The 114,571-nt window shown below is 44.6% G+C and carries 118 protein-coding genes, 7 tRNA genes, 3 rRNA genes, 15 pseudogenes and 1 riboswitch (1 of these 144 cut by a window edge); of the genes and pseudogenes, 76 read left to right on the top strand and 67 right to left on the bottom strand.

What is annotated here, in order from left to right; genetic code table 11:
• The 10 genes and pseudogenes from DXE37_RS00640 to DXE37_RS00590 all read right to left on the bottom strand — a co-directional run.
• A protein-coding gene (locus tag DXE37_RS00640) for an efflux transporter outer membrane subunit (RefSeq protein ID WP_231970865.1) crosses the window boundary here: on the bottom strand, positions 1-1,053 show its 5' portion. The gene continues 480 nt to the left of window position 1, outside the view; the window shows 1,053 of its 1,533 coding nt (coding positions 1-1,053); it begins with the start codon at positions 1,051-1,053; its stop codon lies beyond the left edge, outside the window.
• 396 nt (positions 1,054-1,449) lie between these two features.
• Positions 1,450-2,000: pseudogene (locus tag DXE37_RS13210) on the bottom strand (SGNH hydrolase domain-containing protein).
• Entirely contained in the window at positions 1,972-2,613 is a 642-nt protein-coding gene (locus DXE37_RS13205) for an acyltransferase family protein (RefSeq protein ID WP_162786121.1), read from the bottom strand. Before DXE37_RS13205 ends, DXE37_RS13210 begins: the two are co-directional and overlap by 29 nt.
• A gap of 102 nt (positions 2,614-2,715) precedes the next feature.
• Positions 2,716-3,165, bottom strand: a complete 450-nt coding sequence (locus DXE37_RS00620; RefSeq protein ID WP_114636224.1) for an acyltransferase family protein — start codon at positions 3,163-3,165, stop codon at positions 2,716-2,718.
• A 149-nt stretch (positions 3,166-3,314) separates the two neighbouring features.
• Positions 3,315-3,455 carry a hypothetical protein gene (locus DXE37_RS00615; RefSeq protein ID WP_162786120.1) on the bottom strand — a complete coding sequence of 47 codons (141 nt, stop codon included), beginning with the start codon at positions 3,453-3,455 and terminating at the stop codon, positions 3,315-3,317.
• A gap of 272 nt (positions 3,456-3,727) precedes the next feature.
• Positions 3,728-5,560 carry a glutamine--fructose-6-phosphate transaminase (isomerizing) gene (gene glmS / locus DXE37_RS00610; RefSeq protein ID WP_114636222.1) on the bottom strand — a complete coding sequence of 611 codons (1,833 nt, stop codon included), beginning with the start codon at positions 5,558-5,560 and terminating at the stop codon, positions 3,728-3,730.
• Positions 5,560-7,071: a bifunctional UDP-N-acetylglucosamine diphosphorylase/glucosamine-1-phosphate N-acetyltransferase GlmU gene (glmU, locus tag DXE37_RS00605; protein ID WP_114636221.1), complete on the bottom strand. Its 1,512-nt coding sequence runs from the start codon at positions 7,069-7,071 to the stop codon at positions 5,560-5,562. The genes glmS and glmU overlap by 1 nt, the downstream gene beginning before the upstream one ends.
• Positions 7,068-7,976: a tRNA 2-thiocytidine(32) synthetase TtcA gene (gene ttcA, locus DXE37_RS00600; RefSeq protein ID WP_114636220.1), complete on the bottom strand. Its 909-nt coding sequence runs from the start codon at positions 7,974-7,976 to the stop codon at positions 7,068-7,070. Before ttcA ends, glmU begins: the two co-directional genes overlap by 4 nt.
• A 29-nt stretch (positions 7,977-8,005) precedes the next feature.
• Positions 8,006-8,401 (bottom strand): dihydroneopterin aldolase, encoded by a 396-nt coding sequence (locus DXE37_RS00595; RefSeq protein ID WP_114636219.1) that lies wholly within the window; start codon positions 8,399-8,401, stop codon positions 8,006-8,008.
• Between the two features lie 24 nt (positions 8,402-8,425).
• Positions 8,426-9,232 carry an SDR family oxidoreductase gene (locus DXE37_RS00590; RefSeq protein WP_114636218.1) on the bottom strand — a complete coding sequence of 269 codons (807 nt, stop codon included), beginning with the start codon at positions 9,230-9,232 and terminating at the stop codon, positions 8,426-8,428.
• 37 nt (positions 9,233-9,269) lie between these two features.
• Here DXE37_RS00590 and DXE37_RS00585 point away from each other — a divergent pair, with 37 nt between their 5' ends.
• Positions 9,270-10,448 carry a class I SAM-dependent methyltransferase gene (locus DXE37_RS00585; protein WP_231970864.1) on the top strand — a complete coding sequence of 393 codons (1,179 nt, stop codon included), beginning with the start codon at positions 9,270-9,272 and terminating at the stop codon, positions 10,446-10,448.
• Between the two features lie 17 nt (positions 10,449-10,465).
• Here DXE37_RS00585 and DXE37_RS00580 read toward each other — a convergent pair whose 3' ends face one another.
• From DXE37_RS00580 to DXE37_RS11905, 5 genes are all read right to left on the bottom strand, one after another.
• Positions 10,466-11,590 (bottom strand): polynucleotide adenylyltransferase, encoded by a 1,125-nt coding sequence (locus DXE37_RS00580; protein ID WP_114636216.1) that lies wholly within the window; start codon positions 11,588-11,590, stop codon positions 10,466-10,468.
• A complete protein-coding gene (locus DXE37_RS00575; RefSeq protein WP_114636215.1) occupies positions 11,590-12,498 on the bottom strand; it encodes a complex I NDUFA9 subunit family protein in 909 nt (302 codons plus the stop codon). Before DXE37_RS00575 ends, DXE37_RS00580 begins: the two co-directional genes overlap by 1 nt.
• A 207-nt stretch (positions 12,499-12,705) precedes the next feature.
• Positions 12,706-13,236: a lytic transglycosylase domain-containing protein gene (locus DXE37_RS11915; RefSeq protein ID WP_231970863.1), complete on the bottom strand. Its 531-nt coding sequence runs from the start codon at positions 13,234-13,236 to the stop codon at positions 12,706-12,708.
• 31 nt (positions 13,237-13,267) lie between these two features.
• Positions 13,268-13,663 carry a hypothetical protein gene (locus tag DXE37_RS11910; RefSeq protein WP_231970862.1) on the bottom strand — a complete coding sequence of 132 codons (396 nt, stop codon included), beginning with the start codon at positions 13,661-13,663 and terminating at the stop codon, positions 13,268-13,270.
• Positions 13,660-14,202 carry a hypothetical protein gene (locus DXE37_RS11905; RefSeq protein WP_231970861.1) on the bottom strand — a complete coding sequence of 181 codons (543 nt, stop codon included), beginning with the start codon at positions 14,200-14,202 and terminating at the stop codon, positions 13,660-13,662. The genes DXE37_RS11910 and DXE37_RS11905 overlap by 4 nt, the downstream gene beginning before the upstream one ends.
• Positions 14,203-14,543: 341 nt before the next feature.
• Between DXE37_RS11905 and DXE37_RS00565 the strand changes: the two genes are divergently transcribed.
• The gene (locus DXE37_RS00565; protein ID WP_231970859.1) at positions 14,544-15,203 is read left to right on the top strand and encodes a 5-formyltetrahydrofolate cyclo-ligase; all 660 of its coding nucleotides are present in this window, start codon (positions 14,544-14,546) and stop codon (positions 15,201-15,203) included.
• A 1-nt stretch (position 15,204) separates the two neighbouring features.
• On the opposite strand, the gene metF is transcribed toward DXE37_RS00565, so the two are convergent.
• From metF to metK, 3 genes are all read right to left on the bottom strand, one after another.
• Positions 15,205-16,026: a methylenetetrahydrofolate reductase [NAD(P)H] gene (gene metF / locus DXE37_RS00560; protein ID WP_114636213.1), complete on the bottom strand. Its 822-nt coding sequence runs from the start codon at positions 16,024-16,026 to the stop codon at positions 15,205-15,207.
• Between the two features lie 37 nt (positions 16,027-16,063).
• Positions 16,064-17,509: an adenosylhomocysteinase gene (ahcY, locus tag DXE37_RS00555; protein ID WP_114636212.1), complete on the bottom strand. Its 1,446-nt coding sequence runs from the start codon at positions 17,507-17,509 to the stop codon at positions 16,064-16,066.
• A gap of 61 nt (positions 17,510-17,570) precedes the next feature.
• Positions 17,571-17,676, bottom strand: a riboswitch (S-adenosyl-L-homocysteine riboswitch).
• An 86-nt stretch (positions 17,677-17,762) separates the two neighbouring features.
• Positions 17,763-18,929, bottom strand: a complete 1,167-nt coding sequence (gene metK / locus DXE37_RS00550) for a methionine adenosyltransferase (RefSeq protein ID WP_114636211.1) — start codon at positions 18,927-18,929, stop codon at positions 17,763-17,765.
• Between the two features lie 205 nt (positions 18,930-19,134).
• Here metK and DXE37_RS00545 point away from each other — a divergent pair, with 205 nt between their 5' ends.
• The 6 genes from DXE37_RS00545 to dapF all read left to right on the top strand — a co-directional run bounded on the left by DXE37_RS00545 (position 19,135) and on the right by dapF (position 21,828).
• Positions 19,135-19,614: a lysophospholipid acyltransferase family protein gene (locus tag DXE37_RS00545; protein ID WP_114636210.1), complete on the top strand. Its 480-nt coding sequence runs from the start codon at positions 19,135-19,137 to the stop codon at positions 19,612-19,614.
• Positions 19,615-19,628: 14 nt separating this feature from the next.
• Entirely contained in the window at positions 19,629-19,994 is a 366-nt protein-coding gene (locus tag DXE37_RS00540; protein WP_231970856.1) for an LpxL/LpxP family acyltransferase, read from the top strand.
• Positions 19,995-20,017: 23 nt separating this feature from the next.
• Positions 20,018-20,260, top strand: coding sequence for an LpxL/LpxP family acyltransferase (locus tag DXE37_RS11900; protein WP_231970854.1), 243 nt, complete (start codon positions 20,018-20,020; stop codon positions 20,258-20,260).
• A 194-nt stretch (positions 20,261-20,454) separates the two neighbouring features.
• Complete coding sequence (locus DXE37_RS13200; protein ID WP_269460250.1) at positions 20,455-20,724, top strand: lysophospholipid acyltransferase family protein; 270 nt, start codon at positions 20,455-20,457, stop codon at positions 20,722-20,724.
• Positions 20,717-20,914: an LpxL/LpxP family acyltransferase gene (locus tag DXE37_RS13195; RefSeq protein ID WP_331852156.1), complete on the top strand. Its 198-nt coding sequence runs from the start codon at positions 20,717-20,719 to the stop codon at positions 20,912-20,914. Before DXE37_RS13200 ends, DXE37_RS13195 begins: the two co-directional genes overlap by 8 nt.
• A gap of 59 nt (positions 20,915-20,973) precedes the next feature.
• On the top strand, positions 20,974-21,828 hold the full coding sequence (gene dapF, locus DXE37_RS00530; protein ID WP_114637491.1) for a diaminopimelate epimerase: 855 nt from the start codon (positions 20,974-20,976) through the stop codon (positions 21,826-21,828).
• A 12-nt stretch (positions 21,829-21,840) separates the two neighbouring features.
• Here the strand turns inward: dapF and pyrE are convergent, their stop codons facing one another.
• Entirely contained in the window at positions 21,841-22,509 is a 669-nt protein-coding gene (gene pyrE, locus DXE37_RS00525) for an orotate phosphoribosyltransferase (protein WP_114636208.1), read from the bottom strand.
• A gap of 8 nt (positions 22,510-22,517) precedes the next feature.
• Between pyrE and DXE37_RS00520 the strand changes: the two genes are divergently transcribed.
• Positions 22,518-23,300 carry an exodeoxyribonuclease III gene (locus DXE37_RS00520; protein WP_114636207.1) on the top strand — a complete coding sequence of 261 codons (783 nt, stop codon included), beginning with the start codon at positions 22,518-22,520 and terminating at the stop codon, positions 23,298-23,300.
• Positions 23,301-23,375: 75 nt separating this feature from the next.
• Here DXE37_RS00520 and DXE37_RS00515 read toward each other — a convergent pair.
• From DXE37_RS00515 to gatC, 13 genes and pseudogenes are all read right to left on the bottom strand, one after another.
• A pseudogene (locus DXE37_RS00515) lies at positions 23,376-24,656 on the bottom strand (AmpG family muropeptide MFS transporter); the annotation flags it as partial.
• Entirely contained in the window at positions 24,649-25,245 is a 597-nt protein-coding gene (gene metW / locus DXE37_RS00510; protein ID WP_114636206.1) for a methionine biosynthesis protein MetW, read from the bottom strand. The pseudogene DXE37_RS00515 and the gene metW, both read right to left, overlap by 8 nt.
• Positions 25,242-26,378, bottom strand: a complete 1,137-nt coding sequence (gene metX / locus DXE37_RS00505; protein ID WP_114636205.1) for a homoserine O-succinyltransferase MetX — start codon at positions 26,376-26,378, stop codon at positions 25,242-25,244. Before metX ends, metW begins: the two co-directional genes overlap by 4 nt.
• Complete coding sequence (gene slmA, locus DXE37_RS00500; RefSeq protein WP_114636204.1) at positions 26,375-27,025, bottom strand: nucleoid occlusion factor SlmA; 651 nt, start codon at positions 27,023-27,025, stop codon at positions 26,375-26,377. Before slmA ends, metX begins: the two co-directional genes overlap by 4 nt.
• A gap of 10 nt (positions 27,026-27,035) precedes the next feature.
• The gene (gene argB / locus DXE37_RS00495) at positions 27,036-27,938 is read right to left on the bottom strand and encodes an acetylglutamate kinase (RefSeq protein WP_114637490.1); all 903 of its coding nucleotides are present in this window, start codon (positions 27,936-27,938) and stop codon (positions 27,036-27,038) included.
• 13 nt (positions 27,939-27,951) lie between these two features.
• Positions 27,952-28,329, bottom strand: coding sequence for an RNA polymerase-binding protein DksA (gene dksA, locus DXE37_RS00490; protein ID WP_174221040.1), 378 nt, complete (start codon positions 28,327-28,329; stop codon positions 27,952-27,954).
• A gap of 219 nt (positions 28,330-28,548) precedes the next feature.
• Positions 28,549-29,571 (bottom strand): CobW family GTP-binding protein, encoded by a 1,023-nt coding sequence (locus tag DXE37_RS00485; protein WP_114637489.1) that lies wholly within the window; start codon positions 29,569-29,571, stop codon positions 28,549-28,551.
• A 63-nt stretch (positions 29,572-29,634) separates the two neighbouring features.
• Entirely contained in the window at positions 29,635-30,636 is a 1,002-nt protein-coding gene (locus DXE37_RS00480) for a tyrosine recombinase XerC (protein WP_114636202.1), read from the bottom strand.
• Entirely contained in the window at positions 30,617-30,967 is a 351-nt protein-coding gene (locus tag DXE37_RS11890) for a DUF484 family protein (RefSeq protein WP_231970850.1), read from the bottom strand. The genes DXE37_RS00480 and DXE37_RS11890 overlap by 20 nt, the downstream gene beginning before the upstream one ends.
• Before the next feature lie 148 nt (positions 30,968-31,115).
• Positions 31,116-31,289: a DUF484 family protein gene (locus DXE37_RS11885; protein WP_231970844.1), complete on the bottom strand. Its 174-nt coding sequence runs from the start codon at positions 31,287-31,289 to the stop codon at positions 31,116-31,118.
• A 27-nt stretch (positions 31,290-31,316) separates the two neighbouring features.
• Positions 31,317-32,789: an Asp-tRNA(Asn)/Glu-tRNA(Gln) amidotransferase subunit GatB gene (gene gatB / locus DXE37_RS00470; RefSeq protein ID WP_114636201.1), complete on the bottom strand. Its 1,473-nt coding sequence runs from the start codon at positions 32,787-32,789 to the stop codon at positions 31,317-31,319.
• Positions 32,786-34,303, bottom strand: coding sequence for an Asp-tRNA(Asn)/Glu-tRNA(Gln) amidotransferase subunit GatA (gatA, locus tag DXE37_RS00465; RefSeq protein WP_114636200.1), 1,518 nt, complete (start codon positions 34,301-34,303; stop codon positions 32,786-32,788). The genes gatB and gatA overlap by 4 nt, the downstream gene beginning before the upstream one ends.
• Positions 34,300-34,593 (bottom strand): Asp-tRNA(Asn)/Glu-tRNA(Gln) amidotransferase subunit GatC, encoded by a 294-nt coding sequence (gene gatC / locus DXE37_RS00460; protein WP_114636199.1) that lies wholly within the window; start codon positions 34,591-34,593, stop codon positions 34,300-34,302. Before gatC ends, gatA begins: the two co-directional genes overlap by 4 nt.
• Positions 34,594-34,654: 61 nt before the next feature.
• Here gatC and DXE37_RS00455 point away from each other — a divergent pair, with 61 nt between their 5' ends.
• Genes DXE37_RS00455 through rodA form a run of 5 tightly spaced genes read left to right on the top strand, consistent with a single transcriptional unit; the run spans position 34,655 to position 40,230 of the window.
• On the top strand, positions 34,655-35,698 hold the full coding sequence (locus tag DXE37_RS00455) for a rod shape-determining protein (RefSeq protein WP_114636198.1): 1,044 nt from the start codon (positions 34,655-34,657) through the stop codon (positions 35,696-35,698).
• 26 nt (positions 35,699-35,724) lie between these two features.
• Positions 35,725-36,660, top strand: a complete 936-nt coding sequence (gene mreC, locus DXE37_RS00450; protein ID WP_114636197.1) for a rod shape-determining protein MreC — start codon at positions 35,725-35,727, stop codon at positions 36,658-36,660.
• On the top strand, positions 36,657-37,181 hold the full coding sequence (gene mreD, locus DXE37_RS00445; protein WP_114636196.1) for a rod shape-determining protein MreD: 525 nt from the start codon (positions 36,657-36,659) through the stop codon (positions 37,179-37,181). Before mreC ends, mreD begins: the two co-directional genes overlap by 4 nt.
• Positions 37,182-37,189: 8 nt before the next feature.
• Positions 37,190-39,097, top strand: coding sequence for a penicillin-binding protein 2 (gene mrdA, locus DXE37_RS00440; RefSeq protein ID WP_114636195.1), 1,908 nt, complete (start codon positions 37,190-37,192; stop codon positions 39,095-39,097).
• On the top strand, positions 39,079-40,230 hold the full coding sequence (rodA, locus tag DXE37_RS00435) for a rod shape-determining protein RodA (protein WP_114636194.1): 1,152 nt from the start codon (positions 39,079-39,081) through the stop codon (positions 40,228-40,230). The genes mrdA and rodA overlap by 19 nt, the downstream gene beginning before the upstream one ends.
• Positions 40,231-40,314: 84 nt before the next feature.
• On the opposite strand, the gene DXE37_RS00430 is transcribed toward rodA, so the two are convergent.
• Positions 40,315-40,599: an HU family DNA-binding protein gene (locus DXE37_RS00430; RefSeq protein ID WP_162786118.1), complete on the bottom strand. Its 285-nt coding sequence runs from the start codon at positions 40,597-40,599 to the stop codon at positions 40,315-40,317.
• A gap of 113 nt (positions 40,600-40,712) precedes the next feature.
• Entirely contained in the window at positions 40,713-40,910 is a 198-nt protein-coding gene (locus tag DXE37_RS11025; protein ID WP_197713029.1) for a hypothetical protein, read from the bottom strand.
• A 319-nt stretch (positions 40,911-41,229) separates the two neighbouring features.
• Between DXE37_RS11025 and DXE37_RS13190 the strand changes: the two genes are divergently transcribed.
• Genes DXE37_RS13190 through DXE37_RS11875 form a run of 3 tightly spaced genes read left to right on the top strand, consistent with a single transcriptional unit; the run spans position 41,230 to position 42,054 of the window.
• Positions 41,230-41,541 (top strand): aspartyl/asparaginyl beta-hydroxylase domain-containing protein, encoded by a 312-nt coding sequence (locus DXE37_RS13190; RefSeq protein ID WP_269460249.1) that lies wholly within the window; start codon positions 41,230-41,232, stop codon positions 41,539-41,541.
• 37 nt (positions 41,542-41,578) lie between these two features.
• Positions 41,579-41,839: an aspartyl/asparaginyl beta-hydroxylase domain-containing protein gene (locus DXE37_RS13185; protein WP_269460248.1), complete on the top strand. Its 261-nt coding sequence runs from the start codon at positions 41,579-41,581 to the stop codon at positions 41,837-41,839.
• 35 nt (positions 41,840-41,874) lie between these two features.
• Positions 41,875-42,054 carry an aspartyl/asparaginyl beta-hydroxylase domain-containing protein gene (locus tag DXE37_RS11875; RefSeq protein WP_231970842.1) on the top strand — a complete coding sequence of 60 codons (180 nt, stop codon included), beginning with the start codon at positions 41,875-41,877 and terminating at the stop codon, positions 42,052-42,054.
• Between the two features lie 9 nt (positions 42,055-42,063).
• Here DXE37_RS11875 and DXE37_RS00415 read toward each other — a convergent pair whose 3' ends face one another.
• Positions 42,064-42,366 (bottom strand): DUF167 domain-containing protein, encoded by a 303-nt coding sequence (locus tag DXE37_RS00415; RefSeq protein ID WP_114636191.1) that lies wholly within the window; start codon positions 42,364-42,366, stop codon positions 42,064-42,066.
• A gap of 22 nt (positions 42,367-42,388) precedes the next feature.
• Here DXE37_RS00415 and can point away from each other — a divergent pair.
• From can to DXE37_RS11005, 7 genes and pseudogenes are all read left to right on the top strand, one after another.
• Positions 42,389-43,062 (top strand): annotated as a pseudogene (gene can, locus DXE37_RS00410) (carbonate dehydratase).
• Position 43,063: 1 nt separating this feature from the next.
• Positions 43,064-43,966 (top strand): annotated as a pseudogene (locus DXE37_RS00405) (LpxL/LpxP family acyltransferase).
• Positions 43,967-43,991: 25 nt separating this feature from the next.
• On the top strand, positions 43,992-44,126 hold the full coding sequence (locus DXE37_RS13180) for a hypothetical protein (RefSeq protein ID WP_269460247.1): 135 nt from the start codon (positions 43,992-43,994) through the stop codon (positions 44,124-44,126).
• 10 nt (positions 44,127-44,136) lie between these two features.
• On the top strand, positions 44,137-44,493 hold the full coding sequence (locus DXE37_RS11020) for a metallophosphoesterase family protein (RefSeq protein WP_197713028.1): 357 nt from the start codon (positions 44,137-44,139) through the stop codon (positions 44,491-44,493).
• Entirely contained in the window at positions 44,459-44,743 is a 285-nt protein-coding gene (locus tag DXE37_RS11015) for a hypothetical protein (protein ID WP_197713027.1), read from the top strand. The genes DXE37_RS11020 and DXE37_RS11015 overlap by 35 nt, the downstream gene beginning before the upstream one ends.
• A 104-nt stretch (positions 44,744-44,847) precedes the next feature.
• Positions 44,848-45,666 carry a serine/threonine protein kinase gene (locus tag DXE37_RS11010; RefSeq protein WP_197713026.1) on the top strand — a complete coding sequence of 273 codons (819 nt, stop codon included), beginning with the start codon at positions 44,848-44,850 and terminating at the stop codon, positions 45,664-45,666.
• A 3-nt stretch (positions 45,667-45,669) separates the two neighbouring features.
• Positions 45,670-45,948: a hypothetical protein gene (locus DXE37_RS11005; RefSeq protein ID WP_197713025.1), complete on the top strand. Its 279-nt coding sequence runs from the start codon at positions 45,670-45,672 to the stop codon at positions 45,946-45,948.
• Positions 45,949-46,223: 275 nt separating this feature from the next.
• On the opposite strand, the gene DXE37_RS00390 is transcribed toward DXE37_RS11005, so the two are convergent.
• Positions 46,224-47,495 (bottom strand): dicarboxylate/amino acid:cation symporter, encoded by a 1,272-nt coding sequence (locus tag DXE37_RS00390; protein WP_114636190.1) that lies wholly within the window; start codon positions 47,493-47,495, stop codon positions 46,224-46,226.
• 103 nt (positions 47,496-47,598) lie between these two features.
• Between DXE37_RS00390 and DXE37_RS00385 the strand changes: the two are divergent.
• Both DXE37_RS00385 and DXE37_RS00380 read left to right on the top strand, forming a co-directional pair.
• Positions 47,599-48,337 (top strand): annotated as a pseudogene (locus DXE37_RS00385) (pseudouridine synthase).
• 116 nt (positions 48,338-48,453) lie between these two features.
• Positions 48,454-50,024 (top strand): annotated as a pseudogene (locus DXE37_RS00380) (peptide chain release factor 3).
• A 110-nt stretch (positions 50,025-50,134) separates the two neighbouring features.
• On the opposite strand, the gene DXE37_RS10695 reads toward DXE37_RS00380, so the two are convergent.
• The 4 genes from DXE37_RS10695 to DXE37_RS00365 form a co-directional block, all read right to left on the bottom strand.
• Positions 50,135-50,290 (bottom strand): hypothetical protein, encoded by a 156-nt coding sequence (locus tag DXE37_RS10695; RefSeq protein ID WP_231970841.1) that lies wholly within the window; start codon positions 50,288-50,290, stop codon positions 50,135-50,137.
• Between the two features lie 21 nt (positions 50,291-50,311).
• Complete coding sequence (locus DXE37_RS00375; protein ID WP_114636189.1) at positions 50,312-50,548, bottom strand: DUF2798 domain-containing protein; 237 nt, start codon at positions 50,546-50,548, stop codon at positions 50,312-50,314.
• 422 nt (positions 50,549-50,970) lie between these two features.
• Positions 50,971-51,420: an EamA family transporter gene (locus DXE37_RS00370; RefSeq protein WP_114636188.1), complete on the bottom strand. Its 450-nt coding sequence runs from the start codon at positions 51,418-51,420 to the stop codon at positions 50,971-50,973.
• Positions 51,393-51,770, bottom strand: coding sequence for an EamA family transporter (locus tag DXE37_RS00365; RefSeq protein ID WP_162786114.1), 378 nt, complete (start codon positions 51,768-51,770; stop codon positions 51,393-51,395). Before DXE37_RS00365 ends, DXE37_RS00370 begins: the two co-directional genes overlap by 28 nt.
• A 302-nt stretch (positions 51,771-52,072) precedes the next feature.
• Here DXE37_RS00365 and DXE37_RS13810 point away from each other — a divergent pair, with 302 nt between their 5' ends.
• The 5 genes from DXE37_RS13810 to DXE37_RS00340 all read left to right on the top strand — a co-directional run bounded on the left by DXE37_RS13810 (position 52,073) and on the right by DXE37_RS00340 (position 54,211).
• A complete protein-coding gene (locus tag DXE37_RS13810; RefSeq protein WP_114636186.1) occupies positions 52,073-52,366 on the top strand; it encodes an MOSC domain-containing protein in 294 nt (97 codons plus the stop codon).
• Positions 52,350-52,625 (top strand): hypothetical protein, encoded by a 276-nt coding sequence (locus tag DXE37_RS00355; RefSeq protein WP_231970839.1) that lies wholly within the window; start codon positions 52,350-52,352, stop codon positions 52,623-52,625. Before DXE37_RS13810 ends, DXE37_RS00355 begins: the two co-directional genes overlap by 17 nt.
• Before the next feature lie 140 nt (positions 52,626-52,765).
• Positions 52,766-53,377, top strand: a complete 612-nt coding sequence (locus DXE37_RS00350; protein WP_197713024.1) for a histidine phosphatase family protein — start codon at positions 52,766-52,768, stop codon at positions 53,375-53,377.
• A gap of 64 nt (positions 53,378-53,441) precedes the next feature.
• Positions 53,442-53,858, top strand: coding sequence for a hypothetical protein (locus DXE37_RS00345; protein WP_114636185.1), 417 nt, complete (start codon positions 53,442-53,444; stop codon positions 53,856-53,858).
• The gene (locus DXE37_RS00340; protein ID WP_114636184.1) at positions 53,807-54,211 is read left to right on the top strand and encodes a MipA/OmpV family protein; all 405 of its coding nucleotides are present in this window, start codon (positions 53,807-53,809) and stop codon (positions 54,209-54,211) included. Before DXE37_RS00345 ends, DXE37_RS00340 begins: the two co-directional genes overlap by 52 nt.
• A gap of 54 nt (positions 54,212-54,265) precedes the next feature.
• On the opposite strand, the gene DXE37_RS00335 is transcribed toward DXE37_RS00340, so the two are convergent.
• From DXE37_RS00335 to DXE37_RS00315, 5 genes are all read right to left on the bottom strand, one after another.
• Positions 54,266-54,457, bottom strand: coding sequence for a hypothetical protein (locus DXE37_RS00335; protein WP_114636183.1), 192 nt, complete (start codon positions 54,455-54,457; stop codon positions 54,266-54,268).
• Positions 54,458-54,698: 241 nt separating this feature from the next.
• Positions 54,699-55,193: a bestrophin-like domain gene (locus tag DXE37_RS00330; RefSeq protein WP_114636182.1), complete on the bottom strand. Its 495-nt coding sequence runs from the start codon at positions 55,191-55,193 to the stop codon at positions 54,699-54,701.
• A gap of 12 nt (positions 55,194-55,205) precedes the next feature.
• On the bottom strand, positions 55,206-55,337 hold the full coding sequence (locus tag DXE37_RS13175; RefSeq protein ID WP_269460246.1) for a hypothetical protein: 132 nt from the start codon (positions 55,335-55,337) through the stop codon (positions 55,206-55,208).
• Positions 55,338-55,616: 279 nt separating this feature from the next.
• Entirely contained in the window at positions 55,617-56,246 is a 630-nt protein-coding gene (locus DXE37_RS00320; RefSeq protein ID WP_197713023.1) for a YoaK family protein, read from the bottom strand.
• A gap of 165 nt (positions 56,247-56,411) precedes the next feature.
• Positions 56,412-56,487: transfer RNA gene (locus DXE37_RS00315), tRNA-Phe, on the bottom strand.
• Between the two features lie 485 nt (positions 56,488-56,972).
• Between DXE37_RS00315 and DXE37_RS00310 the strand changes: the two genes are divergently transcribed.
• Both DXE37_RS00310 and DXE37_RS00305 read left to right on the top strand, forming a co-directional pair.
• Positions 56,973-57,293: a carbonic anhydrase gene (locus DXE37_RS00310; protein WP_114636180.1), complete on the top strand. Its 321-nt coding sequence runs from the start codon at positions 56,973-56,975 to the stop codon at positions 57,291-57,293.
• An 8-nt stretch (positions 57,294-57,301) separates the two neighbouring features.
• Complete coding sequence (locus DXE37_RS00305; RefSeq protein WP_231970835.1) at positions 57,302-57,490, top strand: carbonic anhydrase; 189 nt, start codon at positions 57,302-57,304, stop codon at positions 57,488-57,490.
• Between the two features lie 113 nt (positions 57,491-57,603).
• On the opposite strand, the gene DXE37_RS00300 is transcribed toward DXE37_RS00305, so the two are convergent.
• From DXE37_RS00300 to def, 10 genes and pseudogenes are all read right to left on the bottom strand, one after another.
• On the bottom strand, positions 57,604-58,287 hold the full coding sequence (locus tag DXE37_RS00300; protein ID WP_114636178.1) for a response regulator: 684 nt from the start codon (positions 58,285-58,287) through the stop codon (positions 57,604-57,606).
• A gap of 2 nt (positions 58,288-58,289) precedes the next feature.
• A complete protein-coding gene (locus tag DXE37_RS00295) occupies positions 58,290-60,584 on the bottom strand; it encodes a sensor histidine kinase (RefSeq protein ID WP_114636177.1) in 2,295 nt (764 codons plus the stop codon).
• Positions 60,581-61,162, bottom strand: coding sequence for a DUF4390 domain-containing protein (locus DXE37_RS00290; protein WP_114636176.1), 582 nt, complete (start codon positions 61,160-61,162; stop codon positions 60,581-60,583). Before DXE37_RS00290 ends, DXE37_RS00295 begins: the two co-directional genes overlap by 4 nt.
• A gap of 77 nt (positions 61,163-61,239) precedes the next feature.
• Positions 61,240-61,686 (bottom strand): annotated as a pseudogene (locus DXE37_RS14160) (hypothetical protein).
• 54 nt (positions 61,687-61,740) lie between these two features.
• Positions 61,741-62,073, bottom strand: a complete 333-nt coding sequence (locus DXE37_RS11865) for a 16S rRNA (cytosine(967)-C(5))-methyltransferase (RefSeq protein ID WP_231970832.1) — start codon at positions 62,071-62,073, stop codon at positions 61,741-61,743.
• Positions 62,074-62,078: 5 nt separating this feature from the next.
• Positions 62,079-62,237, bottom strand: coding sequence for a hypothetical protein (locus DXE37_RS11860; protein ID WP_231970831.1), 159 nt, complete (start codon positions 62,235-62,237; stop codon positions 62,079-62,081).
• A gap of 36 nt (positions 62,238-62,273) precedes the next feature.
• The gene (locus DXE37_RS11855) at positions 62,274-62,474 is read right to left on the bottom strand and encodes a hypothetical protein (RefSeq protein WP_231970830.1); all 201 of its coding nucleotides are present in this window, start codon (positions 62,472-62,474) and stop codon (positions 62,274-62,276) included.
• Between the two features lie 4 nt (positions 62,475-62,478).
• Positions 62,479-63,342, bottom strand: a complete 864-nt coding sequence (gene htpX / locus DXE37_RS00280) for a zinc metalloprotease HtpX (RefSeq protein ID WP_114636175.1) — start codon at positions 63,340-63,342, stop codon at positions 62,479-62,481.
• 2 nt (positions 63,343-63,344) lie between these two features.
• Complete coding sequence (fmt, locus tag DXE37_RS00275) at positions 63,345-64,343, bottom strand: methionyl-tRNA formyltransferase (RefSeq protein ID WP_114636174.1); 999 nt, start codon at positions 64,341-64,343, stop codon at positions 63,345-63,347.
• Positions 64,344-64,352: 9 nt separating this feature from the next.
• Positions 64,353-64,868 carry a peptide deformylase gene (gene def, locus DXE37_RS00270; protein ID WP_114636173.1) on the bottom strand — a complete coding sequence of 172 codons (516 nt, stop codon included), beginning with the start codon at positions 64,866-64,868 and terminating at the stop codon, positions 64,353-64,355.
• A gap of 71 nt (positions 64,869-64,939) precedes the next feature.
• Between def and DXE37_RS14155 the strand changes: the two genes are divergently transcribed.
• From DXE37_RS14155 to DXE37_RS00260, 3 genes are all read left to right on the top strand, one after another.
• A complete protein-coding gene (locus DXE37_RS14155; protein WP_197713022.1) occupies positions 64,940-65,203 on the top strand; it encodes a DNA-processing protein DprA in 264 nt (87 codons plus the stop codon).
• Between the two features lie 22 nt (positions 65,204-65,225).
• Positions 65,226-65,519, top strand: coding sequence for a DNA-processing protein DprA (locus DXE37_RS14150; RefSeq protein ID WP_197713206.1), 294 nt, complete (start codon positions 65,226-65,228; stop codon positions 65,517-65,519).
• Positions 65,520-65,835: 316 nt separating this feature from the next.
• Positions 65,836-68,505: a DNA topoisomerase III gene (locus DXE37_RS00260; RefSeq protein WP_114636172.1), complete on the top strand. Its 2,670-nt coding sequence runs from the start codon at positions 65,836-65,838 to the stop codon at positions 68,503-68,505.
• Between the two features lie 59 nt (positions 68,506-68,564).
• Here the strand turns inward: DXE37_RS00260 and DXE37_RS00255 are convergent.
• The 7 genes and pseudogenes from DXE37_RS00255 to rpmH all read right to left on the bottom strand — a co-directional run.
• Positions 68,565-69,493: pseudogene (locus tag DXE37_RS00255) on the bottom strand (FAD-dependent oxidoreductase); the annotation flags it as partial.
• 112 nt (positions 69,494-69,605) lie between these two features.
• Complete coding sequence (locus tag DXE37_RS00245) at positions 69,606-71,471, bottom strand: phosphoenolpyruvate carboxykinase (GTP) (RefSeq protein WP_114636169.1); 1,866 nt, start codon at positions 71,469-71,471, stop codon at positions 69,606-69,608.
• Between the two features lie 90 nt (positions 71,472-71,561).
• Positions 71,562-72,923, bottom strand: coding sequence for a tRNA uridine-5-carboxymethylaminomethyl(34) synthesis GTPase MnmE (mnmE, locus tag DXE37_RS00240; RefSeq protein WP_162786266.1), 1,362 nt, complete (start codon positions 72,921-72,923; stop codon positions 71,562-71,564).
• 43 nt (positions 72,924-72,966) lie between these two features.
• A complete protein-coding gene (yidC, locus tag DXE37_RS00235; RefSeq protein WP_114636167.1) occupies positions 72,967-74,640 on the bottom strand; it encodes a membrane protein insertase YidC in 1,674 nt (557 codons plus the stop codon).
• Positions 74,641-74,658: 18 nt separating this feature from the next.
• Complete coding sequence (gene yidD / locus DXE37_RS00230; protein ID WP_269460340.1) at positions 74,659-74,871, bottom strand: membrane protein insertion efficiency factor YidD; 213 nt, start codon at positions 74,869-74,871, stop codon at positions 74,659-74,661.
• Between the two features lie 19 nt (positions 74,872-74,890).
• Complete coding sequence (locus tag DXE37_RS00225) at positions 74,891-75,208, bottom strand: ribonuclease P protein component (RefSeq protein ID WP_114636165.1); 318 nt, start codon at positions 75,206-75,208, stop codon at positions 74,891-74,893.
• 7 nt (positions 75,209-75,215) lie between these two features.
• A complete protein-coding gene (rpmH, locus tag DXE37_RS00220) occupies positions 75,216-75,350 on the bottom strand; it encodes a 50S ribosomal protein L34 (RefSeq protein ID WP_114636164.1) in 135 nt (44 codons plus the stop codon).
• Between the two features lie 222 nt (positions 75,351-75,572).
• Here rpmH and dnaA point away from each other — a divergent pair, with 222 nt between their 5' ends.
• The 27 genes and pseudogenes from dnaA to priA all read left to right on the top strand — a co-directional run bounded on the left by dnaA (position 75,573) and on the right by priA (position 102,279).
• Positions 75,573-76,994, top strand: coding sequence for a chromosomal replication initiator protein DnaA (gene dnaA, locus DXE37_RS00215; protein ID WP_231970827.1), 1,422 nt, complete (start codon positions 75,573-75,575; stop codon positions 76,992-76,994).
• 263 nt (positions 76,995-77,257) lie between these two features.
• The gene (gene dnaN / locus DXE37_RS00210; protein ID WP_114636163.1) at positions 77,258-78,373 is read left to right on the top strand and encodes a DNA polymerase III subunit beta; all 1,116 of its coding nucleotides are present in this window, start codon (positions 77,258-77,260) and stop codon (positions 78,371-78,373) included.
• 11 nt (positions 78,374-78,384) lie between these two features.
• Positions 78,385-80,883 carry a DNA topoisomerase (ATP-hydrolyzing) subunit B gene (gene gyrB, locus DXE37_RS00205; RefSeq protein ID WP_114636162.1) on the top strand — a complete coding sequence of 833 codons (2,499 nt, stop codon included), beginning with the start codon at positions 78,385-78,387 and terminating at the stop codon, positions 80,881-80,883.
• Positions 80,884-80,930: 47 nt separating this feature from the next.
• Positions 80,931-81,380 (top strand): annotated as a pseudogene (locus DXE37_RS00200) (SET domain-containing protein).
• Between the two features lie 14 nt (positions 81,381-81,394).
• Positions 81,395-81,625: a DUF3717 domain-containing protein gene (locus tag DXE37_RS00195; RefSeq protein ID WP_114636161.1), complete on the top strand. Its 231-nt coding sequence runs from the start codon at positions 81,395-81,397 to the stop codon at positions 81,623-81,625.
• Between the two features lie 89 nt (positions 81,626-81,714).
• Positions 81,715-82,008, top strand: a complete 294-nt coding sequence (locus DXE37_RS14145) for an ATP-binding cassette domain-containing protein (RefSeq protein WP_415066457.1) — start codon at positions 81,715-81,717, stop codon at positions 82,006-82,008.
• Positions 81,909-82,283 carry an ATP-binding cassette domain-containing protein gene (locus DXE37_RS14140; protein WP_162786107.1) on the top strand — a complete coding sequence of 125 codons (375 nt, stop codon included), beginning with the start codon at positions 81,909-81,911 and terminating at the stop codon, positions 82,281-82,283. The genes DXE37_RS14145 and DXE37_RS14140 overlap by 100 nt, the downstream gene beginning before the upstream one ends.
• Positions 82,284-82,300: 17 nt before the next feature.
• Positions 82,301-83,158: an ABC transporter ATP-binding protein gene (locus tag DXE37_RS10685; protein WP_415066454.1), complete on the top strand. Its 858-nt coding sequence runs from the start codon at positions 82,301-82,303 to the stop codon at positions 83,156-83,158.
• Positions 83,159-83,222: 64 nt separating this feature from the next.
• Positions 83,223-84,409 (top strand): annotated as a pseudogene (locus tag DXE37_RS14135) (ABC transporter substrate-binding protein).
• 16 nt (positions 84,410-84,425) lie between these two features.
• A pseudogene (locus tag DXE37_RS00180) lies at positions 84,426-85,335 on the top strand (branched-chain amino acid ABC transporter permease).
• Between the two features lie 2 nt (positions 85,336-85,337).
• Positions 85,338-86,275, top strand: a pseudogene (locus tag DXE37_RS00175) (branched-chain amino acid ABC transporter permease).
• 91 nt (positions 86,276-86,366) lie between these two features.
• Positions 86,367-87,140, top strand: a pseudogene (locus DXE37_RS00170) (TSUP family transporter).
• Between the two features lie 107 nt (positions 87,141-87,247).
• A complete protein-coding gene (gene mnmG, locus DXE37_RS00165) occupies positions 87,248-89,170 on the top strand; it encodes a tRNA uridine-5-carboxymethylaminomethyl(34) synthesis enzyme MnmG (RefSeq protein WP_114636160.1) in 1,923 nt (640 codons plus the stop codon).
• Positions 89,171-89,254: 84 nt separating this feature from the next.
• The gene (rsmG, locus tag DXE37_RS11845; RefSeq protein WP_231970825.1) at positions 89,255-89,698 is read left to right on the top strand and encodes a 16S rRNA (guanine(527)-N(7))-methyltransferase RsmG; all 444 of its coding nucleotides are present in this window, start codon (positions 89,255-89,257) and stop codon (positions 89,696-89,698) included.
• 147 nt (positions 89,699-89,845) lie between these two features.
• On the top strand, positions 89,846-90,616 hold the full coding sequence (locus tag DXE37_RS00155; RefSeq protein WP_114636159.1) for a ParA family protein: 771 nt from the start codon (positions 89,846-89,848) through the stop codon (positions 90,614-90,616).
• A 23-nt stretch (positions 90,617-90,639) separates the two neighbouring features.
• Positions 90,640-91,530, top strand: a complete 891-nt coding sequence (locus DXE37_RS00150) for a ParB/RepB/Spo0J family partition protein (protein ID WP_114636158.1) — start codon at positions 90,640-90,642, stop codon at positions 91,528-91,530.
• 69 nt (positions 91,531-91,599) lie between these two features.
• A complete protein-coding gene (locus DXE37_RS00145; protein WP_114636157.1) occupies positions 91,600-92,097 on the top strand; it encodes an ATP synthase subunit I in 498 nt (165 codons plus the stop codon).
• A 40-nt stretch (positions 92,098-92,137) separates the two neighbouring features.
• Positions 92,138-93,013: a F0F1 ATP synthase subunit A gene (gene atpB / locus DXE37_RS00140; protein ID WP_114636156.1), complete on the top strand. Its 876-nt coding sequence runs from the start codon at positions 92,138-92,140 to the stop codon at positions 93,011-93,013.
• A gap of 45 nt (positions 93,014-93,058) precedes the next feature.
• A complete protein-coding gene (gene atpE / locus DXE37_RS00135; RefSeq protein ID WP_114636155.1) occupies positions 93,059-93,325 on the top strand; it encodes a F0F1 ATP synthase subunit C in 267 nt (88 codons plus the stop codon).
• A gap of 63 nt (positions 93,326-93,388) precedes the next feature.
• Positions 93,389-93,859 carry a F0F1 ATP synthase subunit B gene (locus DXE37_RS00130; RefSeq protein WP_114636154.1) on the top strand — a complete coding sequence of 157 codons (471 nt, stop codon included), beginning with the start codon at positions 93,389-93,391 and terminating at the stop codon, positions 93,857-93,859.
• Position 93,860: 1 nt separating this feature from the next.
• The gene (locus DXE37_RS00125; protein WP_114636153.1) at positions 93,861-94,397 is read left to right on the top strand and encodes a F0F1 ATP synthase subunit delta; all 537 of its coding nucleotides are present in this window, start codon (positions 93,861-93,863) and stop codon (positions 94,395-94,397) included.
• 45 nt (positions 94,398-94,442) lie between these two features.
• Complete coding sequence (gene atpA / locus DXE37_RS00120) at positions 94,443-95,984, top strand: F0F1 ATP synthase subunit alpha (RefSeq protein ID WP_114636152.1); 1,542 nt, start codon at positions 94,443-94,445, stop codon at positions 95,982-95,984.
• 17 nt (positions 95,985-96,001) lie between these two features.
• Positions 96,002-96,871, top strand: coding sequence for a F0F1 ATP synthase subunit gamma (atpG, locus tag DXE37_RS00115; RefSeq protein WP_114636151.1), 870 nt, complete (start codon positions 96,002-96,004; stop codon positions 96,869-96,871).
• Positions 96,872-96,926: 55 nt separating this feature from the next.
• A complete protein-coding gene (atpD, locus tag DXE37_RS00110; RefSeq protein WP_114636150.1) occupies positions 96,927-98,327 on the top strand; it encodes a F0F1 ATP synthase subunit beta in 1,401 nt (466 codons plus the stop codon).
• Positions 98,328-98,339: 12 nt separating this feature from the next.
• Positions 98,340-98,756: a F0F1 ATP synthase subunit epsilon gene (locus DXE37_RS00105; RefSeq protein WP_114636149.1), complete on the top strand. Its 417-nt coding sequence runs from the start codon at positions 98,340-98,342 to the stop codon at positions 98,754-98,756.
• Positions 98,757-98,768: 12 nt separating this feature from the next.
• Positions 98,769-99,887 (top strand): uroporphyrinogen decarboxylase, encoded by a 1,119-nt coding sequence (hemE, locus tag DXE37_RS00100; protein ID WP_114636148.1) that lies wholly within the window; start codon positions 98,769-98,771, stop codon positions 99,885-99,887.
• 265 nt (positions 99,888-100,152) lie between these two features.
• Entirely contained in the window at positions 100,153-102,279 is a 2,127-nt protein-coding gene (gene priA, locus DXE37_RS00095; RefSeq protein ID WP_114636147.1) for a replication restart helicase PriA, read from the top strand.
• An 87-nt stretch (positions 102,280-102,366) separates the two neighbouring features.
• Here priA and DXE37_RS00090 read toward each other — a convergent pair.
• Positions 102,367-102,677: pseudogene (locus tag DXE37_RS00090) on the bottom strand (glycine cleavage system protein H).
• Positions 102,678-102,766: 89 nt separating this feature from the next.
• On the opposite strand from DXE37_RS00090, the pseudogene DXE37_RS00085 reads away from it, so the two are divergent.
• Positions 102,767-103,402, top strand: a pseudogene (locus DXE37_RS00085) (MBL fold metallo-hydrolase).
• A gap of 250 nt (positions 103,403-103,652) precedes the next feature.
• Here DXE37_RS00085 and DXE37_RS00080 read toward each other — a convergent pair.
• Together DXE37_RS00080 and DXE37_RS00075 are read right to left on the bottom strand one after the other, a co-directional pair.
• Positions 103,653-104,795 carry a fatty acid desaturase gene (locus DXE37_RS00080; protein WP_174221025.1) on the bottom strand — a complete coding sequence of 381 codons (1,143 nt, stop codon included), beginning with the start codon at positions 104,793-104,795 and terminating at the stop codon, positions 103,653-103,655.
• Between the two features lie 82 nt (positions 104,796-104,877).
• A tRNA-Arg gene (locus DXE37_RS00075) sits at positions 104,878-104,953 on the bottom strand.
• Between the two features lie 104 nt (positions 104,954-105,057).
• Between DXE37_RS00075 and DXE37_RS00070 the strand changes: the two genes are divergently transcribed.
• Complete coding sequence (locus DXE37_RS00070; RefSeq protein WP_231970822.1) at positions 105,058-105,285, top strand: hypothetical protein; 228 nt, start codon at positions 105,058-105,060, stop codon at positions 105,283-105,285.
• Positions 105,286-105,557: 272 nt separating this feature from the next.
• Here DXE37_RS00070 and rsmI read toward each other — a convergent pair whose 3' ends face one another.
• A complete protein-coding gene (gene rsmI, locus DXE37_RS00065; RefSeq protein WP_231970819.1) occupies positions 105,558-106,232 on the bottom strand; it encodes a 16S rRNA (cytidine(1402)-2'-O)-methyltransferase in 675 nt (224 codons plus the stop codon).
• A 104-nt stretch (positions 106,233-106,336) separates the two neighbouring features.
• Here rsmI and DXE37_RS00060 point away from each other — a divergent pair, with 104 nt between their 5' ends.
• The 3 genes from DXE37_RS00060 to DXE37_RS00050 all read left to right on the top strand — a co-directional run bounded on the left by DXE37_RS00060 (position 106,337) and on the right by DXE37_RS00050 (position 107,986).
• The gene (locus DXE37_RS00060) at positions 106,337-106,939 is read left to right on the top strand and encodes a phosphoheptose isomerase (RefSeq protein WP_114637486.1); all 603 of its coding nucleotides are present in this window, start codon (positions 106,337-106,339) and stop codon (positions 106,937-106,939) included.
• A gap of 35 nt (positions 106,940-106,974) precedes the next feature.
• Entirely contained in the window at positions 106,975-107,571 is a 597-nt protein-coding gene (locus DXE37_RS00055) for a BON domain-containing protein (protein WP_231970816.1), read from the top strand.
• A gap of 73 nt (positions 107,572-107,644) precedes the next feature.
• Entirely contained in the window at positions 107,645-107,986 is a 342-nt protein-coding gene (locus DXE37_RS00050) for a c-type cytochrome (RefSeq protein ID WP_114636146.1), read from the top strand.
• Between the two features lie 250 nt (positions 107,987-108,236).
• Here the strand turns inward: DXE37_RS00050 and DXE37_RS11840 are convergent, their stop codons facing one another.
• Positions 108,237-108,539, bottom strand: coding sequence for a GNAT family N-acetyltransferase (locus DXE37_RS11840; RefSeq protein ID WP_231970812.1), 303 nt, complete (start codon positions 108,537-108,539; stop codon positions 108,237-108,239).
• Positions 108,540-109,046: 507 nt separating this feature from the next.
• On the opposite strand from DXE37_RS11840, the gene DXE37_RS00040 reads away from it, so the two are divergent.
• The 8 genes from DXE37_RS00040 (at position 109,047) to DXE37_RS00005 (ending at position 114,549) form a co-directional block, all read left to right on the top strand.
• Positions 109,047-110,579 (top strand): 16S ribosomal RNA (locus DXE37_RS00040).
• Between the two features lie 59 nt (positions 110,580-110,638).
• Positions 110,639-110,715, top strand: a tRNA-Ile gene (locus DXE37_RS00035).
• 30 nt (positions 110,716-110,745) lie between these two features.
• Positions 110,746-110,821, top strand: a tRNA-Ala gene (locus DXE37_RS00030).
• Between the two features lie 267 nt (positions 110,822-111,088).
• Positions 111,089-113,963 (top strand): 23S ribosomal RNA (locus tag DXE37_RS00025).
• A 107-nt stretch (positions 113,964-114,070) separates the two neighbouring features.
• Positions 114,071-114,184: ribosomal RNA gene (gene rrf, locus DXE37_RS00020) — 5S ribosomal RNA — on the top strand.
• The 16S, 23S and 5S rRNA genes sit together here with 5 tRNA genes alongside, the layout of an rRNA operon.
• 105 nt (positions 114,185-114,289) lie before the next feature.
• Positions 114,290-114,374 (top strand) — tRNA-Tyr (locus DXE37_RS00015).
• A 5-nt stretch (positions 114,375-114,379) separates the two neighbouring features.
• Positions 114,380-114,453, top strand: a tRNA-Gly gene (locus tag DXE37_RS00010).
• A gap of 21 nt (positions 114,454-114,474) precedes the next feature.
• Positions 114,475-114,549, top strand: a tRNA-Thr gene (locus tag DXE37_RS00005).
• Positions 114,550-114,571: the final 22 nt, after the last annotated feature.

Below are 114,571 nucleotides of genomic sequence, written 5' to 3'. Positions count from 1 at the left end.
TAAGTTAGCAGACGTCAACGCAGCTGCACCAATTGACCCGGTGATATTAAATTGTGGCAATAAATTGGCTGTTGCTACACCGACAAATGCATTCTGGGCTTTTAGTTGAGCCTCAGCAGCTCGCACATCTGGACGTTGACGTACAAGACTAGATGGAACTGAAAGCGGTAACTTTTCAGGCAAATGTAAATTTGCGAGATCAAACCTAGCAATGTTGGCATTACTAGGAATTTCCCCCACTAATACCGCTAACTGATTTCGTGCAAAAGCTAGATTTCTTTCATAGTTAAACAGATCCACTTGAGAACTTGAAACTAATGTACGCTGTGACGTCACATCCACCTTAGAAACTGTACCAATCGCCAGCTGCTTCTCGGTCACTTCGGCTAGATTGGTCTGGGCCTTAAGAATTTCTTCTGTAGCCTGCATCTGCGCACGAAGGGCTGCCTCCTTAACGGCACTCGTTACTACATTGGCAGTTAAAGAAAAGTAGGCGCCCTCTAATTGAAATTGAGCCACTTCTGCTTGTGCACGAGAACCCTCAACCGCACGTCTTGCTCCACCAAAAACATCTAACTGATAAATCACGTTGACTATAGCGTTATAGAGGTTATATGTATCAGCCCCATAGTTCAAACCATAAACTGCTGATGGTTGCTTTTGCCTTAGAGCATTTGCACCGACTCCAATCGCTGGAAAATATTGACTGCCAATTTGTACATTGACATTTTCTTGTGCAGCACGCAATGCGGCATCTGCAGCGCCTAAATTAGGATTTTGCTCAAGCGCCTTTTTAATAAGAGCATCTAGTTCGGGAGATTTATAAAGTTCCCACCACTGAGCTTCTATGTCAGCTCCCTCAACAAACTCTTGCTCACCACCACCAGGCACTCCGGGCGCAGAGGTCAGCCTCTTGGACAAGGCAGTTTCCGTATAAGAAGAAGTCTTAGGCGCTTCAGGTTCTTTAAAATCTGGGCCAACAGCACATGCAGATAGAGTCCCCGCGCAAATGAGCGAAAGCAAATTTAAACGCGAAAGCTGTGGCGTAGACAAAAGCATAGATTGAAACAGAAATCTTTTTTACAAGAGTTATTTGAACACAAAAATACAATCAGGGCTTCGTAAAGCCCTGATTTTTTTACTAAATTTTTGTTCAAACTTTCATTGACGATCAAGTGCTCACAAAACCCTTTCGTTATGCAGAGCGACTTTTTTCTAACTACCTTACAAACGGCGCCTACGCACCAAGACTTAACAGAAGTTTGAATTCAGAATTGGTTTTGATTTAACTTCAGCAATCACATCTATTGCCACCAATTTCAACAAAGCAAATATAGCTATCCTACTTTTCTTTTGAGTTTAATTTTTAATTAATAGCATACCTACGTTAGCACTCTATCACCTTAACTTAATTTAAGGTTAAATTATTAAAAGTTTAATCTATCGCATTTACTCAAAATGCTTACGAAGAAGTTTTTCAAATTGAAAATTACTACCGGCAACAGAGAGGTGATCATCATCGGCATACAGAAGCTTACCTTCATAATAAGTTAAGCACTTTTCAGCAGGGTAAAAGGCTTCAAGACTATTAATTAATTGCACATTTTGAAGGGTTGATATTGCTTCAAGGTAATCTTTTTGTCGACTTAACACATCTTTTCTTAGCGGTTGACAATCGACACTTGAAAAACGGTATGGCCTTTCAATACATGATTCAACAACATAACTTAACTCAGGATTTTCAGTAATATAAAACACTTTTTTTCGGATTTTTTAAGTTCATCAATAGTTTTTTGCAACCCTCTTTGATAATCTACATAATTATTTCTGGGGCCTTCTAAAATCTTTTCATCACTCAGCAGCTCTGTATGAGTTATGTATATAGGGCCTCGAGAAAAAAATAATACAACTTTGATATCTGCCTTGTTTTTTAATATATTTAACAGCTGACTGGTCTGTTCATCGCATAACTTACGCTCTTCTTGAGTACTTCCTGTCATTGCATATCCTAACAAGGGAGGGCAACCCACTATTTGCAAACAGAACAGTATTTCTATTTTTAAAAAATTCAGCAACGCCTGGATATGCAACATGAGCGTGGCTGTCCCCTATAACAGCAACGGTTTCAGTCGCACCGTTATCCTTAAATTTACAATATGGGAATAGTGGCGCTATAGGAGCAAGGTACTGAATGCATTCATTATTTTTTGCGGGGGTTCTTATAAGCTCATTTTTATTATTGATAAAACCGTTAATTGATTCTCTTTTTTCATATCCCTCTTGGTTGAATATGACTAGACCCATCAGACCAACAATAATTGAAAGAGACACCAGAATAAACGTTTTACTTTTATTATAATTTCCATAACGGAATGGTCTCTCAATATACTTATATGTAATCCATGCTAGGCAGATCGCCAGTCCAACACAAGTGACTCGAATCCCAATACTAGGAGTTTTACTTTCCACAACCCTTACAAATGACAGGAGCAACCAATGCCATAGATACAAAGGAAAACTAATAAGACCAAACCATACAAGAATGCGATTGGATAATATTTTCTTATTAAATCCACGTATCCTGCCCTGCAGCAATGAGAAGAAGGGCTCCAAAGACTGGTATTAGAGCCCATGTTCCTGGAAAGTTGAAGCCTTTGCCAATTCTAAAAAAGCCATATACAAGCAGTACTAACCCCTACCAAGGGGCGCCATTTCTTATGGCTCCAGGACTAAAGACTCTAATCTAATATTCTGAAGTAGGGCAATATTTACCAGTTGTGCAAAACTTGGATACCACTTTGATTTATAAAGAATTCCCCAAGCCAAAATTCTTCCCAACATTAACTCCCAAAATCGCGTCAGTGGAGAATAAAAAGTTCCAATTATATCTGATTTAATGCCCTTAATATTTAATAAAAAGGATATTAGAGCCACAACCAGCAAGGAAAATAGAAGATTAATTTTTTTCCTCCAAGTCAACCATAAAATTAGTGGATAAATGATATAAAACTGCTCTTCAATTCCAAGACTCCATAAATGAAGTAACGGCTTTGTCTCGGATCCATTATTAAAATATCCCGCTTCTTTCCAGAGGATGAGGTTTGATACAAATCCTGCGCCTCCAGCGACATGTTTTCCGAGTTGCTCATATTCATCGGCCAGCAAGGCAAACTATCCTAAAGCACAACTGATCGCCAAAACAAGCAATAGGGATGGGAATATGCGCCTAATACGACGAGAATAAAATTCGCAGAAACTAAAAGCTCCCATCTCCAAATTTCGAAATATAATTGTTGAAATTAGGAAACCAGAGATTACAAAAAAACATCAACCCCTATAAATCCACCTTTAATCCAGCTTGGAAAAGCATGGAATACAACTACCGAGAGTGCTGCAATTGTTCTTAGGCCATCAATGTCTGAGCGGTACTCTGAGTATTTATGTTTATTGCTCATAATAGTTTTCATGTGCCAAGGACACCTCAAATCCTACAAAAATTCTGCTATATATCGAAAATTAATCGTCATTCTTCTACAACTTTAATTCTCAATGGGCGCCTCTAGATTTAGAAATCTTTTTAAGCAATGTCAAACCTTCAATACCGAAAGTCTTTCTAATTGCACTTGGGATACTTGATTAAGAATTTTCTTTGGTCTTTGCGGAAAATACTAAGGTAGAAACATACAAATCATCAAACCCAAGATTTACCGCCCCACTTGGAAGAAATTTACTCAACCGTAACACTCTTTGCTAGGTTTCTGGGTTTATCGACATCAGCGCCGCGAGCACAAGCTGTGTGATATGCAAGCAATTGCAGAGGTACTACATGCAAAATCGGTGAGAGATTGCCATAGTGCTCAGGAAGTTTAACGACATTGATACCTTCGCCACCAGAAATATTGGTATCTTGATCGGTAAAGACATAAAGCTTTCCACCGCGCGCTTTTACTTCTTGCATATTGGACTTGAGTTTTTCCAACAATTCATCTTTAGGCGCAATTGTTACTACCGGCATCTTATCTGTAACCAGTGCAAGTGGTCCATGTTTTAACTCACCAGCCGGATAAGCCTCTGCGTGAATATAAGAAATCTCTTTGAGCTTCAGCGCACCTTCTAATGCGATTGGGTAATGTAAGCCACGCCCTAGGAAGAGTGCATTTTCACATTTGGCAAAAGCATCACTCCAAGAAATGATCTGTGGTTCAAGCGCTAATACAGCATGTAATGCTTTGGGTAAATGACGTAACTCAAAGAGTAATTCCTTTTCTTTTTCCGTAGAAATTCTGCCAGCACGTTTTGCTAATGAAACCGCCAATAGATACAGTGCAAGGAGTTGTGTAGTAAACGCCTTGGTTGAAGCAACCCCAATTTCAGTGCCAGCCTTAGTCAAGAAGTTCCAATCCGTTTCACGAACCATTGCACTACTTGCCACATTACAGATTACTAAGGTGTACTGATGGCCCATGCTCTTGGCATGACGTAAAGCAGCCAAAGTATCAGCCGTCTCACCAGATTGAGAAACCACCACAATTAAAGTTTTCGGATTCGGTACAGTAGTTCGATAACGATATTCGTTCGCGATTTCGACCTGTGTTGGAATGCCAGCAATATCCTCCAACCAATATTTAGCTACACATGCAGAGTAGTAACTGGTACCACAAGCCAAAATCAAGATTTGATCGAAAGCATCCCAATCTTCAGGCTTTGCGTTAAATAATCCCGGACCAAACTCAGCAATATTGGCAAGCGTGTCACCAATAGCTCTAGGCTGCTCAAAAATTTCTTTTTGCATGTAGTGCTGGTATGGGCCTAGATCAACCGAGTCAGCTTGTGCTGGCATCGGCTTTAACTCTCTATGAACAGACTTACCTGCTTGATCAATTACCTCAATGCTGTCTGCCTTGAGAACCGCAACGTCGCCCTCTTCCAAATACATCATAGAGTGTGCACGACCCGCCAAAGCCAAAGCATCTGATGCTAAAAAGTGCTCATGTTCACCAATGGCAACTACTAAAGGTGAGCCTACACGCGCACCAACTAGTGTGCTTGGATTATCTTGAGCAATAACGCCAATAGCATATGCACCATGTAATTTAGGTAGCACTGCCCTCACTGAATCAGTAATATTCTTTTGTCCACTAGCAACATATTGCTGATAAACCAAATGCGCAATAACTTCAGTATCTGTTTCCGATGTGAAATCGTAGCCAGCAGCTTTCAATTCAGAGCGGAGCACTTCGTAGTTTTCAATAATTCCGTTGTGAACAACTGCGATTAAACCATTGGAAATATGTGGGTGGGCATTTTGCGTATCCGGCTTTCCGTGCGTTGCCCAGCGAGTATGAGCAATACCAAGCGTGCCAACAAAATCTTTCCCTTGCTCAGCCAACTCAGAAACACGGGCTGTCGTTCGCGCTCTTTCAATGGGATGAACTGCATCATCGCCATTAATTACTGCAAATCCACAAGAGTCATAACCACGATACTCTAGACGACGCAAGCCTTCGACTAAGACATCAACAATGTTTTTATGGGAAGCTGCGCCAACAATACCGCACATTATTTTTTACCCTTTACAGTTTTCTTAACCGTTTTCTTCGCTGCGCTCTTTACAGCTATTTTTTTAACAACGGCTTTCTTTACTGCCGTCTTTTTTGTAGGCTTCTTTTCTTGCTTTACAGGGCGTTGCCACCGAAAGGAGGCTTGTTTTGCCCGAGATACAGTTAGCTGATTAGCTGGCGCATCTTTAGTCAAGGTAGTGCCAGCGCCCAAGGTAGCGCCGCGACCTACACGGACTGGAGCAACTAATTGTGTATCCGATCCAATAAAAACATCATCCTCAATAATGGTTTGATGTTTATTAACGCCATCATAGTTACAGGTAATAGTCCCTGCACCTATGTTGACTCTTGAACCAACAATCGAATCACCTACATAAGCCAAATGATTGGCTTTACTATTGGCAGCAATTTTGCTGTTCTTTACCTCTACGAAATTACCAATATGCACATCATTGGATAAGTCTGCGCCAGGCCGCAAGCGAGCATAAGGGCCAATGACAGAGTGATTGCCCACCTTTGCACCATCGACATGACTATATGCATGAACTGCTACGCCATTACCAATTTCGCTATTTCGAACCACACAATAAGGTCCAATTTTGACGCCACTACCCAAGGTGACGTGACCCTCAAATACGCAACCAACATCGATCGATACATCGGTACCGCACTTTATGGTACCGCGCACATCAATGTGTGAAGGGTCCGCAAGTGACACGCCTGCATCCATCAATTGATTTGCAATATTGAGTTGGTGAACACGCTCAAGGGCAGCCAGCTGATCGCGACTATTCACTCCCACAGTTTCAAATTCATCATCAGCCTGTGTTGTGCGAATAGGCACACCATCTTTGACAGCCATTGCAATCACATCAGTTAGGTAATACTCACCTTGGGCATTACTAGCGCGCAAAGCCTTAAGCCACTTTTTTAATGAATTTATTGGCAACACCATAATGCCGGTGTTGATTTCTTTTATTGCTTTTTGTGCAGGTGATGCATCCTTCTCTTCGACAATCTCATTTACAGAACCGTCGACATCTCGAATGATGCGGCCATATCCAGTTGGATTGGAAAGTTTTTGTGTCAGCAATGCCAAAGCACAATCTTGTCCTTTTGCCCCGTCAGCTAATTTCGCTAACTTCGCTAGCGTCTTCTTAGTTGTGAGAGGAACATCTCCATATAAAACCAATGTTGGCTCTTGAGTATCTAATTTTGGCAAGGCCTGTAGGAGCGCATGACCCGTTCCTTTTTGCTCAGCTTGCAGCGCAGTTACCACCTTACCAAATCTAGCATCTTCATTGCTTACCGTTGCCAAGAATGATTTTACATCTGCTGCACCATGTCCAATCACCACAACTGGGCTAATTTTTGACTTCTTATCTTGTAGGGAAAGTGCTGTGTCTAGAACGTGCTGAAGTAGGGGCTTGCCTGCCAGAGTTTGCAGGACTTTGGGAAGGGCGGATTTCATCCGCTTTCCTTGCCCAGCGGCTAATATAACGATATTCATAAAATGGGATTATAAGCCCCCTGAATGAGGGTTCCGCAGGCTAATTCGTCCAATTCAGCCTCATCAATTGCCTTATCACCCGCAGATCTAGCGGCGATACCCGATAGCTCAGTGGAAATCTCCAGGTTTTTGAAATCAAAGGCCTCCCCATCCATCAAATGAGAGGGAACAATGTGGTGCATAGAGCGAAACAAGTTCTCTATCCGACCGGGATATTTCTTTTCCCAGTCGCGGAGCATTTCTTTCATAACTTGACGCTGGAGATTTGGCTGACTTCCGCATAAGTCACATGGAATGATAGGGAAATTCATATCTTCAGCATATCGCTCTAACAACTTTTCAGGGACATACGCCAAGGGACGAATCACGATGTGTTTGCCATCATCGGAACGTAATTTTGGTGGCATGCCCTTGAGCTTGCCTGCATAAAACATATTGAGCATTAGAGTTTCTAGAATGTCATCGCGGTGGTGACCTAGAGCAATTTTAGTTGCGCCCAATTCATCGGCAACGCGATACAAAATACCGCGACGCAGACGCGAACACAACCCACAAGTGGTTTTCCATTCGGGGATTACTCGTTTCACAATGCTATAGGTATCTTGTTCTTCGATGTGATACTGAATACCTAAACTCTCCAAATAGTTAGGCAAGATATCAGCCGGAAAATTCAGTTGCTTCTGATCTAAATTAACTGCCACTATTTCAAAATGAATTGGTGCACGCTCACGTAATTTCATCAATATATCAAGCATGGCATAACTATCCTTACCACCAGATACACATACCATTACTTTATCGCCATCTTCAACCATACCAAAATCACCAATGGCTTGACCCATTAAGCGGCAAAGTTTTTTCTCTAGCTTATTTTCTTCAAAAATAACTTTACGAATGTCGCCCATAACAATAGTGTTCTTTTAAATTTTCAATCTCAAGAGTTCTTGATGCGAAATACTTCAACGCCGACTGAATGACAATCGGGATATACGTCTGGCTTAGCCGTACTAACACGCACAGCCAATACTTTAGGATGAGAGAGTATTGCGGTCACGATGTCATCACAAAATGTTTCTTGCAAATGTATATGCCCCTTAGAAGCCCTATCTTTAATGGTTTCACGCATGAAGTCATAATCTACCACCTCATCAAGCTGATCGTTTGTGGGTGTATTCATGGCCAAGGGAATATACAAATCCACATTGAGAATCACACGTTGCTCTGCTTTTTTCTCAAAGTCATGAACCCCAATATTGATAAAAATTTCATAGTCACGCAAAAACAAACGACGACAGTCAATAAGCGCTGGATGAGAAAGAATTGCATGCATGGATATTTGCTTTTTTAAAAATACTTAATTGGTTTTGAACATAACGTCACGTGTTGATGGCAATAAATGCTGTCCACCATCAACATATAAAGTTGTTCCAGTAATTGCACTAGACTCTGCTAAAAAGACGGCGGCTTTTGAAATATCTTCAGGTGTTGAAGATTTTCCTAGCGGCGTCATTTGATGTGCTTTTAAAAAACCTTCACTTGTTTGGTTGCCTGATGGCAATGAAATTCCGGGCGCTAATCCGACCACCCGAAGATGGGGCGCAAAATCTACAGCCAATAACTCAACAGATGTCAAAAGAGCTGCTTTAGATAATGTGTAAGACAAGTAATCCGGATTGAGATTAACTAGCTTTTGATCTAACAACTGAATCACGGATGGAACCCCTAATTTAGTTAGCTTACTTTTTTGGAATTCAAACATCCGTTGAGATAACAAAATGGGTGCAGTCAAATTAATCTGCATATGTTCTTGCAAGCTTTTTCCAGATAAAGGAGTGCTTGAATTTGCGCGGTCATATTCAAATATGGAAGCACTATTGACGAGGCACTCTAAATGGGGGAAGACTTTGCTGACGGAATGAAATAGATCTCTAGTCTGCACCTCGTCAGATAAATCGGCCTGAAAAGCCTCGGCCTTAACCCCCAGCCCCTGAATTTCTTCTACAGTTTTGGCGGCCTCATGAGCAGATCGCCCATAATGAACGGCAACATCCCAGCCTTGTCGAGCAAACTGCAAAGCAATTTCTCGGCCAAGGCGTTTTGCTGCACCAGTCACCAAAACTGCTTTTGATTGCTGGGATGGGTGTTTTGAACTCGGGTTCAATTAAATTCTCTTAGACTAGCGAGCTATGGATATTACCTTGACCAGCCGTGAAATGGAGCATAGCGAGCTTCTAAGGGCCAAAATAGCCTCCCAGATTGCCCTCCAAGGTGGTGGTTGGATACCCTTTTCCCGCTTCATGGAGATGGCTCTATACGAGCCAGGTATGGGTTATTACAGCGCAGGAGCTCACAAATTAGGCGCTGGGGGCGATTTCACTACCGCTCCGGAATTAAGTCCATTATTTGGCGCTGCTATTTGCTCCACCCTTTTGCCAGTACTTGAGGGGCTCAAAGAAAAAGGGCTTCCCACACAAACCCTAGAATTCGGAGCCGGGACTGGGAAGCTGGCTACATCCATCTTGACCCGTCTACATGATCTAGGATTTACTTTAGATCGTTATGACATTATTGAAATCTCACCAGACTTGGCACAGCGTCAACAAGAAAGAATTCGTGCGACAGTTCAGCAACTAAAGCTCAATACACAATGTAATTGGCTTACTCAATTACCTGAAAATTTCAAAGGCGTCATTCTGGCTAATGAAGTGATTGATGCCATTCCTTGTGATGCCATTGTTTATCAAAACGGATTTTGGTATTGGTACGGTGTCGCAATTGATGGGAATAAATTTATCTGGAAAGCAGGATCGCCTGTTGAACAAAAATTACTACCAGAGAGCCTACTTGTTGGCAGTTTCTCTGAGGGATATGTCATCGAACTGCACACACCAGCAAACTCATGGATACAACAAGTTGCTAAGCATTTAGATATCGGCCTTTTTCTAACGTTTGACTATGGCTTTCCCGAGAACGAGTATTACCACCCACAAAGACTTGAGGGCACCTTAATGGCCCATCATCGCCATCATGCAATTCAGGATCCGTTTTATTTTCCTGGGCTATGTGACTTAACTACACATGTTGAGTGGTCTCAAATTGCGCGTAGTGCATTGGCTGAAAAAGTAGACGATGTTTTTCTCACTAACCAAGCGGCTTACTTGCTAGATGCTGGTATTGGGGATATTGCTTTAGAGCTTGGCAATCCAAGTGATCCAGAAACTTTTCTACCCATATCTAACTCATTACAAAAGTTATTGTCCGAAGCAGAGATGGGTGAACTCTTTAAAGCGTTTGCCTTTTCAAAGAACTTACAGGTCTTGCTACCGGGCTACACGCTTGAGGAACTTCCGGGTCTACGCGGCAGGAATAGGCTGTAAATATAACAACTGTAGGCTTATAGTACTGCAGTGATTGCAGCTAATCTAGCAGAATCAAATGCACTGCCAATACGCTCGCCATTAGATCTATCTTCGGCAGGAACCCGAGCAATGATGTCTGCTGTATTAATTGTTTGGGTGCTGCGCATTGCTTTCATTAAAGGCAAAACATTTAGGTCCAACTTTTCTGCAAGAGTCAACAGTGTTTGAGAACGATCTGGCTTGCGCCAAACATCTGCTCGATTAAACCAAGCCAAGACATCTGCTGGCTGATAAGAACTATCGCGATACTTATTGATTAACACTCTTAGATCGCTAAATATTTCACTGAAATCCCGTATATCGATAGGCATACGAACACAATCTGCCCAGGAACGAATTTCACTAGCAGGTAAATCCATCAAGGTAATTGCACAGCGCTCTTCTAGGCTATTTCCAGCCAATGCAAAATGTGCAATTAATTCTTCACGAAATGGCTCTTCAGATAACCTAGCAGTCAAGGTAGGGGGCAAGATGGTTTTAGCGGCACCTGTATTCAGTAAGATCTGAAATAGGTGCATTGGCTTAGCTGCAACAAAACCTCTGGCTAACTCCTGCCAAATACGCTCTGCAGAGATAGCACTTAACTCCCCTGCCTGAACAATGTCTTTTAAGGCGACAAGCGTTTCATCAGCCACACTAAAATCTGGGAAGCGTGCAGCAAAACGGGCGATACGCAATAGACGCAATGGATCTTCTGCAAATGCGTCAGATACATGCCTAAATACTTTGGCAGCTAAATCCTCTTGTCCGTTATAGAGGTCAATAATTGCGCCAATTATTTTTCCATCAGCGCCAACTTCTTGTGCCATTGCATTAATCGTTAAATCACGACGTTCTAAATCTTGCTCTAAGGCAACCGAAGGATCAGCATAAAAATGAAATCCTTTATAGCCCTTGCCAGTCTTGCGCTCAGTACGTGCAAGCGCATACTCAGCTTGCGTCTCTGGGTGCAAAAAAACAGGAAAGCCCTTACCCACTGGGCGATATCCCTTAGCTACCATCTCTTCTACGCTAGAACCCACGACAACATAGTCAATATCATGCACAGGCAAACCCATCAGAGTGTCCCGAATGGCCCCACCTACAACATAGATTTTCATTACTGCATGCCCTCTACGCTACGTCGACTCATCTTGAATGCCTCTGTCAGCGCGTCGACTCCATTTACCGGCAAGGTATTAGGTACTTGCATAGAGGCGATGTTGTCACGCGACATTAAAGTGGGGCCTGGCAAAAACTCAAAAGCTAACGCCTGGAGATAGCCAACAAAAGCAGGTACGGGAACAATTGCGTAGCTAGTTTTTGCTTTACGAGCTGCAAACTTAACAATTTCCTTCATTGTATAAATTGTTGGGCCCACCAAGTCATATGATTGACGCACTGTTTGTGGCATCGATAATGATTTCACAAACGCAGAAGCAACATCATCAACACTTACTGGCTGAAACTGCGCCTGATGATTTGCCAAGGGCATTGCAGGGAACAACGTGGTTAATTTAGAAAACAAGTTGATAAATTGATCTCGCGCACCAAAGATAACGGACGGCCTGAAAATCATCCACTCTAAATCGCTTGCTTTCACTGCAGCCTCACTATCACCCTTACTGCGTTGATACATAGACGGTCCCTGAGAATCTGCGCCTAGAGCACTCATATGTAAGTAGCGCTTAAGACCATGCAACCGCATTGCAGTAATAATATTTTTTGGCAAATCGACATGAGCAGCTTTAAATATTTTTCCGTAAGGTTGGGCAGGCTTATCGTGCAGCACGCCAACCAAATTAATTACAGCGCCATTTGGCCTAATTCGACCACAAAGATCTTGCAGCTCATCAAACTCATGAATATCGGCTTCTTCGAGATGCACTTTAGGCAGCATGCGCAATTCTCGTGCAGTTGCCAAGTGACTTGTTGGAATTAATACCGAATATCCAGCAAGCTGTAGTTGTGCGGCGATCACTCGTCCCACAAATCCATTGCCACCGATCAAAAGAATGTCATATTTCATTAGAAGCTTTCTCTACTTTGCTTATTGAAGGTTATTTAAGGGAGCTCAGATTGAGTTGCGGCCTTAGGAGTAATTACACCTAAACGCTGCTTTAATGATTGCGTTTGACCGTTCATAACAGAAGCATAGTAATTTGCATTAGAGAGAACATTTTTCACGTAAACACGAGTTTCTGTAAATGGAATAGTCTCAGCAAAAATTGCACCCTCAGTTGGGGCCTGAGAGCTTTTCGCGCCAAGCCTTGGATCTGGAGGGGCCAGCATTATAGGCTGCAGAAGCCAATACCCATGATCCATCTAAATCAATGAGGACCATATTTAAATAATTGCTTCCCAATGTCAAATTAGTATTGGTGTCGCTTAATTTGTCATTCGTGTAATTGGTCATGCCAATCTTCTTGGCCACATACTTCGCAGTATTAGGCATTACCTGCATAAGACCGGACGCGCCTACAGAAGATGCAGCATTCATAATGAAACGTGACTCTTGGCGAATCAAGCCATAAGCCCAAGCAAGATTCAAATCAATTTGTCTTGCTATGGGGGACAACTCCTCTTTATAAGGAGTTGGATAGCGCAAGCTAAAGTCATGTTCTTGTTTGGTACGGTCTGCAGTATTTACGACACGATCATACAAATTGATGCGCTTTGCATACTCCGCAGCAGCCAACAACTGCTTGTCCGTCATATTGCGTAGTTCCCAATTCCACTCTCGATTACCCTCAAAGCGAAGATTCATGGCATACAAACGCTCTCCACGAATAAAGCCTTTACGGGCTTGCTATTGCATCAATCTCTTGCTCAGTTACTTTAGTTTTAGCGGGAGCATGATTTGATTTACCCAATTCTTCACGGGCTAGTTGACCATAAAAGTTGTATTGATCTGCAATAAGCTCAAAACTCTCTTTAGCTTTTGCATCTTGACCTTCAGCCTTTAATGCACGCCCGTACCAATAAGTCCATGCAGGATCTTTGGAGCGAACTGCAGGGCTCACACCATCAATCGCATTTTTTACCAAAGCCCAGTCTTTAGCACGCAAGCCTGCGCGCACTTTCCACTCTTGCGACTCCGCAGAAAGTAGATCGTTATAGCCAAGCTCTTGCTGTAAGCGATAAGCATCATTCGCATTGGGATCCAATTTCTTAGCCAAAAATTGTCCGATCACGCCCCATGCAACAGCTTGATTCTCTTTGTGTAACGCGAAGCGCTTTGAGAAAAGTCTCGATAGGCTTTAGCTGGATCAGCTTTAGCAGCCTTCACAATATCTGCAATTGGGTCTTCGCCACCAAGACGACGTGCCATGGTATCAAAACCTCTTTCGCTCGCAGCACGCCCAATTGCTTTTGCTTCGCTCGGAGACATTCCGCCAGCAGCAACTAATGATGGCACCAATTCCTGGCAAGCCTGCCCAAAATAACTTGGATCTAATAGAACAGCACGAGAATCGATTGCCAACTTAGTGGGGTTCTCGCCCTGCGATAACTTTGATAATAGGGAATAACACTTCACTTGCGTATCATCATCCAACACAAACTTGGCGTACTCGGCATCAAATCGTGCCCAGTCTTCGCGTTTACCCAAAACCAACAGCCAATCATTACGCATGCGGTCAGCCAAAGCAGTGCCTTGATATTGGTTTAAAAATGCAACAACCTGAGCGTCAGCGCTGTAATCGCCTCGCGCACCACCAGCGCTGTCAAACAATTGTGGCTTGATACGGAAGTAAGCTACATAGTCATCAAATGGATAGTTCGTTAAATTAGAAGATATTTGCTACGTACGAAATACATCATTCTTTTTGGCGGCCTCACGCAGATCGATAAACATCCGATCGGTATCAGTAACCTCTGCTGGAGCCGATTTACTCTCATAAGATTTAGGCAGGGTGGGGTTTTTAACTTTTCTGCAAATGAATTGGACATGCTAAGTGCTAGTCCCAAAACTAACATCTTGGTCCATTGAAGGTATTTGCTATTAACTGACACAGACTTCATTCTTGCGATCTAACCCTATCTCTATTTGCGCGGCTACAGCCAAGCAACAACTTGATTACTATATCTTCTAATTTTCGCCTGATAATGGTAGATATGCACGGTAATTCAGCAAAAACTCTTCGTCAAAATTTACTAGAGCAGCGGACTGTATTTGCTGCTGAGCAAAACTACGCTCAAATTCAAGCCCGCCTAATCAATCACTTAAATCAACTGTTATCGCAGCAAGGCAAGTCTTGGAAGTCTGTTGCACTGTATTGGCCCACTCAGGATGAGGTTGATTTGCGCTCTACCTTGCTAGCTTGGGTTAAAAATGCCTCCGACAGGGCTATTTCCCTGCCCTTTGCTCGCCCTGATAAACACCTCGATTTTTATGAATGGCGTCAAGGCGATCAATTGCTTCTCAGTAAGTATGGCGTACCTGAGCCCAATCCTGAAAACTCTGCGCGACCCCAACTAACACCAGACTGCATCCTCATTCCCTGCGTAGGTTGGTCAAGTTCAGTTGTTGATGGCAAAACACATTACTGGCGTCTAGGTTATGGCGGGGGCTACTTTGACCGAACGCTAGCGCAACTGCGAAAAAATAATCCAAGCCTTATTTGCATAGGGATTGGATTTGATTGGCAAAAATTAGATGATGCCCAATGGGCGGCTCAAACCCATGATGAGCCCTTGGATATGCTACTAACGGAGTCGAGCGTACTTCGCTAATTTATTTGGTTAGGCCTAAGTTTTCAGCAATAGCTAAAACAGCGTCTGCTTGATTCAGTGAGTAGAAATGAATTCCAGGCGCACCAACAGACAAAAGCTGATCACATAAATCAGTCACCACCTCTTCGCCAAATGTACGAATAGACACAATGTCATCGCCATATGATTGGAGACGCAAACGTATCCAACGCGGAATTTCTGCGCCACATGCGTCTGAGAATCTTAACAACTGACTGCTATTCATGATCGGCATAATGCCAGCAATGATGGGTTGAGTTACACCTTGGTCATAGGCTTCATCCACAAAACGGAAATAAGCATCGCTGTTATAAAAATACTGAGTGACTGCGGAGTTCGCGCCCGCCTTCATTTTTTGCACAAAGAAATCCACATCACTTGCTGGCGACTTCGCCTGTGGATGTGTCTCTGGATATGCAGCTACATCAATATGAAACCAGTCGCCAGTTTCTGAACGGATGAATTCAACCAACTCATTGGCATGATGAAACTCACCATACTGACCCATGCCAGACGGCAAGTCACCACGCAGAGCCACAATGCGCTTCACTCCCAATGCCTGATATTGCTTGAGCATTTCGCGCACGCTTTCACGTGAGCTACCAACACAAGATAAATGTGGCGCAACAGCTGCATGGATGTCACTCACCACCTTTAGTGTGCCAGACTGAGTAGAGCCGCCAGCACCAAAAGTCACGGAATAAAAAGTTGGCTTAAGCGTTTCAGAAAAACGCTCACGCACTAAATGCAACTTACTCTCGCCTTCAGGTGTTTTTGGAGGAAAGAATTCGACGCTTAATTCCATGATTTTGGGCCTAGTTATCAATTGAACAGTGGTTGGATTAGTAACGATAGTAGTCAGCTTTGTATGGACCTTCCTTCGTTACGCCAATGTAAGAAGCTTGCTGGTCTGACAGCACAGTCAACTCTGCATTAAGAGTCTTGAGCTGTAAACGAGCAACTTTCTCATCCAAATGTTTGGGCAATGTGTAAACACCGATTGGGTATTTGTCTGTGCCTACTGCATTCCACAATTCAATTTGAGCAATCACTTGGTTTGCAAATGAAGAGCTCATCACATATGAAGGGTGACCAGTACCGCAACCCAGGTTAACTAAGCGACCTTTAGCCAAGATGATGATGCGCTTTTCAGGCATACCATTGGCAGCCGGGAAAATCACATGGTCTACTTGTGGCTTGATCTCTTCCCACTTGTACTTTTCAATTCCAGCAACATCAATCTCGTTATCAAAGTGGCCAATGTTACAAACAATGGCTTGATTCTTCATCTTCACCATATGGTCATGGGTTATCACGTGGTAGTTACCTGTTGCGGAAACAAAGATATCTGCTTTATCAGCCGCGTAATCCATTGTTACAACACGGTAGCCTTCCATCGCAGCTTGCAATGCACAAATTGGATCCACTTCAGTAACCCAAACTTGAGCAGACAAGGCACGCAATGCTTGAGCTGAACCTTTACCTACGTCGCCATAGCCGCAAACAACTGCAACCTTACCAGCAACCATCACGTCCGTAGCACGCTTAATTGCATCAACCAAAGACTCACGGCAACCATAGAGGTTGTCGAATTTGCTCTTAGTTACAGAGTCATTTGCGTTAATTGCTGGGAACTTCAAATCACCCTTAGCAAACATTTGATATAGGCGATGGACGCCTGTAGTTGTTTCTTCAGTAACGCCTTTTACTTTTTCCAAGCGCGTTGAGTACCAAGTTGGATCTTGTGCCAATTTTTTCTTAATTGCAGCAAACAAAATGGTTTCTTCTTCGCTAGTTGGATGATTCAAGCAAGCTTGATCTTTCTCAGCGCGCGCACCAAGGTGCAACAACAAAGTAGCATCACCACCATCATCCAAAATCATATTAGTGTAGCCGCCATCAGCCCATTCAAAAATGCGGTGTGTAAAGTCCCAATACTGCTCGAGGGTTTCGCCTTTGATAGCAAATACTGGTGTGCCATTGGCAGCGATTGCAGCAGCAGCGTGATCTTGTGTAGAGAAAATATTGCAAGAAGCCCACTGAACCTCAGCGCCGAGTGCTTCAAGGGTCTCGATCAATACTGCAGCTTGAATGGTCATGTGCAACGAACCAGTAATGCGTGCTCCACGCAATAGCTGTTGTGCAGCAAATTCATCACGAATGGCAATCAAGCCAGGCATCTCTGTTTCAGCAATCGCGATTTCTTTACGGCCAAAATCAGCCAAAGTGATATCAGCAATTGCACAACGAGTTGCAACAAAGTTATTTAAATCAGAAACGGTATTCATTAATGCTCCAGCTAAATACGACCCAATGCTGGAGCAGGAACTCGCTAGCCATTGAATCAGGGGTTAGCGAGCGCGGTTGCAATTAGCAAATTCAGTTTAGGAATCCACTCCCTTCAAGCCTGGGAAAGTGCTGGGTTTCAGCAATCCTTGCAACGCTCCTTAAAGGTATGTCGTAATTGTAAACAATTACACGGCATATTTCGCCTCAATACAAATACAAACTGCTTTTTAAGCCTTTAAATGCACTTAATCCTTATAGGCCTGCTGCTGCGCGTAATGCAGCCGCTTTATCTGTTTGCTCCCAAGTAAATTCTGGTTCTTCACGACCAAAGTGGCCATAAGCAGCAGTCTTGCGATAAATCGGACGCAAGAGGTTCAACATCTTCACCATGCCTTTCGGACGCAAGTCAAAGTGCTCAGATACCAATTGAGCAATCTTCTCATCTGAAATCTTGCCTGTACCAAAAGTACTCACCATTACAGAGGTTGGCTTAGCTACACCAATTGCATAAGAAATCTGAATCAAGCACTTGCTTGCCAAACCGGCTGCAACCACATTCTTCGCAACATATCGGCCTGCATAGGCAGCAGAGCGGTCAACCTTAGATGGATCTTTGCCTGAGAATGCGCCACCGCCGTGAGGAGCTGCGCCACCATAGGTATCAACAATAATTTTGCGACCAGTTAAACCGCAATCACCTTGTGGACCGCCAATAACAAAACGACCTGTTGAATTTACTAAGAAGTTAATCGCGCCTTTGATCAAATGCTTAGGCAATACTGGTTTGATGATTTCTTCGATGACTGCTTCACGCAATTTTTCGAGAGCGATATCTTCATCATGCTGAGTAGACAATACAACAGTATCGATAGAGTTAGGCTTGCCATCTACATAACGCAACGTTACTTGTGACTTAGCGTCAGGACGCAACCAATTTAAGCGACCATCGCGACGGAGTTGTGATTGACGCTCTACTAAGCGATGTGACAAGTGGATCGGTAAAGGCATGAGCTCCGCAGTCTCATCACACGCATAACCAAACATAAGGCCTTGATCGCCAGCGCCTTGATCCAAGCCATCATCGTGAGCTTTGTCTACACCGTGAGCAATATCAGGACTTTGCTTGTCATATGCAACCAATACTGCGCAGCCTTTGTAGTCAATACCGTAAGCAGTGTTGTCATAACCAATTTCACGTAGGGTATTACGCGCGACTTGGATATAGTCAACGTTAGCATTAGTAGTGATTTCGCCAGCCAAAACCACTAGCCCAGTGTTGCATAAAGTTTCTGCAGCAACACGTGCTGTTGGATCTTGCGCCAAGATGGCATCTAAGATCGAATCAGAAATTTGGTCTGCTACTTTATCGGGGTGACCTTCAGAAACGGATTCTGAGGTGAAGAAGTAATCATTTGCCATTGCATATTTCCTTTAATAATTAACACGATCAGTGGGACAAACTCGACGTGCCAGGAACTACAACGGCGACGCTTTAGCAGAATTTGTGAATCGCCCTGCAAGTTGCCTTAACTCAGCGATGTGAGGATTCTATCCGAAAAATGGCTAATTCAGCAAGGTAAGGCAAAATTCACACGCTGAGAATGGCATTGAATATCATTAAGGGGTGCGAAAACTCCTACTCAAGCTCTGCCTCAATACGATTGCCGCGCTCCCACTCGCGCTTACACAGCTGATTGGGGCCTTTTTAGGTCTTTTAGCCTATGTTGGCTCTAAACACTATCGATCACTGTTTCACCCCCGATATGAAGCTGTAGTCCATACGCGCAACTTACCGCTGAAGCTTTGGGAAGCTATTAGGGCTTCTGGAATGCTTTATTCAGACAGTTTATGGATTTGGCGCAACCCCGCAAAAGCACTTCAATTAGTTGAAGTGCAAAACTGGGACGTCGTTGAAGCCGCGATCGGCGAAGGACATGGCCTGGTCATGCTCACACCTCATCTTGGGGGCTTTGAAATTATTCCTCGGGTATTGGCGCAACATTTTCCTGCGACCATTCTTTATCGCTCCTCCCGCCAAGAATGGTTCAATGAGGTGGTTGAAGAAGGTCGCGCCCCAATATGCACTTTGTTCCGACAAACTTGAATGGTATTCGCCAAATGACTCGGGCACTAACACGTGGAGAGGCGCCATTGGCATTCTTCCGGATCAAGTTCCTAACGGTGGCAAAGGTGTTTGGGCGCCATTCTTTGGACGTCCTGCATACACCAACTCCACTACCAGCTCGACTCGCTAACCGCAACAACACACCAGTCATTATGTTTACCGCCAAGCGCAAAGGTATAGGTGCCGGATGGCTAATGCAGGCAACTCGTCTCGCACCCCTGTCTGAAGATGCGGAGCTTGCGGCCGCGGAACTAAACGTTGCAATTGAAAACGTCGTACTCGTTGCACCTGAGCAATTCATTTGGCCCTATAACCGCTATAAGCACCCAGCCGGCGCAGAATTACCTCCAAGCAATTAAATAAATTCTTTATCATTTTTGAAATGACCTGGTTACAGAACCTCTTCAACTTTTTAGCGCTGAGTCTTTTGCGCCTCTTTGCTTTTTTACCTTACACCATTACCGTCTATGTAGGATATGGGCTTGGATGGCTAGCAGCCCATATTCCAAATGGTCGTACGCATGTAGTGAAAACCAATTTACGCTTGTGTTTTCCTAATCTCAGCGAAAAAGAAATTGACGAGCTTGCTATAGAGCACTGCAAATTATTTGGTCGCAGTGTATAAGAAGTCATATTTGGCTTGGTAGCGGTAAGCAAATTACCGACATTGTCAACATTGAATCGGCTATCACCTTAGGCGATCGTAAATCGCGACTACTGATTAATCCCCACTTTGTTGGCCTTGAAGGTGGCTTTATGGCGCTTTCAGTGCTTGCTAACCAATATGACTAGCCACGTGGTGTTGGCCTATACCAAAACATGAAGAATCCTTTTTTCAATCAAAAAATGATCGAGTGGCGAAATCGCTTTGGGGGTAAGTCCATTGAAAGACAAAGCCGCTTACGTGATCTCATTCACGAAATTCAGACTGGCAACTTTATTTTTATTGCACCAGATATTGATCTTGGTCCGCGAGACTCCGTCTTTGCCCCATTCTTTGGCATACAAACCAACACCATTACGTCTGTATCCCGCCTAGCAAGACTTAGCGGCGCTGAAGTCTGCCTTATGACCACCCACCCTGAATAAAAACTGGAAGGGATATACCTGCAATATCAGCGAGCCCCTGCTAAACTTTCCTAGCGATGATATTGAAAAAGATACTGCACGCTTAAATCAATACATTGAAGAACTTGTTCGTGAAAGACCAGCAGAGTACTATTGGGTGCATAAGCGCTTTAAACATAGGCCGCCTGGCAAGCCCAATCTTTACGATTAAACGGAACTATTTTGAGTATCAATACTGGTAACCCATTACGCAAGTTACGCTTCACCAAAATGCATGGTGCGGGCAATGATTTCATTGTGCTCAATGGTATTGATCAAGATCTCAGTAATTTTTCTCGTGAACAGTGGCAGGCTTTAGCGCATCGCCAATTTGGCATTGGTGCAGATCAAATTCTGTTGGTTGAAAAAGCAACGCGCCCAGATACTGATTTTCGTTATCGTATTTTTAATGCGGATGGTGGCGAGGTAGAGCAATGCGGCAATGGTTCGCGTTGCTTTGTCCGTTTTGTATTGGACCACGGCTTGTCCAATAAAAACCCCCTTCGAGTAGAAGTAGCGCATACCATCCTCACGCTCAAGTCTCATCCCGATGGCCAAGTCGAAGTAAATATGGGTGCGCCTATTTTTGAACATAGTCATATTCCATTTAATGCAAACGGTTTAGCGAGCGTTCAAGAATTTCATGAAACGCTTTACGCGCTTCCATTGAACCAGCCTGCCATGCACGACAGCTTGGTGGGCATTCTCTCAATGGGTAATCCACATGCTGTTCAAGTAGTTGGCGATGTTGATAGCGCGCCCGTTCTAGAAGAAGGCCCTGAAATTGAAAAATTTGCAGCCTTTCCAAAGAAAGTTAATGTGGGCTACATGCAAGTCATGAATCGCAATGAAATTAAACTACGCGTCTATGAGCGGGGCGCTGGAGAAACTTTGGCCTGCGGTACTGGTGCTTGTGCGGCAGTTGTTTCAGGCGTCCGCAGAGGCTTATTAGACTCACCAGTAAAAGTGAATACGCGTGGTGGCGTCTTACAAATTGCATGGGCTGGAAAAATAAAAGAAATCATTCAGCCCGTCATCATGACAGGCCCAGCAGTTACCGTGTTTGAAGGTGAAACTGAAATCTAAGGGCGATTGCTCTTAGATGCCGTATTTCTCGCGATAAGTTTTGACTGCTGGCAAGTAATTAGTCAATTGAGCGTCGCTCGATGCAGTTAAGAAAGCCATTAGACCAGCTAAGTTAGCAATTGAAATCACTGGCAATCCAAACTCCTGCTCTACCGCTTGAACAGCAGACTTATCGCCAATTTCTACGGCATTGCCAGAGCGCTCCATACGATCCAATGCAATTAACACTGCGGCAGGTTCGCCCCCAGCATTACGAATCAGATCTACCGACTCTCTAACGGAGGTGCCTGCTGATATAACATCATCTACTATGACCACTCTACCCTTCACGGGTGCGCCAACCAATACACCACTTTCTCCATGATTCTTGGCTTCTTTTCGGTTGTAGGCATACGGAACATTAATACCATCATCCGCCAATGCAATTGCAGTAGCAGCGGCTAAAGCGATCCCTTTATATGCCGGCCCATAGAGCATGTCGAACTGTATTTTGGATTCTTGTAAGGCTTTTGCATAAGAACGACCTAATGCGCTTAAGCGAGCACCATCATTAAATTCGCCCGCATTAAAGAAATATGGCGAAAGTCTGCCTGCTTTAGTTTTAAACTCTCCAAAGGACAAAACTTTTGCCCCCAAGGCAAAACGAATAAAGTTATCTTGATTTGAATTATTTGAGCTCATAGACCTACATGTTACGCATCATTTCAGCGAATCTCAATGGTATCCGTTCAGCAATAAAGAAAGGCTTCCTGCCGTGGGCCGTCAAGCAAAAGGCTGACTTCATTTGCATGCAAGAGCTTAAAGCTCAACGTGACGACTTAGAAGATGCGCTTCTCAATCCAGATGGCATGCATGGTTTTTTTCACCATACTGAGAAAAAAGGCTATAGCGGCTGCGGTATTTACACCCCTCACAAGCCTGATGAAGTCTTGTACGGCTATGGGAATGAAGAGTTTGATGCCGAGGGACGATATGTAGAGGCGCGCTTTAAAGGTCTCTCTGTTATTTCTGTTTATATGCCCTCAGGCTCAAGCTCAACCGAACGCCAAGAAGCAAAATATCGTTATCTTGATAGCTTTCTACCTCATCTTGTTTCTCTCAAAAAATCAGGTCGTGAAATCGTACTCTGCGGCGATGTGAATATCGCCCACCAAGAGATTGATCTAAAAAACTGGAAAGGTAATCTCAAAAATTCTGGTTTCTTGCCAGAAGAGCGCGCATGGCTTACCCATCTGTTTAGCAAAGTTGGTTATGTAGATGTCTATCGCCAGCTTGAGCCCGAAGCAACTGAGGCTTGCTATACCTGGTGGAGTAATCGCGGGCAAGCTTATGCTAAGAATATAGGTTGGCGCATTGATTACCACATCACTACGCCGGGTATCGCTGCAAGCGCTAAAAAAACAGCTATATATAAAGATGAGAAATTCTCAGACCATGCTCCACTCACGGTCGATTACGACTGGAAAATTTAAGCAGTAATAAAAAATAGCAAGGGAATTACTCCCCCCTTTTTTGATCTGGACGATCTTGAAATGAATCGTTGCCCAAATGAGGAGCAGGACGGGAGCACCAATAATGGCGGTGCCATAGAAGAATGCTTGGTACCCAAAGTGATCCACAAACACCCCCGAAAAGCCTGCCAACCACTTAGGGAGAAGTAACATCATCGAGCTAAATAGGGCGTACTGAGTTGCAGAGTAACGAATATTGGTAAGCGCAGATAAGAACGCAATAAAGGCTGCACTAGCTATGCCTGAACTCAGGTTATCCGCAGAAATGGCCCAAATCAAACCATGTAAATCATGCCCTTGAGTTGCTAACCAGGCAAAGAGTAAATTGCTTACCGCCGAAAGAATCGCGCCCACAAATAAAATTTTCAAGACACCAAAGCGTAGCGTAAGTACACCGCCAACAAACGCACCTACCAAGGTCATCACCACGCCGAATACTTTACTAACAGCAGCCACTTCGTCTTTGGTGTAGCCCATATCCACATAAAATGGATTTGCCATGATGCCCATCACAACATCACTAATGTGATAGACTGCAATTAAAGCTAAGATCAAAATAGCATGCCAGCGATAGCGCGTGATAAATTCTGCAAAGGGCTCAATCAATGTTTGGTAAAGCCATGCTTTGGCTGTACGAACTTTTGCTAACTTATACTGAGCCGGTTCTTTACTTAATAACGTTGTAATCACCCCAACCCCAATAGAGGCCGCCGTACAGAGGTAGGCAAATTGCCAAGTACTCGCATCATAGCCACTTCCTATTTCTGCTCGAGCAGCCAGCCAGAGCACTCCGGCACCAGCCCAAATTAATGCGAGTCGATAACCTGTTTGATAGGTGGCAGCTAAAGCTGCTTGATGATCGCTAGTGGCTGACTCAATACGAAAAGCATCCAAAGCAATATCTTGGGTAGCAGACCCAAAAACAACTAATAGTGCACACTAAACAAGAGACTCGAGCGCAAGCTTGGGATCTAAATTTGACATCAAAATTAAACCGATGATGATGAGGGCTTGCGCAAAGAGCAGCCAACTACGGCGTCGACCAAATAACTTTGTTAAAAGCGGAATTTGCAGACGATCAACCAGCGGAGCCCATACCCACTTGAATGCATAGATCAAACCAACCCAGGTTAAGTAACCAATCGTACTGCGATCAATATCAGCTTCGCGCAGCCAAAAGCTGAGGGTTCCAAGAATCAACAGCAAAGGAAGGCCTGCAGAAAAGCCCAAGAACAACATGCGCGAACAAGGCCATTCGAGATAAACGCGAAAGTCTTTAAGCCACGACTGCACTACATTGAGCAGCTTGTTAGGCACGTCGAATGCGGAATAAAGCGAGACTGCCAAATAGGTTTGGCATCATGGTAACTTGGCGACCTTCATGCAGGATGCATTGATCGAGCACTTTCAGACCAAGGCTTGAAGCCAATCTCTCAAAATCGGCAACTGTCAAAACACGGACATTTGGCGTGTTATACCACTGGTAAGGCAAGCTCTTAGAAACCGGCATATGACCGAAGCCTACAGCGAGCCGATGTGACCAATGCCCAAAATTTGGAAAAGAAATCACCGACTCTTTTCCTACGCGCACTACCTCACGCAATATCTTTTCAGTTTGATGAATAGTTTGAAGCGTCTGAGACAGCACAACAGTATCAAAACTATTGTCTTCAAATAATGCTAGGCCACCTTCTAAGTCTTGCTGGATAACATTCAGACCTTTTTGTACGCAGGCAAGTACGCGTGAATCATCAATTTCTACACCATAGGAACGCACTGGTTTTTGTTTCTGCAAAAACTCCAGAAAACTCCCATCGCCACAACCAAGATCCAGCACCTGACTATTGGGTGCAATCCAATTCGCTATGGCAGAAAAATCGGCACGCTTATTATGAATACTCATCATTGAGCCTCAAGCATTTGCTTAAAGTAAGCGCGAACTAGATTATGGTAGCGCGCATCATCCAACAAGAATGCATTGTGGCCATGCGGCGCATCAATCTCCGCATAAGTAACTTCACTCTTGTTACTGAGTAAGGACTGAACAATCTCACGACTACGATCTGGTGGAAAGCGCCAATCTGTTGAAAAACTCACCACCAAAAATTTAGCCTGCACCTCTGCTAAAGCTCGATTAAGACTGCCGTCGTAACGACGCGCCGGATCAAAATAATCTAGGGCGCGTGTAATGAGTAGGTAAGTATTGGCATCGAAGTAAGTTGAGAATTTATCGTCCTGATGACGTAAATAACTTTCAACTTCAAACTCAACGTCAAAACTAAAACGATAGTCATCAGATTCGCCATTTGGACGTTGTAATTCACGACCAAATTTCTCGGCCATATCATCATCTGACAAATAGGTAATATGTCCAACTATACGAGCTAAGCGTAAGCCACGTTTTGGCACCACACCATACTCATAATAATTTCCGCCATGAAAATCAGGGTCGGACAAAATGGCATTGCGTGCCACTTCATTAAAGGCAATATTTTGAGCGCTTAATCTCGGAGTAGAAGCTACCACTACGCAATGATCAATTCGCTTGGGGAACCGAATAGCCCAAGCCATTGCCTGCATACCACCCAAACTACCACCCATCACAGCCGCAAATTTACGAATACCTAGCTTGTCAGCCAGGCGAGCTTGGGTATTGACCCAGTCTTCGACCGTAACAACAGGGAAATCAGCGCCATAAGGCTTGCCGGTGGCAGAATTAATGCTCATGGGTCCAGTTGAACCAAAGCAAGAGCCTAAATTATTTACGCCGATAACAAAGAAATGATTGGTGTCCACTGGCTTACCAGGACCAATCATGTTGTCCCACCAGCCAATATCTTCTGGATCGTCGGGACTTGGACCTGCTACGTGATGGGATGCATTGAGTGCATGACAAACCAGTACAGCATTACTTTTATCGGCGTTCAGTTTGCCGTAAGTTTCAATCACTAGATCGTAGCCAGACAGCATGGCGCCACTTTGCAAAGGCAAGGGCTCGGCAAAGTGAATGGTGTTTCTAGAGAGGTGTAACTCGCTCATTCTGACAGGAGAAGGCGCAAACTAACATCGGACGCTTCAGTAGGCAACTTCTTAAATCCGCTACGAGCAAAGCAATGCCAACGGCCCAAAACAAAACTCATCAACATGGCAGCGCGAATACTCACCTCTTCTTGCCCCAGCTGTCCCCAGTTGCCGCCCTGGGTTTGGGCAATTCGCAAAGCTTGTTTAAGAGAAGCTTCAACACAATCTAGCACTTGCGTAATACGCTCTTGCAAACGATCGTCCTCTTGTAATAAAGCATCTCCCAATAAAACACACGTCATGCCGGGATTTTTCTCGGCAAAGAAAAGTAGCATTTGCAAAATGCCACGCGCCTGCGCAAGACCAGACTCTTCTTTCTGATTGATTTGATTAATCAATCCAAAAACAGTTTGCTCAATAAAAGAAATCAGGCCTTCGAACATCTGCGCCTTGCTGGCGAAATGCCGATACAAGGCAGCCTCTGAAACCTCAATCTTGGCAGCTAAAGCGGCTGTAGTCACACGCTCACCTTTAGGGTTTTGCAACATCTCAGCAAGCACCTGCAATATCTGCAAACGACGCTCGCCTGGGCGTGGACGCTTGCGTGTCTTGCCAGCGTCAGCGCTGCTGTCGTTGATATCTGCTGGCTCTAGGGATTCGCGCATCGTGATTTACTTATCTAGACCGGATCATCGTACCGAATGCCTGCTCGGTCAAAATTTCTAACAACAATGAATGTTCAATGCGGCCATCAATAATATGGACTGAATTCACCCCGCTCTTTGCAGCATCTAGTGCAGAAGAGATCTTTGGCAACATACCCCCAGAAATTGTGCCATCGGCAAACAAGCCGTCAATTTCTCGAGCGGTTAAATCCGTTAATAAGGTGCCATTTTTATCCATCACTCCAGGAATATTAGTCATCATGACTAATTTTTCAGCGTGCAGAATTTCGGCCATCTTGCCGGCAACTAGATCAGCGTTGATGTTATAAGCCTGACCTTCTTCGCTAAATCCGATTGGCGAAATCACTGGAATAAATGCATCGTCCTGCAAAGCCTTAACAACCGCAGGGTTGATAGCTTCAATTTCACCGACAAATCCTAGGTCAATCATTCCACCAGCTTGCTTTTCATCAGCAACTAACATTTTCTTGGCACGAATGAGTCCACCGTCTTTGCCGGTTAAGCCAACTGCTTGGCCGCCAAAATGGTTAATGAGCATTACGATATCTTGTTGCACTTCACCGCCAAGAACCCATTCCACAACCTCCATGATTTCTTCATCGGTTACACGCATACCCTGAATAAAGGCGCCTGTCTTACCAATTTTCTTGAGAGCTTCATCAATTTGCGGGCCGCCACCATGAACCACGACCGGATTCATGCCAACCAGTTTCAATAGAATGACATCACGCGCAAAACTTTCCTTGAGGCGCTCTTCAACCATGGCGTTTCCACCATACTTAATCACAATTGTTTTGCCGTGATATGAACGGATATAAGGCAAAGCTTCTGCCAAAATCTCCGCCTTTAACAAAGGAGGAATATCACTAATAGTAGATAAATTCTTAGTCATCGCTGCTTCAAATTTATTCGCCAAATAATTTTTGACAGAGTTCCCGACGCTCTTGTGCTTCAAGAGATAAATTGGCTGTAGGTCTTGCAATTAAGCGGTTTAAGCCAATAGGCTCACCAGTTTCTTCACACCAACCGTAGTCACCGGATTCAATACGCGCCAAAGCTTGCTCTACTTTTTTGAGCAATTTGCGCTCACGATCACGTGTACGCAATTCCAATGCATGCTCTTCTTCAATGGTTGCGCGATCAGCTGGATCAGGAACCAAAATATTTTCACGCAGATGCTCGGTAGTTTCAGAAGCATTTTTCAGAATGTCTTCTTTAAGAGTGAGCAATTTTTGACGGAAAAAATCCAGCTGCGCAGCATTCATATAGTCCTTATCGGACATCTTGAGCAATTCTGCCTCAGCAAGTGATGCGCCTTTTGCAACTTTTGTGCTTGAAGCTTTGCTGCTAGCTTTTGCAAGAGCCGCTGGTTTTGTTGCTGTTTTTGCCATCATCTCATTCTTCCCTGGTTTGAAGCATTATTGCCTCATTCTGCTAAACTTTTACTGCCACAAAATCAATGTTTAGAAATATTGACCGTGGCGGCGGATTGTACCCGAATCCTACTTAACCAAACATCCCTCAAGCCCAGCCAATAGGGTGTCTTTAGGTAAGTCGATCCCTATAAACACCATGCGGGTTTGCTTGGGCTCTACCCCCCATGGACCGGCTAAATCACTGCCCATCATCTGATGAACCCCCTGGAATACCACTTTTCGAGCACTTCCCTTCACATAGAGCACACCTTTATAACGCAGTATCTTCTCACCAAAGACCTCCAAAATGCCTCCTAGGAAGTCTTCCAGTTTTTTATGATCAAAGGGTTTATCACTACGAAAAACAAAGGACTGAATACGGTCTATATGCCCGGCATGACCATGGTGATCATGGTTGTGGTCATGACCGCAATTGGCACGATCATGGTCTTCCTGCTCCAGGAAATGGAGGTCAATATCCAGCTTGGCATTCAGATTAAAGCCCTTAAGGTCCAAAACAGCATTTAATGGCACTATGCCCTTAAAAATGCCTGTTATAGGGGCCCTAGGATTCATATGCAATAAGCGATTGCGCAAGGCCCCCACATCAGCTGGAGAAACAAGATCCGTCTTAGTAATAAAGATTTGATCTGCAAAACCTACCTGGCGCTGAGCCTCTTCATGCTCATTAAGTTGCTGTTGGCCATGCTTAGCATCTACTAAAGTAACTACAGCATCCAAGACGTAATGGTCGGCAACATCATCATCCATAAAAAAGGTCTGGGCAACAGGACCAGGATTAGCAACGCCGGTAGTTTCAATCACCACGCGATCAAAGCTAATTTTCTTATCCTTGCGTTGCTCCCACAGCTCATTCAGGGCCTCTACTAGGTCACCTCGAATGGTGCAGCAAATACAACCATTGCTCATCTGCACAATGTTTTCTTGGTTGTCTTGAACCAAGATATCGTTATCAATATTTTCTTCGCCGAATTCGTTCTCAATCACAGCAATTTTTTTACCGTGCTCTTCCGTCAAAATGTGCTTGAGCAAAGTGGTTTTACCGCTTCCCAGGAAGCCCGTCAAAATGGTTACAGGAATTAGTGCCATGGATAATCCAATCAAAATGCCATCATTTCCCAAAGCGGGAAACCTTCTATATTACCGAGTTCTTCAGCCTTTGCCAGCCTTTGCACGTGGATGCGCTTTATCGTATGCCTGAGCAAGGTGCTGAAAGTCTAAGGAGGTATAAATCTGGGTACTAGCAATACTGGCATGCCCCAACATCTTCTGAACAGCACGTAAATCCTGGGAAGATTGCAGCACATGACTTGCAAAACTATGGCGCATCATATGCGGATGAACATGAGTAGGCAAACCAGCACGCATGGCCAAAGTGCGTAATCGCTCCTGTACCGTGCGAGGTGATAAGCGCTTGCCGGTGGCAGATAAAAATAAAGCGAGCGATTCTTGCACGTAATTACCGGCATCCCGAAGCTCTCTCCATGCAAGCAGTGACTTCATTGCGGGCACACCTACCGGGACAGAGCGCCGTTTGCCGCCCTTACCCAAAACTGTCACCTCGGCAGCATCCCAATCTAACCAGCCAGCAGACTCATGCTGACGATCTTTGCTTTGCATGACATCGATGCCCAGTAACTCTGATAAACGCAAACCTGAGGAATACAACAAATCAATGATTGCAGCATCACGTATTGATTCCAAATCCTTCTTTTCTGCAGCCTCTTTCACCGCCTGATTAACTAGCGAGAGTGCTTGCTCAACTGAAAGAGCTTTGGGTAAAGACTTCAAACGTTTAGGCGCTTTTACATCGTCAACCGGATTGGCGACTAGGTTATTGGCTACCTTCCCTGCGCGTGCATCCCGTCGCGCGTCTTTCTCTGTCAGCCAGTCATACCAACCACGCCATGCAGAAAGTGCTCTAGCAATGCTTCTCGATGACTTGCCTTTGGAATGCAAGCGCCCAGCCCAACAGCGCACATGGCCATTACTAACTTTTAATAACTCGATGGAATCATCAAGTGCAAAATTTTGGAGGTCGCTCAAATCCATACCGTATGCTTTAAGCGTATGCGGCGAAAGTTGGCGCAAAACATGTAGCTCATGCAAATACTCTTGCATGAGAGGATGGAGATCAGTCGCCTTTAGTTTCATAAGCCTGGATACGATCCAAAGCTGCAGCAGTTAATTCAGCGATCTGACGCAAATAAAATGCACCCATATCAGCCGTGAAACGGGATTCGTCTTTACTTGCTAGTAGTAATACTGCTGGTGATTGATTTGCACCAATGCTTTTACCTATTGACAAACCAATGGCCACCATGCTTTGCCAATCAGGGTCAATTGTCGTTTGACTTGCTAAGAGATCTACGCTGGCGGCGGCTAACTCTTTTGCTGAATCACATAAGGGCGTATCCACCCAAGGGCCAAAAGCAGAATTAGGTGATAACAACTGAGCTGAATCCACTTCAAAGACATTCGCCAAACCCAAAGTAATTGCATCCTCAACATCCGACTTATTGTTTGCCTTTTAAGCGCAATAACCAGGCTACCAAACTTTGTTGCGTTTTATCGTTACGACTACCAAAGTGCAATATCTCGCTTAGACGACGATTAAGCTCTTGATTTTGTGTTCACAATACTATCATCTGACGCTCTTGCAAAGAAATAGCGCGATCTTCATGCGGATATCTAATCCGAATCTCATTAAAGAGATCAGCATAGCGTTCAAAAAAACCAGGTGTAGCACGCAACCACTCCGCAACCAACTCTTCTTGCTCGGCTTGCTTTGGATCTATTGCACTCATGAATTTCTTTCTAAAAATATTTTTTGATTAGCCAAGTTTTTTACGCAAGAGTTCATTCACCTGACCAGGGTTAGCTTTACCTTGTGAAGCTTTCATGATCTGACCCACCAGCGCATTGAATGCCTTCTCTTTGCCCGAACGGAACTCTTCAACGGATTTCTGATTGGCTGCCAATACTTGATCAATAATGGCCTCAATCGCTCCGCTATCACTTATTTGTTTCAAACCCTTGGCATCAATCACTTGATCAACAGTGCTGATAGTTTTACCAGCAAGCGCCTCTTCCCAAAGAATGGCGAAGATATCTTTGACAATCTTGTTAGAGATAGTTCCATCTGCCACACGAGAGAGCAGTGGCGCTAAATGCCCTGCTTTTAATGGAGCGTCTGCTGCTGCAATGCCAGCTCGATTTAGGGAAGAAGCAAATTCACCGGCGATCAAATTAGCGGCAGCTTTTGCTAATGGCTTACCGACAATTGCCAATAGTTCCTCGAATACTTTTGCAGTGTCTCGATCTTGTGTAAGCAACTGCGCATCATAGGCGCTTAAACCGAATTCTTTCTGCCACTGCTCACGTAGTTGTGAAGGTAAAGCAGGCATTCTGCTACGCACGTCTGCAACCCAAGCATCATCAATCACTACAGGCAATAAATCGGGATCCGGAAAATAACGATAGTCGTTAGCGTCTTCTTTGCTACGCATACTACGTGTTTCACCGCGGTCAGGATCGTACAAACGCGTTTCTTGAACTACGGTTCCACCATCCTCAATCAACTCAATTTGACGACGTACTTCATATTGAATCGCCTCCTCTAAAAAGCGGAAGGAATTCAAATTCTTAATTTCACAACGAGCGCCAAACTCCGCCTGACCTTTAGGGCGAACAGATACGTTGGCATCGCAACGGAAAGAACCCTCTTGCATATTGCCGTCACATACTCCAAGCCAAACTACTAGGCCATGGAGGGCCCTGGCATAAGCAACCGCCTCAGCTGCGCTGCGCATGACCGGCTCAGTCACAATCTCTAGCAATGGTGTACCCGCTCGATTTAAATCAATCCCGCTAGATGGTTCGCCTTGAGGCCCTGTAAAACCCTCCTCATGAACTGATTTACCCGCATCCTCTTCCATATGAGCACGCGTCAGTTGAACCGCTTTCACCTCCTCACCAACCAAAATTTCTACTTGGCCACCAACCACAACAGGGATGTCCATTTGGCTTATTTGATAACCCTTAGGTAAGTCTGGGTAGAAATAGTTCTTACGAGCAAAAATGCTCGCTGGTGAAATCTTTGCATTTACCGCCAAACCAAAACATATTGCGTGTTCAACAGCCTGACGATTCAATACTGGCAATACACCAGGCAAAGCTAAATCTACTGCACATGCTTGAGTATTTGGTTCAGCACCAAAGCGAGTGCTTGCGCCACTAAAAATCTTCGATTGCGTTTGTAATTGTGCGTGGGTCTCAAGACCAATAACCACTTCCCATTGCATCATGCCACCTCACTTGCTGAACGCAAATGCCAATCGCTGGCTTGCTGATATTGATGGGCAACTTGCAACAGACATGCCTCTGAAAAATAATTCCCAATCAATTGCATACCTATAGGCAAGTTGTTTGTATTAAATCCACATGGAACACTCATTGCTGGCAAGCCTGCTAAGTTTGTAGAGAGCGTGTAAATATCCTCTAAATACATTTGCACCGGATCTTTTGATTTCTCACCTAAGCGCCAAGCTACATCAGGCGCTACGGGCCCTAGAATGACATCGCATTGATTAAATGCAGACTGAAAATCTGCTGCAATAATGCGGCGAATTTTTTGTGCCTGAAGATAATAAGCATCGTAGTAGCCCTGACAAAGAACATACGTTCCAATCATGATGCGACGTCTTGCCTCAGCACCAAAACCCTCGGTACGCGACTTTTGATACATATCACCAAGATCTTTGTATTCGCTAGCTCGATGGCCATAACGCACGCCATCAAAACGACTTAAATTACTAGACGCTTCTGCAGGCGCCAAAACGTAATAGACCGGGATAGAGAGTTTGGTTTTTGGCAAACTCACCTCAATTAATGTTGCGCCTAAGTTTTCTAGTAGCTTGGCCGCCTCATTAACTGAGTTTGCAACATCACCCGCTAAGCCTTCAGCAAAAAATTCTTTCGGCATTCCAACTCGCAAACCCTCTAGTGGCTTTCCTAAATTGGCATTACCTTCTTGCCAAACTTGATTCAAATAACGACTATAGTCTTCGTCAGAATCGGCAAGGGATGTTGAATCACGTGGATCATGCGTAGACATGGCCGAGAGCAGCAATGCGCAATCTTCAGCTGTTTTGCCCATAGGACCAGCTTGATCCAAAGAGGATGCATAAGCAATCATGCCGTAACGGGATACGCGCCCATAGGTTGGCTTAATTCCAGTTAAACCACAGAATGCAGCTGGTTGGCGAATTGAGCCGCCAGTATCAGTACCGGTAGCTATCGGAGCTAAGCCAGCAGCAACTGCAGCAGCAGACCCGCCTGACGAGCCACCAGCTACGTGAGATGCATTCCAAGGGTTTAAGACGGGTCCATAGGCAGAATTTTCATTAGAAGAGCCCATGGCAAACTCATCCATATTGGTTTTTCCCAAACAAACCATGCCTGCTCCGCCTAGGTTATGTTCATCCGGCATTCCCAAATTGGCAACCACCGTAGCATCAAAAGGACTCTGGTATCCGGCCAAGATTTTGGAGGCAGCGGTTGATTTCCAGCCACGCGTTACAAACACATCCTTATGGGCTACGGGGATGCCGGTTAGCTTGCCTGATTTACCTGTGGCAATAAGAGCGTCTGCTTTAGATGCTTGCTCTAAACTTAAGTGAGCATTCACATCAAGATATGCATTCCATTGTTTTCCAGCCTCAATGCGATCTAAAAAGTACTGGGTTAATTCCGTACTGGAGACCTCTTTTGTTGCCAATGCTTTTGCTATTAAGGCAACAGGGGTTTTGTGCCAGCTCATTCAATCACCTTTGGAACCAAAAAGTAGCCATCCTGCTGGGCAGGAGCTGATTGCATGTTTTCGGCACGATGATCAGACTCGGTAACCTGATCAACACGCATTGACTGGGCCAAATCGCGCAAAAAGAGGATTGGATGAGCCAAAGGCTCAAAGCCGGTTGTATCAACAGCTTGCATTTCTTCCACCAGGGAAAAAATAGCCTGTAATTGAGGCAAAACTGCCTCCGCTTCCGTCTGATTTAACTCAAGCCTAGAAAGGTGCGCAATGCGCTGGACATCATCAAGTTTCATGGGGCGCTAGAGTATCATTCCTATATATTTTCATTAACACTTTCTATTTTCCCACTACATCATGTTTGGTTTTTTCCGCAGCTACTTTTCCAATGACCTAGCCATCGACCTAGGAACCGCTAACACCTTAATCTATATGCGTGAGCGGGGTATTGTCCTCGATGAACCCTCCGTAGTAGCTATTCGCCAAGAAGGTGGTCCAAATGGCAAAAAGACCATTTTGGCAGTCGGAAAAGAGGCAAAAGCGATGTTGGGACGCGTTCCAGACAATATTGAGGCCATTCGTCCAATGAAAGATGGTGTTATTGCCGACTTCACGATTACCGAACAAATGCTTAAGCAATTTATCAAGCTTGTTCATGAAAGCAAATTACTAAAGCCAAGTCCACGCATCATCATTTGTGTTCCTTGCGGATCTACGCAAGTGGAGCGTCGCGCGATTCGTGAATCTGCATTAGGCGCTGGTGCATCACAAGTATTTTTAATTGAAGAACCTATGGCTGCTGCTATTGGTTCTGGCTTGCCAGTTTCTGAAGCTGCTGGATCAATGGTCGTTGATATCGGTGGCGGCACAACCGAAGTTGGCGTGATGTCATTAGGCGGCATGGTTTACAAAGGCTCAGTTCGCGTTGGTGGTGATAAGTTTGATGAAGCCATTACGAATTACATCCGTCGTAACTACGGCATGTTGATTGGCGAACAAACTGCTGAGTTAATTAAGAAAACAATTGGCTCTGCATTCCCTGGCGCTGAAATGCGCGAAATGGAAGTAAAAGGGCGCAATCTTTCTGAAGGTATCCCACGTAGTTTTACTGTGACTAGCAACGAAATTTTGGAAGCATTGACTGATCCTTTAAATCAAATTGTGACAGCAGTAAAAGCGGCTCTCGAGCAGATTCCACCTGAGTTGGCGTCCGATATTGCCGAACGCGGAATGATGCTCACAGGCGGTGGCGCCTTGTTGCGCGACCTCGATCGCCTCTTGCTAGAAGAGACTGGTTTACCTATTCATATTGCAGAAGATCCATTAACTTGCGTTGCTCGTGGTTGTGGCATTGCGCTTGAGCGCATGGATAAGTTAGGCGGAGTGTTCTCGCACGAATAAGAGCGACATACACGTCGAACTGGGAATTGCAACATAGCGTTCCACCACTCTTCAGGCAGGGCGTTCCGGCCTTACTTAAACTGATTGTCTGTCTGTCGATCAGCATCGCTCTGATGCTGATCGATTTTCGTTTCAAAGCACTCGACCCCATTCGCAATAATATGAGTTGGGTTTTGCGGCCACTTGAATACATCATGATGGCGCCTAGAAATACATTTGAAGCAACGTCTGAATACTTCACAACACGCGCAGCACTTGACCAAGAAAATCAAGTGATGAAAGTACGGCAAGCGGAACTTGCTTTACTAGCTAATCAATCCGAGTTTTTGATGGTTGAAAACCAAAATTTGCGTGAATTGATGGCCTTGCAAAAGCAGGTCCCTTTCAAAACATTACCAGTTGAAATTCTATTTAATCCACCCAATGCTATCTCTCAACGCATTGTGATTAATCGTGGCAGCAATGATGGGCTAAAGCTTGGCAACCCAATTGCTAATGATTCTGGGATATTGGGTCAAGTAGTCCGCCTCTACGAAAGGTCTGCAGAAGTTTCTCTGCTTGAGGATCGTGATTTTGCGGTTCCTGTACAAGTAGCTCGCAATGGGCTGCGTGCAGCCGTATTTGGTGCTGGGCGCGGTAACCCGCTAGAACTTCGCTATCTACCAGTTGCCAGCGATCTCGAAGTTGGAGATATTTTGCTCACCTCAGGGATTGATGGGGTTTATCCCCCAGGGTTTGCTGTAGCTGTCATTAGCAAAATTGAGCGGAACGTTGATAAAAATTCCTCCAATGAATTTTGCGTACCAGTTGCTGCAGTAAATCGCTATCGCCAGGCGCTTGCACTTTTGTATGATCCGCAGTTTGATGCTAAAGCCCCCTCAGTAAATAATAAATCTACCACAGGAGCGCCTTTAACCAATACGCCCAGTCGCAGGCAAACTCGCGCGCGAGGTATGCAATGATTGATTTTCAGAGTGGCTATATTCTTCGCCCAGTCAATCCTGTCTTTATCTACTTCAGCCTATTTTGTGCTCTGCTGTTAAACCTATTGCCCATTGGTAATTATGGCTGGGTGCCCGATTGGTTGATTCTGTGCGTAGTGTTTTGGAACATCCATCAGCACCGTTATGTGAATGTCATCACCGCCTTCATTCTTGGCTTGATGATGGATGTTCATAACTCAGACCTACTGGGTCTGCATGCCTTTAGTTATTCTTTAGTGGCATACCTTGCAATCTCTTGGCATCGGCGGATTGCTGCCCTCACCGTTTTCTCGCAAGCCTTACACCTACTTCCCATCTTTTTATTAGTTTCCCTATTTCCAGTTTTGGCACATTGGTTGCTCAGTGGGGAATTCTATTGGCGGGCTCTAACGAGCATGATCCAGGCGCTCATTGAAGCAATGCTTTGGCCGTTAGCCACTCGCATACTGCTTGCACCACAACATCGCCCTATAGATGTTGATCACAATCGACCGCTATAAGAAGTAGCATGGTTTCTTTCAAAAAGCCTGATCTCGACTCCTTCCAAGAGCGCATTTATATTGCGACTCTTTTTGTTACCTTCTGCTTTTTGCTTCTGATCACTCGCTTAGTTTGGCTACAGCTTGTTAGTCATGGCAAATATTCTCTTCTAGCAGAAAGCAATCGCATTGCATTGGTGCCCGCCCCCGCTAATCGAGGTCTTTTAATTGACCGCAATGGCATCGTTATTGGACGCAATTATTCAGCCCTCACGCTTGATGTGAACGCCGAAGAGGTTAAAGGTAGTGTAGATCAATTAATTAATGATCTTTCTGAAATTATTGATATTTCTCCTCGGGATAAGCGCAATTTCAAGCGCTCACTAGAAGATTCCCGAAATATGGGTACATTTCCGCTCCGTTCGATGCTCAATGAGACCGAAACAGCCCGTTTTATGGCCAATCGCTACCGCTTTCCAGGGGTGGAAATTCGCGCTAGAAGTTTCCGCGAGTACCCATACAACGAATTGGCCTCCCATTTGATTGGCTATATTGGTCGCGTTTCTCAGAAAGATAAGGAACGCATGCAGGCTGAAATTGAGGGCGCCAAAGCAGATGATCCGGATGCTTTACAAGCTTCATTTTTACCCGGCATTCAGTATGTTGGGAAGATTGGTTTAGAGCAAAGTTACGAAACGGTTTTACGCGGAGTGCCTGGATACGATCAGGTAGAAATTACTGCGGGCGGCAAACCAGTGCGCACACTTTCTAGCTCGCCTTCGGTTCCCGGAAAAAATGTAGTTCTATCGGTTGATGTCAAGTTGCAGTATTTGGTGGAGCAACTCTATGGCAACTTCCGTGGCGCATTTGTAGCAATTGAACCCGAGACAGGCGATGTGCTTGCGTTTGTATCAAAGCCCAACTTCAATCCTAATGATTTTGTCGAGGGTATTGATTCGGTTACTTGGAAAGAGCTTAATGACTCGCCTCAGAAACCGCTGTACAACCGACCACTCAAAGGCATCTATCCACCGGGCTCAACTTATAAACCTTTCATGGCATTGGCGGCTTTAGAAAATAAAAAGCGCACGCCCTCACAAACGATTTCTGATCCAGGTTATTTTGACTTTGGTAATCACACCTTTAGAGACGATAAAAAAGGTGGTCACGGCATTGTCGATATGCAAAAGTCTATTGTTGAATCTTGTGACACTTATTACTACATGCTTGCACGCGATATGGGCGTCAATATGATGCATGACTTTATGAAGCCACTTGGGTTTGGCCAAATAACAGGAATAGATTTACAAGGCGAAGCAAGAGGAGTTCTGCCATCTACCGAGTGGAAGAAAAATACTTTCAAAAGACCTGAGCAGCAAAAATGGTACGAGGGCGAAACTATTTCTTTGGGTATTGGTCAAGGCTATAACGCTTTTACAATTTTGCAATTAGCCCATGCAATGGCAAACGTTGCTAATAACGGCATCGTAATGAAACCGCACTTAGTTAAAGCGATTGAAGATCCATTTACACGCAACAGAGTGCTTACTACACCAAAAGAAAGTTATCGCATTGATTTGAACGCCGAAAATATTGAAGTCATTAAGAAAGCAATGGTCGAGGTAAATAATTCGGGTACATCTGCAGTAGCATTTAAAGGAACCGGTTATCAAGTTGGCGGAAAAACTGGAACTGCACAAGTCTTTAGTTTGAACTCTAAAGAATATAAACACGGTTCAACTGCAGAATTTTTACGTGACCATGCTTTGTACATTGCTTTTGCCCCAGCAGATAAACTAACGATTGTGATTGCAATGGTTGTAGAGAATGCTGGCTTTGGGGCGCAGTATGCCGCTCCAATTGCTCGTAAAGCATTGGACTTTTACATAGAGGGCAAATGGCCTAAGGAGATTCCTGAGTGGAAAAGAGCCCCTTAAAAAAAATTAAAAGTTTTTTCTTTGGCATCTTCTCTGGGCTAGACCGGACGCTAGGCCTTATTCTGCTTGGCCTGGCGGCTGTTGGCTTTCTGACATTTTTATCTGCAAGCCAAAATACGCCTGTACAAATTGCAGATGAGCTACGTAATCTTGCGCTGTCATTTGTGGTGATGTGGATAGTATCTCGAATTCCACCAAAATGGTTAGAGATGGGAGCGGTTTGGATATACGGGCTCGGCGTTGCCCTTTTAGTTGCAGTTGCTGCGTTTGGATTAATTAAAAAAGGCGCACGTCGTTGGCTCACTATCGGCATTGTAATTCAGCCATCTGAAGTCATGAAGATTGCAATGCCATTAATGCTCGCTTGGTGCTTTCAAAAGCGTGAAGGCATACAAAAATCTTGGGACTATGGTGTCGCTGCAATTATTTTGGCGATCCCTGTTTTTTTAATCGCACGCCAGCCCGACCTCGGTACTGCACTTTTAGTTTTTGCTGCAGGTCTGTACGTCATTATTTTGGCTGGACTTCCTTGGAAGTGGATTCTGCCATTTGTTGGTCTTGGTGTTGTTGGAATCATCTTAATCATTATTTTCGGTAGCACCATTTGTGCACGTGATGTGGTTTGGCCATTTGTGCATGACTATCAAAAACATCGCGTCTGCACTTTATTAGACCCAACTAGCGATCCATTAGGAAAAGGTTTTCATACTATTCAATCAATGATCGCAATTGGATCGGGCGGATTCTTCGGCAAGGGCTGGTTTCAAGGAACGCAGGCACACCTAGAATTCATTCCGGAAAAACATACAGACTTTGTATTTGCAGTTTTCTCAGAAGAATTTGGACTGCTAGGCAACCTCATATTATTGGCGCTCTTCTTTGCCCTTATTAAGAGGGGATTAGCAATTTCAGCAAGCGCTCCAAATTTATTTACACGTCTTTTGGGTGCCGCAGTCACTTTGATCTTCTTTACCTACGCTTTTGTGAACATCGGAATGGTGAGTGGACTATTGCCAGTTGTTGGGGTGCCATTGCCATTTATTAGTTATGGCGGAACAGCGCTTGTTACCCTAGGTTTTGGTGCGGGCATATTGATGAGTATTCATCGACACCGCCGTTTGGTACAAAGCTAAATAAAAATAGCTTTAAGTGTCTTCATGATTCTTGAGGAAATAAAAAAGCCCGGCATGCCGGGCTTTTTATCAATCAAGGAAGAATTACTTCTTACGCTTGTTAACTGAATCTTTAAATGCTTTACCAGCAGAGAACTTAACAGTTTTTGCTGCGGCGATTTTGAGTGGCTCGCCAGTTTTTGGATTGCGACCCATACGAGCTGCACGCTTACCAGATGCAAAAGCACCAAAGCCAATCAGCTGTACTGAGTCACCTTTAGTAACAGCTTTGATGATGTTTTCGATAGCTGAATTCAATGCGAATTCAGCCTTGGCTTTTGAGATCTCCGCGTCGTCAGCAATCGCTGCGATTAGTTCGGCTTTGTTCAAGTGAAGCTCCTTATAGATATTGATGTCAGCGCACATTACGCTTACATGATTTTAACCACAAAAAATTACAAAAATAAAGTTGCGTTACAGCAATTTTTTAATGCCACTACAAATTAATCATCCAAAACTGTAATATCAGAAACAAAATATTCAGTGTCACCAAAACAAGTTGTTGGTAAGCCAATATGCTGCTCATACTTTAATGCTACTTTTTTGCCTAAATTAGCATTTATTTTTTGCGCTACAGCATCTTCACGCACCGTAAAGAGGAATTTTTCTGACATAGTTCCAGGCATGGAAACCATTGCCAACTCACCTTCCCAGGTTTTACATAAGTAACTGCGATTGGAGAATTTCTGTACATATCCTGCTCGCGCTCCCCACCTTCCATAGCTCCAATTGAGTATAGCCCGAAATCCCCACAAAAACCCTGAGCAGGTCTTTGCAACTTCTATATGCAGTATATGGGCTTCTGGTATTAAGAAATAGCCTCTTTAGACCTGTCATACAAATTAAAATGCTAGTGATTACCTCAATTAGATAAAACCTATGCAAATACGCCATATCGTCTTTTTCATTTTTGTAACATCAGCTATTTACGTCTATTTCAGAGGAAAAGTACGTTTCGGATTGGTCAGATCTCTTACCGACTATCAGGTACTTTTGGCACCAGTAAATACCCTTTTATATTTATTTTCTAAAGTCAAAGCTGGCGCCTTTATACCCGTAAATCAATTTCCCGAAATGCAGCCCATCCAAGATAACTGGAAAATCATTCGCCAAGAAGCGATGTCTTTGCAAGAAGCCGGCTCGATTGCTGCGGCAACCAGTTATAACGATATTGGTTTTAATTCCTTTTTTCGAACAGGATGGAAGCGTTTTCATCTATGCTGGTACGGAAAAGAGGTGCCCCCGCTCAGGAAAAGTGTCCAAAAACTATAGCGCTACTTAAAAATCTATCCCGTCCGTTAAGGCCGCCATGTTTGCTTCGCTACCCCCTGGAGCAACGCTAGTACGCCACCGCGACTCCTATGCAGGCTCATTACGCTATCACATTGGACTCACCACGCCCAATGATCCCAAATGCTTTATTGATGTTGATGGAGAGCGGTATTTCTGGAAGGATGGCGAAGCCGTTATGTTTGATGAACCTTATATTCACTTTGCCGCAAATGAGACGGATCAACAGAGAGTTATTTTATTTTGTGATGTTGTGGGCGCCCTGTTCATACAAAAATAGTACAGCTCTTTAATCGCTGGTTTGGACGATATGTCATGAGCGCCGCCTCCTCTCAAAACGTGGAAGGCAAAAAAGTTGGCTTCGTAAATGTTCTATTCACTTATTTTTATCAATTGCGTGCGCAAGCCAAGAAATTGAAAGCAAAACATCGCTCGGTGTATTACGTCGGTAAATGGATGCTAATTTTAGAAATTTTGTGGGCTATTTTCTGGTAACCCAAATTCTCAATTTTGGGAGCTTAAGAACTGGACGATTTGTTCGGGGGTAATGGAGCCCCATATTTCCACTCGTTTCTTACGGCTATTTTGACCCGAAACGAATTGAATTTGTTTTTGCGGAATCTTTAACTGTTTAGAAAGCCAGGCCAATAAAAGCTCATTAGCCTTGTTTTCCAAGGCTGGAGCTTGTAAAGAGATCTTCAAGCAACCGTCATGTAGACCAACTACCTTAGTTTGTTTTGCTCCTGGTTGGCAATGCAAATTTAAGGTGATTCCGGTTGAAGTTTGTTTTAACCAAATAGGCGTCATCAAAGTACTTTAAACTGAAAGCATGACAATGAAGAATTCTCAAGCTCTTGAACAGCTATTTGCGAATAATCGTGCCTGGGCTGAAAGCATGGTTACGGAGGATGCTGATTTCTTTAAACGTTTAGTTTCATAACAAGCTCCTGAGCATCTTTGGATTGGATGCTCTGATAGTCGAGTGCCTGCAAACGACATCGTGATTTTGTTACCAGGTGAACTGTTTGTTCACCGTAATGTTGCCAATGTAGTTGTGCACACCGATTTAAATTGCTTATCCGTCATTCAATTTGCCATCGACTTACTTAAAGAGGCAAACACATTTTAGTTGTTAGCCACTATGGTTGCTCTGGCGTACATGCAGCACTTACAGATAAATGAGTAGGCCTCGCAGATAATTGGTTACGCCATGTCAAAGATGCACATCAAAAGCATGAACGCTATCTAGACGATGTATTGCCGACGCAAAAACGACAGGATCGTTTATGCGAGCTGAATGTCATCGAACAAGTAGTTAATGTTTGTGAAACAACCATCGTGCAAGACGCATGGACACAAGGGCAAGATCTGACCGTTCATGGCTGGGCTTACCGCCTTGAAACGGGCTTAGTAAATGACTTGGGCATGTCAAGCAGCTCCATCGAAGAAATGACTGAGCGATACGCCAAGTCAATCCAGCGCTACGAGTTAGCGCAAAACTAATTTGTTCAAATCCCTTTCTAATCAGGCAGGCGTTGTACTGCTCAGGCTTCTCTCACTCTTACCTTACAGATTGTTAGTAGCAATTGGTCATGGCCTTGGATATATTGCCGCACGCATTCCAAGTGATAGAAATAAAATTGTCAAAACCAATTTGCATCTATGCTTTCCTAAATTAAATCCCGCTGAAATTGATAGTCTTAGTAAAGAACATTGGCGATTGCTTGGACGCAGCCTTGTAGAAAAAAGTATTATTTGGTGTGGTAGCTCAAAGCAGTTAAGTCAAATGATTGAAGTGAAAACTACTGTTGACCTATCCAGCCAGAAACCACGCATTCTTGTAAATATGCATTTCACAGGCATAGAAGGGCAGCATTATTTTGAGTGCGCTATCCAAAGAAAAACACTGGCCTCGAACCTCTGGTTTTTTCAAAAAATGAAGAATCTATTCTTTAATAAAAAAATTGTGGCGTGGCGAAACCGTTTTGGGGGTAATTCAATTGATCGCCAAGGCAACGCTAAGGCTATCATTTGAGAAATTCGCAATGGGGACTTCATCATCATTGCGCCCGACATCGATTTGGGGCTCAAAGATTCTGAATTTGTGCCGTTCTTTGGAGTTCAAACTAACACCATTACTACTATCTCTCGCTTAGCCAAGATTACTGGTGCAGATGTATGTTTGATGACCACTACATTAAAGCCCGATGAATCTGGATATCTGTGCGAAATCGGCAAGCCTTTAGAGAATTTTCCGGGTCCTGGATCCAAAATCTGACACCGCACGCGCCTTAATCAATATTTTGAAGCCGAAATTCGACTGAGACCTGCTGAATACTACTGGGTTCATAAGCGCTTTAAAAACCGCCCAGATAGCGGTCAGAGCCCCTATAACCCTTCTATCTAAGGGTCTTTTGTCCTATCATTGAGGGATGACTGAACGCATTGGGCTGTTTGCCGATCTCCACAGCAATTTAGAGGCTTTTGAGGCTTGCATGGACCGCGCTGAAGAGCTTGACGTAACACGCATGGTTTTCTTGGAACGATCTTGTAGGCTACAACGCTGATCCAGTAGCATTGATTGATCGCATTGCCAACCTAGTAGAAAGTAAAAAAGCGATTGCAATACTTGGCAATCATGATGAGGCTATTTTTAAAGATAGCCGCAATCAAATGAACGCTAATGCTAATGCCGCTATTGATTGGACTAAATCCCAACTGAATAGTGATCATGTAGAGTTCCTAAAAAATCTATCGCTAATAATTCAAGAAGAGAATATATGCTTTGTGCATGCCTCTGCTCACAATCCGGCTGACTGGAATTACATTACAGATAGTATGAGCGCATGGCGTTGTGTACAAAACTCTGGAAAAACCTATACCTTTGTTGGTCATGCGCATGAACAAGCGTTTTTATCAAACTGCAGTTGGTAAGTTAATTCGCTTTGCACCACACCCTAGTGATGAAATTCCGGTTCTGCACCATCGTCAATGGGTAAGTGTTGTTGGCTCGCTTGGGCAACCCAGAGATGGGAATCCAGAGGCATGCTTTGCAGTTTTTGAGCCAGAATCTGAAATCCTCACGCTCCATCGTACAGCTTACGACCACTTTACGGCTGCAGAAAAAGTACGTCGCGCAGGACTTCCTGAAGACCTAGCAAATCGACTTATCACCGGCAAATAATTCTATACCAATCAACAATAATATTGAAGCAGTAGACGACATATTTCAAGAAGGCAAAGTAAGTTGATGGCTTTGTCATTGGCAAAGAGGTTCATCGTGGTGACATGGCCAGCCTTTTTTCAGCAACTAAAGAAGGTATCGACGTTCCCATCCCCCTCAAGATACCTCGAGTAGGAAGAGATCAACCCGTAGAAAGCTTAATTGGTTTTGAAACGGAACCGACTATTCTGCGCTCCCTCAAAAGCCCCTACGTACCAAAATATTTAGACTCAGGCAATATGGCTACACGCCCCTATATTGCAACGGAAAGGGTGGAGGGGCGCCCCCTTGAGGATTGCATCAAAGAGGGTAAAGTATTTTCAATCGATGAAGTTGTACGTATCGGCGCAGATTTAACGCAAGCGGTCCAGTCTCTACGTTCACAAGATGCCATCCACCTAGATATCAAACCAGAAAATATTTTGATAGATGAAAAAGAGAAGTTAACGCTAATTGACTTTGGCCTATCTCACCACGCGCGCTACCCAGACTTACTTGCCGAGGAAATGCGTAAAGGTATTGGGTCTGCTCCCTGCATCTCCTCAGAACAGGTTGCTAGAATACGCTCAAATTCTCGGAGCGATATTTTCTCTATTGGCGTAATCATGTACGAATTGCTCACAGGCGAGCTGCCGTTTGGCAATCCCCAGTCGATGAGCGGTCTACGCAGACGCATGTGGGCCGAACCTTTTCCGCTGCGCGCGATTCGTAGAGAAATTCCGCGGTGGCTTCAAGAAGCAGTCTTGAGATGCCTAGAACCTCGCGCCGCAGATCGCTATCAAAGTGCTGCGCGCTTACGTCAAGTGCTAAGGAATCCTGAGGGCGTCACACTCACAGAGCGAGCTGACCGAGTTGAGCCCCCTAGCTTTTGGGAAAACCTCTAAGGTATGTTTAAGGCCGCTGGTTATGAGCCTTCTCCAAGTCCACGCCCAAGTATGGGTAGCTTTGATGCTCCACTCATGATTGCTGCAATCGACACTCGTCAATCTGATGAAGACTTGCGTGAACGCATGCAAAAGACTGCAAAGAATTTGCTCCTTGCTTATCCTGAAAGTCGCCTTGTATGCATCAGCACAATTGCAAGTACGCCTACCTACGAAGGAAATCACGAGAGAGATACTGCGAGCGGCATTGTGCGCGGTTATTTAGTACAGCTGATGGACTGAGCGAAATCATTAAGGCTTCCACCAGAAAGAATTTCTTATCACGTGCTGGAAGCCATGGATCCCGCATCACATATTGTGGAGTTCGCCAAAGATAATGATGCATCCCATTTTGATTGGAGCGTCCCACAAACTACCCAATAAGGTAACGCCTTGGAGAGCCCCGATGACAAAGGTTGTCGAAGAGGCCTCCATACAGCGCTCACATTGTTAGAACGTAATTAATGCATCTTTTCTTGTTTTTCGTCTAGCAATGTTTCTGGTTCTTGAGCTTCCATTCAGTTGTCCTTATTCAGAACACTATTTAATTGCTCTTTATCTAGTTCACCAGTCCATTTGGCAACCACAATCGTTGCAACGCCATTGCCAACCAAGTTCGTAAGTGCGCGCGCCTCAGACATAAAGCGGTCAATGCCTAAGATAATTGCCAAGCCAGCAACGGGAACGCTACCAACTGCAGAAAGTGTCGCAGCCAAAACAATAAAGCCGCTACCAACAACTCCAGCAGCACCCTTCGAAGTCAGAAGCAAAACAAGTAGGAGTGTGATCTGTTGAGTAATCGTCATGGGGGTATTTGTTGCTTGTGCAATAAATACCGCAGCCATGGTTAGATATATGGAAGTGCCATCCAAATTAAATGAATAGCCCGTTGGAATTACAAGCCCAACGCAACTTTTCTTGGCGCCCAATAGCTCCATTTTTTTCATCATGTGTGGCAAAACAGATTCAGATGACGAGGTGCCTAAAACTATTAATAACTCTTCTTTAATGTAACGCACAAATTTGAAAATGCTGAAGCCATTAAGACGAGCAATGATCCCCAAAACAATAAATACGAAGAGCAAGCAAGTGATGTAAAAAGTGCCCATTAATTTTCCTAAAGAAAATAAAGAGCTCACTCCGTACTTGCCGATCGTAAATGCCATCGCACCGAATGCACCGATTGGCGCGAACTTCATGATGATGCCAATAATGTCAAAAAGAACGTGCGATGATTTTTCGATCAAGTCAAACACCATTGTTCCGCGACCGCCAAATTTATGCAAAGCAAAGCCAAAAAGTACGGCGATGAACAACACTTGCAAAATTTCACCTTTGGCAAAAGCATCGACAGCAGTATTAGGAATAATGTTTAATAAAAATTCAGTGGTCGTGGCCATTTTTCCAGGGCCCGTATATGCCGCTATTCCCTTGGTATCCAATGTAGTTGGATCAATGTTCATGCCTGCCCCAGGCTGCAGCACATTTACCACCATCAGGCCCACAATTAATGCAATGGTGCTAACGATTTCAAAATATAAAAGGGCGATGCCGCCCGTTTTGCCCACCTTCTTCATGTCTTCCATACCGGCGATTCCGACAACCACCGTGCAGAAAATGATTGGGGTAATCAACATCTTGATGCCCTTAATAAAGGTGTCTCCAAAAGGCTTCATGTCTACACCTAAGGATGGGTAGAAGTGGCCCAATAAAACACCCAGCACAACGGCTACAAGTACTTGAAAATAAAGGCTTTTATATAGCGGTAGCTTTTTTAAAGTGACTGTCATTTGATCTTCCCTTATTTAATATTTATTGGCGGTAATGGGCTGTAAATCATTAGACATATTACCCCGAACCTAATAACGTCTAGTTTTACCCGATAATGCAGATATGGAAGAAAAAGCACAAGTCTCAAAATTACTCTCTGAACTTGGTCTTTGCTCACGCCGTGAAGCAGCCTCCTATATTGAACAAGGATTAGTCACCGTAGGTGGAGAGGTAGTTAATGAGCTAGGGACACGTGCCTTCCGCCATCAAAAAATAGAACTACAGTCGGGCGCAAAAGCACAACAAGCATCTCGCATTACTGTCATTCTCAATAAGCCAGCTGGCTTCATCTCTCACTATGACGATGAACAAGAATATAAACCCGCAGCCTCTTTAATTACCCCCGAAAATTACTTTTCTAGTCCGCTCGATAAAGGCAGAAATCCTTGCTTTAATACCAAAGGACTGGCAGCCAGCTGGCAGACTCGATATTGACTCCACTGGCATGCTGGTCTTGACTCAAGATGGTCGTATTGCCAAATTATTGATTGGCGAAAATAGCCCTATCGAAAAAGAATATTTAGTACGCGTTGAAGGAATGCTTTCATTCGAAGATTTGGATCGACTAAGGCATGGCTTAGAGCTTGATGGCGTCAAACTGAAACCTGCTCAAGTGAGTTGGCAAAATAAGGATCAACTTCGCTTTGTATTGCGCGAAGGGCGCAAGCGTCAAATACGACGGATGTGTGAATTGGTAGGGCTAAAAGCTCTTGGCCTTAAACGAGTCCGAATGGGTCGCATCTCTTTAGGCCCACTTCCTCCAGGTCAGTGGCGCTATGTAAGGCCTGAAGAGCAGTTCTAAGCGCCCTGCACGCTTATAATTGCGTCCGAACCTAGATTAATCAAGCCAGAATTACCACCGAACCAACCCAGTCCACCACTCCAGGCGCAGAAGTACTTAGACGTCGCAGTTTTGCCATCATCTCCCATCCGGATGCGGGCAAAACGACGCTCACAGAAAAATTACTGCTGTACGCAGGCGCTACTCAAATCGCTGGAAGCGTTAAAGCTCGTAAAGCAAGTCGTCATGCGACTTCTGACTGGATGGAAATCGAAAAGCAGCGAGGCATCTCTGTAGTCAGCTTAGTAATGCAAATGGAATATCGCGATTGCATCCATTAACCTATTAGATACTCCAGGCCGCCAAGACTTCTCAGAGGACACTTATCGCGTTTTAACTGCGGTTGACTCTGCTCTTATGGTGATTGATGCCGCTAATGGGGTGTTGAGTCACAAACCTTGCGCTTGCTCGAGGTTTGCCGAGCCCGCAATACACCTATCGTCACGTTCATTAATAGGATGGATCGGGAAGTAAAACCCCCGATGGAATTGATGGACGAGATTGAGACCGCCCTGGGCATAGAAGTAGTTCCATTTACCTGGCCAGTGGGCATGGGTAAATCTTTTGCTGGTGTGATTGATATCGCTAATTCTCGTATACGCATGTTCAAGGCTGGTGAAGACCGCGTTACAGAAGATTCTCATGCTGTAGTTGATGTTAGCGATCTAGCCCTTAAAGAGCGCTTAGGCACTGATTTAGACAATGCCTTGGGTGAGGTGGAATTAATTAAAGAGGTAATGCCTGCCTTTGATCTCGATGCATTTTTGGCTGGACGTCAATCACCAGTATTTTTTGGTTCCGCCATTAATAACTTTGGCGTGAGAGAGATCCTGAATACATTGGTTGAGCTAGCCCCGTCACCTGGATCACGTAAAGCGTTGCAGCGAGAAGTTAGCCCTGCTGAAAATAAATTCTCAACGGTAGTTTTCAAAATACAAGCAAACATGGACTCCGCTCATCGTGACCGTGTTGCTTTCTTGCGCATTTGCTCTGGCCACTTTCAACGCGGTATGAAATTAAAGATTTGTCGTAATGGCAAAGAGGTACGCACCAATAATGCACTCTCATTCTTATCGTAAAGACGCGATATTTTGGATGAGGCATTTCCAGGCGACATCATTGGCTTGCCAAATCATGGCTTACTTCGACTTGGCAACACCCCTCACCGAAGGCGAACAATTGCAATTTACTGGGCTACTTTTTTGCGCCAGAAATATTTCGCATGGTTGAGTCCGCCGATCCATTGCGCTCAAAACAATTGCGCACCGGCTTAATGCAACTGAGCAAAGAAGGGGCAATTCAGGTCTTTAGGCCTATGGCAGGCGGCACCATGTTGCTCGGCGCATTTGGACAGCTTCAATTTGAAGTAGTAAGTTAACCGCCTACAAACTGAATATGGCGCAGAAGTAAGGCTCTTGCCAGCTTGCTACAACTTGGCACGCTGGGTGAGCTCAGATGATCCTGTGGCGCTGAAAAATTTACTCAGGAAAATATTCACCGCATGGCCGAAGACGTGGTGGGTGCCGCTGTTTTCTTAGCGTCACACAAACCAGAATTAGATGTTGCCCAACAACGCTGGGAATCTATTCAATTCCATGCCCTAAGAGAGCACGCTGGATTAATTTATCAATCTGACTTGGCTAGGTAGATCTGCCACCAAATATCTTGCTCAGCGCGTAGCTTTGCAATCAAAAACGACAACTAGCTTGCTATCACCACTTCTAAATGCTGCAGTCTTGCCATATTGCTCGCAATAGGCTACAGCCTTTTGCTTAGTTGCTCAATCGATTCACCGCTACTATTTAAAAAAGTGACATGGTTAGCATCAGAAGCATCGGTATATACAGCAGCACAACTTGCTAATAAAGAAATACACAACATACTAAACATAAAAATCTTTAATAGTGCACTCATCACGGATCCTTTGTTTGTCATTTAGGATTCATCAATTTTTAAGTGTTTTATAAGTTTGATAGTAACCCTGCCAGCAAGCGGTCTGTATATCAAAATGCCGGCAATCGCGACTGGGTAGGCTACCAGCCACACTTCAAACCAAACCCAAAGGAAATTTTCTGTAAAACCAATGCGTGCCAGGGTAGCGGCAAAAGTAATTGTTGCAGACATCAAGAAACCCATTAGCAGGGCAAAAATTAAATTTGGCAGATTGATCATGGTTACATCATGGCTTCTATGCTTGTTAACTGTTATCCTGATTAGTGATCACTATTGTGCGCCCTAGACAGGGGAATCTCTCCAGCATGACTTGAGATTCATCGCTCCATTACTCTAGGAAAATTTTATGGCTGTAGGCCAAAATCAACGAACCAGAAAAAACGACTCTATGCCTGCCAAAACAGGTAAAGCGCGTTTAGGGCCCCTTAATACAACTCAGCTAACTTATTAGAAACAAGTACCAAGCCAAAAAAGAAAAAAGCAAAATTTTGCGTGCGCTCAGTAAGCACAAAGTTGCTACAGCATAAATAAAAAGCCCCAACAAACGGGGCTTTTTTACATCGGGAACTACACCCTCTTCACTAACATTCTTCTTCCGAGCATCACAGTTGATACTACTAAAATGGCAAAGATTAAATTCATCATCGTAAGCGAATCGCCAAACAAAATACTGGCTGCCACAAGCGTACAAAAGGCTGCATTAACTGCACTTGACTCACTCGTGCAATACCGCCAATAGCAAGACCTTCATACCAAAAGAAGAATCCCAAAAACATCGGGAACAAGCTTAGGTAGATAAAACTTGACCAAGCTATAGCCCCAGCATTTATATAATCTTGTTGGTAGGTTAGGTACGTCATCAGAATATTGAGTGGCAACGAAATGACTAGGGCCCAAGAAATAACTGCACGAGGATTCATCCGTCTGGAAAGCTCACCACCCTCAACATAACCAATGCAGGCGCCGATACCTCCCAACACTAAAAGACCATCAACATAGGTAAAGCTACCGGAACTTTTTAGTAAAGCGTAGAGAACGACTAGTCCAGCCCCCAAGAGTGAGACTAGCCAAAAGCCCAATGAAGGGGACACTCTTTAAAGCGCAATACTCCAATAACCGCTATAGCAAGGGGCATCATCCCCAAAATCACTGCACCATGAGACGGGGAACCATGCGTCATTGCTACGGTTGTAAAGATTGGAAATCCAAATACCACACCCAAAGCAATCACCACAAACTTTACAAAATCCACTTTAGTGGGCGCATGCTCTTTTTTGTAAATAAGGTAGACTAAAGCAACAGCCCCTGCCAAGGTCGCCCTGCCAAAAGCAATGAAGTACAGATTAAAGCTTAAAAGGGTAATTTTGCTTACGGGGAGCGTCAAGCTAAAAATAAGAATGCCTATAAAGCCAATTAGCATTCCCTTGCTTTCTTTATTCACAGTGACCCTTCTCATAAGAATCAATTGACTGTATTAACAATCATCAATACTTGCGCTGTAATATAGGAGTCAATGATTAATTTCAATGCCCGTATTCAAGCGATTTATCTAGCATCTGCTGCTGGAATGCCGATGAATTCTATGGACCAAGTGAAGGTGGGAGCGGGCTTGGGTATTGAGGGTGATCGTTAATGCATTCGGAACGGGAGCCTATTCTTTGCTAGAACCTAGGAAAGTGCGTCACCTTAGCCTTATTTCATTATCAGGAATAGCTATCGCCAACGAATGGTTAAGCGCTGGTAATGTACCTACTTTTGAGAACTCAGAAACGCGACGCAACATCATCTTGGGGGGATTGCTGCTCCTCAACTCAATCTTTTAGTTGGGCAAAATTTCAGCTGGGCAATATTCTGCTGAGGGGTACAGAACTTTGTGTGCCCTGTGAAAGGCCTGCCCAACTACTCAATAGGCCGAGCTTCATGGACGCATTCGAAGGACGAGGAGGCATTCGTGCTGAAGTTCTAAATTCTGGAGTACTTGCCGTCGGGGATGAATTGGTCATAGAGAGCGAGGTATACGATGATTCAATACTGTGATGACGCCATCATTACTCCTGAAGAAGCAATTGATCTATATATTCGGTCTACTCTTGGTGAGCGTCGACCAATTCACAATGTGCAAACGTTTGCTGCCATGCTTAAAAATGCAAATCTCACTATTACAGTCTGGGATAGAGATATGTTGATAGGCATTTCTCGCTCGCTCACTGATTTTTCTTATGTAGCCTATCTTGCCGATTTGGCAGTTGATCAGGAGCATCAGCAACCTGGTATTGGCAAGCAACCGATTGAATAAACCAAATCACGTCTCGGCCTGAATGCATGATTGTGTTGCTAGCAGCGCCCAAAGCAAATGAATATTGCGAACATATTGGTTTTGAACACAATCCGCGCGCCTGGACACTCAAAAAATAATTAGGCCTTTATTATTCTCGTATGACTACCACTCGATTTTGCTTAGTTCGTCACGGAGAAACCGACTGGAATGCTGAACGTCGCCTCCAAGGACACACTGACATTGAATTAAATGCTCGAGGTGTTGCCCAAGCAGAACAAATGGCGCGCGCCCTCAAAAGAATTAATTTAGTGTTTGATGTTTTATATACCAGCGACCTTCAGCGCGCAGCAAAGACTGCAAAGGCAATTGAGGGTCTTTATAAAACTTCCGCCATCAAGAGCCCCTCACTCAGAGAGCGCCACTTAGGCTCACTTCAAGGTCTAACTACCGATGAAGCTCCCAATCTTGAACCCGAACTTTGGCAATCCCACCTCAGCAGAAATACTAGAGAGAACTTGCGCACTGGCGAAAGCATTCAACAATTTGCCGATCGTATTCATCTGGCACTAGAGCAGATCCGCAAACAACATATCGGCAAAACCATTTTGCTAGTTAGTCATGGTGGGGCACTAGATATGATGTACAGAATTGCAAGCAATCAAGCATTAGACTCAGAGAAATTGGTAACAGTACCCAATGCCTCTCTCAATTGGCTTAGCCATAATGGAGTCGTATGGAAGGTGGATGAGTGGGCTGATCAAGCCATCTAGAGGATTTAGCGCTTGATAATTTAGACCTTTAGTAACGGGCCCTACATGAGCTTATGATGCACGGATGAAAATAATTTTTCGGATTGCAACCCTCTTCATTGCCTGTGCAATATTGCTTCCAAGTCACGCAATGGATAATGTATCTGATGGGCTTCCAGACCATATTGCTGGTGATGTAGGGCTTGCGGTGTACACATCCAATCTTCATATCGGTACTGAAGGAATGCAATCCTTCGTGCTGCCGTACGCTTTTGCAGACTACAAAAGAGCTTTTATACGCATTGATCAAATCGGTTTAAAAACCCTAAAAATAGGCTATGGATATTTAGAAGTTGTCGGCAAGATAAATTTAGATAACCATAAAGCGAAGTCTCCATTTAATGGTAATTCCATCAATCGTAGTGATCCAATACCGCTTGGAATAGGTACATTTCAAGAAACTCCAATTGGCGGTTTTTTCTTAACGCTTATCAAGATTTAGGAAAGTCAAAAGGGGCGCTTTATGAGTTTTCTTACTTTGCTGAATTGGAAACTTTTAAAAAAGTTGTCCTATATCCGCAGTTAGGTATTGAAAGACAATCTAGTCAATATGCAAATTATTACTACGGAATTAGTCCAGGCGAATCGGTTCTTGCAGGCTATAACGCCTATACCGCGCCGGCAATCAATAACCTGATAGCCGGTCTAATGATTGAAATTCCAGTAATAGATAGCTGGTACGTCAATATATATGGCAAGCGCAAATGGATGGGTAGCGGGGTCAATAGCAGCCCTGTGATGAATCGCGCATTTCAAGACAATGTGCTGATGGCTCTAGCATACCGCTTCAAATAACTAAGCTTCAATAAGCTACCCACACTAACTTTGGGTGGCTTATTGGCTAAGCAACTACTTTGCTGCCTGAAATTTGTTTTGATCTGAAATACAGAAACCTACAATCACATCAGCAAAACTTAAATAACGCGAGTTACTTTTTCTAAAAAGATCGATCTCAGCAGACAAGGGTGATACAGCCCCTTTAAAACCAACATCTTTGTAACCAGGATGATATGGAGCCTCTTCAACAAATTTGTTTGTCATTTAATTGCCTTAATAAATTAGCGTTCAAGGTGGGTAGTATTTTGAGCAATATCGATGAAATAAACCGCAATCGCGGCGAGACAAAACTCAAAAACTATTTGAAATGAAAAAACCACTCGAAGGTGGTTTTGGTGCGCCTTGATGTTTTGGGTATGAGTCAACCAAGCCCTAGTTTTGCGAACAAAACACTATTCGACTCTAGTTTTAATAGAAGCCAAGACCCTCTCTAGCGCGCCTGTTGTCACTGATGTACCCCCCTTAAATGGTTAATCAAAAATAATGAGAAGGCCAAGAAGAGTGAGCCGCAGATAATTGGAAAAACAGTAATCGCAAATTCCAACTCTTGACCCGGCACAACTAAAGAAGTAATGCTGCTAACGCCTATTAATATAAAAAAGATGGCGATCCAAAAAATGGTTAGTAATTTCTGTGAAGATCGATCTACTCGCACTTCTCGCGACCCGGCAATAGGTCCTGCTAAATTTAAAATATCTGAGTAAATTGCAACCTGCTTTGGAAAGGCTGGCTCCAGCTTAAATAGTTTTTGAGAAATTGAGCGCCATAACATATGTGTGTTTTTGCACCCCTGCTCCGCCTTAAGATGTGGCCACTCAGAATTAATAATGCACTCAAGATAACTCTTAAGATCTCCTCTGGTTTGAAGAGCATACTCGTCACCAAATCTCAAGAGCAGACGATCGAGGTTATTAATCTGACTTGCTTCGGAGGCAACCAAGGCTGAAGCAGATTAAAAATTGGTCATCGCCTGATTTAATAAAAATCCAATAAAAACACCTGCTGTTGCACCCAAGAGCGCAAAAAGGGATTGCGCAATCTTGATTGTTTCTTCGGTCGGTTTTAAAAAATAAACTTCCCTCACAAAATATAGCGACCAGTGTAAGATTGCATCAATTATTGCAATGCACAATAAGATAATGATTAAGTTAGGCAATGAGTATATGAACTTAGGCATAACAAATAGTGGTGTTGGAAGTATTGCCCACTATAGTATGCGTTTTTTCTGGATACCCACAAACGAAAAAACCACTCGAAGGTAGTTTTGACATTTCTTGGTTAGCCAGGGCGGAATCGAACCACTGACACAAGGATTATTTACCCCTTATGATTACCTTATCTCGATAAATTTGTAAGCCGGCAATCAACAAAATAGAGATAGAGATAAAGGCAGTGCTGCAATATATCCAACCTTCTTAAAACTAATTGCCCCAATAATCCCGCCAATCAAAAACATTCCAAAAATGAATAAATGAGTTTTTAGCTTTCCTCTATTGGCCTTGACATACCCACTCAAATTGGCCTCTTGTGACTTATTCCAATAAATCAACTTATCAAGCTCTATTCCAATATTAGTTATTACGCCCGTCATATGGGTGGTTCTGATTTCTGCCCTAGAAGCCTTCGTAACTATTGCATTTTGAAGGCCCATTACAAAACATAAAAGAAGGGCAATGGCTGGAACCGTTAAGGGTAAATACAGATTCAGATTAGCGCCAACCAAACCAAATACCAACAGTAAGATAGCCTCAACTAGTAAAAGCAGGGCAAACTCGCTATGAATTTTTCGTCTATGCCCCCAGTTAACAATAATGGCAGTGGTTACGGCACCAAATAAAAATGAAAGCAGGAGGGAGATTCCGCCCAAAACAGAGATAAGGTCATTAAGAGCTAAATCGTCACCAATAGCTGAAATGATGCCACTCATATGGTGTGTATATCTTGCAATGGCCAGAAATCCACCAGCATTTACCACGCCCGCTACAAATGCCATATAAGCACCCAACTGAATATTAGCTTTATAGGAACGCTGCGTGCTAGTTAAAAGCTGAATGAACTTAATTGATATTGAAGTTACATTCTACGACTCGGATCTAAGAGCTAAATTGATCGAACGCCGTAAACGAAAAAACCACCCGAAGGTGGTTTTGGTGTTTCTTGGTGGCCCGGGGCGGAATCGAACCACCGACACAAGGATTTTCAATCCTCTGCTCTACCGACTGAGCTACCAGGCCAAGACTTAGAATTGTAAATGAAACTATAAAGCCGCCCAAACAGGGTTCGCCCACCCAAAATAGCCGATTACAAGCAAATCTCTAGTGGGCGCAACAAAAATGGGGCTAACTGAAAGACGGCCAATAAATTTGAGCAGATGAGTTGTCGAAGTCCGGTAAAAGAAATTGACTAATGCTGAATGCATTGGCATCCCGCACCTTTATTACATTAAAAATAAGGTGGTTAATATGTGCCAATTGTGTGCTGATAAGTCCGAATCAAACCATGAACCAATTCAACAGGGTAGACGCACCCTATTAAAGCTGGTTGGCTCGTCTCCTCTTTTGATGGCTGGGGAGACTAGGCGCATCAACAATAACGATGAGCACCAGAGCCGATGACGCACATCCAATACCTAAACCAGAAAATGTTATTACCTCCGATCAGGCGCTTGAGAGATTGATGAGGGGTAATGCCCGCTATGTAAACGGCAATATCAACATAAATGACTCATATAAAAAGTGCCGAGGTTGCGCTAAAGCATGGACAAAACCCATATGCGGTTATTTTGTCGTGCGCTGATTCAAGGGTCAGTCCAGAGCTATGTTTTGATGAAGGACCCGGGGATTTATTTGTAAACCGAATTGACGGAAATTATGTAACAACCGATCTTCTGGGAAGCATAGAGTATGGCACCCTAGTGCTCAAGTCTCCTCTTGTTATGGTGCTTGGACACACGGAGTGCGGCGCTATCAAGGCGACGATGAAAGCAGAAGAGGGAAAGCAAGCTTCCCCGGCCACATTCAGTCTATTAGCTCACATATAGGCGCAGCAGTGCGCGCCGCAAAACAGCAAGGCGGAAAGGTCTCAACAAACGATGTAGTTAAAGCTAACATCAGGCTTAATGTAGATCTCTTACAACAATCCACGCCAATCATTAGGCAGCTAGTCAGAGATAATAAATTAAAGATTGTTGGTGGAATGTACAACCTAGAGGATGGCAAAGTAAGCATCGTTAGCTAAAGGCATATAGAGGGGTGGGATGCCCTCGTCTAGAGCAGAACGTCCTAGCGCAACAACCACTGCGCGATACTCGGATACTGAAATGTGGATGGATAACTTATTTGAAGACGTCGCTAACTTTCGCCCTTATTGCGTGATGTATCGATGCCCAAAGCCTTCAGCTTGCGATATAAATGGGTTCTCTCTAAGCCGGTGTACTCTGAGATCTTGGTCATACTGCCGACCATGATTTGCATTTGGTGCTCAAAATAGGCTTTCTCAAACAAATCTCTAGCCTCTCTTAAGGGAAGATTGAAATAAGTTTTTGCAATTCCGCTGATGTACTCACCTTCAGCAGGGGCCGATACCAATTCAGCAGGAGGCTGCTTTGGTGCAACTATAGGATTTGCACTTGATTGAACGGCTCGCTCTTGTTCTGGCTCAACATACTTTGGAGAGCTCTCCAATGCCTTGCTGACAGTTTTCAAAAGTTTTTGTAGAGCAATCGGCTTTTCTAAAAAATTCAGGGCACCAATGCGAGTGGCCTCAACAGCAGTATCAATCGTTGCATGACCTGACATCATGACAACGGGCATGGTGAGCTGGCCAGTATTTGACCACTCTTTTAATAAAGTAATGCCATCGGTATCAGGCATCCAAATATCAAGCAACACCAGATCGGGACGCATTTGCTCGCGGATAGTCCGTGCTTGGATAGCGCTTTCCGCCGTATAAACAGTATGACCTTCGTCTGTGAGAATCTCATTGAGAAGCTCACGAATTCCCATTTCGTCATCAACGACCAAAATACTAGTCATACTTAGGCTGCCTCTTTTGCTAAATTCATAAACAATATCGATACTTTCGCGCCGATCACTTCATCCCCCTGCATGCGGTTTCGAATTTCAATTTTGGCAGAATGATCATCGACAATCTTCTTCACCACTGCCAAGCCTAATCCGGTGCCTTTGCTCTTCGTAGTTACATAAGGTTCGAAGGCTCTTGCCAATATCTTAGCTGGAAATCCAATCCCGCTATCACTTATTGTTAACCGCACTGCATTTTGATTGATCCCATTGTGTTCTCCATAAGGAACCAACTCCGTTTTTACCTCAACTGGATTATTGGGATGAGGGCCCTCAAGAGTAGCGTCTTGTGCGTTTTGTAACAAATTATGAATAACTTGCCTCAATTGAGTAGGATCGCCCATCACGTCTGGGCAGCTAGGATCAAGCTGTGTGCGTAAAGGGCTGCCCTCATAAAGGCCCAAAATCTCTGATGTCAATGTATTAATAGAGACTGGCTTTAATTGTGGTGTTGGTGTTTTTGCAAAATCTCTAAAATCGTTCACCATTTCTTTCATTGCCTGAACCTGGCCAATGATTGTTTCGGTGCTGCGATTAATCATTTCTTCCTGCTCTGGGGTCAACTTACCCGCAAGCTTATGCTGCAAGCTTTCTGCTGAAAGCTGAATTGGCGTTAGAGGATTTTTAATTTCATGTGCAAGGCGTCTAGCCACTTCGCTCCAAGCAATTGATCTTTGGGCGCTGACAACGTCCGTAATGTCATCAAAAATAACCATTCGCAAATCACCCGAAAGCTCTGTGCCACGCACAAATAAAGTCACACCCAATTCATTGTCAAACTCATTTGTACTGTGCAACTGAATTTGTTTTTGCCAGACGGGGGTGCTGCTTTGAGCGGACTGCTGTTCAGAATCACCTTTACTAAGAACCGCCACCTTCATTGTAGCAAAACCCTCTTTAATGGCTGCTTCAAACTCTAGTAAGGCCGGACTAGTGCCAAGCGGCTTGCCGTCCAATAGCGTAAGGTCCTGAGCAAAAATTCGATCTGCGCCTGGGTTCGTTGATACGACGTTGTAATTTTTATCAAAAATACATACTCCCGCAGTAAGACTCCCCAAGACCCGCTCTAAGAACGCTTTCGACTCTTGAAGAGAAGTGCGGGTATCAGCCAACTGTCGCGTCATGACATTAAATTGTCTGGTGAGCATGCCAAGCTCATCGCCCGTGTCCAGCTCTAGCTTGGGCGATAAGTCTCCCTGGGCAACAGCCTGCGTTCCTCTCAACAGCACCAAGAGGGGGCGCGCAAGTTGCCCGCCCAACATTAAGGCCAAAGTAATCGCAACGAATAATGCGAAAAAGAGTGTGAGAGTCAATGTGCCCACAAACATTTTGCGAAGCCCAGTGCGGCCCAAGGCTTTTTCTTGATACTCGCTATAAGCAGTTTCAACCGCAAAAATATTCTTAGCTAATGGTGTTGGTATATATCGAATGAGCTGTAAAAAATATTTATCGTCTACATCTTTGCTGGTGGCAGATTTTTTACGAACTACCGGCACGATAGCTCTTATACGACATCCACGTTGACCACCATCTAATTCTATTTGATCTAAAAAAGCAATTCCTTTTTTATTAAAAGCTTCTTGAACAACATCAGCAGCGGGCGGAGGAAGATACTTTTTAGGCTTTGCCTCGCTTGTAAAAATCAAATTGCGTTGCATATTAAAGAGGCTGATCTCTTGAATCCCGAATTGATTGCGAATCTTCATCACCGCAGTGGCAACCTGATCAGCGGTTGCACCCGGAGGGAATTGTACTATTTGCTCGGCAATAAAATTGCCTTCACCCAAAATCTCTTCTTGAACAACTCGCAAAGTTACTCGCCCTAACTCTAAGCCCGAATTGAGGGCAGACTCAACCTTTACATCGAACCAAGATTCGATACTGCGTGAAACGAACTGTAAAGACACGCCATATAGGATAAGGCCCGGAACAATACCGACTAAAGCAAAAATCATTGCCAATTTTGCAATCAAGCGCGTACCAAAGTGACCTCGATACCATCGCACAGTGATGACTATTATTAAAACCAAGATCACTAAAGTTAGACAAATTCCAATCACTACATTGGCGGCATATAACCAAATAAAATAATTATCGAAAAATTCAGTATTCGAAGATGCAATTGCAAGCAAAACCAAAAGCAATAAAGCGAATACGCCAATTGCTCCAATCGTGATTGGGATAACTTTTTTACTCCAGGCTTTAGAAGTAAAAAAACTCGCGTCTAATAGGGGTGCTATGGGTCTCATCGCTTTATCTGATTGGGCCCATTAGAAACAAATGGAAAGCGATACCAATCACTCGAAACATTCCAATCGCGATTATTCAGTGCATTCACCTGAAATGGTTTTGGCAGCTTAGTAAGATCCAAAGTCATGCGCAGAGCTGCTGTATAGGATTTGCTAGGATCGAGTTGAGTATTATCAATGACACGCCATCCACCAATACTGCCTACCGCCTGCAATGCTTCAGAAATCGTTTTGGCTGAAAAAGTAAAGCCTTCCGAGGCGATGCGATATTGCTGTGTGAGTGGTTGATAAGACAAACGAGTTTGCCTTTGTGCAAGCGCAGGTTTTTCATCAAACCAATACCAGCGGGAGCGAGTTAAATCAAACTCAGTTTGAAAGTACAAGACCACGCCTTTTTGTACTGCGTCTTCTAGATCAGGGGATAATTCAATTTGAAACGTAGCATTGAGAAGCCAATCGTTTTCCACCTTCTCCAGCTCAAAGGATTTAATCTTGATTCCTTCTGCGCTAACGTTAGATGTCAATACCCCCAACGACATCAAACACAAAAAGAGAAATCGTTTAATTCTTTGGCTCATGGCCCATTTTTCTTAAACAAGGCATAGTAAAAACCATTATTTAACTCGCTAGGCAAAAGTTGGCCAGGAGCGCCTAATCATAACGCATTGGAGTGCTGCTGAGCAAACCAAATTGCCTGCTCATCACCTTCCTCCGGAAATATGGGGCAGGTTAAAAGCGTCCCTTTGGGCTTAAGCATCTTCCATGCTTGATTCAAAATAGCGCGCTGTCTTTCTTGGAGAGCCCTCACGTCGGATTTGCGCCTTAGGAAAGGAATATCTGGGTGTCGGGCTACTATTCCGGAGGCAGAGCAAGGGGCGTCTAGAAGAATCTTATCAAACCGAACACCATCCCCACCATGCCGCCTTTGAAGCATCGCCACGTAGCACTTGTATTCGACCAGAATGCAAACGAAGACGGTCTAAATTACCGCTTATTTTTCCGATTCGATCGCCATCTAGCTCTAGGGAGCTCGCATTGAACAATCTGCCAGCTCCAATACATGTGCTGTTTTGCCTCCTGGGGCAGCGCAAGCATCTAGCACTAACTCGCCAGCCTGAGAGTTTAATAAGACTGCTGCGAGCTGTGCTCCAGCATCTTACACAGAAACGGCGCCAGTATAAAATCCGGGCAGATCAGATACGGGTACAGCCTCTGGCAATAAGAATGCGCATGACAACGAGACTCCAGCTAACTCATCTATTGGTTCTGATGAAATGCCTGCGTCAGACAATAAAGATTGGTATTGCTCACGTGTATATTGCCTTTGATTTACGCGCAGAATTAATGGTGCGCGCTTGACCTGATGAAATAAGATCAATTGCCACCGCTTTGAGTAGTTGCGCTTTAAATTTGCACGCCACCAAGCGGGTACATACATAGGAATAGGATCTGGTGGATATGTCTTTTCATCCGCAGGCGGTTGTAACAAAAGACTCACCTTGCGTAGGACTGCATTAACCAGCCCCCTTTGGCGTACACCGTTTTATCGTACTCGCCACACGCCTTAACGGCCTGATCAACAATGGTATGTGCTGGATAACCTTTGCCGTCTACGCCATCCTGCAGAAATAGTGATATCGCAACACTGAGCAAATGATCAACCTCTGGTGGAGGTGTCTTTGGAATAAATTACTTGATTAGCCCATGGGATCGAATCCATTTACGTAATGCATCAAAGCTCAAGCTCTGAACTATAGGATGCTCATGAGCTTCTAGTTGATCCAAGACTTCTGTAAGTGGGCGGCCGCTCATTACCTCGCCAATCGCTTGAGCAGCAACGGTGATTGCTTCAGAAAGCGGGAGACTGCGTGGTGTTTTTTGATCAGTCAAATTATTACGCTCCGGGATATACCCCGTTTTTAGCCATACTCATTAAACGTTCTACTCGATCTTCAGTAGGTGGATGGGTTGAAAAAAGCTGCGCAAGGCCGCCCGAACTTAAGGGGTTGAGAATCATCATCTGCGCAGTTTCAGGATGCTGTTGAACGGCATAAAAAGGAACGCCTTGAGCATAGTGATGAATTTTTTCCAATGCCTGTGCAAGCGCTTCAGGGTCGGAGCTAATTTCCGCACCACCACGATCGGCTTCGTACTCTCGGGCTCGCGAAATACTCATTTGAATCAAGCTCGCAGCTATCGGGGCCAATATTGCGACCATGAGACTTGCTATAGGGTTATTGGGCCTACCTTCAGAATCGCGCCCACCAAAAAACATGGCGAAATTAGCTAATGCAGAAATCGCCCCAGCCATTGTGGCGGCAACAGTGGAAATCAAAATATCTCGATGACGGACATGTGCGAGTTCATGCGCCGTAACACCTCGCAACTCACGATTAGAGAGAATTTTTAAGATTCCAGTCGTTGCTGCAACCGAAGCGTTATCTGGATTACGACCGGTTGCAAATGCATTTGGGGCATCTTCATCGATCAAAAAAACTTTAGGCATCGGCAAGCCTGCTTTTTCAGAAAGCTCTTTTACTAAACTATAAAACTGGGGCGCAGATCTTTCATCCACCTGTTGCGCATTAGTCATCTTCAAGACCATCGTGTCTGAAAACCAATAACTAAAAAAATTCATTCCTATGGCCATCAATAAAGCCATCCACATGCCTTGCTCGCCACCCAGCATTCCACCTACCACAATAAAAAGCGCGGTAATTGCCGCCATCAAAACAGCAGTCTTTGCAAAATTAAACATTTCTACTCCTTTGACTGAAAACGCAACAATTTTTTATCAGGCCTTATTGACTGCAAGCATGCCCTGGCATCAATTTTTTTTCCGCCAGGCTTTTGCATTTCCAAAACCTCAATTACCCCATGTCCACACTGAATATATACGCCATGTTTACTAAACCCTAGCACCTCCCCTATTTCACCTGCCAAATTGAAATCGGCAATATTCACCAGTCTAGCGTTCCAAAACTTGATGGAAAGTCCATTGAGATTGCTAGATGCCCCAGGAAACGGATTAAATGCCCGAATACGTTGATCAATTTTTTTGGCGCTTAAGGTCCAATTAATCTCTGCTTCATTTTTTAATATTTTTTCAGCATAAGCAATGCCATCTGTGGCTTGTTGGAGAGGAGTTAGTTTTTTGCCCTGCTGCAAAGAATCTAAAACTTGAACAATCGAGTTAGCGCCGAGTTGCGCCAATCGATCATGCAAACTTGCACTAGTTTCATCAAAAACGATTTCAAGATCAGAAGTTAAAACGGTATCACCCGTATCTAGCCCTGCATCCATTTGCATAATGCAGACGCCCGTTCTTAAGTCGCCAGCTTCAATTGCGCGTTGGATAGGAGCGGCTCCGCGCCAACGGGGAAGTAGTGAAGCATGAATATTGAAGCTGCCGTATCTTCCTGACCTCTCACAAATATCTAAAACCTCTTGTGGCAAGATCGAGCCGTAAGCAACCACGACCATTGCATCAAACTCTAGCGCTGCAAGATGCGCATATGCTGCTTGTGCCTGGGCCTTTTTATTTGGATCGGTGCCGCTTTGTCTTAATGTCTCCGGCTGCAATACTGGAATGTTTTTCTGCAAAGCGAATTCTTTCACGGGGCTTGCTTGCAAGTGCATGCCTCTGCCAGCACGGCGATCTGGCTGGGTTAGCGCTAAAACAATTTCATGACCAGCAGCATCAATAGCGCGCATTGCTTGCGCAGCAAACTCAGGAGTTCCAGCAAATACAATTTTCATTGGGGCGCTTTAGCGCTGACCTATCAATTCTTTAGCACGCTTTTTCATTTTCTGTGAGATACGAGTTCTCTTGAGTATTGATAAATACTCTACAAATACTTTACCCTGTAAATGATCTAACTCGTGTTGCAAGCAAACCGCTAATAAACCGTCAGCCTCGATTTCGAATTCTTTGCCGTGAATATCTAAAGCCTTGACTTTAATTTCTGCGGACCTCTCAACTTCGTCGTAATACTCGGGAACAGACAAACAACCTTCCCGCCAAGATTTTTTCTCGGCACTTGCCCAAACAATTTCTGGATTAATAAAAACCATCAATTCATTTTGATCATCTGATGCATCAATCACTACGATGCGCTCATGAATATCCACCTGCGTTGCAGCCAATCCAACGCCTGGGGCGTCATACATCGTGTCAGCCATATCGGCAACTATTTTCCTTATGCGCGAGTCTACCTGTGCCACAGGTTTAGCAACCTTGAACAAGCGAGGATCTGGATAACAAAGGACGTTTAACAAAGCCATATAGGAATTATCTAACAGAGCAATCAGTCTGTCCTGATTGTCCTCATTTCCCCAAAGAACAAAATAGGTTTATGCCCACTTCTCTAGCACCAAAAAGCCCCATCCATATAAGCCGTGAAAGCGCCCACTATCCAAGTCGACTGCGCGATTTGTATGACCTTCCCAACTCACTTTATATATACAAGGAGAATTTAGGCTTACTGAAAATTCCCATGATTGCCGTTGTAGGCTCTAGAAATGCCAGTCCAGAGGGATTAAAAAATGCGCGTCTATTTGCTCGGGCACTCTCAAAAGCAGGTGCTCTGATCATTTCAGGACTGGCAAAAGGGGGTTGATAGCGCGGCACATCTTGCGGCAATAGAGCTTGGCCCCAATCACTTTATTGCTGCAATCCTAGGTATGGGAACTGACATCGTTTACCCCAAGCAAAATTTTGGTCTTTCTCAAGCCATTTCTAGACAGGGTTTATTAATCTCTGAATTTCCCTTGGGTGTTGGTCCCCAGCCCTGGCATTTTCCTAGGCGAAATCGCATCATAGCGGCGCTTTCACTTGGGGTGGTGGTAGAGGCAGCGGAAAAATCTGGCTCCCTCATTACAGCACGCCTAGCCGCAGACCTCGAAAGGGACGTTTTCGCGCTACCGGACCAATAAATAGTCCAAATTCAACGGAATGTCACCGACTTATCCAACAAGGGGCCAAACTAGCCTTTACCCCAGAGGATGTGCTCGAAGAGCTGCATTTTTAACAAAAACCCCATTTAAATAGCTTAAAAGTGGGTTTTTAGTAACAAAACTGGGGTTAGGCCATAACAAAAAAGCCCAAAAACAGGGGATTTTGGATTTTTCTTAATTTATCGGTTAATAATGAAAAAGGGGTATTCATGGGATCAAGCGCTATTTTGGTTTAAATTAATCATCCCTTTTACCCCTTAAAACATCATTTCTAGCTCAAATTTAGGCAAAACGCGTGGCAACCAAAGCAACTACTAAGAAAAGCAGCCCAAAGACTATCGCCGGGGATCACCCCAAGGCGCTCATCATTGCCGAAAAACCTTCGGTTGCCAATGACATTGCTAAAACATTGGGCGGTTTTACAAAATACGAAGATTATTTTGAGAGCGATGAATTTCTTATCTCATCTGCGGTAGGTCATTTATTAGAAATCGCTGCCCCTGAAGAATTCGATGTGAAGCGTGGCAAATGGTCTTTTGCCAACTTACCCGTAGTCCCTCCCTATTTCGATTTACGTCCAATAGCTAAGACCGAGTCACGCCTTAAGGTTTTGCAAAAACTGATTAAACGCAAAGATGTTACTGCGCTTATTAACGCGTGTGACGCAGGACGTGAAGGAGAGTTGATTTTTCGCTTAATTGCGCAACATGCAAAAGCGTCCCAATCAATCAAACGCCTATGGCTGCAATCCATGACGCCGGCAGCCATACGTGATGGCTTTCAACATCTTCGTACCGATGAGGACATGAAGCCACTTGCTGATGCAGCTCGCTGTCGCTCTGAGGCTGACTGGTTAGTTGGCATTAACGGCACACGGGCAATGACCGCCTTTAATAGCAAAAGCGGCGGTTTCTTCTTGACAACCGTAGGTCGAGTACAGACCCCAACACTTTCTATCGTGGTAGAACGTGAAGAGCTCATCCGCAAGTTTGTTTCTAAGGATTACTGGGAAGTCAAAGCGGAATTCATTGCTGCGGCTGGTATTTACGAAGGCCGTTGGTTTGACCCTAAATTTAAAAAAGATGTTGCTGAACCAGATGCACGTGAAAACCGCTTATGGAGTGAGGCTGCGGCCCAACGCATTGTGGCGGCGTGTCGTGGCAAGAAAGCCGGCGTTACCGAAGAAGCAAAGCCCGCTACCCAGCTAGCTCCACAGTTATTTGACTTAACGAGCTTGCAACGTGAAGCAAATGCTCGCTTTAGTTTTTCTGCCAAAAATACACTCGATCTTGCACAGGCATTATATGAGCGGCACAAAGTTTTAACCTACCCTCGTACTGATGCGAAAGCCCTTCCTGAGGACTACCTCGATACCGTTAAGCAAACCATGGAAAATCTTGCGGAGCATTCACAAGATTACCGAAACTTTGCTAAGCAAATTTTGCAAGGTGACCCAAAAACAAAGGCGGGTTATGGCTGGATTAAGCCAAATAAGCGAATTTTTGATAATTCAAAAATTTCAGATCACTTTGCAATCATCCCAACACTTGAGACACCAAAAAATTTAAGTGGGCCAGAAGCAAAACTCTACGATTTAGTTGTGCGGCGTTTTTTAGCGGTGTTTTATCCTGCTGCAGAGTTCCGCGTCACCACACGAATTACCGAAGCATCTGGACATCACTTCAAAACCGAGGGGCGCGTCCTCGTCAACCCAGGCTGGCTAACGGTTTACGGCAAATCCAACCAAGCAGATGACGAGCTAGTACCGGTACAGGATGGCGAAACAGTCCAAACCGAATCTATTGCGGTAGTGCCATTGAAAACAAAACCTCCGGCTCGTTATACAGAAGCAACCCTGCTCTCTACAATGGAGAGCGCTGGCAAATGGGTTGATGATGACGAGATGCGTGAAGCAATGGCTGAAAAGGGCTTGGGCACCCCCGCAACACGTGCGGCCATTATTGAGGGATTGCTTGCCGAGAAATATATTGTGCGTGAAGCGCGCGAACTCATTCCAGCAGCCAAAGCCTTTCAATTGATGACCTTATTGCGCGGATTGGATGTTGAAGAATTAACTCGGCCTGATTTAACTGGTAGCTGGGAAAATAAATTGTCTCTCATTGAGCAAGGCAAGATGAATCGCGATACCTTCATGCAAGAGATCGCGCAAATGACTCAACGCATTGTGAAGCGCGCTAAAGAGTACGACAGCGATACTATTCCTGGCGACTATGCCACTATGACCACGCCGTGCCCGCACTGTAAGAGTCCAGTAAAAGAAAACTACCATCGTTTTGCTTGCGAAAAGTGTGGCTTTACTATCAGCAAAACACCGGGTGGTCGTGCTTTTGAATATCCCGAAGTGGAAGAGCTATTGCGCGAAAAAACTATCGGACCACTGCAAGGATTCCGCAGCAAAATGGGTCGGCCGTTTGCAGCCATCATTAAGTTAAGCGAAATTCCAGAAGATGATAAAGATTACCCAAATGCAGGTTTTAAGTTGGAGTTTGATTTTGACAACGCCCAGGATGATGAAACTGAAGCCGTAGATTTCACGGGTCGTCAAGCCTTGGGCGCCTGCCCTAAATGCTCTGGGGCGGTCTATGAAGATGGCATGCGCTATGTTTGCGAAAACAATACTGGGCCTAGCAAATCTTGTGACTTCAAGACTGGGAAAGTAGTCTTACAACAAGAAGTATCGGCGGAGCAGGTGCAAAAATTACTCAAGGAAGGCAAGACTGACCTTCTTACCAACTTTAAGTCCAATAGGACTGGGCGTGGCTTTAAAGCCTATTTAGCCTTAGATGCTTCTGGCAAAATTGGCTTTGAATTTGAAGCGAAAGCGCCTAAAGCCAAGGGTGCCGCTAAGGCTCCTGCAAAGAAACGGGCTGGCGCAAGTGCAGCAACTAAATCTGCCGCAAAACCAAAGCGCGCAAGTAAAGCAAAGTCATCCTCTAGCAGCTGAGCAGTAATTAACTTAGTTGCTAGAGCGGACCACAAGATTCCTCTTGACCCGAGGGCGGTAGCCAAAAATATTCCTGGGCGTTGAGAGAGGGCGCCAATGATAGGCAGACGATCTCCTGCAACACAGCGAATACTAACAAATTCGCTAGCCCTCATAAGGGAACGAAGGTCGCCATCTTCAAAATCTACCAAGCGCCGAGCCTGCTCTCGGTTGAAGTCATCGCTTACCTCTCTTGCAGTAAGATCATCCTCACCCTCATCAAAACTGGATCCCACAATCCACTGGTAACTTCCATCCTGCAAAGGTATCGCCGGCAAGCAATATCCATCACCAAAAATACCAACTCTAGGAAGTTTTTTAACCCAAGGATCATTTTTTGAAATCGAGAAAATACTGAGTTGCCCGCGCACGGGCTTTAAGGGCAAGCGTATATCAATCAAATTCAGCAAAGCTTTCGTCTCTGTGGCGCAGGCTATAACTACCTTATCAGCAGAAACGATTAATTGATTTAAGTCGTCAAATAAGCGCCACGTATCACTAGACTTTTCTAAGCGTGCGACCCTGTTATTCCAAATGCAGGTTAGTCGTTCGTGGCTCTGTAATAACTGTCTACTTGCTTCATATAAATTTAGGCAAGCGCCGCGCGGTAGCCAAACGCCATTTTGTCCAATGCCACAAATTTTTTGAGCCTCTTGGGCATCCATAGCAATCGCTATATCTCTATCAAGATTCAAAAATTGAAGATGTTCTATTGTTTGTGCAAGATCAAATGCCTTGTCTTTTTTAGTCGACCGAAATATCCCGTGTTGTCGCCAAACATTTTCCAGCGATCTTCCGCCAGCAAAAATGCAATGCGTGTTAAACGCAATAAGCGAGGTGAGCCTTTACCAATATGGGGATGGGCAGTAGCATAAGCATGGCTAGAGCATGCGGTGGCGGGGGAGGGGGCAGCATCGACAATACAGACTGATTTGCCGCGGTTGAGCAACTCATTTGCAATGGTTGCCCCACAAATGCCCGCCCCAACACCACGATTTCATGGTGTTGGGGTTTGGCCATTAATGAATATTGCTTGGGTAAATATTACTACTTAATGCACATTAAGCATTGAGACGTTTCTCAATTTTTGCGCGCATTTCTAGCAACTCTTTTGGCAGACGCTCGCCGAGGCGCTCAAATAACTCGGTATGTAGTTTGAGTTCGTTTTTCCAGTCGTCAACTTTGGCAGTAATTACTTTGTCAAATTTTTCAACTGAGAAATCTAGGCCCTGCCAATTCAAATCAGCGTGCTCTGGTGAGATACCAAACACAGTCTCAACACCATTTGCAGTGCCTTCAGCACGACCCAAGATCCAAGAAAGAACACGCATGTTTTCGCCATAACCAGGCCAAACAAATTTGCCATCATCGCCCTTGCGGAACCAGTTTACGCAATAGATCTTTGGCAATACCGCGCCTTCGGCCTCAAGTTTTTTACCGATATTGAGCCAGTGTTGGAAGTAGTCGTTCATGTTGTAGCCGGCAAAGGCGATCATTGCAAATGGATCGCGACGCACAACACCAACCTGACCAGTAATGGCGGCTGTGGTCTCTGACCCCATAGTTGCCGCCATATAAACGCCTTCTACCCAGTCACGAGCCTCGCTTACCAAAGGAACTGTTGTTGAACGACGGCCGCCAAACAAGAACGCATCAATAGGAACTCCTTCTGGATCATCCCACTTAGGGTCTACCGCAGGATTATTTGTAGCAGCCATAGTGAATCGTGAATTTGGGTGCGCAGCCTTACGACCTGCTGCCCCATCGGCCGGAGTCCAATCTTTCCCTTGCCAGTCAATTAAATGTGCTGGTGGTGTGTCTGTTAAACCTTCCCACCAAACATCGCCATCATCGGTTAAGCCTACGTTTGTAAAAATCACATCTTCATTTAAAGAGTCGATGCAATTCGGGTTGGTTAAACGATTTGTTCCTGGGGCAACGCCAAAGTAGCCAGACTCAGGATTGATCGCGAACAAACGAGCCTTACCAGTAACAGGATCCTTGCGCGGTTTAATCCAGGCAATGTCATCACCAATCGTTGTCACTTTCCAGCCATCAAATCCCTTTGGAGGAATCATCATTGAGAAATTGGTTTTTCCGCAAGCGGATGGGAATGCTGCAGCTACGTGATATTTTTTTCCTTCGGGCGAAGTAACGCCCAAGATCAACATGTGCTCTGCAAGCCAGCCTTGCTCACGCCCCATGTTGGATGCAATACGTAATGCAAAGCATTTTTTACCCAACAATGCATTGCCACCGTAACCAGAACCAAACGACCAAATTTCACGAGTCTCAGGATAATGAACGATATATTTCGTTTTGTTGTTAGGCCAAGCCTTATCCTTCTCGCCTGGGCTCAAAGGCTTGCCAACCGTGTGAACACACGGGACAAACTCACCATCAGCGCCCAATTGATCAATTACAGCTTTACCCATTCGGGTCATCAAACGCATGTTGATAGCAACATAAGGACTGTCAGACAACTCAACACCAATGTGCGCAATTGGAGATCCAATTGGGCCCATAGAAAATGGCACAACATACATGGTTCTGCCACGCATCGAGCCATCAAACAATGGCTGAAGGGTGCTGCGCATTTCGGCCGGATTTACCCAGTTATTTGTTGGACCAGCATCCTCTTGTTTTGCTGAGCAAATAAAGGTGCGGTCTTCAACACGTGCAACGTCATCTGGATCAGATAAAGCCAAGAATGAATTTTTGCGCTTAGCTGGATTAAGGCGCTTGAAAACTCCAGCCTTTACCAACAATTCGCACAGTTCGTCATATTCTGCTTGTGAGCCATCACACCATCGAATGGCGTCCGACTTTGTAAGGGCGGCAACCTCGCCAACCCACTCAATCAAGCGCTTGTTTTTTACATAAGCTGGCGCATTTACATTGATCTGGCCGCTAGTAGTTGAAGTCATATGTTTCCCTATGAAAATTGAATTTTTTAACCTAACAATTTTATCATTTTGGATAAATTTTTACCCCTACCATCACACAGCACAAACCCTTTATTTACCAATGCAAAATTGGCTGAAGATTTTGCCCAAAAGGTCGTCCGGCAAGAGTTTTCCAGTGATTTCTCCTAAGTGTTTTTGCGCTAAAGATAGCTCTTCTGCGAATAACTCCAGAGAATTGTTCCCATTTGCGGCGAATTGTTCTGATTTCTCAATATGAACCGCTGCTCGCTCAATACAGTCTAAATGCCTTCTGCGAGCTAAAAATGCACCCTCTTGGTGGCTGTCCCAGCCAGCAACCTCTAGGATCTTTTGTTTTAAGTCATTAATTCCTGCCCCTGTTTTAGCGGAAATTAGCAAAACGTCGCTGGGGGCGGTCTTAAACGATCCCTGCAACAAATCCGCCCTATTAATTACTTCAAGAACAGCACATTTAGGGGGCAGTTCTTTCAAAATCTGGGTTTTTAGATCATCTTCCTCGGAAGCAGCTTGGGGATCCGTTAAAAAAATCACCAAATCTGCCAAGCGAATGGCCTCCCAAGACCTCTCAATGCCTTTCGCCTCAACCAAATCGGATGTCTCTCGCAGTCCAGCGGTATCAATGATGTGCATGGGAACGCCTTCGATAGTGATACTTTCCTTCACTCGGTCTCGAGTTGTTCCTGCAATTGGGGTAACAATAGCTACCTCTTCTCCGGCCAAGCGATTAAGCAAAGAGCTTTTTCCGACATTGGGTGCACCGGCCAATACCAACTGAATCCCATCCCGCAATATCTTTCCTTGCTTAGTGCCGGCTAGCAGAATTTTGAGTTTTTCATTTACAGCAGCCAGACGTTGTCTTGCTTGGGTGTTTTCAAGAAATTCGATCTCTTCTTCAGGAAAATCCAACGTTGATTCAACCAAAATTCTCAGTTGGGTGATTTCCTCAATCAGGTTATTAATGTCATCGGAAAAAGCACCTTGCAAGGAGCGCGTTGCACCGAGTACGGCGGCCTCGCTTTGCGCATCAATCAAATCAGCAATGGCTTCTGCTTGAGCTAAATCGATCTTATTGTTTAAATAGGCTCGCAAAGTAAATTCGCCTGGCTCAGCAATAACAAGGCCCTCTTCTTTGCCTAATTCAAGACAGCGCCTCATTACCAACTCGAGAAGTTGTGGGCCGCCATGACATTGAAGTTCTAATACATCTTCTCCAGTAAAGGATGCGGGTCCAGCAAAATAAATTGCAATCAACTGATCGATAGCATGACCGTGTTGGTCATACAGTGTTAGTAGATTTGCCTGCCTTGGTGAAAGATTTTTCTGGAATAAGGCCCTCGAAAGCGACTTTAAGTTTTGTCCGCTGATGCGAATAACCCCAACGCCAGCTTTTCCTGGCGCTGTCGCGACAGCAATGATGGGCAATTTTCTAGTCATCATTGCTGTCTATTTATTACAAGCTTTTTATGCCGCGATCAAACTACTTGGCGGGCTTTTTTCCAAACGTTTGGTTGATCTGCCGTTGTTGGGCAATCGACAGAAGGTTGTTAACAACCCAATACAGAACCAAACCGGCTGGGAAGAAGAAAAACATTACCGAGAAAACAATCGGCATATACATCATTACTTTTGCCCGAATAGGGTCTGGTGGTGTTGGATTTAGCTTGGTCTGCACAAACATCGTCACAGCCATAATGACTGGCAAGATGTAGTAAGGATCCGGAACTGAAAGGTCATGAATCCACAAAACCCATGGTGCGCCACGCATCTCAACGGAAGACAGTAGAACCCAATATAAAGAAATGAATACAGGTATCTGGATTACCACTGGCAAACAACCGCCCAATGGGTTGATCTTCTCCTTGTGATACATCTCCATCATGGCCTGATTTAGTTTTTGTGGCTCACCCTTGTACTGCTCTCTCATCGCCGTCAAACGAGGCTGAACCTCTTTCATTCGAGCCATAGACTTATAGCTTGCAGCCGATAAAGGGAAAAACACCAACTTAATCAAAATTGTCAGCAAAATAATTGACCAGCCCCAGTTACCGACATAGCCGTGAATTTTTTCTAATAGCCAGAAAATAGGTTTGGCAATGATAGTGAGGTAACCGTAGTCTTTGAGCAACTCAAAACCAGGAGCAATCGTTTCTAAAGCTTTTTCTTCCTGAGGCCCCACAAATAATTTAGCTTTTTCTACAACAGTAGCGCCAGATGCAACCACTCCAAGCGGAGTTTGCATACCGATCCGATACAGGTTGTTATCGATTCTGCCAGCATAAATATCACGCGCAACTTTGTCGCCTGGAATCCACGCGCTAGCAAAATAGTGCTGCACCATCGCAATCCATGCGGACTCGCCAGCAGCAACCTGGGTTGGAATGGTAATTTTGTTTTTGTCTACAGCTGTGAATTCGAGCTTGTTGAATTTTTCTTTATCTGTATATGCCGCAGGCCCAGTGAAGGTGCTTGCCGAAAAGGCGCCATCAAACGGTCCAATTTTTTGCTCTTGGCTAGCATCGCGAACGATTTCTGTATAAAGAACCAAAGGATTTGGATTGCTGGTGGTTTGTGTCACCCGATGATCCACATCCACAACATAACTACCAGGATTTAGGATGAAAGTTTTTTCCAGCTTTACTCCATTGCGCTCACTAACAAACACAGCGAATGGTCGACCAGATCCGTCTTTGCTCGTTTGAGTTAATTTAAAGGCGCTAGTGTGATTTGGAAGATCGTTGTTGTTTAAAGAGATCAAACCAGATCGTGCAAAGTATTTATGTGTTGGCGTGTACTGAAAGAGTTCCACCGGCGTGTTTTCTGCGGTGAGTGATTTCAGTAATTTCGCATCAATAACATTGGCACCGCTCGCACTAATTTCTAAGGCCAAAACATCATTTTGTAGTGTGAACTTTTCAGCACTTTCTATGGCGGCAGGATTTACCGCTGGCGTTGTAGCAACAACAGGTGAACCAGATGTTTGGGAAGGTACATTGCCCTTGCTTGCTGGGGCCGTCTTATCTGCCGCTACCGAGGTGGGCGCTGGTGCACCACCAAACATAGACGGCTTTCCTTCATGAACCTGCCAATTGTTGTAGAGCATGAGACCCGACATCGAAAATACTGCCAAAAGAATTGTTTTTTTAAAGTCCATTTACATTCACTTAGTTTGTTATTGCGTTTCTTTTACAGCAGGATCATGTCCGCCAGATGACCACGGGTTGCAGCGCAAAATACGCCAAACCGTAAGCCTGAGGCTTTTAAAAAATCCATAGTGACTAAAGCAGTCACAAGCATATTGCGAACAACTGGGCATATATTTACAGTGCATCCCAAAATATGGACTCAAAGCTAGTTGATAAATTTTTACCAACTTAATCGCCACACGATTTAAAACGTGCACCCTAAATTAACCCTGAAATTTGAGAACGCAGAATTTCTTTTTCTTTTTTTCTGAGTCTGCCTCGAGTTTCGCGTCCAATTGGTTTTTTGAGCTTGACTACAACATCCTGATTTAATGTCTTAGCTTGAGCCGCCCAAACCAGTTCGCGAATCATCCGCTTCAAGCAATTTCGATCAACCGCTCTTTTGGCCAACTTCTTTGCTACAGCAACCCCCAAGTCAGACATAACGCCCTCTTGGGTGGATGCAGCATATACACCCCAATAAAAACTTGTCTTAGGGCGAGTCTTTAATAATTCAGAAATTCTTGCGCTATTCAACGGCTAATTAAACAGCCAAACGCTTACGACCTTTTGCACGACGAGCATTTAATACAGCACGTCCACTTTTAGTTTTCATGCGAATGCGGAAGCCGTGTGTACGCTTACGACGGACTACTGAGGGTTGGTAAGTTCTTTTCATGATAGCTCCCTGGAAAACCAAGTATTTTCCTTGTTGCAGGGCAAAAGGTCAATCTATCTCTACTAATATGTAGGTGTTTTTCTCTGTTTTTACTCAAATTTCGCATAAATCACTAATTTAAATAGAGATTTTTCTATTATTCTCAAGTTATCCATAGCTTTTCCACGTTTTTCTTGCTTGTGGGTAACTTTGGAGCATCGCTACAATGGATCCTCCAAAAATATGAGCAACCTACAAAATCCCGCCGCCTTGAATTCAACTAGCCCACTGGGGTTTTGGGATGATGCTATCGGCATTTTATCCCGCGAACTGTCACCCCAACAGTTCAAAACATGGATTCAGCCCCTTACTTTGATATCTTTTATTGAAAGTGATGACTCACTAACAATAGGCGCCCCCAACCGATTTAAGCTGGACTGGATAAAAAAAACATTTACCGACCGCTTTCAAGAGTTAGCTGCGCGGTATTTTGGGCGTGCCATTAATGTAAATTTTGCATTAGCAATTGAGCCAACCAGCCCTGCCCCAAGCATCGCTTTAGATAAAGTGCCTCAACCTCTGACATCAAGCGAGGTAGTCGAGCCAAGCATTTCGGTCGATGAAAGTACTTTTAAGATAGAAGATCACTCGAAACTCAACTCAAACCTAACATTTGAGACGTTTGTCACCGGCAAAGCCAACCAACTAGCAAGAGCCGCATCCATTCAAGTTGCACACAACCCAGGAACATCTTATAACCCGATGTTTTTATATGGTGGGGTCGGTTTAGGTAAAACCCATTTGATGCATGCTATTGGCAATCACTTATTAAGAGAAAAGCCAAATGCCAGGATCCGCTATATACATGCCGAACAATATGTGTCTGATGTGGTTCGCGCCTATCAGCAAAAAGCTTTTGACCGCTTTAAGCGCTACTACCACTCCCTTGACCTCCTGTTAATTGACGATATTCAGTTTTTTAGCGGCAAATCCAGAACTCAAGAGGAGTTTTTTTACGCTTTTGAGGCTTTATTAAGCAATAAATCTCAGGTGATTATTACTAGTGATACTTATCCCAAAGAAATGGCCGGTATAGATGATCGCCTTATTTCACGTTTTGACTCTGGTTTAACGGTTGCGATTGAACCGCCAGAGCTAGAAATGCGGGTAGCCATATTAATGAAGAAGGCGATTAGTGAAGGCATCCCTATGAGTGAGGGTGTTGCATTCTTTGTTGCCAAACACCTTCACTCAAATGTACGTGAGTTAGAAGGGGCATTAAGAAAGATTTTGGCTTTTGTACGCTTCCACGGGCGCGAAGTAACTATTGAGGTTGCTAGAACGGCATTAAAAGACCTGCTTTCTATACAAAATCGTCAGATTTCAGTAGAAAACATTCAAAAAGCTGTTGCAGATTTCTACAGTATTAAAGTTGCCGACATGTATTCCAAAAAGCGTCCAGCTAATATTGCGCGGCCGCGCCAAATCGCGATGTTTATGGCCAAAGAACTTACCCAAAAGAGCCTTCCAGAGATTGGTGAATTGTTTGGAGGTAGAGACCACACAACTGTATTGCACGCCGTACGAAAAATTTCTGATGAGCGTGCTCATGATGGGCAACTAAACCATGAAATTCACATTATTGAGCAAACCTTAAAGGCATGATTTTTGGTTGTGGGTAAGTCTGTGGACAACCCAAGGGATAAGTTTGGGGATTAGATGTGGATAAATTGTGGAAAGACTCATCTTCATGCAAAAATAGGGCGTTGGTAGAAAGTTATCCCCCTTTTGTACACGTTTTATACAAAAGTTTTCCACAGGTTTTTTAGTCTTTAATGTGTTGTTATATAAAGGGTTTTTGAGCTATCCACGGAATTTCAAGCCCTTATTACTATTATTACTAAGATATATGCAAGGATTTAAAAACAATGCAACTCGTTAACACTTCACGCGATAGCTTACTAAAACCCCTTCAGGTTGTTAGTGGAATTGTTGAACGTAGACATACACTCCCAATTTTGGCAAACCTATTATTTAAAAAGGTTGGTGAGAAGGTTTCTTTAATCTCAACAGACATCGAGATTCAAATTACAACCAATGCAAACTTTGGGGTTGGTTCGGAGGATGTCACCACTACTGTTGCTGCTAGAAAACTTTTAGATATCTTGCGTGCACTTCCAGAGGGCCCAGTTTTTTTAAATTTGAAAGACAACCGCATGGTTGTGCAAAGTGGCAAAAGCCGTTTTTCCTTACAAACACTGTCTGCTACAGAATTCCCTGTTATGAAAAGTGTTGGTAAAGTTACCGCTTCATGGAAGATGTCTCAAAAAAGTTTTAAGCAATTGATTGGTCAAGTGCACTTTTCAATGGCTCAACAAGATATTCGTTATTACCTAAACGGGATGTTGTTAGTGGTTGAGGGTAAAGAGGTTGTGGCGGTGGCAACTGATGGTCATCGCCTAGCTTATTCGCAGGTTGAGTTGGTGGGGGCTCCATCTGGTTCTGGTCAAAAACAAGAAATCATCATTCCTCGCAAAACTGTCTTAGAGTGCCAGCATTTGTTGGAAGATTCGGATGAGCCTTTAGAAATTAGTTTGACTGCGAATCAAGTGAAGTTCTCTTTTGGTGATATTGAGTTAATTTCAAAATTAGTTGAAGGTAAGTTCCCAGACTTTCAAAGAGTTATTCCTAAAGGTCATAAAAACAGTCTAGTTATTGGCCGTGATGCCTTGCAATCCGCACTTCAAAGAGCGGCCATTTTGACAACGGATAAATTTAAAGGCGTCAGATTTTTCTTATCACCCAATCGCATCACAATTCAATCAACCAATGCGGAGCAAGAAGAGGCGCAGGAAGAGATTGAAACAAATTACGCTGGTGATGCTGTAGAAATTGGATTTAATGTTAGTTATTTACTTGATGTTCTTTCTAATTTAAAAAATGAAAATATTCAGATTAGTTTGGGTGATGCTAATAGTAGTGCTGTGATTACTCTGCCTGGCTCAGAGAGTTTCAAGTATGTTGTGATGCCAATGCGCATTTAACTTAGAACACAATGACTGAAGAAAAAAAAGTAGTAGAGCAGTACGGCGCTGCATCGATTCAAATCCTGGAAGGTCTTGAAGCTGTTCGTAAACGCCCCGGTATGTATATCGGTGACACATCTGATGGGACTGGTTTGCATCATCTCGTATTTGAGGTTTTGGATAATTCAATCGACGAAGCTTTGGCGGGATATTGTTCTGAAATTACAGTAGTTATCCAAACGGATAACTCTATTTCTATAGTTGATAATGGCCGAGGCGTTCCTACTGGTATTAAGTATGACGATAAGCATGAGCCGAAAAGAAGTGCGGCAGAAATCGTCATGACTGAGCTTCATGCTGGCGGTAAGTTTGACCAGAATAGTTACAAAGTATCAGGTGGTCTTCATGGCGTTGGTGTTAGTTGTGTAAACGCACTGTCTAAGTGGTTGAAATTAACTATTCGGCGTGATGGAAAAGCGCACTACATGGAATTTGCGCGCGGCGTTATTCAAAATCGCAATGTAGTAGATGAAGACGGCGTGCTAGTTTCTCCAATAACAGTTACTGGAGATACGGAGCTTTCCGGAACTGAAGTTCATTTTTTAGCAGATGAAACTATCTTTGGGAATGTAGAGTTCCATTATGAAATTTTAGTAAAACGTATTCGTGAACTTTCATTCTTAAATAACGGCGTTCACATTAAGTTGATTGATCAACGCACTGGCCAAGAAGAAGATTTTGCTTTTTCTGGTGGTGTGAAAGGTTTTGTTGAATACATCAACCAAACTAAAAATGTTTTACATCCAAATATTTTTTACGCTGAAGGTGTTCGCCCCTCAGACTTAGGTGGGCAAATTACTGTTGAAGTGTCTATGCAGTGGAATGATAGTTTTAGTGAGCAAGTTCTTTGTTTTACCAACAATATTCCACAACGTGATGGTGGAACCCACTTAACCGGTCTTCGCGCAGCAATGACGCGAGTGATTAATAAATACATCGATGAGAATGAGGTTGCTAAAAAGGCAAAAGCAGAAATTTCTGGCGACGATATGCGTGAAGGTTTGGCCTGTGTTTTATCGGTGAAAGTTCCAGAGCCAAAATTTTCTAGTCAAACCAAAGATAAATTGGTTTCAAGTGAAGTCCGTGGACCAGTAGAAGAAATTGTTGCTGAAGCACTTAGTGCTTACTTACAAGAACGTCCTGCAGAGGCAAAAATTCTGTGTGGCAAAATTGTCGATGCTGCACGCGCTAGGGAGGCAGCCAGAAAAGCGCGTGATATGACACGACGCAAGGGAGTTTTGGATGGTTTGGGCCTTCCTGGTAAGTTGGCTGATTGCCAAGAAAAAGATCCAACCAAATCAGAATTGTTCATTGTTGAGGGCGATTCCGCGGGCGGTTCAGCTAAACAGGGGCGTGATCGTCGCTTTCAAGCAATTCTCCCCTTAAAAGGAAAAATCCTAAACGTTGAAAAAGCGCGCTTTGACAAAATGCTTGCTAGCCAAGAGGTGGTGACCTTAATTGCTGTTCTTGGAACTGGTATTGGTATCGAGGAATACGAGGCTGATAAATTACGCTACCACCGCATCATCATCATGACTGACGCGGACATTGATGGTAGCCATATTCGTACTCTTTTATTAACCTTCTTCTATAGACAAATGCCGGAGTTGATTGAGCGTGGCCACATCTATATTGCTCAGCCACCTCTTTATAAGGTGAAGTTTGGTAAGAATGAGCAGTACATCAAAGATGATAATGAGCTTAATCAATTGTTGTTAAAAATTGCCTTAGAAACAGCATCCCTACAAACACCAACAGACGAAGTGGTTGAGGGTGAAGCATTAAACGAACTTGCTAAACATTATCAAGTGATTCAATCGATCGTCGATCGATTGTCGAGAACTATTGATGAAGATGCGTTACATGCAATTGCCTCTGGAACACCGCTCAATCTTGATACCGAGAAATTAGCAAATGAATCTGCTGATCGTTTAAGACAAGCGCTTGCTGATTCACTGAATCCTTTGGCCTTGCCACCTGAAATTGTTGTCCAAAAAGAAGAGCGTACAGAGCGATTCCGCTTATTGTTGTCGCGTCGAATACACGGAAACCTAAAACTTTCATCCATTAACTCTGATTTTGTACAGGGCGATGATTATCAGAGTCTTGCTAATGCAGCTGCGGTTTTATCAGGAAAAGTGGTGCCAGGTTCAAAAGTTCGTCGTGGTAATCCGGATAAAAATCAAAAAGAGCAAGCTGTTGGTGATTTTAGAGCGGCCTTTGCTTGGTTGCTATCAGAGGCTGAGCGCGTGCTTAGTCGTCAACGCTATAAAGGTCTTGGTGAGATGAACCCATCTCAGTTATGGGAAACCACCATGGATGCAAACTCCAGAACGCTTTTGCAAGTCAAGATTGAAGACGCCATTGCCGCTGACCAAGTCTTTACGACTTTGATGGGTGATGAGGTTGAACCTCGTCGGGCCTTTATTGAGAAAAACGCACTTATTGCACGTAATCTAGACGTTTAAATATGGCAGATAAAAAACTAAAACCACCAAAAGTGGATTAATCTTCCATTGTTGTGAAATCATCACCAATTCATGGCAAGGGCGTTTTTGTTGCTAAACCCATAAAAAGGGTCAAGCAATCATTGAATACAAAAGGGAGCGAATTAGTTGGAAGTTGGCTGAGAAACGCCACCCACATGATCCGAAAGACCCGAACCACACCTTCTATTTTTCTTTAGAAGATGGATACGTGATTGATGCAAAATACGGTAGCAACGCTGCTTGCTGGATATAGCACTCTTGTAAGCCTAGTTGTGAAATTAGAGAAGATGCATTTAATGGAAAGCCGCATGTTTTTATTTACGCCAAAAGGAATTTAAAGGTCGGCGAAGAATTGTTTTATGACTACTCATTAGATATTGGTGAGTCGCATCACCAAGAAAATCAAAAAAGATTATGAGTGCCGTTGTGGCGCCAAAAAATGCCGTGGCACCATGCTTGCAATTAAAGAGAAATAAAACAGACCTTTATTATGCTGTTTGTAACGATTCAGGAGCGCGAGGCTGCCATTAACTACTGGCGCAGCCATCACCCATCAGAGGGCAATGAATTGCAGCTCTACCCAGAAGCTTCTGCTCTAGCCAAGCCATATGCATTGATGATTGTTCAGGGTACTCAACGAATTCCAATGGATGTTCTAGATGAATTGGCGCGCGCGCTGCCATCCATCAGCTCCAAAAACCAAGTAACCCATTTTTTTTGATCCCTCGGCTGTTTAGGGTTATTGCTATTTATAGACATCCTTTCTTGGGGTGTTCTCATATTCTCGCTCCCAATTAGGGGGTAGAGGGTATGAGATTGCAAGAAATAATATTAAAAACAATTGAACTGGGAAAATCTTTTAAAGGGTTTTCTGCGGTCACTGATGTGAACTTAGACGTCATTCGTGGAGCCATTCACGCTTTGATTGGCCCAAATGGCGCTGGTAAGACGACATGTTTTAATTTGTTGACAAAGTTTTTGGAGCCTCTAGCAGCGGACAAATCTTGTTCAACGGTTTTGACGTTACTAAAGAGGCTCCGGCACAGATTGCCCGAAGGGGCGTCATCCGGTCTTTTCAGATTTCGGCTGTATTTCCACATTTGACTGCTCTAGAAAATGTTCGTGTTGCACTGCAGCGAGGTTTAGGGACAGAGTTCCATTTTTGGAGGTCTGGCGATTCATTAAACGTATTAAATGAGCGTGCTTTAGAGCTTCTTCATGAGGTTGGCTTGGAAGGATTTGCCGCCGAGGAAACCTTGAACTTGGCTTATGGGCGCAAAAGGGCGCTTGAAATCGCCACCACGCTTGCCATGGAGCCTGAGTTGATGCTTTTGGATGAGCCCTACCCAGGGCATGGGACACGAGGACGTGGAGCGTAACCGAGTTAATTGATCGCGTGGCCAAGGGCCGCACTATTTTGATGGTTGAACACAATATGAAGGCGGTTTCTTCAATTGCCGATCGAATTACGGTGTTACAACGTGGCCCAGTATTGGCGGAGGGTTCTTACCAAGAGGTTTCTAACAACCCCTTAGTTATTGAGGCTTATATGAGCACCATGGCGCTAGAGGTTAAAAATTTAGAGTCCTGGTATGGCGAGTCCCATATTTTGCATGGCGTTAACTTCGTTGTGCGTGATGGGGAGGTTGTTACTCTGTTGGGCAGAAACGGTGCTGGTCGTAGTACCATTCTGAAAACTATTTTGGGTTTGACTAGCAAAAGAACGGGATCTGTTCAAGTTTATGGAACAGAGACGATCTCCATGTCCACCTACAAAATTGCCCGCTTAGGCGTCGGCTTTTGTCCGGAAGAAAGAGGAATCTTTGCAAGCTTAAGTACCGAAGAAAATTTATTGCTTTTGCCAGAGATTGCTCCGGGTGGCATGGGTTTGGATAAAATTTATGAAATGTTTCCAAACCTTTATGAGAGACGCAATAGTCCTGGCACCCGTTTATCAGGTGGCGAGCAACAAATGTTGGCAATGGCGCGAATGCTAAGAACTGGCGCTAAGCTTCTGTTGCTTGATGAAATTACCGAAGGATTGGCACCAGTCATTGTACAAAAGCTAGGTGAAGCTGTAACAAGCTTGTGCAACAAAGGGTTCACCATTGTGTTGGTTGAGCAGAACTTCCGTTTTGCGGCGCCTTTGGCTGATAGACATTATGTTGTCGAGCATGAAAACGTGGTTGAGGTTGTAAATCAAAATGGGCTTACTGAAAAAGCGGCATTATTAAATGAGTATCTTGGTATTTAGTGGTTTCCTATAGGAGATAGAAACGAAGTTAAAGCAAATAACCGCGTGTCTGGTTGCGGCAACCATGTTTGGTTCCAATCCAGTTTTTGCGCAAAGTGGATCTAAAGTAAGTGGTGAAGTGGTGAAGATTGGTGTGTTGACCGATCTTTCTTCAACCTATTCTGATTTGGCTGGCCCAGGCGTGGTAATTGCTGCAAAGATGGCGATTGCGGACTTTTCTAAAGATGGCACAGTCATTGGTAAAAAGATTGAATTGGTTAGTGCTGATCACCAAAACAAGGCTGACATTGCAGCGAATAAAGCCCGCGAATGGTATGACAAAGACGGCGTTGATGTCATTGTTGAGTTGGTTTCAACCAATGCGGCTTTGGCTATAATGGAAGTGGCAGAGCAAAAGAACAAGATCACCCTGGTCTCGGGCGCAGCCTCCTTATCCATCACGAATGAAAAATGTACTGCCAATAACGTACATTGGACATATGACACTTATGCACTTTCAAATGGTACAGCTAAGGCTGTTGTAAAGCAGGGTAAAAAGAATTGGTACTTTATTGCTGCCGACTATGCCTTTGGTGCAGCTTTAGAGAAAAACTCGACCAACGTAGTTAATGCAAACGGTGGCAAGGTTCTTGGAACAAGTAAGCACCCATTCCCGAATAGCGACTTCTCTTCTCTTACCTCTTGAAGGCTCAAGCAAGTGGCACTGATGTAGTTGCTTTAGCCAATACTGGGCAAGATACTATTAATAACGTTAAGCAAGCGCCCGAGTTTGGTATCAACAAGAAACAAACCGTTGTTCCTTTGTTAATGTTTATTACCGACGTTCACTCTTTGGGTTTAAATGCTGCTCAGGGTATGTACCTTACAGAAGGCTTCTATTGGGATAAAGATGAAAAGACTCGCGCGTTTGCAAAACGCTTTATCTTGCAACATAAGCATATGCCATCCAGTGTTCAGGCGGGTGTTTATTCATCCGTTCTTGCGTATTTAAATGCTGTACAAAAAGCGGGTACTGATGACACCCAGGCTGTAATGAAAGCCCTCAAATCTACCAACATTGATGATGGTCTATTTAAAGGCAAGATTCGCGCGGATGGCAAGTTTGAGCACGACATGTATTTGCTTGAGGTGAAAAAATCTTCCAAATCTACAACCCCATGGGACTACTACAACATCAAGGCGGTGATTCCTGCTGCTGAAGCAACACAACCGCTTTCATTGTCACGATGCAAGCTGGTTACTAACAAGTAATTGATCCCTATCTCGTATGTTTGAACTTCTTGGAATTACCCCTCAAGGGCTGATAGCCCAGCTCTTGGTGGGGCTTATCAATGGCTCGTTTTATGCCATATTGAGTTTGGGATTGGCCATTATTTTTGGCCTTCTCAACATTATTAATTTTGCACATGGTGCCCAGTACACCATGGGTGCTTTTATTGCTTGGATTGGTTTAACTCAGATTAGTCAATGGCTTGGCTTTCCTGAACTATCAATTAACTATTGGTTTGCATTAATTGTTGTGCCCCTAGTGTTGGCTGGTTTTGGTTTAATTCTTGAACGTACGATGTTGCGTCGCCTGTATCACCTAGACCATCTATATGGCCTCTTGTTGACCTTTGGTTTGGCGCTCATTATTGAGGGCATGTTCCGCCATTGGTACGGGATCTCCGGTGAAAGCTACCCAGCCCCTGAAATTTTGCAAGGAGCAATTCTGCTCGAATCTATTGGCATTATCTTGCCGAAATACCGCTTATGGGTCGTGGTGATTTCTTTAGTGGTGTGTTTCTCCACCTGGTACGTTATTGAAAGAACTAAGCTCGGCGCTTACTTGCGTGCGGACACTAAAAATTCTAAATTGCTTCAAGCTTTTGGCATTAACGTGCCCCTAATGATCTCTTTGGCGTAGGTTTGGCTGGTTTCGCAGGTGTTTTGGCGGCTCCTATTTTTCAAGTAAACCCTTTGATGGGTTCTAACCTCATCATCGTTGTTTTTGCGGTAGTGGTGATTGGTGGCATGGGATCCATCATGGGCGCCATTCTGACTGGATTGGGCCTGGGCCTTGTTGAGGGCCTCACCAAAGTCTTTTATCCAGAAGCCTCTGGCGCGTAGTCATTTTTGTGATTATGGCAATTGTGTTGTTGATTCGTCCTGCAGGACTGTTTGGGCGGGAGAAGTAATCATGAATCCAAAAACAAAATTGCTTTACGGCATATTGGTTCTTATTGCCCTGTTATTGCCGTTCCAGGATTTTATTTATCTTGTCTTTGCAATGAAGGTGTTGTGCTTCGTCATTTTTGCTTGTGCATTTAACTTGCTTTTGGGTTTTACTGGTCTATTGTCATTTGGTCATGCCGCATTTTTTGGAACCGCAGCCTACATTACCGCCTACTTTTGCAAAGTAGGCCGGCCTTTCTCCTGGGCTTGGGATTGTTTTAGGGGTGTTTGGTTCTGGTGTATTGGGCTTTTTAATTGGCTCATTAGCTATTCGTGGGCAAGGCATCTATTTTGCAATGGTGACTTTAGCGCTATCGCAAATGGTTTGCTTCTTTGGCGGTTCAACTTCCGTTTACTGGGGGTGAGGACGGTATCCAAGGTGTGCCACGTGGAATGTTGTTTGGCTTTATTGACTTAAAAAACGATGTTGCCATGTACTATTACTATTTTATATTGGCAGTTTTCTTATTTGGTTTTGCCGTCATCATGCGCGCAGCTTACTTTCCATTTGGGTAGGTGTTGAAGGCGATACGCGAGAACGGGCCGCGTGCCATTTCTTTGGGTTATGACGTTGATAGACTTAAGTTAATGTCGTTTGTTATTTCTGCGGCCCTCTCGGGGTTAGCAGGTTCAATGAAGTCTTTAGTGTTCCAGTTAGCAACGTTGACCGATGTTCATTGGCACATGTCAGGTGAAGTTGTGTTGACGACTTTGCTTGGTGGAATGGGAGCTATTCTTGGGCCCGTCGTCGGCGCGGGGATTGTTGTTGGCTTGCAGAACTATTTAGCCAACATTGGATCTTGGAGCACGATCGCAACAGGATTTATTTTTGTAATTTGCGTTTTGGCATTCCGTCGCGGTGTGGTTGGCGAAATTGCTGCGTACTATAAGAACAAAAACTAGTTTTTGTTTTTTCCTTTTATTATTTGTTTCTAGTACGGCGCCAATTTTTAATTGCGCCGTACTCACTTAAATAAAAGAGACCTTTCATCGAATTTTCTATTTACATTTGGCCGCTATTTTTTGGCATAGCTTTTTTGCTGGCCTAGTTGATGCAGTAGCTGGCGGCGGCGGACTCATACAAGTTCCTGCGCTTTTTGCAGCCTATCCAGAGGCGCCACCAGCCACACTCTACTGTCTACCAATAAATTTGCCTCTGTTGGCGGAATGCTGAATGCTGCACGTAAATTTTTGCGCCATGTTTCTTTGCCGTGGGGTTTGGTTGGTGTAGCGATTGTGGCGGCCTTTGTTGGCTCTCTCATGGGGGCAAATGCTGTAAGTCACTTTCCAGCAGAGCCTTTACGGAAAGCCCTCCCCTTTGTTTTGGTTTTCTTATTAATTTATACCTGGTTTCAGCCCACACTCGGTGATGCTCATCAACCAAGGGCTGCAAGCCATTATCAAAAATTTAAAGCCTTGTTGCTTGGCCTTGTTATTGGTCTTTATGATGGATTCTTTGGCCCAGGAACAGGAAGCTTTTTACTATTCGGTTTTGTGCGTTTTTTTGGGTTTGATTTTTTGCATGCCTCAGCGGCAACCAAATTGGCAAATGCGCCAACTAATTTGGCTGCAATTTTGATGTTAGCTAGTCTTGGTCAGATTAATTGGTTGCTTGGATTTGCCATGATGTTTGCCAATATTGCAGGCGGTCAGTTTGGTGGTAGCCTCGCAATTAAACATGGAAGCGCTTTTGTTAGAAAGGCTTTTTTTGCTGATCGTAAGCGTGCTAATACTTAAGTCAGCGTGGAACGCATATTTCTATAATTAAATCAATGGCTTAGAGATTTGCCTTTCATTTTTTTGATTGTATGTCTCTAAATTGTTTCACGTGAAACAAACAAAATGCTATGATCATTGCCCTATCAGAGGCAAATCATGCGTTATTCTAAAAATTTCGATGTCATTGTGGTTGGTGGCGGTCATGCCGGGACCGAGGCTGCCCTTGCGTCTGCTCGAATGGGTTGCGACACTCTTCTAATTACCCATAGCATTGAAAATCTAGGCGCCATGAGTTGTAACCCATCCATTGGCGGGATTGGCAAGGGACATTTGGTTAAGGAAATTGATGCAATGGGTGGCGCCATGGCGGCGGCTACCGATGAGGCTGGAATACAGTTTCGTATTCTGAACTCTAGTAAGGGCCCTGCTGTCCGCGCCACTCGCGCCCAAGGTGATAGGGTTCTCTACAAGGCCGCAATTCGCCGTCGTTTAGAAAATCAACCCAATTTAAGCTTGTTTCAGGCTGCCGTTGACGATTTGCTGGTTCATGGCGATGAGGTTCGGGGTGTGCTTACACAAATGGGGTTGGAGTTCGTAGCCAAAAAAGTTGTACTTACTGCCGGAACATTTTTAGATGGCAAGATCCACGTTGGTTTAAATAATTATGCTGGTGGTCGCGCTGGTGACCCCGCCGCAGTTTCTCTATCTGCCAGACTCAAAGAGTTGAAGCTACCACAGGGAAGGTTAAAGACGGGCACCCCGCCCCGCATTGATGGCAGAACAATTGATTTTTCTGTCATGCTTGAGCAGCCAGGAGATTTAGATCCTATGCCTGTTTTCTCTTACTTGGGTCGCCCAGAGCAACACCCCAAACAGGTTCCTTGTTGGATTTCTCATACAAACGAGAAAACCCATGACATTATCCGAGGCGGCTTAGATCGCTCGCCAATGTATACGGGAGTAATTGAAGGTGTTGGCCCGCGCTATTGTCCATCAATTGAAGACAAAATTCATCGCTTTGCCTCCAGAAACAGCCATCAAATCTTTTTGGAGCCTGAGGGTTTAACTTCGAATGAGTTTTATCCCAATGGAATCTCAACTAGCTTACCCTTCGATGTTCAGTGGAATTTGGTTCGAAGTATCCGAGGCATGGAGTCTGCGGTAATTGTGCGTCCTGGATATGCAATTGAGTACGATTTCTTTGATCCTCGCCAATTACGCCACAGCCTTGAAACAAAGGTAATTAAGGGTTTATATTTTGCAGGCCAAATTAATGGTACAACCGGTTACGAAGAGGCGGCGGCGCAGGGTATGCTTGCAGGAATTAACGCTGGTTTGGCATCTAAAGGTAAGGAGCCTTGGTTGCCTAAGCGTAGTGAATCTTATATTGGCGTTTTAGTAGACGATCTGATTACTCGAGGTGTTCAAGAGCCCTATCGCATGTTTACCAGCCGGGCTGAGTACCGCTTAAGTTTGCGTGAAGACAACGCAGACATGCGTTTAACGGCTATTGGTCGTGATCTTGGGTTGATGGATGATTATCGCTGGGGGGTGTTTTGCAGAAAACAAGAGGCTGTTTCACGTGAAACATCTCGTTTGCAGGACATTTGGGTTGGTCCAAAACACGAGGCAGCGCCCCTGGTTTCAGAGTTATTGGGACAAGACCTCTCTCACGAATGCAATTTAACGGAGTTATTACGGCGTCCAGGCGTTACTTACGAAGCTATTACCGCTTTGGGTAATGGCATGTGGGCCCCCAACTTTCTCGATGAAGACCTTGGACTAGCCACCCAAATTAGCGATCAAGTGGAGATTTCGGTTAAATATCAAGGTTACATTGATCGCCAAGCGGTAGAAATAGCTCGCCAAGAGCATAACGAAACCTTCCCTCTTCCTGGATCGCTCGATTATTCACAAGTTTTGGGTTTGTCTAAAGAAGTTCAGCAAAAATTAAATTTGCATAAACCAGAAACATTGGGGCAGGCTGGCCGTATTTCTGGGGTAACGCCTGCAGCGCTTTCGCTCTTGTTGGTGCACCTTAAAAAGGGTTTGGGTCGCACCCAAGAAACGCATGAGTGACGGCTTGCTTGCTTTGGGAATACAAGAGCTTAAACTAGAGTTAAGCCCTGCTAATATTGCTGATTTAGAGCTTTTTTGCAATAAATGGGGTGCTGGAATCAGGTGCATAACCTTACTACGATCGAGGGCGAGAAAGATTTTATAAGTTTACATCTTATTGATTCTATTGCAGTTTTGCCTGTACTAAGACGGTTTTTAAAAGACTCAAGCCCCAGAATTGCTGATCTTGGCTCTGGTGGTGGGTTGCTGGCGATACCTATTGCAATCCTGCAGCCTGAGTGGCGATTAACTTTAATTGAGGCCATTCGGAAGAAAACGGCATTTTTGCAGCATGTACGCGGAAAGTTAAAGCCAAAAAATATTGAAGTGCTTAGCGAGAGGGTTGAATATGTTGCTGTGCAACAACTAGGTCAATTTGACGCAGTAATTTCGCGCGCTTTTTCCAAACCTTGCACGTTTTTTAGAGTTGTCTTTGCTCTATCTAAAGCCCGACGGCCTTGTTTTTGCAATGAAAGCCAAGCGTGCTGATGAAAAAATACAAGATGTTTGTATGGAAGATTGGCGACTCGTCACGGATGAGCCTCTTCATATTCCTAATTTGGCGGTAGAGCGGCGCCTATTGGTGTTGGCCCCCGTGAGAAAATCCCCCCCTCACCTCTTAAGTAAAAGGTACCCATGGCAAAAATTTTCTGCATTGCAAATCAAAAGGGTGGCGTTGGTAAGACCACTACAGCTGTAAATTTGGCCGCAGGCTTAGCCGGCTTACAACAGCGCGTGCTGTTAGTCGACCTTGATCCTCAAGGTAATGCAACGATGGGCTCTGGAGTTGAAAAGGCTGATTTAAATACTAGCGTATATCAAGTGTTGATTGGCATGTCCTCAGTTAGGGACTGTGCCAAACGTTGTGAAAGCTCTGGTTACGATGTGTTGCCCGCAAATCGTGATTTAGCTGGAGCAGAAATTGAATTGGTCGATTTGGGTTTACGGGAGTCTCGTTTAAAAGATGCGCTTGCAGAAGTGACGAATGACTACGACTTTATTTTGATTGATTGTCCACCTACACTGTCTTTGCTAACGCTAAATGGATTATGTGCAGCAAATGGAGTGATTGTCCCAATGCAGTGTGAATACTTTGCATTGGAAGGACTCTCAGATTTAGTAAATACCATCAAGCAGGTGCATGCGAATTTAAATCCCGATTTAGTGATCATTGGATTATTGCGCGTGATGTTTGATGCGCGCATGACATTACAACAGCAGGTATCCGATCAGTTGCTTGAACACTTTGGCGACAAGGTGTTCAAAACTATTATTCCGCGCAATGTGCGTCTTGCCGAAGCCCCGTCCTACGGGCTTCCTGGTGTTGCATTTGACAAATTATCTCGCGGTGCAAAGGCTTATTTAGAGTTTGGTGCGGAAATGGTTGAGCGTATCAAGCAGATGTAATTTCTAAAAAGAATATAAATAATATGGTTGCTATTAAGAAAAAGGGTTTGGGAAGAGGTCTCGAGGTTTTGCTTGGAGAAAAAACCTTAGAAACAAAACCTTCGGGCGAGATTAATCGTTTGCCGCTAACTGCACTTCAAGCTGGCAAATATCAGCCGCGCCAAAAAATGGAGGCCGGCGCGTTGCAAGAATTAGCAGAGAGCATTCGCGAGCAGGGTGTAATGCAGCCATTGTTGGTTCGCCTAGTTGCTCCTGACAAATACGAAATTATTGCAGGCGAAAGACGTTTTCATGCGGCAACTATTGCCGGCTTAAAAGAAGTTCCTGTATTGGTTTCGGGTGCGGATGACCAAGCTGCTGCAGCAATGGCCTTAGTAGAAAATATACAGCGTGAGGATTTAAATCCTCTTGAAGAATCACAAGGCTTGGCTAGATTGATCGAAGAATTTGGCTTTACACATGAGCGGGCCGCGAAAGCGGTAGGAAAGTCTCGTAGTGCAATTACAAACCTATTGCGACTCATCCAGTTGGCAAAGCCTGTACAAGCCATGTTGCTTGCAGGCGATATTGATATGGGGCATGCACGCGCACTTCTGCCGCTGCCGGGCGCTAGTCAGGTGGCTTTGGCGCAAAGAATTTCCGCACAAGGTTTATCTGTGCGCGAGGCGGAAAGGATGACGGCAGCTTTGGTAATTGCCGGCGGTCAAATAGGCGACAAAAAAACGAAAAGTAAGTCTGGTGCCTCTACGCCCAGCAGCGATCCCGATATGCAGCGGTTAACGCAAGAAATCGCAGATTTAATCGGTTTAAATACTGAATTTAAGCTCAAGGGTAAAGGTGGAGAGCTCAGAATTCGCTTTAGCCAATTTGACGAACTAGATTCCTTGTTAAAAAAGTTGGGTATTGAGTCATAAATTAGGCCGAAAAATGTCCCCAAATACTTTGACATATTGCACTGCACACATTAAACTTTCGGGGCTAAATTGATTCCTCAAAAAAATCAATTTTCCGAGGCAAATGAATGGGATGAGCCCGAAGAGGAAGTAATTCGGGTCTACAGCAGGGAAGAAATTGTTGCGTTGCAGCAAAGCAACGCGTCAAAATACAGGGCCCTTTCGCCTTGGAAAATAGTATTGACTCAATTGTTGATTACAGCGATCAGCATGGTGATTTGGTCGTTTTTTGGGGAGCCGGTAGGGGTAAGCCTTTATACTCAGTCGGCCTTTTTAGGTGGTTTAATTAGCGTCTTGCCTACAACGTTGTTTTTAATAAGGTTGGAATTGGCAAAAAAATCGCAAAGAAGATTGAATTCAGGAAGATTTTTAGCGGCATTGGTTTCTGGCGAATTTATCAAAATCGTCGTAACGCTAATGTTGTTTATAGGGGTAGCGTATTTCATCCCTGGCGTGCTTTGGGTCCCCTTGTTGGTGACTTACCTGCTTGCCTTGAAGTGTGTTTGGCTAGCGTGGTTGTGGCGCTAAGTAGTGACAATTGAGATTGAAACAAAGGACTAGTTAAGAGATGTCTAGCGAAGTACACCAAGCCCACGAGGCAGCAGAGCAAATGACGCCAACGGCGTACATTTCTGAGCATTTACAAAACCTCACCAACACTGGTGAGCGTCAATCTTCCATTATTGATTTCAGCGTTATTAATTTAGATACTATCTTTTGGGCCTCGTTGATGGGCTTGATCGCAGTATTTATTTTGTTGATCGCAGCGCGTCGCGCTACTCCAGGCGTGCCAGGCAGATTTCAGTGCCTAGTAGAGATGATCGTTGAAATGGTGGATACGCAAGCTAAGAGCATTGTTCATGGCAATCGCACGTTTATTGCGCCACTCGCCCTTTTTGTATTCTTTTGGATCATCCTCTTAAATACCCTCGACTTAATTCCAGTGGACTGGGTATTGGGCGTGAATGGCTTCATCGAAAGTTTTGGTGTGCATGTGCCTCACCACAGAGTGGTTCCTACAACTGATTTGAATGCCACTATTGGCATATCGCTTTCTGTTTTGCTTTTAGTGTTCTTCTACAGCTTCAAGGTAAAAGGTTTTGGCGGCTTCTTGCACGAATTGATATCTGCGCCTTTCGGAGCGAAATGGTATTTAGCGCCATTTAATCTTGCTTTAAACATTATTGAATACTTAGCGAAAGGCGTTTCTTTGGGAATGCGACTTTTCGGAAATATGTACGCTGGCGAATTGGTCTTTTTGTTGATCGCCCTGCTCGGTAGCGTATGGACATTTAATTTAGATTTATCCCTGTTCGGATTGGTGGGCCACGTTATTGCTGGATCAGCTTGGGCCATCTTCCACATTTTGGTAATTTTGTTGCAGGCCTTTATTTTTATGATGTTGACTTTGGTCTACATTGGGCAGGCGCATAGCCATCACTAAGATTTTATTTTTAACTTACCTCTTTTAACTTCAGGAGTCAGTAACATGCAAGCATTTTTAGCAACTATTCAAGGTTCAACAGCTATCTGTATCGGCATCATCATCGGCCTCGGCGCGATCGGTGCATGTTTGGGTATCGCATTGATGGGTGGTAAATACATCGAAGCTTGTGCACGTCAACCAGAATTGATGGAACCACTCCAAACTAAAATGTTCCTTTTGGCTGGTTTGATCGACGCTGCGTTCTTGATTGGCGCTGGTGTTGCAATGTTGTTTGCTTTCGCAAACCCACTGCTCGCAGTTATTAAGTAATTGTTTTGGCATGGGTGACCAACGGGTCATCCAACTGTTCTCAACAATACTGAAAGGAATATCGTGAATCTGAACGCGACCCTATTCGCGCAAATGATCGTTTTCTTCGTCTTATGGTGGGTTGTTGCACAATTTGTGTGGCCACCGCTAGTTAAGGCGTTAGATGAGCGTTCAAGCAAAATTGCTGATGGTTTAGCAGCTGCCGAGCGTGGCAAAGAAGCGCTTGCGCTAGCTAGCAATGAAGCCGAGCAAGAATTAAATAAAGCACGTCAAGAAGGTGTTCAACGCGTTGCTGAAGCCGAAAAACGTGCACAAATGTCAGCCGAAGAAATTCGTGCTAACGCACAGGCTGAAGCCGCTCGAATCATTTCTCAGGCGCAACAAGATGCAGCACAGCAAGTTACTCGTGCCCGCGAAGTTTTGCGCGCAGAAGTTGCAGTGCTTGCTGTTAAAGGTGCTGAGCAAATTTTGCGTCGTGAAATTGATGCGAAAGCGCACGGCCAATTACTTGACCAACTAAAGGCAGAACTTTGATATGGCTGATTTAGCCACCATTGCACGTCCTTATGCGGAAGCGCTTTTTCAAAGCACTAAGCCGGCTGAGCTCGCTGGATGTTTGGAGCAATTAAATGAATTAGCGCAACTTGCCGCTATGCCGGAGATTGCTGCTTTGTCGAACAACCCAAAAGTATCCGCTGACGATTTAAGCAAGCTACTTTCTGGCATGGTTAAGACCAAGCTAGATGGAAAGGTTGCCAGCTTTTTAAATCTTGTAAATCAAAACCACCGCTTATCAGCTGTTCCTGAAATTGCTAATCAGTTTGAAGCAATGAAGAATAAGAGCGAAGGTGCGGCAGAAGTAAACATTACCAGCGCATTCCCTTTAGAGGGTTCTGCGTTAAATGATTTGTTGTCAAGCTTGAAGAAGCGCTTTGGGGGTAAAGAATTGCGCCCAACTATTCAAGTTGATCCAACATTGATTGGCGGAGTACGCATTCAAGTTGATGATGAAGTGATGGATAGTTCAGTTAAGGCCCAGTTAGCTCAAATGCAAGCAAGTCTTGGCGCATAAGTGATCCCTATTAAGAACATACGAAATAAGACCCAGGAGCAAGTAATGCAACTCAACCCTTCCGAGATCAGGGAGCTGATAAAAAGCCGAATTAGCGAATTGGGTGTTGACTCCCAAGTTCGCAACGAAGGCACTGTTATTTCAGTGACCGACGGTATTTGCCGCGTACATGGCTTGTCAGGCGTTATGCAGGGCGAAATGTTGGAGTTTCCTAACAACACTATCGGCCTCGCATTAAACCTTGAGCGTGATTCTGTTGGTGCCGTAGTGCTGGGTGAGTACACCCATATTAAAGAAGGCGACCCAGTGAAATGTACTGGCCGCATTTTGGAAGTTCCAGTTGGCCCAGAATTGCTCGGTCGCGTTGTAAACGCTCTCGGTCAGCCGATTGATGGCAAAGGCCCAATCAATACAAGGTTGACTGACTTCATTGAAAAAGTTGCTCCTGGCGTTATCGCACGTCAGTCTGTTAGCCAGCCAGTTCAAACTGGTTTGAAGGCGATTGATGCGATGGTTCCAATTGGCCGTGGTCAGCGTGAGTTGATCATTGGTGACCGTCAAACTGGTAAGACAGCAGTTGCGGTTGATGCGATCATTAACCAAAAAGGCAAAGGCGTTTATTGCATTTATGTGGCGATCGGTCAAAAAGCTTCCACGATTGCTAACGTTGTTCGCAAACTCACAGAATTGGGCGCAATGGAGTACACCGTTGTTGTTGCAGCGAGTGCGTCTGAGTCTGCAGCGATGCAGTATCTCTCTGCATATGCAGGTTGCACCATGGGCGAATACTTCCGCGACCGCGGTGAAGATGCTTTGATTGTTTACGACGACTTGACTAAACAAGCCGTTGCTTATCGTCAAATTTCCTTGTTGCTCCGCCGCCCACCAGGCCGTGAAGCATATCCTGGCGACGTGTTTTATCTCCACTCACGTTTGCTTGAGCGCGCTGCTCGTGTAAATGCCGAGTACGTTGAGAAGTTCACCAACGGCGCAGTAAAAGGTAAAACTGGCTCTTTAACAGCATTGCCAATTATTGAAACTCAGGCTGGTGACGTTTCTGCATTCGTTCCAACCAACGTAATTTCGATTACCGACGGCCAGATCTTCTTGGAAACAGACTTGTTTAATGCCGGTATTCGTCCTGCGATCAACGCCGGTATTTCTGTATCCCGCGTTGGTGGAGCTGCACAAACTAAAGTTATTAAAAAATTGTCTGGTGGTATTCGTACCGACTTAGCGCAATATCGTGAATTGGCAGCGTTTGCTCAGTTCGCATCCGACCTCGACGAAGCTACCCGCAAGCAGCTTGAGCGCGGTCGTCGCGTTACTGAATTGTGTAAGCAAGCACAATACAAGCTACTCCAAGTTTGGGAAATGGCTGCTTCACTCTACGCTGTGAATAATGGCTTCTTCGATGACCTTGAAGTGAAGAACGTATTGGCTTTCGAAAAAGGCTTGCAAGATCATTTGAAATCTAAGTATGCTGACTTAGTTGCACGTATTGAAGAAACTAAAGACTTGAGCAAAGATGATGAAGCTGCTTTGCGCGCCGCCATTGAGGATTACAAGCGTTCTGCCTCTTTCTAAGAGGGCTCGCATAAATCATGGCAAGCACAAAAGAGATACGATCTAAGATCAAGAGCGTGCAAAACACACGCAAGATCACGAAGGCAATGGAAATGGTCGCCGCATCTAAAATGCGTCGCGCCCAAGAGCGCATGCGTAATGCGCGCCCTTACGCCGAAAAAATTCGTGAGATTATTGCTAACCTTTCTAAAGCAAATCCTGAGTTCCGCACTGCTTACATGGCAACTCGTGAAGTGAAGAAGGTTGGTACGATTTTGGTTACAACAGACAAAGGCTTGTGCGGCGGTTTAAATACCAACGTCTTGCGTTTGATTGCTAACCAAGTGCGCGATTTGCAAGATAAAAATATTGAGATTGCGTACACCGCAATTGGTTCAAAAGGTTTGCAATTTTTGAATCGCTCAAAAGCAAAGCTCATTTCTCAAACTATTCAAGTTGGCGATACGCCACATTTGGATGTTTTGATTGGTGCAATAACAGCCCAATTAGAAGCGTTTGAGCGTGGTGAGATTGATGCTGTTTATTTGGCGTACACCCGCTTTGTAAATGCAATGAAGCAAGAGCCTGTTTTAGAAAAACTCTTACCTTTGAAGCCAGAGACTTTGACTCCAGAAGAGAAAGCAGGGAACTCTTGGGATTACATCTACGAACCTGATGCAGAGTCCATTTTAAATGGCCTGTTAAAGCGTTACGTTGAGGCAATGATTTATCAGGCAGTTGCTGAAAACATGGCTTCTGAGCAGTCTGCACGCATGGTCTCAATGAAGGCTGCCTCCGACAATGCGAAGAACGTAATTGGCGAATTGCAATTGGATTGCAACAAGACACGGCAAGCCGCTATTACTAAAGAGTTGTCAGAGATTGTTGGCGGAGCGGCTGCGGTTTAAGCGGTCAGCGTTTAGGAATACGAAAGAATTCAGGAATTAAAAGCGGAGAAATGCGATGAGTAACGGAAATATCGTGCAATGTATCGGTCCAGTGGTGGACATTCAGTTCCCACGCGACAAAATGCCAAACATTTATGATGCATTGACATTAGTTGATAGCGGCGAAAAATCATTTGCTGAAAAAGGTTTGACCTTTGAGGTTCAGCAACAAATCGGTGACGGCGTAGTTCGCGCGATTGCCATGGGTGCAAGCGATGGCTTGCGTCGTGGCATGGAAGTGAAATCTACTGGTAAACCAATTTCTGTTCCGGTTGGTCCAGCAACGCTGGGGCGCATTATGGACATATTAGGTCGTCCAATTGATGACGCAGGTCCAATTGCTACCGAAGAGCGTCGCGCTATTCACCAACCTGCTCCAAAGTTTGATGAGCTCTCCCCTTCTGTTGACTTACTCGAAACCGGCATTAAGGTTATTGACTTAGTTTGCCCATTCGCTAAAGGCGGTAAGGTCGGCTTGTTCGGTGGTGCGGGTGTTGGTAAGACCGTGAACATGATGGAATTGATTAACAACATCGCTAAGCAACACTCTGGTTTGTCAGTGTTTGCCGGTGTTGGTGAGCGTACTCGTGAAGGTAATGACTTCTACTACGAGATGAAAGAATCTAACGTTATCGACAAAGTGGCGATGGTGTTTGGTCAGATGAACGAGCCTCCTGGCAACCGTTTGCGCGTTGCGTTGACTGGATTGACAATGGCGGAAGCGTTCCGTGATGAAGGTCGCGACATTTTGTTCTTCGTTGACAACATCTACCGCTACACATTGGCCGGTACCGAAGTATCTGCGTTGCTCGGTCGTATGCCTTCTGCTGTGGGTTACCAGCCTACACTGGCTGAAGAGATGGGTAAATTGCAAGAGCGCATTACCTCTACTAAGACTGGTTCCGTTACTTCTATTCAGGCTGTTTACGTTCCTGCGGATGACTTGACCGACCCATCACCAGCGACAACCTTTTTGCACTTAGACTCCACTGTTGTGTTGTCACGTGACATTGCTGCATTGGGCATTTATCCAGCGGTTGATCCACTAGATTCAACTAGCCGTCAGCTTGACCCACAAGTGGTTGGTCAAGAGCACTATGAAGTTGCTCGTGATGTACAGATGACATTGCAGCGTTACAAAGAATTGCGCGACATTATTGCGATTTTGGGTATGGACGAATTGTCTCCAGAAGACAAATTGGCTGTATCACACGCTCGTAAAATTCAACGTTTCTTGTCCCAGCCTTTTCACGTTGCTGAAGTGTTTACTGGTTCACCAGGCAAATACGTTCCATTAAAAGAAACTATCCGTGGTTTCAAGATGATCTGTAGCGGTGAATTAGATCACTTGCCTGAGCAAGCGTTCTATATGGTGGGTTCAATTGATGAAGCCATCGAGAAAGCCAAGAAGCTTTAATTTAGGGAAATTATGTCAACCATACGCGTCGATGTAGTAAGTGCTGAGCAGTCTATTTTCAGTGGGGAAGCCAAGTTTGTTGCGCTTCCTGGCGAAAGTGGTGAGCTCGGCATTTTGCGCGGCCACACTCCTTTGATTACACGTATTCGTCCAGGTTCAGTTCGTATTGAAAAAGCTGATGGTGATGAAGAGTTTGTTTTCGTAGCAGGTGGCTATTTAGAAGTTCAGCCGGATCACGTTACTGTATTAGCGGACACTGCTATTCGTGGGCATGATCTTGATGAGGCTAAAGCAATTGAAGCCAAGAAACGTGCCGAAGAAGCGATGCAAAATCGTGGTACTGAATTTGATTTGGCCTTGGCCCAATCTGAGTTTGCAATGGCAGCTGCGCAGTTAGCAGCGATTGCTCGTTTCCGTCGTAAAAAGTAATAGCCACCAGTCATCTCCTTGTTGTTAAATGATCGGTTTTTAAAGGCCTGCCTGGGCAAAGCGGTTGATCAAACACCGCTTTGGCTCATGCGACAAGCGGGTCGATATCTGCCCGAATACAACGCAACGCGATCGAGAGCTGGAAGTTTTCTAGGGCTTGCTAAAAATCCTTCATACGCCACTGAAGTAACCCTTCAGCCATTGGATCGTTATCCATTGGACGCGGCAATTTTGTTCTCGGATATTTTGACCATTCCTGATGCAATGGGGTTGGGTTTGAAATTTACTGCAGGCGAAGGCCCGAGCTTTGATCGCCCTCTTCGCACCGAAGAGGCGGTCGAGAAATTGCGTGTAGCTGATATGGATCAGCTCAAATATGTCTTCGATGCAGTTTCAGAAATTCGTAAGGCTCTCATTCAAAATGGTAAGCAGCGTGTTCCATTGATTGGTTTTTCAGGAAGCCCATGGACACTGGCATGCTACATGATTGATGGTTCCAGTGCAGATGACTTTCGTCATGCAAAAACTATGATATTTAGTCGTCCAAACTTGATGCAACAGATCTTGGATATCAATGCACAATCTGTTGCCGCCTATTTAACTGAACAAGTAAAGGCTGGTGCACAAGCATTGATGATTTTTGATACCTGGGGCGGCATGCTGCCGGATGGCTGGTATCAAAAGATTTCTTTGGCCTCTATGCAAAAAGTCATCGCACTATTGCCGCGCGAACATGAGGGCCGTAAGGTTCCAGTAATCATGTTCACCAAGGGTGGTGCAATATGGTTGAATGATATGGCCCAGGTTGGTGCGGATGTCATTGCGATCGATTGGACAATGTCACTTAGTCGCGCAAGAAAACAGTTGCTTGCCATGAATAAGCCATTGGCATTACAAGGTAATTTAGACCCGCTGATTTTGTTCGCAGAAGCAAAACAAATTGCAGAGCAAGCAAATCTTCTTCTAGAGGACTTGGCGAGTGCGCCCGCCCTAAAGGGTAATTTGCATCCATTGGATGGCCATGTGTTTAATTTGGGTCATGGCATTTCGCAGTTCACCCCCCCTGAGAGTGTGACTGCGCTTGCTGAGGCTGTTATAAATCGCTCCAGGGCTCTCAGGTCAAAGTCGTAATACTGAGTGATTGCTAACTTGCCGCCAAAATTTTTAGCGAAAGTTATGCACAGTTAGCGACATAATTTAAAATTCAGTGAGATTGCGATTAAATGTGAAAATTCACTTTCGAATACCTTCATAAGTCATTGTTTTATAAGTAAAATAACAAAAAAGCTTTAAATAGGTGCAAAAATTGTGAGCCAATAAATTAGCTTATAAATCAGAAACTTTGGATGATATCCACAGACTTATCCACAAGCTAAATAGAAATTTGAAGTAAATCATGCATCCTCCAATAGTAGTTCAGGTCGTTGTTGACAAGCCCCTAGTGCAGGGCTTTGACTACTTATGGGATGAGAGCTTATTAGGTGGCCTACCAGCTATTGGGGTGCTCGTAGAAGTTCCCTTTGGGCGAACATTTTTAGCTGGAGTGATTATTAAAGTAAGCGCTCACTCTAATTATGAAGTTCATAAATTAAAGAATGTAACCAGACGTGCCCCACTTCCCCCATTAGATCCGGCCGTCCTGCGCTTAATGTACTTCGCAAGCCAGTATTACATCCACGCGCTTGGAGAGACCATCATTCCAACAATCCCACAGATGTGGAAAAAGCCAGATGAATGGGAAAAAATCCCAAAGAGGTTAGCAAGCGATATAGAAAAGAAAAAGAAAAAAAATAAGCAAGAGATAGTCGAGGGATTTGTAGATGAAAACCATTTGAATGATGGACAGCTGCTCGCATTAAAAAAATTACGCGCTTGCCCTTCAAATGAATTCAAAGCAATACTTTTGCAAGGCCAAACAGGAAGTGGAAAGACCGCTATATTTTTAAATTGGCTTAGCGGAATATTAGATGACACAAGCGCACAAGTGTTGCTCTTGGTACCAGAAATCAATTTAACACCGCAGCTAGAACGTAGAGTGCGGGCCTACTTTCCTGAGAAGAAAATGGTTGTGCTTCATAGCGGGGTGAGTGAAAAGGTCAGAGGCATCGCATGGCATGATGCCATGACAGGTAAAGCCCAAATTATTTTAGGTACACGTCTTGCAGCTTTAACCCCCTTGCCTAATCTACGTGCAATAGTTGTAGATGAGGAAAACGATCCGTCTTATAAGCAGCAAGATGGCATCAGATACTCTGCGCGAGATCTTGTAATTTGGCGCGCTCACGACCTTAAGATACCAATCCTATTGGCATCGGCTACCCCCTCTCTAGAAACTTGGATGGCTGCACAATCAGGTCGCTACGAATATATTCGACTAGATCAGCGTGCCCAAGGCGCAAGCTTGCCACAAGTGCATTTGGTAAATACTCGTGATCCACAAACCCAATTTAGTCCGGGCGATGAAGATAAGCCAAAATCAAAAAGCCTGATTACAAAGATGCTTGCAAAAGCAGTTAGTCAAAGCTTGGAAAGCAAGCAACAAAGCTTAATACTGATTAATCGCAGGGGCTACGCCCCCGTTCTCAGTTGTAGTGCCTGTTCATGGTTATCTAAATGCGGGCAATGTAGCTCATATATGGTGCTTCACAAAGCCGGAGCATTGGGTAAGAAGTCGGTATTGAGTTGCCATCACTGTGGATTGGTTAAGTCAATACTCATTCATTGTCCTGACTGTGGAAATAGTGATCTAAAGACCTTAGGTCAGGGCACTCAAAAGATAGAGGATTCTTTTGAAGAGATGTGGCCTGGCGCCAGAGTGTTGCGCGTTGATACAGACTCAAGCAGAAAGATTAAAGGGGCTGAAGAGCTTTTTCAGAAGATACATGCGGGAAGCGTAGATATTGTCGTTGGAACCCAGATGATTGCTAAGGGGCACGACTATCAAAATATTGGCTTAGTTGCAGTGCTGGATGCCGACAGCAGATTGTTTTCTCAAGACTTTAGAGCTGCAGAGAGATTATTTGCGCAATTAGTCCAGGTCGCGGGTAGGGCGGGGCGTGCAAATAAAGATGGTGAAACTGGCGGCGCAATTTATATCGAAACCCAGTTTCCAGAGGCCGCTGTTTTTCAGTATTTATTGCGACATGATGTAGATGGATTTTTATCTTTCACGGCAAACGAAAGAAAAGAAGCGGGCTTGCCCCCGTTTTCTTATCAGGCCCTAATACATGCAGAAGCTAAAAGTTTAGATAAGGCCATTCTGTTTTTGAGTATTTTGAAGAGACATGTGCAATCTCAAGGCCTGATATTCAAAGGCCTTAAGGTTTGCGATCCAGTACCTAAACCAGTGATGAGGGTCGCTGGTACTGAGCGCGCTCAGCTATTGATTGAATCGGGAGGCCGTAAAGATTTACAGGAATTACTAGAGGCAATGGATCGATATTTGCGTGAACATTCTCAGGGGCGTATTGGCAAGGAAGGTCGCGTACGTTGGTTAATTGAGCGCGATCCCATTGCAATTTAATTTTAGGCTCCAGGGCCCTGTGCGCTATATTCTTCTAGTGTTAAGGGTTGATTTAAGTCTAAAGCAAGGCTGTCATTTGAGGCGGGCTTAATTTTGAATAACCAAACCACCATAAGGCTTTTCATTTACGAGCTCTGGTGAAGCATCGACCTCTTCATTGGGCGCAACGATCTCTCCGCTCACTGGCGCATGAATGTCGCTTGCTGCTTTTACCGATTCAATAACGGTAATTGCTTCGCCCTGCTTAGCTTGTAGTCCCAGTTTGGGAGCTTGAAAAACATCACATCGCCCAAGGCCTCTTGCGCATGATTGCTAACCCCTACCCATATCAGACCATCATCTTCTAAGTCTGCCCATTCATGAGTTGCTGCGAATTTAAATGCATCTTGACTGTTCATTGTGTTCTATCCTTTAAGAGCATTTTATGCGTACTCACATAAACTAGCCTTCTAAAAATCATTCATTTATCTGCTTTGTATATATGCCAATTAAATTAGGAATTGTTCCGGTTACGCCTTTTGAACAAAATTGTTCGATCTTGGTTTGTCAAGAGACAGGCGATGCAGCCGTAGTTGACCCAGGTGGCGATCTAGAAAAAATCCTTGCTGGCGTAAGGCAAATGGGGGGTGTTAAAAAAATATTACTGACACATGGCCACCTAGACCATTGCGCAGCTGCTAAAGATTTAGCCGATCTATTGGGCGTACCGATTGAAGTGCCGCAGGAAGATGAGCGCTTTTGGATCGAGCAGTTACCAGAACAAACGGTGCGTTTTGGCTTTGGACACGCTAAAGTTTTTGAACCTAACCGATGGTTAAATCATGGCGATCATGTGCAAGTGGGGAATGTTGATCTAGAAGTATTGCACTGCCCTGGGCATACGCCAGGTCACGTTGTATTTTTTGATAAAGAAGATCGCCTTGCAATTGTTGGCGCTGTCTTGTTCTCCGGATCAATTGGCAGAACTGACTTTCCACGGGCAACCATGCAGATTTAATTAATGCAATTAAAACGAAGCTATGGCCATTGGGCGATGACGTGCAGTTTGTTCCCGGACATGGTCCCACGTCTAACATTTGGACAAGAACGTAAAACCAATCCCTATGTTGGAGATGGCGCTTAAAACTCAAACGCTAGGATGAACTCAGGTTTTAGCGGAGCCGGTACGATGCGTGCGATTGTATAAACAACTAGCGCAAATCCAGCGTTGCTTGCGATTGCTTGTTGAAATCCATGTGCCACCCTCAAGTCGTTTTTCGCGACTACAAGAAGAGCAAAATTTTAGGCTCTGAGAGTTTTCTTGGGTAGCTGCTGGAGTCGAGGTAGTCATTGGCAATCCGGGTGTAAGGCAAATCTTTATACAGAGATCCATTTTACCCGTTTTGTCCCACAGGAGCAGGGCTCAGCACAACTCGAACCGATTCTGCTGTCTTGTTGCCGTCAAAATCCAACCAAGCCTTGTTTTCAAAGTCGTATAACTTGCACTTGCGGGCAGTATCAAAATACCAAGCCCATGAGAACTTTTGTACAAAAATACGCTCTGGAAGGATGGTTTCAAGGGTCTGCTGGGCTTCTGGCAGGCGATACAGGGGCACACTCATATCCACATGGTGCGCAGTGTGCTCCATGATGTGGTGCATCAATTTGCCCCAAATCCAATTAAAAGTCAGGTGAACCGTTGTTGAAACAAATGGTTGGGCGCGTAACCACTCAGATTTCTTATTGTACCAAGACACCTTTGGATGGGTGTGATGAACGTAGACCACAAATCCAATCATGCCGTTCCAGAACAAGAAAGGTACAGCAAAACCTGTTAGTAAGCCAATCCAAATAGATTGACCAGTCGCAACGGCTCCAGCAATTAAGCAGCCGATCCAAACAATGGCGAATGCGGTAACAAGCAAATTGTCTTTTAAGAAAATTGGACGATCGCCGGGTTTATTTTTGGCGTTAGGGAAATACTCACGTCTCCACCAAATTTCAATTAAGTAGTAAAAAACAGGACCCCAACCACTACGATAAAGACGTTCCAGCGCCTTACGCCATGGGGGAAGTGCGTCATATTCTGTTTTAGATAAAGGCGCCCATACAAAGTCAAAGCCCTTCAAATTGGTTTGACCATGATGGACAACGTTATGACCAACATCCCATAGGCTATAAGGCGTAAGAGATGGCAAGAAAGCAATCCGCCCTAATACTTTATTTAGCTCACGATTGGGCGTGAAGCTTTGATGGCAAGCGTCATGACCCAGAATAAAGATGCGACCAGTGACAAAACCAGCGATGAGACCAAAAATCACTTTAAGCTGAATGTTTTCTACAAATATCGTTCCTGCAATACAGCCTAGCCACAAAAGTGAGTCAATTACTAGCAACATGATCGCGCGTCCAGTTTCGCCTTGCGCCATTGGGATCAGCCAACTTCGAATGATTTTTCGATGCGGTAATGGCGCCTCTGGTGGCAAAGGATTGGTTAAGGACGGCTCTGAAAGGGCGGAATTTAGATGTGTAGACACGATAAGAATCAATAAGTCAGGTACAAATGATAGCGGTTTTCGTAATTTTCCGCATGATATAGGTCAAAAACCCCTTTAATTTTGGCGCGCCCGGCAGGAATCGAACCTGCGACCCTTGGCTTCGGAGGCCAATGCTCTATCCACTGAGCTACGGGCGCTAGTGAAAAAACTGGTTACCCCACTATTGTAAGTGCCTATAATCCTACTCTCTAGTTATAATTTCGACAAACCAACCCTAAAACCCGCCAAACGATAAATTCTTATGAGCACTGAGCACGGAAATCTGATTAAGTCCCCAAAACAACTCATCATCATGGTGTTTGCCGGCTTTTTTGTGCCACTCATCATCATTTTGTTGTTAATGGTGTTTATGAATAATGGTAAGCGCGCAGATTCATCAGCGTCAGCCAATGAAATCATTAAGCCAGTAGCTCAGCTTAATTTCAAGGATGCTAGTGAGCCTGCGGCTCCCGCCGTTGGTGCTAAATAATTCTTAGTCCTGTTTTAAAAGCTGGCCTTGAGCCAGCTTTTTTATTGGCATTCATTGTTTTTCACTTTCTAAGGCAACTTGATAAGCATCTTTTTTTGTCAGCCCTAAGGTTTGGGCAAGAACTGCAGCAATCTCTTTGCTGCCAAGATATGGGCTTAGTGCGTTACCCATAATAAAAGGGATGAGTGCTCTGGAGCCTCGTCTTCATTGGCTGAACGCCCTGCCACCACGATCACAAATTCGCCCTTCAAGCGAAAGGTATTAGTAGCTGGCTAAACAATACCGAAAGCTTGAGGGGTTGCGAGCTGCTCAAATTTTTTCGTTAATTCGCGACAAACTAACAGCCGACGCTCAGGCTCTAAATTTTTTGCAAGCAAACCAAGGGTCTCTTTGATGTGATGTGGAGATTCAAAAAAGATACTGGCTTTTTTGCTACTTAGAATATCTTGTAAGCAAGCCTCGCGCTCTTTAGTTTTGTTGGGCCAAAAACCTAAAAACTGGAAGCGTCCTTCTGAGTGATGCATGACAGATCCAGCTACTGAGATTGCGCTGGAGGATACAGCGCTAGGACCAGGAATGGGTATTGCACGTAATCCTACATTTTGAACTTCATTGACTAATCTTGACCCAGGATCTGATACCCCGGGTGTGCCTGCATCTGAAATGTAGGCCCAACGCTGATGATTGGCTAGATGCTCAATAATGGTTTGGGCGCCTGTAATTTTGTTATGTTCATGTAGTGCTATACATTTTTTATGAACGCCAAATTGTTGGAGCAATGCAGCGCTATGCCTAGTGTCTTCGCAAGCAATCCCATCGACTGCATTGAGGACATGAAGGGCGCGCAAGGTAATGTCGCCCAAATTTCCTATAGGCGTTGCTACCATGTAAAGAGCCCCAGAAGGCAAATCCTGCTGTTTTAAAAAATCGAATGAGCTGAATTCCATGCTGGATGCCTGCCAAAAGTTAAATAATTATCAAGAGCATACGTTGCTTTTGAAATTAGCTGCTAGCTACTGGAATAAGGGCATCTTTGGCGCATAATATTGTTATGGAAGAAGATATCAACGAACGTTTGCGCAAGCGTGCTTCCCAACATTTTTTAGATAGTATTGCCGTAAAGCAAGACGCTGAAAAAGTTCTCCCAGAAATAGTCGCTCAGGGTGTCATTGCCATGGTGGATTGTTTGCGGGACGGGGGTAAGGTCATGGCTTGCGGTAATGGTGGCTCTGCCGCGGATACGCAGCACTTTGCAGCTGAGCTCATTGGTCGGTTTGAAAGAGAGCGCCAAGAGTTGGCGGCGATTGCTTTGACAACGGACACTTCAATTCTGACTGCGGTTGGAAATGACTACAGCTATGATGAAGTCTTCAGTAAGCAAGTGCGCGGACTTGGCAAAAATGGCGATATTCTTTTGGGAATCTCAACTTCTGGAAATTCAAAGAATGTTGTCAAAGCGATTGAGGCTGCAAAAAAGATGGGTATCAAAATTATTGCGCTGACTGGCAACGGCGGCGGAAAAATTGCTCAATTATTGGATAAGGATGACATCCATTTGTGTGCGCCATCCACAAGAACTGCGCGCATTCAAGAAACCCATTTGGTTTTACTCCATGCCTTGTGTGACGGCGTAGATCATCTTTTACTTGATTAAATATTTATTGTTATTTCAACCTAGAAAAATGCCCAATGAAGAAAATTTCGCTTCTTAGAAAATTATTTTTTTCCGCAATCATCGCATCACAACTTTCAGCATGTGCCGTAGTTGCTGTTGGTGGTGTAGCAGCAGGCGCAAGCATCATGGCAGATCGCCGTACCCCGGCAGTACAAGCAATTGATAAGGATATTGAGTTAGAAGCCGAGAATGCCTTAGTAAAACGATTTGGTGATAGCGCACACATCAATGTAACTTCATTTAACCAAAAAGTTTTGTTGACTGGCGAAGTGAAGGATGCCGCTATTAAGGAGGATGCAGGTGCATATGTAAAAGCAATGAAGAATGCGCGCACTGTATTTAATGAATTGGTAGTTGGGCCTAATAGTAGCTACACATCACGAGCAAATGATTCATATCTCGAGTCTAAGATCAAAACGCAGATGATATTTACCGATCAACTTCCATCCAATTCTATGGCTATCGTAGCTGAAGGAACTAGCGTTTATCTGATGGGAATCTTGACCCAAGGCGAGGCAGATCTTGCAAAGAAAGTTGCTAGCAATACGAATGGCGTAAAAGAAGTTTTTGTTTACTTTGACATCATTTCTCAAGAAAAAAAATATGCTTAGAGAATCAGGGCAAGGCAGATCAATCACAACCAAATGCTCCTCCAAAATATCAATAACCTTTAAGTTGGCGACGGTGAGGTGGCGAGCGATTACAAAACAATTTTTTGCGCTCGCTTATTTCGTTGCTTTTGCACATGCAAATGTTGATGATGAAAAAACGCTTGCGATTGCAAAGCAAAATGCATGCTTAGGTTGTCACGCAATCAATAAAAAAATTGTTGGTCCTAGCTTCCAGGCTGTTGCAGAAAAATATAAAAGCGATCCGAATGCGCAGGCTTTTTTAAAAAATAAAATTGCCAAAGGTGGATCTGGTTCCTGGGGTGTTGTTCCTATGCCTGCCAATACAAAATTGAGTAACGCAGATTTGAATGCGCTTACAGGATGGATACTGCGTGGCGCTCCGAGCGCCAATTAACGAGCGAGGCCAGGGTCGTCCTAAGAACCACCATCACGCTTGATTGGAGCGCTTTAGATTTTCTTTTAATACGTATCTAAATATGCCCATTGTTCATTGGCTGCCTCTTCAACAATAGTTGCGGGGTTTTGCCGGGGGTAATTTAAGACAGGCATCAGCATCTCCATAGGCGTATTCAACTATCATGCCAGCTTTTTGTGCCAAGTGCATCATTGCCTTATTGTTGGCTAGGCAGTGAACATAAAGAGTTTCAATGCGTGTTATTGCGTGAGTGAACAGCCGAACGCTTCAATAGAGCGGTACCTAAGCCCTGCCCTCGGCCCTCTGGCAATACCGAAACACCGAACTCAGCTGCCCTAGCCGCACCTTTGTGCTCAGGGAGATAGGCTAAATGGGCCATGCCAATGAGCTTCAGGTCTAAGTCAAACACGCTAAAGATGACATCTTTATTGAAATCAAGGCGTTCTACATAGTGCCTGATGACTTCGTCTGGAGTCTGAATTCCAAAGCGCAAGCGCCTATCTTCTTCATTTAACAGTAGTAAATGGTTCAATCTCTTGCCTGTAACCAGCATGCAATTCCCGAACAGGTACAGCCTGCCCTACCGTATATGGGCTGGTGGGTAAGTGACTATTCGCTAATTTATTGTGCATAGCAATATTTTAGCATTTTTACGTATAAATTTCAGGGTTTTCCCTTATGTGTTGGAAATAAGCACGAAAAAAGTTAATTTTTTAAAATATAAGCCATTGTTTTTGAAGGATTTATTTTTAAAGTAAGAAAAAACTTAGCTTTTTTAAGTAAAAGAGTACGAAAGGTGTTGACGACCCTAAAAAAGTGGGATATAGTCTCACCACTCTGCTGAATGTTTTTTGAAATACGAAACAAGTCAGCCCTCTTTAAAAATTAGTCAACCGATAATTGTGGGCATTAAGTGAAAGCATCCAGTCCTTCGGGACAGATGTAAATAAATAGTACTCATAGACAGTAAAAAGATTTGGTTTTATTACCAAGTCAATTTCTTGAATGAGTGCGACGATCCGCAAGGATCACAGGAATTGAACTGAAGAGTTTGATCCTGGCTCAGATTGAACGCTGGCGGCATGCCTTACACATGCAAGTCGAACGGCAGCACGGGTGCTTGCACCTGGTGGCGAGTGGCGAACGGGTGAGTAATACATCGGAACGTACCTTATCGTGGGGGATAACGCAGCGAAAGCTGTGCTAATACCGCATACGCCCTGAGGGGGAAAGCGGGGGATCGAAAGACCTCGCGTGATTAGAGCGGCCGATGCCTGATTAGCTTGTTGGTGGAGTAAAAGCCCACCAAGGCAACGATCAGTAGCTGGTCTGAGAGGACGATCAGCCACACTGGGACTGAGACACGGCCCAGACTCCTACGGGAGGCAGCAGTGGGGAATTTTGGACAATGGGGGAAACCCTGATCCAGCAATGCCGCGTGAGTGAAGAAGGCCTTCGGGTTGTAAAGCTCTTTTGTCAGGGAAGAAACACCGGCTCTAACACAGTCCGGGAATGACGGTACCTGAAGAATAAGCACCGGCTAACTACGTGCCAGCAGCCGCGGTAATACGTAGGGTGCGAGCGTTAATCGGAATTACTGGGCGTAAAGCGTGCGCAGGCGGCCATACAAGACAGGCGTGAAATCCCCGGGCTTAACCTGGGAATGGCGCCTGTGACTGTATAGCTAGAGTGTGTCAGAGGGGGGTAGAATTCCACGTGTAGCAGTGAAATGCGTAGATATGTGGAGGAATACCAATGGCGAAGGCAGCCCCCTGGGATAACACTGACGCTCATGCACGAAAGCGTGGGGAGCAAACAGGATTAGATACCCTGGTAGTCCACGCTCTAAACGATGCTGACTAGTTGTTCGGGATTTACATCCTGAGTAACGTAGCTAACGCGTGAAGTCAGCCGCCTGGGGAGTACGGTCGCAAGATTAAAACTCAAAGGAATTGACGGGGACCCGCACAAGCGGTGGATGATGTGGATTAATTCGATGCAACGCGAAAAACCTTACCTACCCTTGACATGTCACTAACGAAGTAGAGATACATTAGGTGCTCGTAAGAGAAAGTGAGCACAGGTGCTGCATGGCTGTCGTCAGCTCGTGTCGTGAGATGTTGGGTTAAGTCCCGCAACGAGCGCAACCCTTGTCTTTAGTTGCTACGCAAGAGCACTCTAAAGAGACTGCCGGTGACAAACCGGAGGAAGGTGGGGATGACGTCAAGTCCTCATGGCCCTTATGGGTAGGGCTTCACACGTCATACAATGGTGCATACAGAGGGTTGCCAACCCGCGAGGGGGAGCTAATCTCAGAAAATGCATCGTAGTCCGGATCGTAGTCTGCAACTCGACTACGTGAAGCCGGAATCGCTAGTAATCGCGGATCAGAATGTCGCGGTGAATACGTTCCCGGGTCTTGTACACACCGCCCGTCATACCATGGGAGTGGGTTTTGCCAGAAGCCGTTAGCCTAACCGCAAGGAGGGCGACTGCCACGGCAGGGTTCATGACTGGGGTAAAGTCGTAACAAGGTAGCCGTATCGGAAGGTGCGGCTGGATCACCTCCTTTCTAAAGAAAAGATGCTGGATCTTTAGTGCCCACACTTATCGGTTGACAATAAAAGCCACGGGTCTGTAGCTCAGCTGGTTAGAGCACTGTGTTGATAACGCAGGGGTCGTAGGTTCAAGTCCTACCAGACCCACCAATCAGTAGTGATATGGATTTAGTGGACGTTGGGGGATTAGCTCAGCTGGGAGAGCACCTGCTTTGCAAGCAGGGGGTCGTCGGTTCGATCCCGTCATCCTCCACCAACTTATAAATGTCAAAACTAAGTGATTCTTAGTTGTTTAGTTTTGCCATTTATGACTGTTCTTTAAAAATTTGAGTAAGCAAAGTGTCAAATGTTTCTTTGAGAGGACATTTGACAATGTAATAAGGGTAAAGATTGAATCATCAATCAGTAATATCAAACGAGTTTTACAAAGTTCTTAACAAGTACTTACAGTTTGGATTACGGCAAATATGTCAGAAGTAGAAGTAAAACCTGTAGCAGGTACTAGCAATGGTGCTCGTTATAGGATCAAGTGAATAAGTGCACATGATGGATGCCTTGGCGATTACAGGCGACGAAAGACGTTATAACCTGCGATAAGCCCCGGGGAGCTGGTAAATAAGCTTTGATCCGGGGATTTCTGAATGGGGAAACCCACCACTTTTGTGGTATCCATACCTGAATACATAGGGTATGAGAAGCGAACCTCGTGAACTGAAACATCTAAGTAGCGAGAGGAAAAGACATCAACCGAGATTCCCAAAGTAGTGGCGAGCGAAATGGGAAGAGCCTTCTAGTGATAGCTCAGTAATTAACAGAATGGAATGGAAAGTCCAACAATAAAGGGTGATAGTCCCGTATGTGAAAATTATTGAGTGGTACTAGGCTAGAGACAAGTAGGGCGGGACACGTGAAATCCTGTCTGAATATGGGGGGACCATCCTCCAAGGCTAAATACTCGTAATCGACCGATAGTGAACAAGTACCGTGAGGGAAAGGCGAAAAGAACCCCGGGAGGGGAGTGAAATAGATCCTGAAATTGTGTGCATACAAACAGTAGGAGCCTCGTAAGGGGTGACTGCGTACCTTTTGTATAATGGGTCAGCGACTTACATTCAGTAGCAAGCTTAACCGAATAGGGAAGGCGTAGCGAAAGCGAGTCCGAATAGGGCGCTAGTTGCTGGGTGTAGACCCGAAACCAGTTGATCTATCCATGGCCAGGTTGAAGGTGCGGTAACACGTACTGGAGGACCGAACCCACTAACGTTGAAAAGTTAGGGGATGAGCTGTGGATAGGGGTGAAAGGCTAAACAAAACTGGAAATAGCTGGTTCTCTCCGAAAACTATTTAGGTAGTGCCTCGTGTATCACCGTAGGGGGTAGAGCACTGTCATGGTAGTGGGGTCCATTGCGGATTACTGCGCCATAGCAAACTCCGAATACCTACGAGTGTAAGCACGGGAGACAGACATCGGGTGCTAACGTCCGGTGTCAAGAGGGAAACAACCCAGACCGCCAGCTAAGGTCCCTAATATATGCTAAGTGGGAAACGAAGTGGGAAGGCTAAAACAGTCAGGAGGTTGGCTTAGAAGCAGCCATCCTTTAAAGAAAGCGTAATAGCTCACTGATCGAGTCGTCCTGCGCGGAAGATGTAACGGGGCTAATCATATAACCGAAGCTGCGGATCACAGCAATGTTGATGGTAGGAGAGCGTTCTGTAAGCCTGTGAAGGTGTCTTGTAAAGGATGCTGGAGGTATCAGAAGTGCGAATGCTGACATGAGTAGCGATAAAGGGGGTGAAAAGCCCCCTCGCCGTAAGCCCAAGGTTTCCTGTTCAACGTTCATCGGAACAGGGTGAGTCGGCCCCTAAGGCGAGGCAGAGATGCGTAGCTGATGGGAACAAGATTAATATTCCTTGACCATTGTTAGATGCGATGGGGGGACGTATCGCGGAAAGTTGTCCGGGTGTTGGAAGTCCCGGTTCTTACGTTGGAGATGGCTATTAGATAAATCCGGTAGCGTAATTCAAGGGCGTAAGACGAGCGAATTTATTCGCGAAGCAATTGGAAGTGGTTCCAAGAAAAGCCTCTAAGCTTCAGTCTAACAAGACCGTACCGCAAACCGACACAGGTGGGCGAGATGAGTATTCTAAGGCGCTTGAGAGAACTCAGGAGAAGGAACTCGGCAAATTTGCACCGTAACTTCGGGATAAGGTGCGCCCTTGTAGTTTAACCGTGAACAACGGGAGGATGAAAGGGTTGCAATAAAAAGGTGGCTGCGACTGTTTAATAAAAACACAGCACTCTGCAAACACGAAAGTGGACGTATAGGGTGTGACGCCTGCCCGGTGCTGGAAGATTAAATGATGGGGTGCAAGCTCTTGATTGAAGTCCCAGTAAACGGCGGCCGTAACTATAACGGTCCTAAGGTAGCGAAATTCCTTGTCGGGTAAGTTCCGACCTGCACGAATGGCGTAACGATGGCCACACTGTCTCCTCCTGAGGCTCAGCGAAGTTGAAGTGTTTGTGATGATGCAATCTACCCGTGGCTAGACGGAAAGACCCCATGAACCTTTACTGTAGCTTTGCATTGGACTTTGAATCGGTCTGTGTAGGATAGGTGGGAGGTGTTGATAACAGGATGCTAGTTCTGTTGGAGCCAACCTTGAAATACCACCCTGATTTATTTGAGGTTCTAACCTTGGCCCGTTATCCGGGTCGGGAACAGTGCATGGTAGGCAGTTTGACTGGGGCGGTCTCCTCCCAAAGTGTAACGGAGGAGTACGAAGGTACGCTTGGTACGGTCGGACATCGTACCTAAAGTGCAATGGCAAAAGCGTGCTTAGCTGCGAGACCGACAAGTCGAGCAGGTGCGAAAGCAGGTCATAGTGATCCGGTGGTTCTGTATGGAAGGGCCATCGCTCAACGGATAAAAGGTACTCTGGGGATAACAGGCTGATACCGCCCAAGAGTTCATATCGACGGCGGTGTTTGGCACCTCGATGTCGGCTCATCTCATCCTGGGGCCGTAGCCGGTCCCAAGGGTATGGCTGTTCGCCATTTAAAGAGGTACGTGAGCTGGGTTTAAAACGTCGTGAGACAGTTTGGTCCCTATCTGCCATGGGCGTTGGAGATTTGACGGGGGCTGCTCCTAGTACGAGAGGACCGGAGCGGACGTACCGCTGGTGTACCTGTTGTTTCGCCAGAAGCATCGCAGGGTAGCTATGTACGGAAGAGATAACCGCTGAAAGCATCTAAGCGGGAAACTTGCCTGAAGATGAGATCTCCCGTAGGTTTAACCTACATAAAGGGTCGTTGAAGACCACAACGTTGATAGGTCGGGTGTGGAAGTGCAGTAATGCTTTAAGCTAACCGATACTAATTGCCCGTTAGGCTTGATCCTATAACCAGCACTATTGTGTCGGATGTTTGCCAGATTTAATCTGCATCCTTATTACATGCTTACTTCAAATAGAGTTGTTGATTTAATCAGCAACTCAACCCTCTACGCCCGGTGACCATAGCGAATTGGAACCACTCCTTCCCATCCCGAACAGGACAGTGAAACGATTCTACGCCGATGATAGTGCGAATTACCCGTGTGAAAGTAGGTAACTGCCGGGCACCAATGCAACGCCCAGACCCTTTTAGGTCTGAGCGCTTTTACTTGTGCAAAGCGTTTAGAGTGATTGACAGAAACTCCATTTGGAGTCAGAATATTGGGTTCGCGGAGGGGTGTCCGAGCGGCTAAAGGAGGCAGACTGTAAATCTGTTGGCTACGCCTACGTAGGTTCGAATCCTACCCCCTCCACCAGATGTGCGGGATTAGTTTAATGGTAAAACAGCAGATTTCCAATCTTCGGTCAAGAGTTCGATTCTCTTATCCCGCTCCAAAATTTGTTGCATTAGATTTAGCCCATGTGGCTCAGTGGTAGAGCACTCCCTTGGTAAGGGAGAGGTCGGCAGTTCAATCCTGCCCATGGGCACCATGTTTGATTTAAGAATTAACTA

The organism is Polynucleobacter necessarius, assembly GCF_900095205.1.
Taxonomy (GTDB): domain Bacteria; phylum Pseudomonadota; class Gammaproteobacteria; order Burkholderiales; family Burkholderiaceae; genus Polynucleobacter; species Polynucleobacter necessarius_E.
Note: the sequence above shows the minus strand (reverse complement) of the source record. Positions and strands in the feature narration are given on the sequence as shown.

What these genes read in the sequence shown, in the direction of transcription:
- DXE37_RS00615 (WP_162786120.1), bottom strand. Translation starts at nt 3,455, where the DNA reads ATGAGCAATAAACATAAATACTCAGAGTACCGCTCAGACATTGATGGC.
- glmS (WP_114636222.1), bottom strand. Translation starts at nt 5,560, where the DNA reads ATGTGCGGTATTGTTGGCGCAGCTTCCCATAAAAACATTGTTGATGTC.
- glmU (WP_114636221.1), bottom strand. Translation starts at nt 7,071, where the DNA reads ATGAATATCGTTATATTAGCCGCTGGGCAAGGAAAGCGGATGAAATCC.
- ttcA (WP_114636220.1), bottom strand. Translation starts at nt 7,976, where the DNA reads ATGGGCGACATTCGTAAAGTTATTTTTGAAGAAAATAAGCTAGAGAAA.
- DXE37_RS00595 (WP_114636219.1), bottom strand. Translation starts at nt 8,401, where the DNA reads ATGCATGCAATTCTTTCTCATCCAGCGCTTATTGACTGTCGTCGTTTG.
- DXE37_RS00580 (WP_114636216.1), bottom strand. Translation starts at nt 11,590, where the DNA reads ATGAAAATCTATGTTGTAGGTGGGGCCATTCGGGACACTCTGATGGGT.
- DXE37_RS00575 (WP_114636215.1), bottom strand. Translation starts at nt 12,498, where the DNA reads ATGAAATATGACATTCTTTTGATCGGTGGCAATGGATTTGTGGGACGA.
- DXE37_RS11915 (WP_231970863.1), bottom strand. Translation starts at nt 13,236, where the DNA reads ATGAATCTTCGCTTTGAGGGTAATCGAGAGTGGAATTGGGAACTACGC.
- metF (WP_114636213.1), bottom strand. Translation starts at nt 16,026, where the DNA reads ATGGAATTAAGCGTCGAATTCTTTCCTCCAAAAACACCTGAAGGCGAG.
- ahcY (WP_114636212.1), bottom strand. Translation starts at nt 17,509, where the DNA reads ATGAATACCGTTTCTGATTTAAATAACTTTGTTGCAACTCGTTGTGCA.
- metK (WP_114636211.1), bottom strand. Translation starts at nt 18,929, where the DNA reads ATGGCAAATGATTACTTCTTCACCTCAGAATCCGTTTCTGAAGGTCAC.
- DXE37_RS00540 (WP_231970856.1), top strand. Translation starts at nt 19,629, where the DNA reads ATGACTCGGGCACTAACACGTGGAGAGGCGCCATTGGCATTCTTCCGG.
- DXE37_RS11900 (WP_231970854.1), top strand. Translation starts at nt 20,018, where the DNA reads ATGACCTGGTTACAGAACCTCTTCAACTTTTTAGCGCTGAGTCTTTTG.
- DXE37_RS13200 (WP_269460250.1), top strand. Translation starts at nt 20,455, where the DNA reads ATGAAGAATCCTTTTTTCAATCAAAAAATGATCGAGTGGCGAAATCGC.
- dapF (WP_114637491.1), top strand. Translation starts at nt 20,974, where the DNA reads ATGCATGGTGCGGGCAATGATTTCATTGTGCTCAATGGTATTGATCAA.
- pyrE (WP_114636208.1), bottom strand. Translation starts at nt 22,509, where the DNA reads ATGAGCTCAAATAATTCAAATCAAGATAACTTTATTCGTTTTGCCTTG.
- DXE37_RS00520 (WP_114636207.1), top strand. Translation starts at nt 22,518, where the DNA reads ATGTTACGCATCATTTCAGCGAATCTCAATGGTATCCGTTCAGCAATA.
- metW (WP_114636206.1), bottom strand. Translation starts at nt 25,245, where the DNA reads ATGATGAGTATTCATAATAAGCGTGCCGATTTTTCTGCCATAGCGAAT.
- metX (WP_114636205.1), bottom strand. Translation starts at nt 26,378, where the DNA reads ATGAGCGAGTTACACCTCTCTAGAAACACCATTCACTTTGCCGAGCCC.
- slmA (WP_114636204.1), bottom strand. Translation starts at nt 27,025, where the DNA reads ATGCGCGAATCCCTAGAGCCAGCAGATATCAACGACAGCAGCGCTGAC.
- argB (WP_114637490.1), bottom strand. Translation starts at nt 27,938, where the DNA reads ATGACTAAGAATTTATCTACTATTAGTGATATTCCTCCTTTGTTAAAG.
- dksA (WP_174221040.1), bottom strand. Translation starts at nt 28,329, where the DNA reads ATGTCCGATAAGGACTATATGAATGCTGCGCAGCTGGATTTTTTCCGT.
- DXE37_RS00485 (WP_114637489.1), bottom strand. Translation starts at nt 29,571, where the DNA reads ATGGCACTAATTCCTGTAACCATTTTGACGGGCTTCCTGGGAAGCGGT.
- DXE37_RS00480 (WP_114636202.1), bottom strand. Translation starts at nt 30,636, where the DNA reads ATGAAACTAAAGGCGACTGATCTCCATCCTCTCATGCAAGAGTATTTG.
- DXE37_RS11885 (WP_231970844.1), bottom strand. Translation starts at nt 31,289, where the DNA reads ATGAGTGCAATAGATCCAAAGCAAGCCGAGCAAGAAGAGTTGGTTGCG.
- gatB (WP_114636201.1), bottom strand. Translation starts at nt 32,789, where the DNA reads ATGATGCAATGGGAAGTGGTTATTGGTCTTGAGACCCACGCACAATTA.
- gatA (WP_114636200.1), bottom strand. Translation starts at nt 34,303, where the DNA reads ATGAGCTGGCACAAAACCCCTGTTGCCTTAATAGCAAAAGCATTGGCA.
- gatC (WP_114636199.1), bottom strand. Translation starts at nt 34,593, where the DNA reads ATGAAACTTGATGATGTCCAGCGCATTGCGCACCTTTCTAGGCTTGAG.
- DXE37_RS00455 (WP_114636198.1), top strand. Translation starts at nt 34,655, where the DNA reads ATGTTTGGTTTTTTCCGCAGCTACTTTTCCAATGACCTAGCCATCGAC.
- mreD (WP_114636196.1), top strand. Translation starts at nt 36,657, where the DNA reads ATGATTGATTTTCAGAGTGGCTATATTCTTCGCCCAGTCAATCCTGTC.
- mrdA (WP_114636195.1), top strand. Translation starts at nt 37,190, where the DNA reads ATGGTTTCTTTCAAAAAGCCTGATCTCGACTCCTTCCAAGAGCGCATT.
- DXE37_RS13185 (WP_269460248.1), top strand. Translation starts at nt 41,579, where the DNA reads ATGTTTGCTTCGCTACCCCCTGGAGCAACGCTAGTACGCCACCGCGAC.
- DXE37_RS11875 (WP_231970842.1), top strand. Translation starts at nt 41,875, where the DNA reads ATGAGCGCCGCCTCCTCTCAAAACGTGGAAGGCAAAAAAGTTGGCTTC.
- DXE37_RS00415 (WP_114636191.1), bottom strand. Translation starts at nt 42,366, where the DNA reads ATGACGCCTATTTGGTTAAAACAAACTTCAACCGGAATCACCTTAAAT.
- DXE37_RS13180 (WP_269460247.1), top strand. Translation starts at nt 43,992, where the DNA reads ATGACTGAACGCATTGGGCTGTTTGCCGATCTCCACAGCAATTTAGAG.
- DXE37_RS11015 (WP_197713027.1), top strand. Translation starts at nt 44,459, where the DNA reads ATGAACAAGCGTTTTTATCAAACTGCAGTTGGTAAGTTAATTCGCTTT.
- DXE37_RS11010 (WP_197713026.1), top strand. Translation starts at nt 44,848, where the DNA reads ATGGCCAGCCTTTTTTCAGCAACTAAAGAAGGTATCGACGTTCCCATC.
- DXE37_RS11005 (WP_197713025.1), top strand. Translation starts at nt 45,670, where the DNA reads ATGTTTAAGGCCGCTGGTTATGAGCCTTCTCCAAGTCCACGCCCAAGT.
- DXE37_RS00390 (WP_114636190.1), bottom strand. Translation starts at nt 47,495, where the DNA reads ATGACAGTCACTTTAAAAAAGCTACCGCTATATAAAAGCCTTTATTTT.
- DXE37_RS10695 (WP_231970841.1), bottom strand. Translation starts at nt 50,290, where the DNA reads ATGAGTGCACTATTAAAGATTTTTATGTTTAGTATGTTGTGTATTTCT.
- DXE37_RS00375 (WP_114636189.1), bottom strand. Translation starts at nt 50,548, where the DNA reads ATGATCAATCTGCCAAATTTAATTTTTGCCCTGCTAATGGGTTTCTTG.
- DXE37_RS13810 (WP_114636186.1), top strand. Translation starts at nt 52,073, where the DNA reads ATGTACCTACTTTTGAGAACTCAGAAACGCGACGCAACATCATCTTGG.
- DXE37_RS00355 (WP_231970839.1), top strand. Translation starts at nt 52,350, where the DNA reads ATGATTCAATACTGTGATGACGCCATCATTACTCCTGAAGAAGCAATT.
- DXE37_RS00350 (WP_197713024.1), top strand. Translation starts at nt 52,766, where the DNA reads ATGACTACCACTCGATTTTGCTTAGTTCGTCACGGAGAAACCGACTGG.
- DXE37_RS00345 (WP_114636185.1), top strand. Translation starts at nt 53,442, where the DNA reads ATGAAAATAATTTTTCGGATTGCAACCCTCTTCATTGCCTGTGCAATA.
- DXE37_RS00335 (WP_114636183.1), bottom strand. Translation starts at nt 54,457, where the DNA reads ATGACAAACAAATTTGTTGAAGAGGCTCCATATCATCCTGGTTACAAA.
- DXE37_RS00320 (WP_197713023.1), bottom strand. Translation starts at nt 56,246, where the DNA reads ATGGCATTTGTAGCGGGCGTGGTAAATGCTGGTGGATTTCTGGCCATT.
- DXE37_RS00310 (WP_114636180.1), top strand. Translation starts at nt 56,973, where the DNA reads ATGACTCATATAAAAAGTGCCGAGGTTGCGCTAAAGCATGGACAAAAC.
- DXE37_RS00300 (WP_114636178.1), bottom strand. Translation starts at nt 58,287, where the DNA reads ATGACTAGTATTTTGGTCGTTGATGACGAAATGGGAATTCGTGAGCTT.
- DXE37_RS00295 (WP_114636177.1), bottom strand. Translation starts at nt 60,584, where the DNA reads ATGAGACCCATAGCACCCCTATTAGACGCGAGTTTTTTTACTTCTAAA.
- DXE37_RS00290 (WP_114636176.1), bottom strand. Translation starts at nt 61,162, where the DNA reads ATGAGCCAAAGAATTAAACGATTTCTCTTTTTGTGTTTGATGTCGTTG.
- htpX (WP_114636175.1), bottom strand. Translation starts at nt 63,342, where the DNA reads ATGTTTAATTTTGCAAAGACTGCTGTTTTGATGGCGGCAATTACCGCG.
- fmt (WP_114636174.1), bottom strand. Translation starts at nt 64,343, where the DNA reads ATGAAAATTGTATTTGCTGGAACTCCTGAGTTTGCTGCGCAAGCAATG.
- def (WP_114636173.1), bottom strand. Translation starts at nt 64,868, where the DNA reads ATGGCTTTGTTAAACGTCCTTTGTTATCCAGATCCTCGCTTGTTCAAG.
- DXE37_RS14155 (WP_197713022.1), top strand. Translation starts at nt 64,940, where the DNA reads ATGCCCACTTCTCTAGCACCAAAAAGCCCCATCCATATAAGCCGTGAA.
- DXE37_RS00245 (WP_114636169.1), bottom strand. Translation starts at nt 71,471, where the DNA reads ATGACTTCAACTACTAGCGGCCAGATCAATGTAAATGCGCCAGCTTAT.
- mnmE (WP_162786266.1), bottom strand. Translation starts at nt 72,923, where the DNA reads ATGACTAGAAAATTGCCCATCATTGCTGTCGCGACAGCGCCAGGAAAA.
- yidC (WP_114636167.1), bottom strand. Translation starts at nt 74,640, where the DNA reads ATGGACTTTAAAAAAACAATTCTTTTGGCAGTATTTTCGATGTCGGGT.
- rpmH (WP_114636164.1), bottom strand. Translation starts at nt 75,350, where the DNA reads ATGAAAAGAACTTACCAACCCTCAGTAGTCCGTCGTAAGCGTACACAC.
- dnaA (WP_231970827.1), top strand. Translation starts at nt 75,573, where the DNA reads ATGAGCAACCTACAAAATCCCGCCGCCTTGAATTCAACTAGCCCACTG.
- dnaN (WP_114636163.1), top strand. Translation starts at nt 77,258, where the DNA reads ATGCAACTCGTTAACACTTCACGCGATAGCTTACTAAAACCCCTTCAG.
- gyrB (WP_114636162.1), top strand. Translation starts at nt 78,385, where the DNA reads ATGACTGAAGAAAAAAAAGTAGTAGAGCAGTACGGCGCTGCATCGATT.
- DXE37_RS00195 (WP_114636161.1), top strand. Translation starts at nt 81,395, where the DNA reads ATGCTGTTTGTAACGATTCAGGAGCGCGAGGCTGCCATTAACTACTGG.
- DXE37_RS14145 (WP_415066457.1), top strand. Translation starts at nt 81,715, where the DNA reads ATGAGATTGCAAGAAATAATATTAAAAACAATTGAACTGGGAAAATCT.
- mnmG (WP_114636160.1), top strand. Translation starts at nt 87,248, where the DNA reads ATGCGTTATTCTAAAAATTTCGATGTCATTGTGGTTGGTGGCGGTCAT.
- rsmG (WP_231970825.1), top strand. Translation starts at nt 89,255, where the DNA reads ATGGGGTGCTGGAATCAGGTGCATAACCTTACTACGATCGAGGGCGAG.
- DXE37_RS00155 (WP_114636159.1), top strand. Translation starts at nt 89,846, where the DNA reads ATGGCAAAAATTTTCTGCATTGCAAATCAAAAGGGTGGCGTTGGTAAG.
- DXE37_RS00150 (WP_114636158.1), top strand. Translation starts at nt 90,640, where the DNA reads ATGGTTGCTATTAAGAAAAAGGGTTTGGGAAGAGGTCTCGAGGTTTTG.
- atpB (WP_114636156.1), top strand. Translation starts at nt 92,138, where the DNA reads ATGTCTAGCGAAGTACACCAAGCCCACGAGGCAGCAGAGCAAATGACG.
- atpE (WP_114636155.1), top strand. Translation starts at nt 93,059, where the DNA reads ATGCAAGCATTTTTAGCAACTATTCAAGGTTCAACAGCTATCTGTATC.
- DXE37_RS00125 (WP_114636153.1), top strand. Translation starts at nt 93,861, where the DNA reads ATGGCTGATTTAGCCACCATTGCACGTCCTTATGCGGAAGCGCTTTTT.
- atpA (WP_114636152.1), top strand. Translation starts at nt 94,443, where the DNA reads ATGCAACTCAACCCTTCCGAGATCAGGGAGCTGATAAAAAGCCGAATT.
- atpG (WP_114636151.1), top strand. Translation starts at nt 96,002, where the DNA reads ATGGCAAGCACAAAAGAGATACGATCTAAGATCAAGAGCGTGCAAAAC.
- atpD (WP_114636150.1), top strand. Translation starts at nt 96,927, where the DNA reads ATGAGTAACGGAAATATCGTGCAATGTATCGGTCCAGTGGTGGACATT.
- DXE37_RS00105 (WP_114636149.1), top strand. Translation starts at nt 98,340, where the DNA reads ATGTCAACCATACGCGTCGATGTAGTAAGTGCTGAGCAGTCTATTTTC.
- priA (WP_114636147.1), top strand. Translation starts at nt 100,153, where the DNA reads ATGCATCCTCCAATAGTAGTTCAGGTCGTTGTTGACAAGCCCCTAGTG.
- DXE37_RS00070 (WP_231970822.1), top strand. Translation starts at nt 105,058, where the DNA reads ATGAGCACTGAGCACGGAAATCTGATTAAGTCCCCAAAACAACTCATC.
- rsmI (WP_231970819.1), bottom strand. Translation starts at nt 106,232, where the DNA reads ATGGAATTCAGCTCATTCGATTTTTTAAAACAGCAGGATTTGCCTTCT.
- DXE37_RS00060 (WP_114637486.1), top strand. Translation starts at nt 106,337, where the DNA reads ATGGAAGAAGATATCAACGAACGTTTGCGCAAGCGTGCTTCCCAACAT.
- DXE37_RS00055 (WP_231970816.1), top strand. Translation starts at nt 106,975, where the DNA reads ATGAAGAAAATTTCGCTTCTTAGAAAATTATTTTTTTCCGCAATCATC.